This window comes from Bartonella sp. AP72JLCBS (assembly GCF_042195705.1).
Taxonomy (GTDB): Bacteria; Pseudomonadota; Alphaproteobacteria; order Rhizobiales; family Rhizobiaceae; genus Bartonella.
The window spans coordinates 113,285-228,627 of the sequence record NZ_JBHIOU010000001.1; the positions used below are offsets into that span (position 1 = coordinate 113,285).

A 115,343-nucleotide genomic window follows, 5' to 3' on the forward strand; every position below is an offset into this window, starting at 1 on the left:
TAAAAGGGCTTCAAAATCCGCTGTTGTGGGATTGTATTGTGACATAAGAACTCCTAATATATACCTTGTATTATAAGGTATGAGCGCTAGGTTAGTGTTAACATAAGTAACTCCCTAGCCTTTTCCTTGAATAAAGGAAAAAAGTTAGCGCTAGGCTGGAAGTTACCTTAACGAATTTATCCAATTATATGCATTTTTATGATTGGATCAACAAAACTGCATGCAATTTCAAATGTTGCTTCTATACTCAATTCTGACGTATCAAGCAAGTGGGCGTTTTTTGCTGGTTTTAGTGGACTTTGTTTGCGCGTTATATCGCGACTGTCGCGCTGTTCAAGTTGAGCTAGGATTTCATGATAATTTGCTTGAACACCTTTTTTTAAAATCTCTTGGTAGCGGCGTTTGGCGCGTGTTTGAACATTGGCTAGAATATAAAACTTGATATCGGCATCAGGACAAACAATCGTTCCGATATCACGCCCATCAAGCACACAGCCGGGCAAAACTTTAGCAAAGTTGCGTTGTTTTTCGACAAGAATTTTGCGTACAGCAGGGTTAATTGCTATTTTTGAAGCCGCTTCACCAAGTTCATGAGAAGAAAGAAGAGAAGGATTTAAGGTATTAAAATCAAGTTCTTTAGCATAAATAATAGCATTTTTTTCATCATTAAGAGCTAAATTTTGTTGTAAAAGCGTATGAGCAACACTACGATAAGTAAGACCAGTATCGAGATGACGAAGGCGATAATGTGCAGCAATTTTGCGTGCTAAGGTTCCTTTGCCTGAGGCTGCAGGTCCATCAATGGCGATAACAAAAGGCTTCAAGCGATTTTTCCCCCAAGTTGTTTTATAAAAGGAATAAATTCTGGAAAGCTCGTAGCGATCATTCGTTTATCATCAATGGTAACAGGTTTTTCTGATACAAGCCCAAAAATGAGAAAACACATAGCAATTCGATGATCAAGATGTGTGGCAACATACCCACCCCCCAAACCTTTGGCAGAACCTTTTCCATAAACAATAAGAAAATCTTGACCTTCTTCACAGTCTACGCAATTAACTTTTAATCCTTGAGCAACAGCAGACAATCGATCTGATTCTTTTACACGCAATTCTTCAATTCCTAGCATCACTGTTTTGCCTTCTGCAAAGGCTGCTGCTACTGCCAAAGCAGGATATTCATCTATCATCGATGGAGCACGTTCTTTGGGCACCGTAACGCCTCTAAGGACCGATGATTTTATCCGTAGATCAGCAACATCCTCTCCACCTGTTTGACGTCGGTTCAAAAATTCAATTTGAGCACCCATTTCCCACAATGTTTCGATAAGTCCTATTCGAGAGTTATTTATCAAAACATTTTCAATGGTGATATCAGAGTCTTCTATAAGAAGGGCTGCGATAATTGGAAAAGCAGCAGAAGAAGGATCACCCGGAATATGAATCGTTTGTCCAGTAAGATGGGGTTGACCATTAAGATGAATCAAACGCGCACCTTCGTTATCTTTTTCTATTTCAAGTTGCGCACCGAATGCTTTTAACATTTTTTCCGTATGATCTCGTGTCAGAACTGGTTCAATAACAGTTGTAGTGCCGGCGGTATTGAGTCCAGCAAGCAGGATTGCTGATTTAATTTGGGAGGAAGCTATTGGAACACGGTAACGAATCGGATTAGCCATTTTCGGACCATAAAGCGTTAAAGGAAGGTGATCGTCGCGCGTTGCCTCAATTTCAACCCCCATGAGACGCAGTGGATCAAGGATACGTCCCATTGGACGTTTAGAGAGAGAAGCATCACCAATAAAGGTTGTTTTCATATGATACGGACCAACCATTCCCATAACCAAACGAGCACCTGTTCCAGCGTTTCCAAAGTCTAAAGGTTTTTGTGCAGCTAAAAGGCAACCATTCCCTGTTCCTCGTATGATCCAGAAGTCATCTTTTTTAATAATACAGGCACCCATAGCTTGCATAGCAGCAGCTGTGTTGAGTACATCAGCGCTTTCAAGTAATCCATGAATATATGTCTCACCACTTGCTAATCCTCCCAATATAAGAGAGCGATGAGAGATTGATTTATCTCCTGGTATTTGAATTTTTCCAGAGAGACTACTCGATTTATAGGTGGTTATAGGGATTGCTTTTTGCATGGAAATTCTATTTAATTCTATCTAACTTTTATGAAATTGTGCATCCTTTAGCACATGCTTTAAAAGACGTCATGAAAAAATCACTGTGGAACAGTGTATTTATCTTTGACAAAGGTATTATTTTTCGATTAAGCACCATAAAATTTATCTTTTAATGGAATAATAGTTAATCAAAGAGGCACGGTTTATGGCAAAACAAGAACTTGGAACTAAACGTGTTGATCCAGAAACAGGAAAAAAATTTTACGATCTAAATCGCGATCCTATTGTGTCGCCCTATACAGGAATTTCTTATCCGCGTTCTTACTTTGAAGTTGCAGCAGCTGAAGCAAATAATGAAGAAGAAGTTGATACTGAGGAGCTTGATACAGCACTTGAAAAATCTGCTTTTATGCTTCTTGAAGATGATGATGTGGATTCTAAAGATGACGATCTTCCTGATTTAGAAGATAGTGATGTAGATCTTGGTGATGATGATGATACATTTTTGTCTCATGATGGTGACGATGAAGATGATGACGTTACTGATATTCTCGGAGGCGGTGTTTCTAATGATGACGATGCTTAAAAGAAGTAAAAGAGGACATCTTTATCTATTGAATGTAAATTCTTCTTGATCTTCAATTTTGATCGTTCTAGAAAAGCTGGAATTGTATACTGTCTTTTTGGGACAATTTGTTTTTATAGGGGCTATAGCTCAGCTGGGAGAGCGCTTGCATGGCATGCAAGAGGTCAGCGGTTCGATCCCGCTTAGCTCCACCAAAAAGACCAACTGTTCTATCAAGGGAATCAATTATAATAAAAGATGTGTGCATCAATTTAAAAGGTTTATGTGCTATTTAATTATCATTCCAATAGCGCCTGTTCCTTGCATCTTAATGATATTATAATACATTTTTAATCATTTGTTGGATTATAAAATTTACTGTCGCAACCGTGAAAGTAGATAATTTTTTATGCTTTGCACAGAAATAGAAAATGAGCTGTTTAACCTGCGCCTTGTCTTAAAGGACAAAATTTGAATTTCCTTTACCACAATATTTCCACAAATATCATAATATGTTGGTTACCGGTATCTTTTTAAAAGATATGAAGTACTTAAACAAAGAGTAGAGAATAAAATATTAAAATATACTTCTCAATTATTGCGAATCAGAACTTTTTTCGAGTATTTTTAGCCTGATCAGATGTTCTGCCAATTAAAAATTATCCACCTTGAGTAGCGTATACCTGCTCAATACTAAGGTATATTAATACTTAAATAATATATTGAATCAATTAATTTTTTTCCTTGCACGTCATAAACAAGGTCGAGGTGTAAGAGCAAAGTGGTGCTATCATTATATGTGCTAATTCCCAATGTTACGGATAATTCTCACATTTGAGAATGTATGTTCATAAAAAAACATTTTTAGTCTTTTCTTTCACAGTTTTTATCCACATACCCATTGTGCTTGTTATGTGCAAGCCAATGGTTTTATTGATTCAACCTCAAGAGATCTGAAACGATAAAACCCTACGCCATTCGAGATTCTTACTTTAATATGAATAACGATATATTATCTTTATAAATCAATATGCTTAAACCATTTAAGAAAAAGAATAAAAATGCTTCTCATAAATATTCTCAAATGCAAAAGCTATCACAACATTGGAGACTGACTTGTTACTTCATAGGCGTTACAAATCTTTCTCTGAATATTCCCTACCCTGAATATTCATTGTGTGTAAAGTTGCATATACCTTATCATCCTATAAACGGGAGTGTTTTTACAATACAATAAGATAACTTCTTTCAATTAAGATGAACTGGATGGACGACTATGTTTTATTTCAATACAATACTAAATACACTTAGTTTTTTTGAAGACTGTAGCGCCCTCTTTATACAAAACAACGTTTTTTCGTTTAATGCATTTCTCGTTTTCTTATATTGAATATTTTACCCTTTTTATGATGCCCGAATTGCATTTGTTTTAATTGCTATTTTATACACTTAACAAAGAAAATATTCATATAATAATCAGCCAGTAATACGCATAATGAAAATAAAAAATGATATTATATTTTAAAATTTTTCTTCAATAACCTCTAGTACTTAGCCCAATGCGAAATGCCAACACTAAATAGAAAATGGTTTCTATTATAAATTTTTTTAACAAAGGAAGTAAAAATGTCGAGAGTATCTTCAAATATATTGTGTATTGCAAAAGCTTTCTGTCGCTTGAGTTTATTCTAAAAAATAACAATTTATTTCATTGAACGATCGGAAAAACGACACTATTTTATCATATCATGCGGAATTTTGCTTTCGAATAATTTTATCCCATCAATTCCCTGATTGAGATTTTCAAAAATCTTCCCTAATGCCATCCACATCTTTTTAATTGCTGTTCATAGAGCCTCGATATCCTTGCCATGCGCTGTGCTGTCTGTGAAAGCGCAGCACTGACATGCCCACCACTACGTGCATAAGCACCATGCCCCATATGATAATTTAAATAAAGGCTATATGCATCATCAAACCTCACCCCATTGCGTTGAACACTTTGGCGATGATACCAAGCAACAAAATCAGCAGCATCTGCGAAATTCGTACGCCATGCAAAAGACTTTCCTGTAGAGCGAAGATACATTGCCCATGTACTATCAAGCGCTTGAGCATAACCATAAGCTGTCGACCGACGCTTCCATGGAATAAAACCAAGTAGTTTTTTGCGTGGAGGACGTGCATTGTGACGAAAGCTCGATTCCATCTTAATGGTTGCAAGAATAATAGGCATAGGAATTCCATAGCGCATTTCCGCTCTTTGAGACACCTTACCCCAATTGTCAAAAAAACCATTTTTTTGTGCTAAAATAGCACAAGCATTATTTGTGTGGATGGGAGTGGTTGTTGCGCATCCCTCTAGCAAAAACACCAGTGCCCCTAAAAACAAAAGGTGTCGCATATTCCTATTCCTCTCGTTTAAGAAATAAAACAAGATAGAGATACTAAAAAATGATTACCAATCAATAAAGAACATGATCTAACTTGTAATATCTAAGAAGCTTGCTTTGCTTTATTCCTCATCAGCAAAACGCAATGTTTGCGACTGAGCCAATGTTGTCATTTTTGTTGGTTCAGAGTAATTTTCTTTTAATTCGACAGTTTCAATGCGATTTGCCCGTTTCATGATTTTGGAGGACGATATCAAAATTCCCTCTATATCTTCACCTGCTTTATGAAAGTGCTTCTGTAGTGCGCGAACACGCGTATCCATTCGTCCAAAATCTTCCATCAATTTTGCTACTTCTGATTGAATTAAATGCGCTTGTTCACGCATACGCGCATCTTTCATAATGGTTTGTACCACTTGGACAGAGAGCATCAACAAAGATGGTGAAACAATAATCACATGGGCTCTATTGGATTTTTGTACCAATGCCTCAAAGTCCTCATAAATTGTTGCGAAAATCGATTCAGATGGCACAAAAAGGAAAGCAGTGTCATGGGTTTCTCCAGGAATCAAATATTTTTGTGCAATATCACGAATATGAACTTCCATATCGGTACGAAATTGGCGTTCTGCCTCTTGACGCTCTTGCGCTGATTCTGCCTTACGCATAGCATTCCAAGCTTCCAGAGGAAATTTAGCATCAACAACAAGAGAAGGAGCTTTATTGGGCATATGAATGAGACAATCTGGGCGCTTTCCATTGGAAAGAACAGCCTGAAAAGCATAAGCGTTTGTTGGTAAGGCATCGGCAATAATTGCTTCCATCCGCCCTTGACCGAAAGTACCACGCGTCTGCTTATTGCTTAAAATGGACTGCAACTGAACAACTTGTCCCGTAAGCGATTGAATATTATTTTGTGCTGCATCAATCACTGCTAAACGCTCTTGCAAACGATTCAAATTTTCATAAGTGGATTTGGTCTGTACCTGAAGTGTTTGGCCTAAGCTTGTTGTCATCCCATTGAGTTGCTCACTGAGTGATTTATTCAATTCAGCCTGCCGTTGACCAAAAATTTCCGCCATCGTTTGCATTCGTCCTTGCATTTCAGCTTGTGTTTTCAGCAAGGTAGCCATCTGCATTTGTGCCTCACGTGCGCGTTCAGCAATTTCATTTTCCAAAAATGCTTTTTTTCGATGAGAATGTATCAACATAAAAAATGCCAAACAGACAAGTATAAATAAAAGCAAAAGCATTAGTTTAGAAAAAAAATCACCAGCGAGTATGGAAAAAAACGAATCAAACATAAATTGTAATATAACGCTCTTATTGTAAAAAAACGCAAGAATCCGTTATTCAATATTGACCAATAACAAACCATTGATTAATCTCTACTTATGCCAATGAGATCTTTAGTTACTTTACCTGATCCGATTTTACGGGAAGTGTCCAAACCTGTTGAGCAGGTCGATTCAGCTCTCCAAAAACTTGCGGATGACATGTTGGAAACCATGTATAATTCTAAGGGCGTTGGTCTTGCTGCTATTCAAATTGGTATACCGCTACGTATGTTGGTTATAGATGTCTCTGGAAATTCTGAAGATGAGCAGGAAAAACCACTTGTTATTATCAACCCTGAAATTTTATGGCTTTCAGATGAGCGTAATATTTACAAAGAAGGTTGTCTTTCTATTCCTGATTATTTTGCAGAAGTTGAACGTCCTAAACGCCTTCGTGTTCGCTATCAGAACCGTGAAGGAAAACAAACAGAAATTGAAGCAGACGATCTCTTAGCAACTTGCTTACAGCATGAAATTGATCATTTAGATGGGCGCCTTTTTATTGATTACATTTCAAAGATCAAACGCGATATGGTGATACGAAAATTTAAAAAACGCGCAAAAGAAAAAAACATGCAGGAAGCAGTTTTGTAATGGCTTTACGATTAAGTTTTATGGGAACACCAGATTTTTCTGTTCCTATTTTACATGCTTTATTGGATGCAGGTCATGATGTTGTTGCTGTTTATAGTCAACCCCCTCGCCCAGCAGGACGTCGAGGGCTTAAATTAATCCCCTCCGCTGTTCACACCGTAGCAAAAGAAAAATCCATTCCTGTCTTCACGCCTCAAACACTCAAAACAATCGAACAACAGGAGCAATTTGCAGCACTTTCTGTTGATGCTGCTATTGTGGTGGCTTATGGACTCCTTTTACCCAAAGCTATTCTCGAAACGCCACGTTTTGGTTGTTTTAATGCCCACGCTTCACTCTTACCACGTTGGCGTGGTGCTGCGCCTATTCAACGAGCAATTATGGCTGGTGATAAAGAAACAGGTATCATGATCATGAAAATGGATGAAGGACTTGATACGGGGCCTATCGCTCTTTCTCGCTCCATCCCCATTACTGATAACACCACCACTGCTGAGCTTTCAAACAGACTTTCACATATTGGCGCAGAACTTATGGTAGAGACTTTATCCACTCTTGAAAAAGGACAACTTAAACTGACCCCACAATCAGAAGAAGGCATCACCTATGCCGCCAAAATTAGAAAAGAAGAGACCCGCATTGATTGGACAAAACCTGCAGAGTTTATTCATAGGCATATTCGCGCGCTCTCTCCCTCTCCTAGTTGCTGGTGCAATATGAATATCGGTGGACGAGAAGAACGTGTAAAAATTCTTGATAGTCGTTTAACAACAGGTCCTTCTCTTGAAATTGGACGGATAGAACCAGATTCTTTGATTATCCATTGTGGGCAAGGACGGATAGAAATAACCTCTCTCCAAAGATCTGGCGGTAAAATTCTTGAGTGCGCAACCTTTTTGCGAGGTGCTCATATTTCTGCTGTTTTTTAAGATGCCACGTTTTAAACTCACTCTTGAATATGATGGTTCAAATTATGCTGGTTGGCAGCGTCAAGCAAAACTTCACACGATACAAGGAGCTCTTGAACAAGCAATTTTTTGCTTTAGTGGACAACAATTGACCATAACAACAGCAGGAAGAACCGATGCGGGCGTACATGCTACGGGACAAGTTGCGCATGTTGATTTTGAAAAAAACTGGCTCTCCCATACTGTGCGTGACGCGCTCAATGCTCTTTTACGTAAACAGGGAGAGGCGATTTCAATCTTAAATGTAGAAAATGTCCCTGATGACTTTGATGCACGATTTTCCGCTGTAAAACGCCATTATCTTTTTAAAATACTTAATCGTCGCTCTCCACCAGCTTTAAATGCCAAACGCGTGTGGTGGATACCAAAACCTCTTCATGCTGAAGCCATGCATGAAGCTGCGCAAAAGCTTGTAGGACAACATGATTTTACAACTTTCCGTTCAGCACATTGCCAAGCCAAAAGCCCTATTCGCACCCTTGAACGCCTCGATATTCAAAGAGAAGGTGAAGAAATTTTCCTTTATGCACAAGCTCGTTCTTTTCTTCATCATCAAATCCGTTCATTCGCAGGAAGCCTCATGGAAGTGGGTATTGGACGTTGGACAGCTCAAGATCTCGAAACAGCTCTTCATGCTAAAGATCGTAAACGTTGTGGTGTTGTTGCCCCCCCCTCAGGACTTTATTTAACCAAAGTAGAGTATTAATTATCCTTCAAGAGTGAGCATCTCAAAAGTCGTTAAGGCAATTTATAAAAAGAACGAATTTCTTCAAAAGCTTCTGCTGCTGTATTAACAAATTTCACAAAATTAATATCAGTAGGAGAAATTGTACCTTGTGCAGACAGATACTCAAAATTGACAGTATTGCTCCAAAATTCTTTGCCAAACAATAAAATTGGTACCTGTTTCATACGCCCCGTCTGTACTAAAGTTAACGTCTCAAACAGTTCATCCAGAGTTCCAAATCCGCCAGGGAAAATGGCTAGGGCTTTCGCTCGTACTAAAAAATGCATTTTGCGCATCCCCAAATAGTGGAAATTAAAACACAAATGCGGTGACACATACGAATTAGGCTCCTGCTCATGTGGTAAAATAATATTCAAGCCAATCGTTGGGGCACCAACATCACAAGCACCACGATTTCCCGCCTCCATGATTCCTGGTCCGCCCCCTGTAACAACCACAAATTCACGATATTGTGTCGTAGCAGAATAAAGTGAGCACAAACGTGCAAACTCTCTTGCTTCATCGTAATAATGTGACATAGCATGCAAATTTTTCTTTTGTATTTCATTCTTTGCAGCCCACGCTGCTTGCCCAGGTTCAGGAATACGCGCACCACCAAATAAAACAACTGTTGATTGAATATCATATTCTTTAAGGGTTATTTCCGGCTTTAAAAATTCAAGACTAATACGTTGTGAACGCAGCTCTGGACGCATCATAAAATCTTGATCGATATAGGCTAAACGATAAGTAGACGAACGCACCTGTGCTGAATTAGAGACTTTATGGATCTGTTGTAGAGCATCCTTCGTATGGAGAAGTGGCGTCCAGTTTTCTTGCTCCCTTTTTCTTTTTTCTTTACAGCTTTTTTTCATGCACCTGTCCTACTTCCTCATCGTTTTATTGACTGAACACATTTCTTCGCGTAGTTCATAGAGAATAAATCTTGAAGCTTTCAACTTGTTTAACGGAACTCTCGTCATGACCCATATCACACAACTTGAAATTATTATCGAACAAGCTTTTGACGATCGCGATTCTATCGATACTACCACAAAAGGCGAAATACGTGAGAGTGTTGAACATGCATTGAACCTTCTTGATAAAGGTGAAATCCGTGTTGCAGAACGACAAAAAAATGGACAATGGCATGTTCATCAATGGTTGAAAAAAGCGGTTTTACTCTCTTTTCGGCTTAATCCTATGCAAATTATTACTGGTGGAATCAATGGGACACATTGGTGGGATAAAGTTCCTTCAAAATTCTCTGGTTGGCAAGAGGCAGATTTTAAAAGTGCTGATTTCCGTTCCGTTCCTGGAGCCATTGTACGTCATTCTGCTTACATTGCACCCAATGTTATATTGATGCCATCCTTTGTCAATCTTGGTGCTTTTATCGATGAGGGCACAATGGTTGATACATGGACCACCGTTGGTTCTTGTGCACAAATTGGTAAACATGTCCATCTTTCTGGCGGTGTTGGTATTGGAGGTGTTTTAGAACCACTGCAAGCAAATCCAACAATCATTGAAGATCATTGCTTTATCGGTGCTCGCTCTGAAATTGTTGAAGGCTGTATTATCCGTGAAGGTGCTGTTTTGGGAATGGGAGTCTTTATTGGAAAATCAACAAAGATTATTGATCGTACAACAGGTGAAATTTTTATTGGTGAAGTACCAGCCTATTCAGTGGTTGTACCAGGTTCTCTCCCCGGAAAACCTTTACCAAATGGTGAAGCAGGCCCAAACCTTTATTGTGCTGTTATTGTAAAACGCGTTGATCAAAAAACACGAGAAAAAACATCTATTAATGATCTTTTACGTTCTTAGACACAAGATTAATGCATAATAATATTGCCTCGTTTTTTAACTTGAATAATAACCTCGAATACAAGGATTCTCTCATTTCAAATCCTTTCATAGTGAATCAATCACTATCATTTCCTTGCTCGTTACAAACACAGTTGGTATGTGGGTAAGAAACACTTCAAGAAAAGAGTGAAATACCTTTAATGAATTCTCTCAAGTGATAAGGACTGTCATAATATTTTGAGCTGAAAAAGAGTATGATGGGTGCGCTTTGCACCTTTCTGACGCGTAAAAGCGGTAATGCCAAATGGACTTTATATCATTCACAGTGTATTTTACGTTATATTTTTCACAGCCCCCGTTGTGAAATGGAGTTTGATGTATTGAGTGATGATTTACGAAAACGAGCACGCCAATATGCAACATAAATGTATTTTGTTTAAAGCATTCTGTTTTACGTGAGAAAGTGATACCATTATGCAATACACAAGAACATGAAGCACGACGCAATTCTATTTAAAAGTGTTCTTTAAACACCTGAACCAATCGACAAAAGCAAAAGCGCAATCAATGAGAGAAAATACCCCTTTTTTCATTATTTGTTCATTTTGAGCGCTTGAATAAATGCCGATTGTGGAATTTCTACTTTTCCAAATTGGCGCATCCGCTTTTTGCCTTCTTTTTGCTTTTCCAAAAGTTTGCGCTTACGCGTAACATCACCCCCGTAACATTTCGCTGTTACATCTTTACGCAAAGCACGAATCGTTTCGCGCGCTATAACTTTACCACCAATAGCCGCTTGAACTGGAATCTGAAACATATGCTGAGGAATAAGATCTTTCAGTTTTTCACACATTGAACGCCCGCGCTTTTCTGCAATCGTGCGGTGAACAAGCATCGATAATGCATCAATAGGCTCTCCATTCACCAAAATAGACATTTTAACTAAATCACCTTCTGCATAATCTGTCATTTGATAATCAAAAGAAGCATAACCCTTGGAGATTGATTTTAGCCGATCATAAAAATCAAAAACAACTTCATTCAGTGGTAAATCATACGTTACCATAGCACGGGTTCCAACATAGGATAACCCAACCTGTACCCCGCGCCGCTCTTGGCATAGTTCTAAAATTGACCCAAGATAATTATCAGGAGTCATGATTGTTGCCCGAATCCATGGTTCTTCTATGGAAGAAATTTTAACCACATCAGGCATATCCGCTGGATTGTGCAACTCTTTAACAGAACCATCATTCATATTCATGCGATAAACAACCGAAGGTGCTGTCGCGATTAAATCCAAATTAAACTCACGCTCTAATCGCTCTTGAATAATTTCAAGATGTAGAAGTCCCAAAAATCCACAGCGAAAACCAAACCCCAAAGCCGCAGATGTTTCCATTTCAAAAGAAAAACTCGCATCATTTAAGCGTAATTTGCCCATGGCTGCACGCAAATCATCAAAATCGGCAGCATCAATTGGAAAAAGTCCACAAAAGACAACCGGTTGCGCAGGCTTAAAACCAGGTAAAGCATTTTCACAAGGACGGCGCTCTTCAGTAATCGTATCCCCAACCCGTGTATCTGCTACCTCTTTGATAGAAGCAGTGATAAAACCAATCTCGCCCGGTCCTAATTCATCAACCTGTATCATTTTAGGTGTAAAAACCCCAACGCGCTCAACTGGATATTTTGCTCCTGTACCCATCATACGAATGGTTTGGCCTTTTTTTAAAATACCATCTATCACCCGTACCAAAACAATGACACCAAGATATGCATCATACCAGCTATCAACCAACATTGCTTTCAAGGGATTTGCAACATCGCCTGTATGTGGAGGTGGTAATTGTGCAACAATTGCCTCCAGAACATCAGGAACACCCAAACCTGTTTTTGCTGATATTTCTACTGCTTGAGATGTATCAATGCCTATTACATCTTCAATTTGTTCTTTAACACGCTCAGGTTCTGCTGCTGGAAGATCAACTTTATTGAGAACAACAACCAACTCATGGGAATTATCAATGGCTTGATAAACATTTGCTAACGTCTGCGCCTCTACGCCTTGGCTTGCATCCACCACCAACAGAGAGCCTTCACAAGCTGCCAATGAACGCGAAACCTCATAAGCAAAATCCACATGACCAGGTGTATCCATAAGATTTAAAATATAGGTCTCACCATTCTTGGCTTTATAGCGTAAACGTACCGTTTGTGCTTTAATAGTAATTCCACGTTCACGCTCAATATCCATGGAATCGAGTACTTGTTCTTTCATCTCACGTGTATCAAGCCCACCTGTTATTTGAATCAAACGATCAGCTAAAGTGGATTTGCCGTGATCAATATGCGCCACGATGGAAAAATTACGAATATAATTACGATCTACTGTCATATAAGGCGATTTAGCAAAGAATAATACAAAACGCAAAGACCAATTATGCTCCAGCTCCTTACAAAAGAATATAAACCAAAAAAGCTTCTCAAAACACAACTTCTCATAGCCTAAACAATAAGGCTTTTGTTTGCGAAATTAAATACAAAAGGTCCTAAAATGATCTTTTCACATCTTGTTTGATGACTCATATGCTGTAATAAGCCAGTACCATCACATACTTTGCTAATCTCCAATATTGCGACGATCCTTTACACTTGAAAAAGTTTATCAGAGATATACTTTTCTTGCACAGTCTTTACCCACATGCCCCCCACTCATTCACTTGTGACGTGTAAGCAAGTGATTTGGATTGATTTAACATGAAAATGATTTGACGTGAGAAAGTTTTACAGTATTCAAGGTTCTAATTCAATGTAAATAATGCTATATTATCATTATAAATCAATGTATTATCATATTTATATGATAGGCGTATATATCACTTAGGATTGCAATAAAATTCGTAAGAAATGCTTTTTTATTTGTACGCAATAATCTGCTTTTTTAGCAATCTTATATAAAATAACATGAATATCGAGAGAGTTTCTTCTCAATTTTTAAAACTTTAGAAATATGCTCTATTGAGTGATGTTTTATATACTTTTTATACAACTCCTTCCTTCATTAAATATAAAACACACCAATCCTCTTCGATTCATTGGATAACGCATTGATTTATAATGATCGTTTATTGTTTTGCAATTTAAATTAAAGCTCTGAATATCGCGAGCTTCTCTCATTTTAAATCTTCTCATAATGAATCAATAAATTTTTTGCTCCCCCATTATAAAACAGAGCTAGTGTATGGATAAAAACGTTTAAGAAATGAGTAAAAATACCTCTCTCTTTCAAATGCCAAAAACTATCGTAATATTGAGAACAGATAAAGAAAATGCTCGTGCCTTTTATTTTAAGTAAAATGATGATGCTCTGTGGTTTTTCTATACTTCATGCAAACCGTCAATGAATATGATGTATATTGAGAAAATTATCTTTTAAAAAACGCTTTAATGTACAACGTTATGGGGATACTTTGGGCGTTCTATTTTGCATGAGAAGCGTAACTCTATTAAAGGACAAAAGAAATAACGTGCGACAGTGCGTAATTTTCATTATTCAAAAACATTACCGTAGATGTTTTTGAAAGTTGTTAAAGCCAAATTTAAACATGATCGTAAAGATGAGCGTTAATTTTTACCTTTATATCACCTCATGCTTTGGCTCAATAAAGGTTGTCTTCCCGTTTCAGAAGTTAGGCAAACAGATAGAAGCATACTATTTCTCCACTTTGGCATGCAAAAGCTGGAATAATTTATAGAACTTCTTAATCATCTTAGTATTAAAAAAGCTCCAAAAATGAAAACTCTACAAGCAAAAATCTCATGTAATAAAATCATAATAAAAAAATGTATAGCTAATCAATTTTTTTAATTGCTTTATTTTTTTTACGCCATTGTGAAGGTTGTAATTCAGCCACAATGATTCCAATCAGAATAAGCAAACCGCCCAATAAAGCTAAGGGAGATAAATGTTCTCCAGCCAAACGCCCAACAATACCAGCCCATACCGGTTCACCTGCGTAAATGAGTGTCGCACGCGTAGGGGAAATAGACTTTTGTGCCCAATTCATAGCTAATTGAATGATGGCACTCATTAATGCCAATCCTATACCAATATTAAACCACACCCACGAAAATTCAGGGATGCTTTCACCCATCAACGGCATACAAGCAAATGAAAAAAAACCACTAAAAAATAACTGAATAATGGTTACACGCCGACTATCAACCTTGTTCGCAAAAATTCCGATGAGTATGACTTCTCCAGCAATCGCTAAAGCGCCTAACAAAGTTAAAATTTCGCCTTTTGAAAAATCAAAATTTCCCGGCTTTTGTCCTGAAATAAATACAAGCCCAATAAAAGCGAAAATAATGCCAATCCAACAAGCTAAACGGGGAGGTTTTTTAAAAGCAATCCATTGCAAAATTGGAACCATAGGTACATAAAGCGCTGTGATAAAAGCCGACTGACTACTAATAATCGTTTGAAGTCCAGCTGCTTGAAAAGCATAACCCAAAAACATGGCTAAACCAATCGCCATCCCAGCGAAAACTTCATAAACAGTTATCCCTTTTATAGAGCGCCAAAAAACTACCCCACATATAAGAGATGCAACAATAAAACGAAATCCAACAAAAAACAGAGGACCGCTATAGCGTACCGCAATGTGAATGACTAAAAATGTAATGCCCCACAATATTGTCGCAGTAAATATTGCCAATTCTGGCTTACTTAATAAAGGATATTTAAACTGTTTTAGATTCACCATGAAAAACTTTCTCTTCCAATTTTCCTCACAATTTATGAAACAATAAGCGTTCCAACTCCCTGTTCGGTAAACAGCTCTAGTAAAACAGAATGAGGAGTTTTACCATTTAAAATGACAACACCTTCCACGCCATTTTGAAGGGCTTTTATACAAGTCTCTACTTTTGGAATCATGCCTCCTGAAATTGTCCCATTTTTAATAAATTTCTCAGCTTCAGAAACTGTCAATTCTTTTAAAAGTTTACCCTGTTTATCCAAAACACCAGGAACATCAGTGAGAAATAAAAGGCGTTTAGCCTCTAATGCACCAGCAATAGCTCCAGCAAAAATATCAGCATTAATATTATAAGTTTTACCATCGCGTCCTGGAGCCACAGGAGCAAGAACTGGTATCATTTCAGAACATGCTAAAAGATCTAGCAACGTGCGGTCAACTTCAACAGGCTCACCAACAAACCCCAAATCTAAAACACGTTCAATATGCGAATCAGGATCAATAACAGTTTTATAAGCCTTTTCGGCAAAAACCATATTGCCATCCTTGCCGCATAATCCTATTGCCCATTCTCCCTCAGCATTGATGAGAGCAACAATTTCTTTATTTATGGAACCCGCTAAAACCATTTCAACCACTTCAACGATCCGCTCATCGGTTACCCGTAATCCGTTTTCAAATCGCGATTCAATCCCCATTTTCATTAAAATTTCAGCAATTTGAGGCCCACCACCATGAACAACAACAGGATTGATCCCCGATTGCTTTAATAGAGCAATATCACGCGCAAATGCTCGCCCCAAAGCAGGATCACCCATAGCATGGCCGCCATATTTTACCACGACCGTTTCATTTTCATATTTTTGCATATAGGGTAAAGCAGACGATAAAAATGCTGCTTGTTTTTCCAAAACATCTACATCACCGTTTTTAGCATCATCCATCAATAGAGCCTCCTCATCACTTTTTACCATCTCTTAATGAAATTTAGGAAAAGTGAAAACAATAAAACCAAACTTTACTCTATCCCCCCCTGAAAATCGTCAATTTTCCTCTAAATTACGAAAAAGGAATAGCGAAATGAAATACAAAAACTTCCTTTAAAAATTGACAGCGAAAAATTAAACAAAATAGGCGTAAAAAAACGTCATTATTTTATGATCTTATATATAAAATTGAAAAGCAAAATTTTGAAGCTACGCTGCACATTCAACTCATTAGTTTATCCCTATGGATACTTAACAATGAATAGGAATATATACAACCATTGATTTTGTAAGATAAAAATAAAGTTTCTTATAATAATAAAATTAACATATTCCTAAGATAAGAAATCACTCAACTGCTTTATAGCTTATCCCAATAAACTATAACTTTGGTTTTAAAAATTTGACTTTTTCTCAATCATAAAACATGAGGAAATGTCAACTGAACGCTCCTTATGGAGAATCATAATAAGTTGATTTATAATAATAATTTATCTTTTTATATCGTAAAATCGAAAAAAGGCTTTGCAACATTATCCATATATTGTGATAGCTCTTCAAAAGCATCTTCGTAAAAGCATTTAATTGTTTAGATTACTCTCTTCGTAAGATTTGATAAAATTTCTCATTTTTCATGATCTGTCATTAAGTTTTTCTTTTTGCATAGCAATACATGCTTGAATTATTCAATGTTTTTTAGAATTTTTAATTCTTTTAATTATGTTATTTTATGAAAAAAGATTCATTTCGTATACTTCTCTTTCCATATCACCAATCAATTTCAACAATATATCGTGCTGTTTTCTAAGCATATTGTGCTATTTTTTTATTGTATTTGTTTTTTCTTTTTAAAGGTAACTTCCTCTATCTTCCCACCAACTTTTTATTATGCCAATAAATTCAATTAAGTGAATTCCATCGAATCTGTTTCCCCACAAGAGAGATACATCGAATACCTCAAAAAGTGTTTTGTTATGTCTTCTTTAGCATTCAACACACATTATCTCATTCCACAATTTCTTTGGAACAAAATAAACTTGATTATAGTGTTTTTATTATCTGGAAGAACTATTTATGACATCAGAAATACAAAACTAAATCCGCATCTAAAAAGACATGATTACTGCTAAAAGCTAAGATGAGGCATGTAAAAGCTATTCCGAACAAAATAACCCTTATTTTAAAGGAAGCAGTGATGAAAACTATGAAAAATGCCAAAAATAAAATCGGTTATAAGAAGTTGATACTTTATTTGAAAAAGATGGATTGCCTAACAGCTTATTTAGCGTTTCTTGGCAAGCCGCTACCTATTTTATAATTTTATTATAGAGCCTTTAAAAAGAAATTTTGAGTGAAAAAATAAACACCAAAAATACTGAATGCATAAAGGCAGTTATCATGACACTGGCAATATTTATTATCAATCACTCAATTGCGTTCTTATATGGATAAGCCCTTTTTAAAATGTCATAGACACTCAAAAATAAGACTTATCCATAAAACTCATGAAATATAAAAACTATCAGCAGCAGGAGTTTATCCTAAATTAGCTGTCTCTCTCTTTTCTTTTCAAGAAAAAATGCTTTTCAAAGATAATGAGACAATAGAAAGCTTAATGAAAATAACTTTCCCACAGTTCTCTCTAATTATTCTGAGAACATTCACATAATTTTAACCAGAAATATTTTCAAAAAATTCTTTCATACGTGAAAAAAAACCATGTGATTGCGGTGAATTTTCATGATTTGAGAGTTTCTCAAATTTTTGCAACAATTCACGTTGTTCTTGCGTTAATTTCTGCGGCGTCTCAATCGTGATATGGATGTAAAGATCACCCCTTGCTTGCTGACGGCGCAACATGGGCATACCTTTGCCTCTAAGGCGGAATTGACGTCCATTTTGTGTCCCTTCTGGAATCTTAACGCGTGCTTTAACACCATCAAGGTCGGAAACTTCAAACTCTCCTCCTAAAGCAGCTGTTACCATTGAAATAGGAACGCGACAGTGAAGATCTGCTCCTTCTCGCTGAAAAAACTCATGCGGTTTAATGGAAAGGAAAATATAAAGATCACCATTGGGGCCACCACGAATACCAGCATCACCCTCACCAGAAAGGCGAATACGCGTTCCATCTTCAATACCAGCTGGAACATTTACGCTTAATGAACGTTTTTTCTCTATACGCCGTGTCCCCTGACATTTGGGGCATGGATCCGTAATAGTTTCACCACGTCCATGACATGTAGGACATGTCCGCTCAATAGAAAAGAAACCCTGTGCAGCACGCACACGACCAGATCCATGACATGTTCCACAAACTTGCGGCTTAGAGCCTTTTCTCGCTCCTGATCCTTCACAAACATCACACGTAACGGAACTGGGAATATTAATTTCTGCAGTTTTTCCTGAAAATGCCTCTTCTAAAGTCACTTCCATATTATAACTCAAATCTGCACCACGTTCGCGACTATCACCACGCTTACGGTGTGTCCCTCCCATAATCTCACCAAAAAAGTCTTCGAAAATATCCGCAAATCCACCACCAGCAGCAAAACCACCAAAGGGATTTGCTCCCCCTTGACCACCGCTATTTTCAAAGGCCGCATGGCCAAATCGATCATAAGCAGCACGCTTCTGGGGATCTTTAAGAACTTCATAGGCTTCGCCAATTTCTTTGAATTTTCGCTCTGCCTCTTTATCCCCCGCGTTGCGATCAGGATGATATTGCATTGCCAACTTACGAAAAGCAGATTTCAACTTTTTATCATCACATTCGCGAGTCACGCCAAGAATTTCATAATAGTCAACCTTCATCATGTATTCCTGATAATTTTTCTGTCATCCATCTTTATGGATAATATTGCTTTTAATTTATATTTTTAGCAACAAAGTTGCAACTTATCTCAAATAATAAAGCCCAGCCTTATATTTCAAAGGCCGGGTTTATCAATTAATCAACACATATGCTGACACTATTTCTTCTTATCATTAACTTCTTCAAAATCAGCATCAACAACATCATCATTCTTTGCCTCTGTTTCAGTGTCAGCGCTCGCTGCTTGTGAGGCTTCGTACATAGCCTGTCCAAGTTTCATACTGACTTCTGCTAATTTTTGCATCTTTGTTGTTACTTCTTCCGTATCACTGCCTTCAAGCGCAGATTTCAAATCAGATATTGCTGTTTCAATCTGTCCCTTTTCTTCAGCTGATACTTTATCGCCATATTCATTGAGCGACTTTTCAGTTGAATGAATAAGAGCCTCCGCTTGATTTCTAGCTTCAACACCTTCACGGCGTTTTTTATCCTCAGCCGCGTGCTCTTCTGCATCCTTTACCATTTTTTCAATATCAGCATCACTTAAACCACCTGATGCCTGAATACGAATTTGATGCTCTTTACCTGTTCCCTTATCTTTGGCCGAAACATTAACAATACCATTCGCATCAATATCAAAAGTAACTTCAATTTGAGGTATACCACGTGGGGCTGGAGGAATACCAACAAGATCAAATTGAGCCAATAACTTATTATCACTTGCCATTTCCCGTTCACCTTGGAAAACACGAATCGTCACAGCACTCTGGTTATCATCAGCTGTCGAAAAAACTTGCGATTTTTTCGTCGGGATAGTGGTATTGCGCTCAATAAGGCGTGTGAAAACCCCACCCAAGGTTTCAATACCCAAAGATAAAGGTGTTACATCTAGCAACAACACATCTTTGACATCGCCTTGCAATACACCTCCTTGGATGGCAGCACCCATTGCGACCACTTCATCAGGATTAACGCCTTTGTGTGGATCCTTACCAAAGAAGCTCTGCACAACTTGCTGAATCTTGGGCATACGCGTCATTCCACCCACTAAAACAACTTCGTCAATCTCACCGGCCTTTAATCCAGCATCTTTCAACGCAGCTTTACAAGGTTCAATGGTACGCTGCACTAAATCGTCAACGAGAGATTCAAATTTTGCCCGAGTCAATTTCATTGTTAAGTGCTTAGGACCTGATTGATCTGCCGTGATAAATGGTAAATTGATTTCTGTTTGCTGTGACGAAGAAAGCTCAATCTTTGCTTTTTCTGCCGCTTCTTTTAAGCGCTGTAAAGCGAGTTTATCATTTTTCAGATCAATTCCTTGTTCTTTTTTGAATTCATCGGCAAAATAACCGACCAAGCGCATGTCAAAGTCTTCACCCCCTAAAAACGTATCCCCATTGGTTGACTTAACTTCAAAAACGCCATCTCCAATTTCAAGGACTGAAATATCAAATGTACCACCACCAAGGTCGTAAACAGCAATTGTTTTTCCGTCCTTTTTGTCCAAACCATAAGCTAAAGCAGCAGCTGTTGGCTCATTAATAATCCGTAAAACTTCAAGTCCAGCAATTTTACCTGCGTCTTTCGTGGCTTGACGTTGCGCATCATTAAAATAAGCAGGAACCGTAATAACGGCTTGTTCAACTTTTTCACCAAGATAAGATTCTGCTGTTTCCTTCATCTTTTGCAAAATCATAGCTGAAATTTGTGACGGAGAATATTTCTTTCCCGCCTCTTCAACCCATGCATCACCATTGTCACCTTTAACAATTTTATAAGGAACAAGCGCTTTATCTTTTTCAACCATAGGGTCATCAAAACGGCGCCCTATCAAACGTTTAACTGCAAAAACTGTCCCTTCAGGATTTGTCACCGCCTGCCGTTTAGCAGGCTGCCCAACAAGCCGCTCCCCCCCATCAGTAAAGGCAACAACGGAAGGTGTTGTTCGCGCTCCTTCTGAGTTTTCAATAACTTTTGCGTTTTTGCCATCCATAACAGCCACACAAGAGTTCGTTGTCCCCAAATCAATACCAATTACTTTTGCCATATTATAATCTCCATTCAGCAAGCTACCTCAACCTTCATAAAGCATCTTTTTAAGATAGCTCCTCATAACACCTAAAGCCCGTATATTGCTTCAAGCAATATAAATAATGATAAACTGCAAGTCGCAACAAGCCTTGCTGCCTCGTATATAAGAACAGGCTTTTATTGCTACAAGAGAATAATGAGAGAAACATCTCTAAAATAAAAAATTTATTTTAAAATAGGCACTCTAATGACCCATAAATACCATATTTATGAGAGACTTGAGAGGATAATATATTTTTCTTGCAATTCTCAAAAAATATATCTTTCTATAAAAATTAAAAAATAAAAGAATGATTGCACTCTCGCTCTTGATCTTCTCATCATTGATAAAATCATACTCACGTAAAAGCTTTTTAAAAGGCGAATAATTTATATCACAAATATTATAAATTTTCCTTGGACTAAAATAGTCATCATATCTAATGCTCATATCAGTAAAGGTATTATCTATCTATCTCCTTTCAAAAATTCTCCTTCTAACGGTCTCATTGTTTGCGGCTATTTGAAATCTGTGCTTTAAATTCACCTAAAGCGTTTTTTCTTAACTGTATAATTTTGAACTTTGAAAATATATAAAAATACCTCTGTATAAACGCTTTAAAATGCCAAGAGCTGTCATAATATTAAAAATTGGTAAAGTGGTTGATGATTGTTCTGTATTATATCTTCATTAAGTAAAACAGTAGTGCATCATAGATTTTATACCATTTGCAAATACTATTTATGAGATGAACACGGAAGCGTTAAGAGGTGTGTTGTCATTGTAAATCTTACTGTCTTCTTTTAAATTTCAAGAATTCTATGATTTTTATATTAAAATCAATTTCATTTTAGCATTTCTTTCTTTTATTTTAAATAAAAGCTCTGCTAAAATAAAAATATTCAAAGTGTGAATCTTATGAAGGAGGGTAAATCAATAATGACATCTATTATTAAGAAAATAACAAATCTCATCTTTAAGAATATAATACATACACAATATCCATACAAAAAGGTTATCATAAATATCGTGTGTGCTCTTCTCTTTGCTGGTATAACCCTGCCAGCAGGTGCTCAGCAATATAAACTTGGCGACATAGAAATTCTCAATCCTTGGACACGCGAAACACCTAGAGGTATAAGAGTTGGTAGCGGTTATCTCTACATTATCAATCACAGTAATACCCCAGACCGTTTGGTTTCTATTTCCACAAACGGAGTAAAAACAACGGAGATACACTCTATGGCTGTCGTTAATGATATTATGAAAATGGAAAAAATGCACAATGGCATTGAAATTCCGGGAAATGGCGAAATCACGCTTAAGCCTGGCGGTGATCATATTATGTTCATGGGGCTTTCACAACCATTTAAGTTAGGTGATAAAATTAGCGCAAAATTAACATTTGAGAAAGCAGGAACCATTGATGTTGATTTCTCTGTAAACGCTATGAAAGTACCATCACCTTCTAAATCCTCTCCTGTTCACTAAGCTCCTTTTATTATAAATACACACTTTATAAAATGAAGAAGCGTGAAATTTTTTACGCTTCTTTATTTTTTGTTTTATGCCATCAGTAAAAAATTATCCCCTTTGATGAATTAACTATGGTCAATTTCAGGAATACGTAAAACTTGTCCAGGATAAATTTTATCGGGAGATTTTAGCATTGGCTTATTGGCTTCAAAAATAAATGTGTTTTTATTACCTTGCCCTTTTCCATAAACCTCTTCAGCAATTTTCCAAAGATTATCACCAGATTTAACCTCATAAAAGCGAGAAGTTTTTCTAGGCGTTGTATCTATAACCTTTAATTGATCAACATCTACAGAAGAGATACCTTGTGAATTGCCAACAACCAGCAGTGCTTTTTCAAGTGTTTCCCTATCTGGAACTTCACCGCTTAAAATAGCTTTACCGTCTTCAACTTGAATATTGACTTTTTCTGTACCGAGTTGAAAATGATCAAATGCTCTCTTAAAATCCTTTTCTTTTGGTTCATGGTCCCCAATACCTAACTTTTCCCCTACAGTTTTAATAAAATTAAAAAATCCCATTACGACCTCCTTTCGTGTAGCAGAAACAAATTTTTGTGCATATATTGCCACATTCTTTTCTTTGCTCTTAAAACACATAGGCAGATTTTCTAAACTTCAACAATCAAAACTACATCTGTTCAATTATGAGACAAATACAATAATAAACTTTGTAATAAACCTTGATAAAAAAAGCCTTTATGAAAATTTTCTCTCAAATGAAGGGATCTTAATAGACGTAGAAACATTATAAATTATGAAAGCAAAACAAGATTTTACAGTAATGACAAAAGGTTTTTTACTTTGCTACAATTTGTATCATATTTGTTTTGCAAAAAAAATATGAACTCCCATATAAATAAGTGTGGGTAATTTGCTACCACAGCAATAGAAAGGTCTAAGAAACCATGAAAGATACACCAACAATCACACAAACGATTGTACTTGTTGATGATGATCGCAATATTTTGACATCTTTATCTTTTGCGCTTGAGACAGAAGGATATCGGGTTGAAAGCTATACAGATGGAGCATCTGCACTCAAGGGTCTCACACTTCACCCTCCACACTTAGCTATTTTTGATATTAAAATGCCCCGAATGGATGGGATGGAACTTTTGCGTCGTTTGCGTCAAAAATCTGATCTTCCAGTTATTTTTCTTACCTCTAAAGATGATGAAATTGATGAATTATTTGGTCTCAAAATGGGAGCTGATGATTTTATTACTAAACCTTTCTCCCAACGTCTTCTTATTGAACGCGTGAAAGCTATTTTACGCCGTTCTAATGCACGTAACCAACCGCTTTCTACAGGAACTTCTTCCACCTCTTCTCTCAAACGTGGAGATCTTGTGATGGATCAAGAACGCCACACCTGTACATGGAAAGATAAACCTGTTATTTTAACCGTTACGGAATTTTTGATTCTGCAAACCTTAGCACAAAGACCAGGAGTTGTAAAAAGTCGTGATGCTTTAATGGATGCTGCTTATAGTGATCAAGTCTACGTAGATGATCGCACCATTGATAGTCACATTAAACGTCTGCGTAAAAAGTTTAAACAAGTGGATGATGATTTTGCAATGATTGAAACACTTTATGGTGTAGGTTATCGTTTCCACGAGGTATAAAACTACTTTGTCGCAAAAATTTGAATGGCAATCAAATCGATGACAGACAATTCTCAACTGGAAACTTTACAAAAAACAACCGTTAATGGTACATCCTCAACGCCATTTCTTATGTTCGCTCGTTTGCATCTTCGAACACAACGTCTCTTTAGACAATTGCTTTTTTCCAGCCTCACACGTCGCATTGTTATATTAAACATTGCTGCCCTTGCCGTTTTAGTTACAGGCATTTTATACCTTAACCAATTTCGCGATGGTTTAATTGAAGCAAAAATCAAAAGTTTATGTACCCAAGGAAAAATTATTGCTGGGGCTATTGCTGCTTCTGCAACAGTAGATACAAATTCTATCCTCATTGACCCTCAAAAACTCTTAGAGTTACAGACTGGTGAAAGCGTTACACCCGCTCCTCAATCAACCGATTCTTGGGATTTTCCTATTAACCCTGAGCAAGTTGCCCCTCTTTTACGGCGTCTTATTACACCTAAAACGACAAGAGCACGTATCTATGATCGTGATGCTACTCTCCTTCTTGATTCGCGCGTTCTTTATTCTAGTGGAGAAGTTTTTAGTTATGATTTACCCCCACTTAAAACAGAACAAAACATGTGGGATCGCCTTACTTCATGGTATTCAAGCGCATTTTATGGCAAAGGTATTGCTCTTGACAGAGAACAAACAAAAACCAGTGGTATTGCTTATCCAGAAGTGTACCGCGCATTAAACGGATCTCTTGCTACGGCTAAAAGACGCAACAGACAAGGGCAATTAATTGTTTCTGTTGCCGTTCCTGTTCAACGCTATCGCGCAGTGGTTGGAGCTCTTCTTCTTTCGACCACTGGTTCCGATATTGATAACATTGTAAAAGGCGAAAGACTGGTTATCTTTAAAGTTTTTGCCGTTGTAGGTAGCGTACTTTTGGTTCTTTCTCTCTTTTTGGCCCATACGATTGCCCATCCATTAAGTAAATTATCTGCCTCGGCTAATCGAGTGCGTAATGGTAATAATCAGCGTGTAGAAATTCCTGATTTTTCAATGCGTGAAGATGAAATTGGTCACCTTTCAACTTCTATTCGTGATATGACTAATGCCCTTTATATGCGTATTGAAGCCATTGAACGCTTTGCTGCTGATGTAAGCCACGAATTAAAAAATCCTCTCACCTCTCTACGCAGTGCTGTTGAAACGCTCCCTCTGGCTAAAAATGAAGAAGCACAAGAGAAATTGCTGGAAATTATTCAACATGATGTGCACCGCCTTGATCGGTTGATTACAGATATTTCTGATGCATCGCGACTCGATGCAGAGCTTGCACGAGAAACCGCAGAGATTGTTGATATGACACCGCTTTTGGAAAGTCTTGTTCATGCTGTTCAGGAAGTGTATCGTAATACGCAAACTATTGATATAAGCCTTAATATTGTCCCACGTCCTCATGGAAAAGCTTATCTTGTATTGGGACATGAACTTCGTTTAGGACAAGTGATTTCAAATCTTCTTGAAAATGCGCGTTCTTTTATTCCTCGGAATCGTGGCAAAATTTGCATTACTATGAAAAGCCATGCTTCAACCCTTATTTTAACCATTGAAGATAATGGCCCAGGTATTCGTTCAGAAAATATTGAACGCATTTTTGAACGTTTTTACACAGATCGACCAAATGAAGATGCTTTTGGACAAAACTCTGGACTTGGCCTTTCTATTAGTCGGCAAATCATCGAGGCTCATAATGGGACAATTACAGCCGAAAATATTATCGATCCTACACTTGGGAAGTGTAAAACTGGTGCACGTTTTACTATTATGCTTCCGCTTGCTAAATAAATCTTTTATCCAAAGTAAAAGGCATGAAAACAAAATGTGAAATACTCCACGCAAATTGCCTTCAACTGGGGGGCAAGGGGCTGTTAATTATAGGTCCATCCGGATCAGGAAAATCAACCATCACCCTTTCTTTGCTTGACCGCGCTGAGTGGTCAAAACGTGAAGCGAAGCTTATCAGTGATGATTATACAATGTTGCGTGCGGAAAATGGAAAGCTTCACGGATACACTCCTGATAATTTAGAGGGCGGCATCGAGATTCGTGGCGTTGGTCTTTATATGATAGAATTTGAAAAGCACACAACTATCGATTGTGTTATTTTTCTCGGTCCGGAATATGAACGTTTTTCCACAAATAAAACTTTTCAATTTGAAAATTTGCACATTCCTCTTTTAAAACTTCCCTCTCTTCGTGAAGCCGATTGTACAGCCATTTGTCAAGCTATTGAAGCATTTTTGTTTAGAAAAATATGGCAAAAATCTGTCTAATTTTTTTCTAAAGATAAAAAAATCACAATTTTTGCCTTTTTTTTGCAAATTTTTCTTGGCAGCAAGATAAAGCCTTGTACAATGTCTTTCCCACCAACTATGGTTGGGTCTTATTAGTTAACAGGAGTTTGCGTAAATGATTGGACTCGTGCTTGTAACGCACGGTGAGCTGGCTGTCGAATTTTTACATGCCGTGGAACATGTTGTTGGAGTACAAGAAAAGTTCGCAACAATATGCGTTTATCCCGATGACGATATAGATCAGCGCCGAGGTGATATTATAGCCGCAGTAACCGATACAGATACGGATCATGGCGTCATCATATTAACAGATGTGTTCGGTGGAACACCATCAAATATAGCTATTCCTGCTATTGAAAAAGGACGCGTTGAAATGATTGCGGGTGTTAATTTGCCCATGCTTATTAAACTGATTTCTATTCGCAAATGTCCTGATATTTCATTATCAGACGCGTTAAGAATAGCACAAGAAGCAGGGCGTAAATATATTAATGTACCAAGTATGATTTTATAGCGGATAATAAAATACCAATGTTTTCCAAAGATACCCTCCCATGTATAAGTCGTCATTTCAATATCTGTAATAAACGTGGGTTGCATGCACGTGCTTCTGCAAAATTTGTACAAACTGTTGACAATTTTAATGTTACTGTTGAAGTTGAAAAGGACGGGAAAATTGTTGGCGGATCATCAATTATGGGACTTATGATGCTAGCGGCTTCATCCGGTTGCAACCTCACCATTCGTGTTTCAGGACCAGAAGCAACAGATGCTCTTAATGCTCTTGAAAAGCTCATCAATAACAACTTTGGAGAGGAAAACTAGTGCTTTTTCATCATAAACAAAGATGATAATTCTTAGAAAATAGGAACTTTCCATCATTATTTTGAATTTTAATTTCTCTTCCCGCTTTTATACCAATATTCATATCCATTATAGATTGGCATAATTATCATAAATGTAAAAGCTTATAGTAATTTTGTTATGCTCGATTTTTTTCTTCCTTTCCTAACATTATTTGACCAATTTGAATAGTTTTGCGTATTATGGCTATTCCCCGACTTAATCATATAATTAAATTTTTACAGAAAAGAGAACTCTTCACCTTGTATTAAAGTATGCTTTATTTTAGGCTAAAGATAAATGTCAAAATAATTTCGCACATCAAAAATCTATCAACTTTTCTTATTTTCTGCTAACTTTGTAGCCTTTATAATACACAAGTAATCTTCCATTGCACATCATTGTGATACAGATCCTGAAAACGCAATTCTTATCAATGTCATAACCATTTTCTTAAAACGAATAAGCTTTGTACGCTCATAATTATAGTAAGCATTTTTTAGACATTCTTTTTCTATACTATTGCCTTGTTTTCTGTGGTACGTGCCCCGCCCTTATTATCTATATTGTGCTTGGGATAGCATCTTTCATTATCAGGAGATAATATCATGGGTCGTCTATTTAGTGCTCTTCAGATTCCTCAACAAACAACAAAAGCCCTCGTATCATTGCAAAATGGCTTACCAAAAGCGCAATGGATCAACCCGCAAAATTTTCATGTCACCTTATCTTTTTTTGGCGAAGTTGAAAGTTCTACAGCAGATGAAATTATGCATACCTTTAACACTATAGAACTTCCTTCTTTTACGCTACAGATAAAGGGTTTTGAAGTTTTTGGTTCAGAAAATGCTCCCCATTCTCTTGTGGTTCGCATTGAACCTTGTGAAAAGCTTACTCTTTTACATGAAAAGATGCAATATATTCGGAATAAATTAGAGTTAAAGCCTGATGAAAGACTGTTTATTCCGCATATCACTCTTGCACGAATATTTGATATTAATCTTAAAGATCTTTCTTCTTATCTATCTTTTCAAGATGATTTTTTTGTCCCTCCTTTTGAAGTTGATCATTTTGTTTTATTGTTATCGGCCTCTCCCTTAAATAAGGCTCCCTATATTGTAAAAGGAAATTGGCCACTTCAAAAATAAAAGGGTGTTTGTCACACCCTTTAAAAACTCTTTGAGAAAAGACCCTATATATATGAAACTGCAGGGAATACTGCATTTTACGATAGAGGTTTGTTATTGATGTGTTTTAAGCCGAATCAGCTTCAACAGAAGCTTCTTTTGCTCCTCCTTTAGCTACACCCACTATAGCTGGACGTAACACCCTTTCCCCGATAATATAACCTGCCTGAACCACTTGTTGAACAGTATTATCTGGAACATCAGCATTGGGAATTTCAAACATCGCTTGATGAAAGTGAGGATCAAATTTTTGCCCCTCTGGATGAATTTTTTGCACCCCATGACGTTCTAATGCTGCCATCATGGCACGTTCAGTCATTTCAACGCCTTCTGCCAATGATTTCAAACCAGCATCACTCTCCCGTGCACCTTCTGGAATAGCTTCCAAAGCACGATTGAGATTGTCAGAAACCGATAACATATCCCGTGCAAAATTAGCAATGGAATAAGCTCTTGCATCCGCCACATCTCGCATAGTACGGCGTCGAAGATTTTCCATATCTGCAACAAGACGTAAAAGCTGATCTTTCAGTTCTTTATTTTCATCCTGCAAAGACGCTAAAAGATCACTAACCTCATTGCTTTCTGTTTCAACGACTTCGTGTTCCTCTGTTTTATGTGTTTTTAAAAATTCATCGGCTGCCTGTTTAAGTGTATTACGATCAGCTGGATTTTTTAAATCACAATTTTCAAATGAAGCGTCAGTAAATTTGTTTTTTTCATCAGACATAAAAATTTTATTCCTTCATAAGATTCGTTATTCTCGATATCGAAATTCTACAGACAAAAATCAAGGGGTAGCAATGTATATAATACAATGAGCTTTTATAGTACAAATACTTACTTGCATCGTTTTAACGCAATAACTGTGACACAAGTTGAGCTGTATAATCAACCATGGGCACGATCCTTGCATAATTAAGCCGTGTAGGACCAATAACACCTAAAGCACCAATGACTCTTTGTTGTGAATCACGATAAGGTGCTACAACTAAAGAAGAACCAGAAAGAGAAAATAACTTATTTTCTGAACCAATAAAAATTCTAACCCCAGAACCTTCATCCGTTAAATCGAGAAGCTGTGCCATACTCTCGCGCGTTTCAAGATCATCAAACAAATGGCGTAACCGTTCTAAATCTTCTTCTGCTTTCACATCTTCAAGTAAATTGCTACGCCCGCGAACAATGAGGTGTATTTTATGATCAGCATCTTCTCCTCCCCAAAGAGCTAATCCCGTTTCAACAAGATGATGTGATAAATCATCAAGTGCGGCCCTTGTTTCTGCGCATAAGCGGGCAATTTCCCCTTTAGCTTCACTCAATGTACGCCCTTGAATATGGGCATTGAGAAAATTCGTTGCTTCCGTCAATTGTGCATGGGTAACCCCTTCTGGTAAATGAACAATACGATTTTCAACTTCACCTTGTTGAGTCACCAAAACGGCAAGAGCGTGCTCCCTATCAAGGCGCACAAATTCAATATGTTTCAATGTTCCTTCTTGTTTTGTTGCTAAAACAAGCCCTGCCCCACGTGAAAGATCTGAAAGAACTCGGCTTGCTTGAACAAGAAAATGTTCAACCGATTGTGCATGACCAGCCTCTTTGACTTGCATTTCAATATTTTCTCGCTCTTCGTTTGGCAAATCACCCGCTTCCATAAATGCATCAACAAAAAAGCGTAAACCTGATTGTGTCGGCATTCGACCCGCAGAAACATGTGGTGCATAAATCAAACCGAGATGTTCAAGATCACTCATCACATTGCGAATCGTCGCAGGCGATAATGTCTGTTGTAAAAGCCGCGAAAGATTACGTGACCCTACAGGTTCACCATCATTAAGATAAGCTTCAACAATATGGCGAAAAATATCACGCGAACGTTCATCAAGATATTTTAGTTCATTATCAATAGTTTTGTGCTTCATCACAATTGTTTCACTACTTTTAAAATCCTCATCTCTTATATAAGTTTTGCCAAGGTTTGGTCAAATAGTCTAAAGTAGTATAAAAACATATTATCCTATTGAGCTGTAAAATGCTACCTTTCAGAGTGATGCTTGATAAATTACGCAGGAAATGTTTTTGTTAGAGTGTGTGAGAAATATTTAAGATTAAGAATTGATCTGTAAAGTGGTCTGCTGTAGGGACTTGTCAAGAGAATCTAGATTGATTAAAAACCGCTGTAAATAGAAAATTTCACCCTTTAGAGCAAGCAGAAAATTGGAAGTTTACCATAAAATGCTATCATAAAAAAGACATGTCTTTCCTATCTTTGCAAGGTTATCTTCGTGCAAGATAAAAAATTTTATTGGAATAAAATATCATAAAACGTGTAAAATAATCATATTATGTGAAATCAAGCAGAATATGTGTGTATGAGCATTTAAACCGTTTTTTAGCACAAAAATAATTCCCCTTTCATTTTTGGAGAAATCTATATGAGAAGCATAGCAGATAAAAAACTTGTCATTGCTACACATAACACCGGAAAATTGCATGAAATCACTACTTTAATTACGCCTTTCGGTTTAATAATACAATCGGCAAAAGAACTAGGCTTGCCAGAACCAAAAGAAACGGGAAAAACATTTGAAGAAAATGCTTATATTAAAGCTTTTTCAGCAGCAAAAAAAACAGGACTTCCTGCGCTCTCTGATGATTCAGGCTTAGAGGTAGATGCATTGGAAGGTGCGCCAGGTGTTTATACCGCTGATTGGGCAATTCAAACCGATGGTACACGTAATTTTCCAAAAGCTATGAAAAAAATAGAAAATGAACTCCAAAAAGTCGGAGCACAAGAAAAAAGCCAACGGAAATGCCGTTTTATATCCGTCATTTGCATTGCATGGCCTGATGCTCATGCAGATTACTTCCGCGGATGCGTTGAAGGAACGTTCATTTGGCCTCCACGAGGAGACAAAGGCTTTGGTTTTGATCCTATTTTTTTACCAGATGGATGTGAAAATACCTTTGGAGAAATGTCAACAGAACAAAAACACAACTGGAAACGTAATGATCTTCCCCCTCTTTCACATCGCGCACGTGCTTTCAAACTTTTGGCAGAAAACCTTTTAGCATTCTCATGAATGAACCTTTTGGCATTTACATTCATTGGCCCTTTTGTGTAGCTAAATGTCCTTATTGTGACTTTAATTCGCATGTTCGCATCCATGGTGTTGATCAACCACGTTTTGTCACCGCCTTTAAGCGCGAAATAGAAACGCAATACCACAAAATAGGCCCACGCCATATTACAAGTATTTTTATTGGTGGAGGAACCCCTTCCCTTATGGAGCCGCAAACTGTCGATGCCCTATTGCAAGCACTTGCAAAAAAATGGGTAGTCGATGATAAAGTTGAAATTACATTAGAAGCTAATCCATCCAGTGTGGAAGCAGAGCGCTTTCGTGGATACCGTGCGGCAGGTGTTAATCGCTTATCTCTAGGGATACAAGCGCTCAATGATAAAGCATTGCGCAAACTTGGCCGACTCCATAATGTGGAACAAGCTCTTTGTGCCATTGTTTTAGCACGGCAAATTTTTCCACGTTTATCCTTTGATCTCATTTATGCCCGCCCCGAACAAACTCTTGAACAATGGAAATCTGAACTTGTACAAGCAATTGATTTAGCAGCGGACCATCTTTCTCTTTATCAATTGACGATCGAAGAAGGAACTGCCTTTAAACGGCTTCATGATGCAGGAAGACTTATCCTTCCCCCATCAGAGCTAGCAGCAGATCTGTATCATCTTACTCAAGAAATAACGGCACTACATGGACTTCCTGCCTATGAAATCTCAAACCATGCAATGCCCGGTGCCGAATCAGCACACAATCTTCTTTATTGGCGTTATCACCAATATGCAGGTTTTGGTCCAGGAGCACATGGACGTTTCATTGAGCACGCACCGAATCATTCCTCTTTCTGTTCAAAAACATTGTCATCACACCTTGAAAACCGCGAACGTTATGTCACAATAAATGAAAAGCATCCCGAACAGTGGCTTAATTTGGTAGAAACAACAGGACATGGCTGTATTGAAACGGAACATTTAACCACTGAACAACAGGCAAATGAAATGCTCCTTATGGGATTACGCCTTTGCGAAGGCTTAGAACTTATACGCTATGAAACCTTAAGCCCTAAACGTATCCCAATGGAAAAACTGATCGATTTACAACACCAAGAATTGATAGAAATGGTGGATAACCAACGCTTAAAAGCAACAACCAAAGGACGTATTGTTCTTGATCACATCATCAGCCAACTTGCAAATTAAAGTTTTTATAACAACATACTTATTTTAATCATAATTATCATTTTTCATAGCAAGGTGAGACTAGAATATTGTGAGATTCTCTCATTTCAAAACTATTTATAGCAAGTTAGTTATCGCCATTTGCTTACACCTTAAAAATAGAGAAGCTTGTGGATAAAAACTATAAAAAAGGAGTAAAAAGGCCTCTTATGAACACTCTTAAGTGCTAAAAGCTATTGCAATATTTTGAGCTAGAAAGTGTATGGTGCTCTAACTTTATTTTTCATAAACATAAAGATGGGGAGGCATTATAGATTTTATATTACAACATTCATAAGCACCGTAGTAGCACAAATGTGATAAACATTGAGAAAATTTCTTTAAAACAAGTATGTGAATGCATAATACGATAATGTATTGTTCTTTATGAAATCGTGGCACCATTTAAAGAACCAGAGAAATAAGCATGAAGCCATGCATCAGTCTCTGATTATTTAAAAAGATATTACTCTAGTTACTTTTGAAAACCGTAAAGCCGAATAAAAAAGAAAGTAAAAAAGCACGCTGATTTTCACCTTTATACCTTTATATTTTTCCTCAATGAGATTGTATGTCTGTTTCAGAGATTATAAAAAATAGATATACACAATGCTTTTATCCCATTTTGGCATATAAAAGCTGTTGTCGCAAAAAATACTGAACCAATATTTATTTGAGATACGCGGCTGTATGATCGGTATTAATTTATAGGTAACAGCAACATCATGAGCTTTACTAAACAAATAATGCGCTCAAATGGCAAATATACTAAATATGAATCGGTATTGCTTTGTTAGCGAGCGAAACGATGTTAATCTCATATGATCTTACTTGTATGCGTATATGCTTATAAGTGTCTGTACCCGTCCTTTAAAGTTATTTAATTTAAAAAATTGAGAATAATACTAGGACAATCTTTGGTTAAAGAAATCAACCTGCTGCTACAAAAAATTCTGTGTATCTTTATCATAACCAATATTAAAGCTGATTAAATAAGCTCACCTTCTATCTCGTAATGATTTGCAACGGAAGTTCTTGGGGACAAAAAAGCAGAGCAAAATATATGAAATAAAACAAACTTAAAGCGCTTTTCCTATAGGCTTTATTCTAAGAGAGTCTAATTGGAACAAGAAGTACCTTTTATGCGAGTGCAGAAAACATATAAAAACATGAGCTGTGAATGAGCGCATTTATGTTGTACGAACTTTTTACAATAGCAGCATGTTTTTGTGTGTCTTTATGGCATCAACCTGTCATCACACAATGATGATATAATATTCATTGTTTTCCATATATGATTGCGTGTGACTTCCTTTCTACACTTTAAAGAACGAATATTTTCAATCCAATATGGTCTAAACAGTTCTGCTTCTTCAAGCAGATCTCTTTTGGCTTTTCAATTATGTAATTCACTTAACTAAAGACTCTACAGGCAAGAATCCCAACTTAAGAATATTCATCACTTACTCTAAGACTACTTAATATATTAAGTTTTACGAGTCTCGTATCACCACACCATAAATGGCAATATCTTATGGCACAACAAGATAAAGGTATTTTTGAACCAGCAACCTTTTCTTTATGCAAAAAATTCAATAATAAAACGCTCATAAATAGTAGTAAGTGTTTCTATTGCATCAAGGGCTACACACTCATCTACCATATGCATCGTTTGCCCCGGTAAGCCAAATTCGACCACTGGGCAATAATCCTTAATAAATCGTGCATCTGAAGTACCACCAGAAGTGGAACATTCTGGTATATTCCCTGTTACACTTTTAATAGCATTGGATAAAGTTTGAATGAGTTTATCATTTTTGGTCAAAAAAACATCTCCTAAACTTGGAATCCATTCAAGCTGATAAGAGGGATATTGGTCACCATTGTTTTTTGATTGCACCAAAGCAAGACGCTTTTCAATTTCCTTCATCAGTGTTTCTTTTGTCCAAAGATCATTGTAGCGTATATTAAAATGAACTGTTGTCTGCGCTGGAATAACATTGACCGCTAAATTACCGGTATCGATGCTTGTTAGCTCCAAATTACTGGGTTGAAAATTTTCTGTCCCTTTATCTAAAACGGTTTGTGTCAATGCTTGAATAAGCTTACTTGCCAAAGGCAAAGGATTGGCAGCCCTTTCTGGAAAAGCAACATGACCTTGGCGACCCTTCACGGTAATGACACCAGAAATCGATCCGCGGCGACCAATTTTGATAATATCACCAACAGTCTTTACGCTTGTTGGTTCTCCCACAAGAGCCGCAGTCCATTTTTCGCCTTTTTTTTCTGCCCATTTGAGAAGTTTTACCGTACCATTAACAGCAGGCCCCTCTTCGTCACCAGTAATTAAAAGGCTTACCTTTCCTTTAATGGGTCGTTTCTCAAGAACTCGCGCTAGAGCCGCAATAAAACAAGCGATACCACCCTTCATATCAACAGCACCCCGCCCATATAATTTCCCCTGATCTATAACAGCTTCAAAAGGTGGATAAGTCCAATCTTCCAATGCACCTGGCGGTACGACGTCCGTATGACCCGCAAACATAAGATGGGGTCCTTCACTTCCCATTTTTGCATAAAGATTTTCAACATTATCTGTATTTTTATCCGTAAAAACAGGGCGATCGACGTGAAATCCCATTTTTTTTAAAAATTGTTCCAAAGTTGATAAAGCCCCTGCTTCATGAGGTGTAACAGAAGGACAACGAATAAGTGCCTGTAATAGCTGAAGTGGATCTGTAAGAACAGACATAAAAAAACCTTCCCATTTTTTTATAAGTCATCGGAACTTAGGGTTATTACGCTGAATTACAAAAAAGATAAAGCAAAACATTGAAGACACTCAGCAAACCAAGCAGGGGAGAACAATCGTGCTGAGAGCTTCAATGGCTTCCTCATTATGCATGAGCAAGCAAACACTCAACAAAACACTCAACAAAAAGTTCCGTTAAATATTGCCTTCATTTGAAAGTTTTTTACGCCTCTAAATTATATGAATCAAAATTAATTGCATGCAGTCTAGGAGCATTTTCTTTCAACCAAGCACGATATGTTTTACTATCAGGACATAGCTCTTCACAAAGAGCCCAAAATCTTGGCCCATGATTCATTTCAACAAGATGAGCAACTTCATGGGCAACAACATACTCAACAACTTCTTTTGGTGCCATAATAAGGCGCCAAGAAAAAGAAAGACGCTTATCGATTGAACAAGAGCCCCAACGACTTCTCGTATCTTTATAACAAATGGATTTGACTTTACGCTCTACCTGATGAGCATAATGTGCCACCAAAGGCGTTATAATAAGCGCCGCTTGTTTTTTCAAAACGTCAGCAATGCGTCTTGGGAGATATTCTAATTGACCATAAACAATAATTTCAGGCCCTTGCTCCGCATCTGCTGTAATGATTTCTGTTACCCCACGTCCCTCTCTATGCTTTATGGTATGAGAAACACCCAATAAGGGAATTGTCGCCCCTTCTTTGAGATAAGCATTTTTATGAGAGATTTGTACATGAGCAAGACGTGCCTCAATCCAAGATCGATGCTTTTCAATAAAATTTTCAACCGCATAGAGATTTATTGCTGGTGGTGTTGTTACACAAATCTCCTGACTTCTGGCATCAATACGTAAGGTAAGACGGCGCGCATACTTATTTTCCCGCACCCGTACAGGTACAAAACGCTCAGAAAAAATAAAATGCTGTTTAGAAATGCTCATATATTTTTATCTTCATCAATAAATGTACCCCTTACTTTGCATTAATCTGATTAATAAAAGATCTCAATACTGTTTCAAGGCAATCTAAATCTTGTGGACGAGAAAAGCGATGATCTGCATCACGAACAAGTGTCAATGTTACATCATGGAGAGGTAAATGATCAAGTAAAGTCAATGTATGCTGATAGGGAATATCTTCATCTTCCATCCCTTGTAGAATATGGACTGGACACCCAACATCAATGCATCCTTTCATAACACAATTTTCGCGCCCATCTTCAATCAATGTTTTTGTAAAGGGCATTGGCTCTGTATCATCAACTGCAGGTCGTTCAATATAGCCTTTTTCTTCCAAAACCTTCCATTCTTCTGGGCCTAATTTTGGTTCCACCAATGTTTGTGTAAAATCAGGTGCTGGAGCAATCAATATCATGCCAGCAAGCTTCTTATTTTTCTGTGCTAGCATCATTGCAAGCCTTAGCGCAATCCACCCCCCCATAGAGGAACCAATCAAAATTTGTGGACCCTCACAATAGGTTTCAAAAGTCGCTAAACTTTCCTTAACCCAACGCGAAATTGTTCCTTGAAAAAAATCACCTTCAGATTCTCCATGTCCAGAATAATCAAAACGTAAACAAGACAAATCATTCTTCTGAGCAAACTGATCAACTAACGCTGCCTTACTTCCTAACATATCGGATTGATAGCCAGGAAGCCAAACCAAACCTGGAGATTGGCGCCCCTTGCGATAGCGTACTGCAAGTGCGGTGTTCTCAAATGAAAAAAACTGACAAGGAATATTTTGATCCATGATTTTTTATCCTCTATAAAACAAATTCTTTAAATTAAGAGAAAAACTTTTATAATCTAAATCATTCCAAAAAGTAATAAATCAAATAATGAAAATAACACGAATTATAGTTGTTTTTAGGTACATAATTGTATATTAAATTAACTGTAGTTGAATCAAAATTTAAGGAGCATAAACCATTCGTAAACCGTTTAAAATGACACCTACCCAAAAAGACGGACCACGTTCAAATCAGGATATTCGGGTACCTCATGTTCAGCTTATCAATGATGAGGGACAACATCAGGGAGTTGTTGCGATACAAGAAGCTCTTGCTATGGCTGCAGATGCGGGACTTGATTTGGTTGAAATTGTACCAAATGCGGAGCCACCTGTATGTAAAATCATCGATTTGGGAAAATTAAAATATCAAACCCAAAAAAAAGCTGCTGAAACACGTAAGAAGCAAAAAGTCATCGAAATCAAAGAGATTAAGATGCGCCCAAATGTTGATGTCCATGATTATGGAGTCAAACTCAAGGCTGTTCATCGCTTTATTGATCATGGTGATAAAGTAAAGATTACTTTGCGTTTTCGTGGTCGTGAGATGGCTCACCAAGATCTTGGATTAAAGCTTCTTCAGCGTGTGAAAGAAGATACAAGTGAAATTGCCAAAATCGAATTGGAGCCAAAGCTTGAAGGCCGGCAAATGATGATGGTGATAGCACCTAAATAGTTTTGCATTGGAATAATATTCGCATGCAACGCATCAAAATGATGTGTATAGTATTATTTAGAAGCACCACATAGAATTTTTGTGGTGCTTTTAAGGTTTTATAAATGTGTATAAATCCTTTTAAGAGTTTAATAATGCTTTATCAATTTATAAGAAGAATTCGTCATTTTGCATATTAATGAGAAAGCTCAACATCGTAAGGTCTTCTTATTTCAAGCTCTTTTATCATGCAATGCGGCAAAATTGTTTGCTTACACATCACAAATGGAGATGATACATAAAAATTATTAAAAAAGCAGAAATGTTTTTTGTGAGCCATTTCAAGTGCCAAAGGCTATCACAATATGGAAATTGGTAAATACAATAGTGAAACTCACCGGTATCTTTTATTGAAAACTAAAAATAATGATGAACAACGAATTTTCGTTATACCTTTTACAGAAACTTTGAACTACATTCTTCACTCTCACCGTCGTGAAATTGATGTGATGAACCTTGAAAGAAAAAGCTATTTTTGTAAAAAAGATTAAGGGGCTTTTTAATTAAGAGTGTTTCAATCTTGCATAAAATAATGAGAGAATATAGAAGCTCTTCATGGCTAAAAAACAAATTTCCTCTTTTGATAAACATCTTATTATCCGTCTTTTGCGAGAAAATTTTCATAAACATGCGCGTTGGTACAGTGCGGCTATTTTCTCAATGATCATCATTTCTGGTACAACTGCAACGAGTGCATGGATTATGCGGGATGTTGTTAATCAGATTATTGATGCACAAAATTTTCCTATGATTGTTTTGATTTCTAGCTTCATTGCTTTTATCTTTATTCTCAAAGGAGTTGCAACTTTTTTCCAAACTTACTTTCTAAACAAAGCAGGCAATAGTATCATTGCTGAACAACAGCGTAAAATTTTTGCCCGACTTATGGAACAAGGAGTCTCTTTTTATCATAATAACACTTCATCTGATCTTCTTGTTCGTGTAACTCATAACGCGACAGCCGTACGTAATATAATTGATACTATTATCACAACTTTTGTACGTGATTTGCTTTCCGTTAGTGGTTTGTTGCTTGTCATGTTTATTCAAAACTTTATATTAGTTTCCATTACTTTAATCATAGGACCACTAGCTTTTTTAGGCGTTCGAATGGCTTTAAAACGCGTTCGCCGCCTTATGGAAAAAGAGCTCCTTTCACTTGGTGAAATTATAAAAATCGTACAGGAAACTGCTGTTGGCATTCGAGTCATTAAGGCTTTTTCACTAGAAGAAGTCATGAAGAAAAGAATGGATAAAGCTATTTGTGATGTTGAAAAACAAACAAATAATATTGCAACACTCGAAGCTATTACAAATCCGATTATGGAAACACTCACAGGTGTTGCCATTGCTGGTATTATCTGTTTTTCCGGTTACCTTGCAACCCAACGCGCAGGTGTTCAAGGTGAATTTATGTCTTTTATTGTTGCTTTACTTTTAGCTTATGAGCCCGCAAAAAGACTAGCAAATGTACGTGTAAAAATTGAATCTGGATTGGTCAATATCCGCACGATGTTTGAAATACTCGACCATCCTCTTACAGTTATAGAACATAAAGAAGCTAAAGATCTGAATAAAACGCAAGGAGCTATTCGCTTCGAACATGTTTCTTTTGCATACACTGAGAACAAAATGGTATTGAAAGACATCAACCTAGAAATAGAAGCTGGGAAAATGACAGCATTGGTGGGACCATCAGGTTCGGGAAAGTCTACCTTTATTAACCTTATTATGCGACTCTATGATCCCACAAAAGGACGCATATTAATTAATGATCAAGACATCCGCTACACAACATTTCGCTCTCTGAGAAACCTGATGGCCTATGTAGGACAGGATACTTTTCTCTTTCAAGGAACTGTTAAATATAATATCGGGCTTGGAAAAGAAGGGGCTAGTGATGACGAAATTATCGAAGCAGCAAAAGCAGCAAATGCTCATGACTTTATTATGCGTTTGCCAAATGGTTATGATACACAGATAGGTGATAATGGCTGTAATCTTTCAGGGGGGCAAAAACAACGACTCGCTATCGCTAGAGCAATGATTCACGATAGTGAAATTCTGATTCTTGATGAAGCAACAAGTGCGCTCGATTCACACACCGAAGCACAAATTAATGAAGCCATTCACCACCTTACTAAAGGACGCACAACAATCATTATTGCTCATCGCCTTTCAACGATTGCTCGTGCTCATAAAATTGTGGTCATACAAAATGGACAACTGATTGAACAAGGTACTCAAAAAGAATTGCTCGCAAAAGAACATGGGTTTTATAAAAAACTTCATAATATCCAGTTCAAAAAACATACCCCCTAATTTCTAGATCCTTAAATAAGATTTGAAATAAAAAATGGATAGAAGGTAATGCTCCATTTATAAAAAAAGACTTGTTATCAAGAAAAAGCATTACTTCAATCAAGAATTGGTAAATAATTTATGGTTTATTGAAAATAAAATTCTTGGATTTAGATGAAAACTTTACTCGCTATTTTGTTGAATGCAAAAGATAAGATGTAATTTGCTTATTGCAAATTTTCTTTATATTTATGATGAATCAATCAAAAGCGCTTGTTGTACGTCATAAGAGATATTGGTATATGCATAAAAACTCTTAAGATAAGCAATAAAAATACCTCTACACTTTCAAGTGAAAAGATTGTCAGCAACATGAGAAGCTGGAAAATAGAATGATAATGCCGGCTTATAGCTTTAGTAAATACTTATACCTTTATTAATAATGGTAGTGTGGATTTTATACCATTCATAAGAGGTACTTTATACCATTTCACAAGCAATCTTATGAAATAGACTCAAGCGCACACTGAGAAATGTTCCCTTAAAACAAGTACATAAACTTGCAACACAATAATGTTATATTTTGGAGTATTCTGTTTGGGGAGCTATTCGTTATAAGAAAAGTGATCTTATTCCAGACACAATAAACAAAATCTAAAATAATAGGTAATTTTTATTATTAAAAAATATTGCTTTAAATGCGTTTGACAATAAAATCGATATCTTATGAATTCTCTGCTTGCCTCACGTTTTTGACGGTCTTTAATGGAATCATGTCCTTCACATAAAAACAGAATGCCATTGTGTTGCAAATTCACCTGCTTGTTTTAAAGAAACCTCTCTCAAAGTCTTCCCCAAGCCCATTTCGCGATAACGTCCGTGAATTGTATAATGATAAATCCATTAAGCTGCCCTATCTTTACGCTTATGGAGTAACAAGCTGGCACCATTCACACTATTCTGCCAACTCCTAATGTTGCGACAGCTCTTAGCTCTCGAGATGATTCATAAGAGGCATTTTTAGTCATTTCTTAATAGTTTTATCCACACAGGATTCTCCGCTTGTAGTATACAAACCGAATGGTTTTGATTGATTCAATACGAAAGAGATTCGTACGATATGCAAAGTTCTAATTCAAGTTGAATAACAATAAATTATCTTTATAAATCAATATATTGCACAAACTCCATTCTTTAGGCAACAGCACGATATGGGCTTGAAAACAAGGTAAGGTACTTCTCTAAAATAAATATATAGCAGCAAAATAACATACTATCTTTCGTGAAGATTTTGTCCCTTTAGAGAATAGCATAACAAAAATCGAATATTTCAGATATATCTCTTCACGCCTCAACAAAAAGCTTCTTCTTTTATAGGATTTCTAGTCTATGCCTCCTTCCTCAGATTTAGAAATGAGAGACAAAAAACGAAGAAATTGTTTTTTTAAAATTCAATCTTTAATAATCTCTTTCATAAAAGAGACCTATACTAGAATTTTGTTCATTTCCTATGGCACCTTTAGCTTTGAGATGACGCGAAATATCTAAATTAATTGTCCCTTTCGTCGTTCCATCAGACCCTGCTTCAAAACCCAAATAAATATTATTGTGTATGTAGCGTCCAATACGTAAGCCTGTATTCCCCTTCTCATTAACGATAACATCAAGATCATCAAGTCCAATTTTAGTTCGTAAAGTATTCAACAAAGATGTATTAGAACTACCTGCAAGATCAGCCGCTGCTGCTGCAAGTTGAGCAATCTGAAATGGTGATAATTCATTAAGAGAGCGATTAAAAATCAAACGCGCCAAAATCTCATCCTGAGGCAAATTTGGTTGTGATGAAAAATTAATATCAAGATTATCAACCGTCCCACTTACAGTTACAGTGACACGAATATCACCACTGTTATTGTTGGTTACAAAATAAACCGTAGGATTAAGATTACCACTAAAACTCGCTTGTCCTTGATCAAAATTAAGACGTTGTGACAGGATATCAAAACGTCCACGAATCATTCTAAATTCACCAACTGGATGCACATCATTCAATGGACCTGCTAGATTAATGCGTCCTCCCAGTTCAGCATCTAAGCCTTTTCCGCGTACAAAAAATTGATTGCGTGCTGTAATACGCATGTTTGATAGCACGACAGATGAAGATTCTTGTGTAACTATACGGCTTTTGCTTTTGTTCGTGTTCTTAACATCAGCACGTTCAAGTGTTGTTTGAATCGATTTAGTTAAATTCTTATTTCTAACATCAAGAAACTTGGCACTTTTAAAATGATCAGGAACAAAAACTTCAGCTTTTTCAACGATGATATCACCACCAAGAACAAGACTATTTAAAAAATGACCTGTCATTGTCATCTCACCTGATAATGTTGCCAGAATCATAGAACCATCATTATAATTGGCATTATCAAGATGAAATATCAAATCTGTCTCTAGACCATTAGAGATACGACCTGAAGCAGAAATTCCTCCCCCCTCAAACGAAGAAGCTGAAGCTTTTTCTATAAGGATATGATCACCTTTCAATTTGCCTTCAATTGTTATATTATTTAATCCTACATTTGTTTGTGAATCAAAAAAGCTACCGTCGCCTATAGAAATATTTCCTATCAATTGTGGCTTTGATAATGACCCATTAAGAGCTGTATCAATTCTTGCTGTACCCGTTATATGTGCACCACGCTTAGCTAATAAGAGATTAACAAAATCAAGAGGCATTATCCCTTTAACGTTTAATTTTGCCTCTGAACCATTAAGAGATACAGGCCCATGAATGGAAAGATCTAATCCTTTATCTCCAGTAGCTATCATATTTTCAATATGAAATGTCGATTTTTTATAAGAACCACGAGCATTTATATTGATTGACATCGGTCCTTTATGCGTCATAGCGGTTAAATTTTGACTAGAAAGCTCAAAATGAGCAGATGGATCCTTCATTGTTCCACCAATATCAACTTTACCTATCACTGTCCCATCAAGCGCTTGTCCTGCAATAAAACCATTCGCCAAACGTGCAGATAAATTTTGCAAATTAATATGAAGATCAAGCGCATTTTTCTCTAGAGATACACGCCCCTGAGCTTGTGCTTGTACTCCTTCTCCTGTTAAATTTGCATTCAAAGTAAGATTTTGATCTACAGTGTTCCCCGTAGCAGAAAGAGAAAAAGGCATAATTTTTTTATCTTGAAAAGCAACAGTTGTCAGTCCCTCACCTTTTATATCGTAAGTTATATCAGGTTTTTTTAAATGACCACGAATCATAACCTGCCCTGTTACACTCCCTGCTGCTCCAAGATCGGATTTCCACAGATTGACTAAAGCAGCAGGAAGCGCATTCATTGTAAGTTGTAAATTCAGGGTATCTTGAATATTTCCTGCTAAAATGATGTTGCCTCCATTTATTGCAATTCCTAATTCATTGATTGTCATTCCATCTTTATCAAAAGAAATTATAGATGGCTTCGGCAATGTTGCATGAAAAGTATGTTGTTTTAAGTCCACAGCTTCAATTTGCACTTCTCGTTTTATACTTTCTGGAAGTTCCTCAACCATTAAACGACCAGAAAGCCGTGCATTGAGAGTATCATGCAACATCGCCTGGACAGTAAAAACCGTTTGTCCATTATTCCTATCAGCGTGAGCATTTAAACGATTGACCATTACCAAAGGTGTTTGAATATGTTCTGCATTGATAACTCCTTCAAACTGAGTCATGCCAAAAGGATCGAATATGTCAGCATCTATTGCCAATTTTTTTATTTTATTCTTGGAAAAATTCAAATGGTTAACATGCGCCTTCACATTGGTTTTTTGTCTGCCATTTTGTTCATCAAAAATAAAATCTCCTTTTACTTTTCCACTACCATCCTGCAAAAATAACGCTGAAAGTACGGAAATATCATCGGCATCAATATGCAGCGCTCCTTTCAAAAAACCGCCAAGTTGTTGAGAAAGATCACCCGTTATTTTTGCACTTCCCCCTCTAATATCGATATTTTCAAGTTTTCGAATTTTATGAGAATCTTCAAAAGAGGCCGATAAATGCAAAGTTTTTTTAGCAAAAACCCCTTCACCTTTTACCGCCCCCGTTAAAGAAGTAACTGGTGCTGTATTATCTACAAATGCATCTATATTAAGTGTTGTGTTTTGAAGTTTCTTCCCTACAATTAATGCTTCATCAATATGGGCACGTGTATTTAGTTTTATATGGCTATTGCGCCCTCTCGCCGTACTTTGAATTGTAAGCGCACCGCTTATCTTTGGATCTAATTTGGACAAATCAGATATTTGAGCAGATAGATCCATTTTAGCGCTTTCATCTGAAAAATAACCATTAGCCTCTATGTTTGTATATTGATTTTTCAAATTAAAATGACGTAAAGTGAAGCCCATTGTATTTCGAGCAGCGCCACCTGAAAGAGTAGTATTTCCTTTGAATAAACGATCAAAAGACTGCATGCCTATTTTCATATCGTCAGCCATTCCTGATAATTTTAGATCAAAAATACCACTCAATAAACTGATCGTTCCTTTGGCTTTAATATCTGCACTACCAGAAAGTGATTGTTTACTGAACACTTCCAAAGGAGTTAATGTTTGAGCTTTTAAACCGAGATCGCCTTTAAAAACAAAATTCTCCATTGTCCCTTTTAACCAAGAAGAAAAACCCTGAGCCGTAACACTCAGATCATGAATCAAAATTGGTTTGTTCGAAACAATATCCGTATCTAAATGCACATGAACCGCTTGGCTTAAATTTTCTACTAACACTCCCTTAATCTTTTTAACCCCTTGAAGCGTCCCTTTAACCTGAACACCAACATGACGAGAAGCTGCATTATCAAGATTTTCGCTTACTCCTCCCATATCAAAAATTGCATCGCGAATATAAATATTTTTATTGCTTAAATGATTTACAACCAACCGCCCATTCCAAGATTGTTGACCTTCGCGACCATAGTCAATGTTCAAAGCAAGAGTATTCGCAGGTTTTGGCACTTCTGATATAGGTAAATGAATAGACTCCTTTTCGTTATCAAGAGCCATTTTGCCATCAACAAAAAGCCGTCGCAAGAATCCATCGGCGGTTATTTCAGCATTGGCTATAACATTCATTGCTTTGTTCTGAATAACCATCTGATCAAGGTGTGTCACACCTTCTTTTGTTCTTCTTGCCTTTGCTTTTAATGTTATATCAGATTCGAAGAGACTACGATATTGAACAGGTATTAAAGGGCTCAGTGTTCCCTCTAATTTCGTAGAAAAACTCTGTCCTTCTGGAACACTTTCAAGAATAACATTACCATCTAAAATAGAATGATGATCGGACTCTAAAGAAAGTTTGATAACCAAATCATCAAAAGTACCATCACCTTTCACGACGAGACTTAATGCTGGACGTTGTTCAATGTTAAAAATATTCGCCAAAATACCATTTTGTGGTTCGTTAGCAGAAATATCAATTTGAGCTGTACGATTACTATCAGATATCTTGGTGAGAACAGAAAAAGAACCCGGTGCATCTAAACGATGCGCCGCTATATCGACATCAAAATTACCACCAGCCAAGGTGAAATTGCCTTTTAAGGACATATCAGCAGAAAAACCAAAAAGATTCTGTTCAAATGTCACATGTTGAGCTGTAAGCGTATTGATAGAAAGAGCAAGCGGCAATTTTGGTAAAGAGAATTTACCAGTCTCAAGGGAAGAAACAAAAGAAGAATTGCCTTGCGGTTTGCGTAAAAATGTAACCTGTTCTGCCGAAAGCTGGTTAATATCCATCCGCCCTCTCAGCAACGCTAGACGATTCCAATCCATTTTAGCATTGGTAATTTTAAGCCAAACTCCTTTTTTATCACTGACAGTAATAGTATCAATTGATGTTTGAGAAGACAGTGTCCCTTGCATATTGTGTAAACGAACTTGACGATTAGGCGCTGAAAGCTTTCGTTCAATTAAAGAAACAAACCATGAGCGATCATCTGTTTTCATTTCGCTAGAGGGAAGAATGTCTCCTCTTTGCGCAAAAACAAAACCACCCACCCCAAAAAACAAAAATACAAAGAAGAAAGCTGATAAACGTACACCTTTTTTCATTAAAATGCTTGCCCTATACCCACATAAAAACCAATGCGAGGGTCACCCTTCTCTCTCTTTAAAGGAAAGGCTAAATCAACGCGTAAAGGACCAAGACCCGTCATATAACGACCTCCTATACCGGCTCCCCATTTAATTTTTTGAGAAAAATCAAAATTCGCCTTTTTCCCTACTAAACCTCCATCAAGAAAACTGACAAACCCTATTTTATCATTTACAGAAACACGCAATTCTGCTGACCCCTCAATAAGCGCCCGTCCACCAACAACCCCATCATTTTCTGTTTTGATACCAATATTACGGTAAGCATAACCACGAACAGAGCCCCCACCACCAGCAAAAAAAAGCGTATTTGCGGGTACTTGTGCTGTATCATTCCCAAGAATTGTACCAAGCTTTGCCCGCGCAGCAACAACAAAACGATCCCCTTCATCCAACGCCCAATAAGAACGACCTTCTGCTGTTACTTTTGCAACAAAGTTGCTAAAACGCATCTCATAAAAAGGCTCAATGAAAACTTCACCATATAAACCTTTTGTTGCATTAAACTTATTATTACGACTATCGTAAATCAAGCCGCTAGGGAAACCGATTGTTGTAAAATTACGGCTCCCAAAATAGATATCACGTGAATAACCATTTGAAACTTCTACAGCAGCCTGTCCCGATAGATTACCATTAAAAATATGCGTAATACCTAATTTTCCTTTGATGGCTTTTGTCGTATAATTTTCTAAAACATCTTGTTGTATTTTTAATTCTGATCTGAAATCTGTATCTGGCGTGAGTACACCGGGCTTTACAAATGTACCACCGAAAAGATAATCAAAATTTTTAAAATTATATGATTGCTTTTTATTGCTACCAACACCACTTATTTTTGTTTCAATTTTAAGAGTCTCTGCATGACCCAAAAGATTATTATGCATCCAATAAGTCTCAAAACCAGCACCGTCTAAAGTTGAATAGCTACCGCCTACACCAAAACGACGCGGTTTACGTTCTTGTACAACAAGTGCAAGCGGTAAACTACCATCTAGATTAATAGTATCAGCCTCACGTATATTGATAGCACGAAAAACACCAAGGCGCGCAAGACGTTCATTTGCCTTAGCTAACGCATCAGAATCGTATATCTGCCCTGGTTTCAATCCGGTCATCCACGCGATATAAGCTGAATCTACACGTGGTTTCTTACTTATATTACGCACACTTAAAGGACCATAATAAGCCTTTTGTCCAGGACCAACAACAATCCGTCCTTCAACACGCAATGTAGCATGATCAGCCACGACTTCACTCTTCATAATTTTAGCTTTAGCATAACCTTGTTGCCGCCATCCTTCTATCGCCCATTTTTCTGCTTTCAAAATGGTTTCAGATTTAGCAATAGCCCCAACTTTATAGCCCAATTCTTCAATTGTGGGCATTTTATGCGCTTTACGTTTTTCAAACGGAGCTACTTTATCAATATTGGCAATACTAAAAACATATTGTGGACCAGCATTAATTGTAATAACGATATTCGATTGTGCTGGAAGTTGAGTTACCGGACTTAAATCAGCGACTTCTAAGCCATTAATTTTAATGCTAATAACACCACCATAGCGTCCATCAGCATAAAGAGCAGAAAGAATTGCTCGATAATCTGAACGCGCCTTGGCGAGCAAACCAGAAGAACTGGCGGATGCTTTCTCTTTATCAGCAACAAGAGAAGAAACAGATTTAACTATTTTTATACCTTCTAATGGTGCACCTGGCGGTGCAACAACATCAACTTTATAAAATTTCTCTGTACTTTTGGCATAATGTGAAGAAGAATTTGTTTTCTTTTGACCAAAAAGAGGGATGCCGAAAAAATCAAATGCAGCAAGTGGCTGTGGAAAAGAAAAAGTAAAACACAAGCCTATAAATACACAGCGCACAGTCCCTGATTTTAACAAAATTCTTGTCTGGTATACCATAAAATCAGATACCTTATAATACACTTTGCATCTACTACGCTTTAAATAATATAAAAATAAGAAAGGTAAATATAATTACTTTGCACATTTTACACGTTTTATCACATCAAATAACACTCTGCGATACATAACGTTATCCTCCCCTTATATTTTCATAAAATTTTGCACTGTTGTATAACACGAACAGCCTCATTCTTTTTTTCTTAACATATTTATTTAGCTTATTATAAATGTTTTATTGCGTCCCATATCATCATGGTTAAATTTGTACAAATGACTTTCCATGGGAATGCTAAAAAACTGCCCACGTATATAGTTCTCTCTATAAAAAAAGCTATAGAGATGCTTCTTGATTTTTATAAATAGATATGATTGTCTCTACCAAGTCTAAAGGGGGAAAATAAATAAATGATCGCACGTATTACAACTGTTGCTTTTCGCGGTCTAGAGGCAGTCCCTGTCGATGTACAGGTTATGATTTCGTCTGGTAAAATAGGAATGGCTATTGTTGGATTAGCTGATAAAGCAGTTGCAGAAAGCCGTGAACGTGTACAAGCAGCCCTCCACGCTTGTGGACTTTCTATGCCTACTAAACGAATTACGATTAATCTTGCACCAGCTGATTTGCCTAAAGAGGGATCGCATTATGATTTGCCAATCGCCGTAGGCTTAATGCTTGCTATGGGAATCCTCCCTCCCGAAGTAGCTCAAGACTATATCATTTTAGGAGAATTATCACTGGATGGTTCACTTACCGCTGTTAATGGTGTTTTACCAGCTGCCATGACAGCTTTATCACTCGATAAAGGACTGATTTGTCCCTTCCAATGTGGACCTGAAGCAGCATGGGCAAATGCAGAAATAAATATTCTTGCTCCAGAGACTCTGCTCACTATAGTCAACCATTTCAAAGGAACCCAAATTCAAAAACGTCCACAACCGCGCCAATATACTATCGAAACTGAACTTCCAGATCTTTGCGAAATCAAAGGACAAAAAACAGCCAAACGTGCCTTAGAAGTTTGTGCTGCTGGACGCCATAACCTTTTGTTTGTAGGTCCCCCTGGTGCTGGAAAATCTATGCTAGCGCAACGCTTACCTTCCATTTTGCCACCTCTTGATAGCCGTGAGCTTTTAGATGTCTCTCTGATTGCTTCTATTACAGGAGAAACGGTTCATAAGACCATTTCACTTCATTGCCCCTTTCGTTCCCCACATCATTCTGCTTCCATGGCCGCAATGATTGGTGGAGGGCTTAAAGGACGACCGGGAGAGGTCTCCCTTGCTCATAATGGTGTGTTATTCCTTGATGAATTGCCTGAATTTTCTCCACGGGTTCTTGATTCTCTTCGTCAACCTTTAGAAAGTGGGGAGTCAGTTATCGCCCGCGCTAATCACCATATTAGCTATCCTGCTCGCTTCCAACTTATTGCCGCAATGAATCCTTGCCGTTGTGGTATGGCAGGCGAAAAAGACCATGTTTGCCCTAAAGGGATACGCTGTCAAATCGATTATCAGTCCCGTATTTCTGGTCCTCTGCTTGACCGAATTGATTTACGGATTGATGTCCCTGCTTTGACGGCTATGGACCTTATGCAACCAGAACAATCAGAAAAAAGCTGCGACGTTGCCAAACGCGTCGCACGGTGCCGTACCATTCAAGCTAAACGTTTTTCAACAATGGGGTTTGATCATATTCGTACCAATGGCGATTGCCCTGCCAAAATTATAGAACAGATTGCCATTCCTGATAAAAGTGCGACCATACTCTTACGAGATGTGAGTGAAAAAATGCACCTCTCCGCACGCGCTTATCATCGCATTCTCAAAGTTGCACGCACAATTGCTGATCTTGACGGATCAGATACTCTTTCACGCTATCATCTCGCAGAAGCTATTTCCTATCGACTAGGCGCAGAAAGATTAACAGCCCTTAATTAAAAAACTACTCATCAAAAAAAACTTATTGGAAAATAACGCAAATAAAGTTCTGTAAGTTTACCATCCTCTTCTAGAGATTTCAGCGCATAATTGAGTATATCAACCAATTTTTCATTCTTTTTTGCAACAGCAAGCTGCATTCCTTGCCCCAATAACTGTGGCGCCATATATGCCCCCCCAACAAAATGGCAGCAATCAACAGATTTTTGTTTTTTGAACCATAATGATAAAGCAAATCCATCATCAAAAATAAGGTCAATTTTACGCTCTTGTAATGCTTTATAGAGCTCTTCTCTCTTTTTAAACCCTTGCCATTTGGCTTTAGGAAAATAATATTGAAAGAGTTTTTCGTGAACACTTTTAGACAAAACACCACTGGTTAAATGTATCAATTGATCGCTTATTGGCTCATCGAGATTTAAACGTCGAGAAGCAACAAATCGCGCTGGAAAGCGCAAATATGACTTTGTAAAAACAAGATCTTGCTGGGTTTTACTTGTTTCTTTTAAACCCGCAATAATGACTTCTGCACCACCATTTTTAACATGTTCTAAAAGCTCTTTCCAAGGAATCACTTCTATTTCACAAAGCTTCTCTAATTTTAATTTTGAGCAAATAGCGCGCAATAAATCGATATTATAACCTGCAAGATACCCCGATTGATCAATAAAATTAAAAGGAGGAAAATCAAAAGTTGTTACAAAACGCAAACGAAAGATATCCGTTGTATCAGGTTGTACCAAATGTTCATGCGAATCAAAAAAAGAAGGCAGCCTTTCAGCTTCTGCGTAAGAGGAAAATAGAACCCCCCCTGCTACAAATAAAATACGAATAAAAATATTGTATGGATTATTGAATAAAAAGTACTGTAAACGCAATTGAAGATGTTTCACATATATAGATTTTTTTATTTTCAAAATCTCTCCCCCATTTTTCAAAACTAAGATGCAACACTTCTTAATTATTATCTAACGCACTTCACCAAAATATCTGGCGTTTAATAAATAAAATTCTTGCTATTTTTGAAACCATTGAAAATGCTTAGATTTCTGATGTTAATTTTCCAAAATGAATATATAAAAAGTAATTTTAGAGAAAAGCGATTTAATTTTTTAATATAAGAAATAAGCTGTATATACTTTAGTGGTACACTTTATTTTATCAAAATATCCCGCGTACCTTAAAATATTAAGACCATTTCCTTGCGTATCACAACCTAGGAAGTATATAGATACTATTGAAGAAAAGAGTAAAAATACCCCTCAAATGCCGAGGGTTTTCTCAATATTAAGGTTGCACCAACATTTAAGAGCTGAAAAATAAAATGATGATTCTGATTTGCACTTTATTGTCACGATGGGAAAGATGGAGGACATAAATCTTGTAGTATTCACAGGGCATTTTGCGTTATACTATTCAAACATCGTTGTAAAATGAGTTTGGGAACATTGAGAGATGCTCCTTAAAAAAGCGCGTGAATAAACAGTACAATGGCGTTTTGTTTTGAATGAGCGATGCAACCTCACGAGAATGCAAGAAACAAAAGCGTAAGATAATTCGTCATTACCCTCATTATTCAAAAACATCACCGTAGACGTTTTTTTAATTGTAAAGTTGAATATAAAAGATGATCGTGGAAACGTGTTTTTACATTTACGCATTTATATTTTCCTCAAATGAAGCGTTTTTCACATTTTAAAGATGACACAAACCAATATACAAAATATTTTCGCCTCAATCTAACATACAAAAGTTTGAACTGCTTAGAGAGCTCGCAACCTTTGTTTTAAATATATGGTAGAATTAGGATTGAAAAATTGATTTATGGATAAAACAAGTGAGACCTTTATTAGTGTAACACAAAAATGCATAACTAATTCTGAAACATTACGCATATGCAAAAATAAACAAAGTAAATAGCATCGTTTATGAAACAGCTTTTTGTATAAGTCATAAGTGTTTATTCGCCTTATATCACCGTCCTAGTGTTTTACAGCATAACAGTACACTATCATTTTATCATTCTCTCCATTATATATCGACAGATATTGAATCTAGATCTGATATACGGTAAATATTTAATGTGGTTATTCCATAAATAACTGATCAGAACATTGAGCTTTAAAAAAGCGGATAAAATATTGTAAATTGAACACAGGAATGGACTAACTTATGAGTGATGAAATAACCTCACCAGCACAAAGCAATAACTATGATGCCGCTTCTATCAAAGTTCTCAAAGGTCTTGATGCTGTACGCAAACGTCCTGGTATGTATATCGGTGATACTGATGATGGATCGGGGTTACATCATATGGTCTATGAAGTTGTAGACAATGCTATCGATGAAGCTTTAGCCGGTCATGCAACTCTTGTAAACGTCACACTCCATGCTGATGGTTCTTGTTCTGTTCGTGATAATGGACGTGGAATTCCGACAGATATCCATCCAACAGAAGGTATTTCTGCCGCTGAAGTTATTATGACACAGCTTCATGCCGGTGGAAAGTTTGATCAAAACTCTTATAAAGTTTCAGGCGGATTACACGGTGTTGGCGTTTCTGTTGTGAATGCATTATCCGTTTGGCTTAAATTGCAAATCAAACGCAATGGTAAAATTCATGAAATATCATTTACCCACGGGGTAGCTGATGCTCCATTAAAAGTTGTTGGCGATTGCGATCAAGAAAGTGGAACAGAAATTAGATTTTTACCAAGCTCTGAAACCTTTACTATGGTTGAGTTTGATTTTGAAACTTTAGAGCGTCGTTTACGGGAATTAGCTTTTCTAAATTCTGGGGTTTATATTCTTCTTGTTGACGAGCGTCATGCTGATATTAAATCCGTTGAATTGCATTATGAAGGTGGATTAATAGAGTTTGTGAAATATATTGACCAATCAAAAAAAGCTCTGCTTGATACTCCTATTTATATTGCAAGTGAAAAGGATGGTATGAGCGTTGATGTTGCCCTGTGGTGGAATGATTCCTATCATGAGAAGGTCTTGTGTTTTACCAATAATATCCCTCAGCGTGACGGTGGAACGCATTTGATAGGTTTCAGAAGTGCCCTTACACGCCAAATTAATGGCTATGCTGAATCTTCAGGTATTGCTAAAAAAGAAAAAGTGAACTTAACCGGTGATGACTGCCGTGAAGGATTAACAGCTATTCTTTCTGTCAAAGTTCCTGATCCAAAATTTTCTTCACAAACAAAGGATAAGTTAGTCTCTTCTGAAGTGCGCCCTATTGTTGAAAATTTGGTCAATGAAGGTCTTTCAATATGGCTGGAAGAACATCCTCATGAAGCAAAACTTCTCATTAGTAAAGTGGTAGAAGCTGCAACAGCACGTGAAGCAGCACGCAAAGCACGTGAACTCACAAGACGAAAAGGGGCACTTGATATCACTTCTCTACCAGGAAAGCTTGCCGATTGCCAAGAACGAGATCCCGCAAAATCAGAAATCTTTATTGTCGAGGGGGATTCGGCTGGCGGTTCAGCAAAAAGTGGGCGCTCACGTCAAAATCAAGCAATTTTACCCCTTCGTGGTAAAATCCTCAATGTTGAACGAGCACGTTTCGACCGCATGCTCTCATCTGATATGATTGGAACACTTATTACAGCTCTTGGAACGTCTATCGGTAAGGATGAATTTTCGCCGGATAAATTACGTTATCATAAGATTATTATCATGACGGATGCGGACGTTGATGGAGCCCATATTCGTACTCTGCTGCTCACTTTCTTTTTTAGACAAATGCCCGAGTTGATTGAACGTGGACATCTTTATATTGCTCAGCCTCCTCTTTATAAAGTATCGCGTGGAAAATCTTCCCAATATATTAAAAATGAAGCAGCGTTTGAAGAATTCTTGATCGATACTGGATTAGAAGAAACAACGCTTGAGCTTTCAACGGGAGAAGTTCGTGCAGGGGCTGATTTGTATCAACTCGCTAAAGATGCTCGTATATTACGTCAACTTTTAAATGGTCTTCATACCCGTTATGACCGTAATATTGTTGAACAAGCAGCAATTGCTGGCGCTTTTAATCTTGAAGTCTTTGCAACACAAGAAAAAGCGCAAAAAATAGCAGATACTACAGCACACCGCCTTAATCTGATTGCTGATGATATGGAACAAGGTTGGAGTGGACGATATACAGAAGATGGAAGTTTATGTTTTGAGCGTATTTTGCGTGGTGTTAAAGATGTTGTTACGCTTGATGTGGGACTTATAAATTCAACTGACGCACGCCAAATTGATCGCATTTCTCAAAATTTTATCGACATATATCATCCTCCTGTTCTTTTACGTCGCAAAGATAAAACAGAGCGTATTTTTGGTCCTATGAGCCTTTTAGAGAGCATTTTTACAAACGGTAAAAAAGGTGTTACTCTTCAACGTTATAAAGGTCTTGGGGAAATGAATGCTGAACAACTTTGGGAAACAACGCTTGATCCCAATGCACGTTCTCTTTTACAAGTAAAAATTAATGATGCAACCGATGCAGATTCACTCTTTTCTCGTCTCATGGGTGATGAAGTTGAACCTAGACGTATTTTTATTCAAGACAATGCCTTAAGCGTTGCCAATCTTGATATCTAAAGGTACTCTTCTGTTTTTGGCTGTGTAAACGTCGTAGTTTTATACGTTGTTTTTTCGTAGTTGAACATTCCCTCTCCATTTCATTTACGATAAAAGAAAAATAAGGAAGATCATATACATGGCAATTGAAACAGAACGTGTAGGAACCAAGGGTGGCATGGAGCACTCTTTTGGTTTTACAATAGTAGATGAAACACAAAAACAATCCATGGTGGATGGTGTGTTTCATTCTGTTGCTGAAAATTATGACAAGATGAATGATATCTTATCCTTAGGGCTACACCGTGTGTGGAAAAATTCCATGATTGCTTGGCTTTCCCCACCAGCACTTTCTCATTGGAAAGTTCTTGATGTCGCTGGCGGTACAGGTGATATTGCTTTTCGTATTCTTAATGCTTCACGCCAAAAAGCCCATGCTACAGTGCTTGATATTAATGGCTCAATGCTCAGCGTTGGCAAAAAACGCGCACAAAAAAATGGTCTTGCCCCTCTGATTGATTTTGTTGAAGCCAATGCAGAAAATCTACCTTTTGAAGATCAAAGCTTTGACGCTTACACGATTGCTTTTGGAATTCGCAATGTTCCTCATATTGATCAAGCTCTTAGAGAAGCTTTTCGTGTTTTAAAGCTCGGTGGACGTTTCTTATGTTTAGAATTTTCAAATGTCGAGATGCCTTGGCTCGATAAAATTTATGATCTTTGGTCTTTCCATGCTATCCCTAAGCTAGGTCAATTTATCGCAAATGATGGCGATGCTTATCGTTATTTGGTTGAATCTATCCGCAAATTTCCTAAGCAAGATGATTTTTCCCATATGATCAAGCATGCGGGGTTTTCGCGGGTATCGTACCGCAATCTCACCGGTGCGATTGCGGCGCTGCATTCAGGTTGGAAAATTTAAAAATGGTGCAAATTTCCCCTTACTTTCAATTGATGCGTGCAGGATGGGTTTTAACACGTGAAGGTGTTTTAAGTGCTCTTCCTCATGATGATCTTCAAGGATTTCCAGCGCTATGTCATCGTATAGCGAGTGCATTAGCACGACGCAAAACAAAAAAGAAACAGCGATCTGAAAATATTTCATATGCCATTAATAAGCTTGGACCCTCTTACATAAAACTTGGTCAATTTCTTGCCACAAGACCTGATATTGTTGGGCGTGATATTGCGGAAGATTTGTCACAGCTACAAGATCGTGTCCAAACATTTTCTTGCACTGCCGCTATTGCTCAAATTGAAAGTTCTCTTGGTCGCTCTATTGATGATTTATTCGTAAATTTTTATCCCCCCATTGCCGCCGCTTCTATTGCTCAAGTTCATCCAGCTGAATACAGTGATGAAACTGGCCATAAGAAAAAATGTGCTGTAAAAGTTATTCGTCCCAATATCAGAGCACGTTTTTCTAAAGATCTTAGAGGATTCTATCTCATTGCTCATTTACAAGAGCGCTATATCCCTGCCTCTCGAAGGCTTCGTCCTGTTTGTGTGGTAGATACTTTAGCACAAACAACACGACTTGAAATGGATTTACGCTTAGAAGCAGCAGCTATATCTGAAATGGCTGAAAATATTCAACATGATACAGGCTTTCGGGTTCCACGTATTGACTGGGAACGGACAGGACGTAATGTTCTTACAATGGAATGGATTGATGGTATAAGAATATCCGAAACTTCCAAACTCAAAGAGGCAGGATTTGATTTGAAGGCGCTTGCTATTACGCTTATTCAATCTTTTCTTCGTCATACACTGCGTGATGGTTTTTTTCACGCCGATATGCATCCTGGTAATTTATTCGTAGATGAAAAAGGATGTATTGTCGCTGTTGATCTAGGCATTACAGGAAGGCTTGGCAAAAAAGAAAAGCATTTCCTTGCTGAAATTCTTTACGGCTTTATTACCCGCGATTACCATCGAGTTGCACGTGCCCATTTTGAGGCAGGCTATGTTCCTTCACACCATAATATCGAAAGCTTTGCACAAGCCAATCGCGCTATTGGCGAACCAATTCACGGACAATCAGCACAAAGCATTTCCATGGCTAAATTGCTCACTTTATTGTTTGAAGTCACTGAATTATTTGACATGCAAACGCGACCTGAACTTTTATTGCTGCAAAAAACGATGGTTGTCGTGGAAGGTGTTGCCCGCACATTAGACCCCACTTTTAATATGTGGAAAGCTTCTGAACCCATTGTCAAAGAATGGATTAGTAAAAATTTAGGACCCGTAGGCGTTGCAAAAGACTTTAGTGAAGGAGCACAAGCTCTCCTTTCGCTGGCACGCAAAACACCACAATTGGTTCAAAATTTCCAACGGATAGAAGAAGATTTCAATCAAATGAGAAAAACAGGTTTTAATCTTTCTCCTGCTACCCTCAAACAACTTGCTGTGGAACAAAGTCATAGAAACCGTTATGGTCGTTATAGTCTTTTTATCATTGCACTTTGTTGCGCTTGTCTTACTTTTTACTTTTTTCATCTTTTCTAATCTCCTTAATATGCTAAAAATATCAACAATGAAATCATTGCAATCATTTTATTTCTTGGAGGTATTTTATGGCCAGTATTACCATTCGTAACCTGTCTCCTGAAACCAAAGAAGCTTTACGCATACGCGCCGCGCAAAATGGTATTTCTATGGAAGAAGAAGTCCGACGCCTTTTAAGCAATCCCACTCCTCTCACCACACAACCCCTTCATACTAGCGCTGTTGAAGTGAAATCATTGAAATCAAAATCTCTCCTTCTTATTATTGGTGGAAGTATTGCATCCTATAAAGCACTTGATTTGATTCGCCGTTTACAAGAACGTGGAGCACATTTAAAAGTTGTAATGACAAAAGCAGCGCAAAAGTTTATTACGCCTTTAGCCGCTGAAGCTTTAAGCGGTGGTACTGTATATACTGATTTATTTTCACGCGAAGAAGAACACGATATCGGACATATCCGTTTAGCACGTAATGCTGACCTTATTATTTTAGCCCCTGCTACAGCCAATCGCATTGCAAAAATAGCCAATGGCATAGGAGATGATCTGACTGATTGCATTCTTTTAGCGGCACGCTGTCCACTCTTAATTGCACCCGCCATGAATCCGTCCATGTGGGCGCATCCTGCCACTATTCGCAATGTTGCACAACTGCGCGCAGATGGCGTTCATATCATCGGACCAGAAATCGGAAATATGGCTGAACGTGACGAGATAGGATATGGACGCATGAGCGAACCTTTAACTATTGTCGCTACCATAGAGACTATTTTGAATGTGCATGAAAAACCTCTCTCTGACCGCCATTTCATCGTTACCTCTGGCCCTACCCATGAACCAATTGATCCAGTGCGTTATATTGCTAATCGGTCTTCAGGTAAACAAGGCCATGCCATCGCAACCGCTCTTGCGCATTTGGGTGCAAAAGTAACACTTATTTGTGGACCTGTTAATCTTGCAGACCCACAAGAAGTAAAAACCATTCATGTTGAAACAGCACAACAGATGTTACAAGCCGTTCAAACCGCATTGCCTGCTGATGGTGCTATCTTTGTTGCCGCTGTTTGTGACTGGCGCAGTCAAACGCAGTCTTTACACAAAATTAAAAAGAATGCTCATAAAATACCACCATCCCTTCATATGGTTGAAAATCCTGACATTTTAGCAACGATTGGACACGCTCCAAACCGCCCCTCATTGGTCATTGGTTTTGCTGCTGAAACATGTGATATCATTGCCAATGCGCAAAAAAAATGTGTTGAAAAAGGAGCTGATTTCATTCTTGCTAATGATATTTCTCTTCAACTAGATGGTACAAGTGTCATGGGTGCTGATACAAATCAAGTTTATCTCGTAAGTAGAAAAAAAGTTGAACAATGGCCCCATATGAGTAAACAACACGTAGCGCAAAAATTAGCAAACGTGATTGTATCATTTCTTGCCCCCAAAACACCTACTCCTCATGAGGAAAATATACCCCTTTGCAAATAAGAACTCTTCAAACGCGTTGATATTAAAACACCTTATAAAATAGAACTGACAATATGTGTCTATCCATCTCAATTAGTATATAATATTTCTGGTTTATAATGATAATATCGCATTGTTCATATTAAATTAGAATCCCAGATATCATAAGATTCTCTCATTCCCAATCTCTCTCATGTTGAATCAATAAAAATCATTTTCTTGCACGTTGTAAACAAGGATAACTGTATGAATACAAAACGTTTCAGAAAGAACTAAAAGCGCTTATAATGGACCGTCTCAAGAACCAAGGGCTTGTCTCGGACAACACTGAGGATGATGGTGCCAGCGTGCTCTTTTTATTAAGCGTAAAGTTAGTGATGCCCTATAAGTTTTATATTATTCACGAGAGCTTTACCCATAGACCATTCACAAACGCTGTTGCGAAGTGGGTATGATGAGCGTTGGGGAATGTTTTTTAAAAAAATCCTATCTCACCCTAGCCTTCATAAAAGTAGAATCTATTGCACCACTGTCTCGCCAGCTTATAAAAAACAAGCTATCATTCACTTTGGCTACCATCAATTTTGACAAAGCTCTTGTAATGGATAAAATTTATAAAAAGCATTTTCTTTCTTCAATGTTTTTATCCACATATTGGTCATATTTATGATATGCAAATAAATGATTTTGATTGTTTCATGATGAGAGCAGCTAATGAGAAAATATGACAACTTTATTTTGAGCTCTTATTCGCTATGAAAAATAATGTATAAATCAATGATATTATAACATCTCAATGCAATTTGAAGCATATCTCACACTGACGCTTATAAAGAGTGTAGACAAAGTTCACTGCACCACTGTCTATAAGTTTATGAAACTGAAGCCTTTATTATTTTCCTCAGTGATCGGTCTTTAAGATTAAATGTGTGTGTCCTCTCTTCAGAATACCAAGACCACAAAAACTAGAATTTTATCCATGATATCCTCACATTGTGATGTTTCATGAGAAGCATTTTTATTCCTTTATCGAAAGCTTTGTATCCATACATTGGTCTCGCCTATAATGTGTACGTAAATAATTTTTTGATGTTGAATAGAGTCTTTGAAATTAAAGAATATTTCTATATTTGGGATTCTTATTCAAGTTGAAAATGATCAATTCTCTTCGATAAATTAGTGGTTTTATTATCTAAAAATTATTTGATACAGTGCACCACTTGTATGAAAAGTGCTTCAATGAATGCTTACTTCATTGCACTTATAGCTTTTAAAATTCAAAATCTCATCATTTTTAAGCATCCGTGGTTTCTCCCTTTCTTTGCTTCTTCTCAAAAAACTGCTCTTCTATGGGATCGGACGGTCAATCGCCTAAGCTTATTTTTTCCACTTCTATCATATTAATCATTCTGTTGCCCAAAATTAGAATATCTACGGAGCGACTACGTTACCCATATTCCATTGAACTCAATATTTTTTTGAAAGCGAGGGGCAAGAGCATGCCGCCAAATAGTAGAAAAGTACAGAATTTTAGGAATTGTGCAAAACAATTAAGCACTTAGATAAACGAAGTTAGATAACTCTACTGAATAAATAGAAGTAAACAACTTTTCTCCCAAATAGTTCTTATTCCTTAATTTTTTACATATATCATATAAACGCAATAATCTACACTATGTACAAAAATACTAAAAATTTCTTCTACAACAGCTACTTTTTAAATTCTTCTTTGTTTTTAAAAATTAAAATTTCTATTTATTCAAACTTTATTTTTAACAAAGAAACCTTAACCGTTTTTTATAATGTTCTTGAAAAAAATCTTGTAATTCAAAGAAAGAAAAAATTACACTGTACATACTTTAAATATATTTCTTGTTTTTTTTGCTTCTTTCCTTAGTTTATTAATCTATGATTTTTACTGCTGCTTATCGTGCTTTACAACGTCTTCTGACCTCGCAATATCGTATTATGATACTGAAAGCATTGGGGGTTACTTTTTTCATTCTCACCATTTTATGGTTATGTGTGCACCAACTTTTTGTGTCTTACTTTTGGCCCTGGATTGCTCAATTTCTTCCTGGACTCCCTAGTTGGGCGGGATGGATTGGTTTTAGCATGCTTATCATCTTTAATCTTGGGTTGGCTCTTTTGTTGGCTTTTTTGATTGCACCCATCACAGCTATGATTGGTGGTTTTTTCATTGACTCTGCTGCTGAAATCATTGAAAAGGAGGATTATCCAAACGAGCCTATTGGACAAGCTTTGCCGTTTCAGCGTTCTCTTATCATTTCCTTTAAATTTGTTATTTTAAGCCTTCTTGGTAATGGAATTGCTTTTATTTTATTCTTCATACCAGGTATTAATTTAATTGCTTTTTATCTTATTAATGGTTATTTGCTTGGTCATGAATATTTCTTGTTTGCTGCTTACCGTTTTCGAACAGAGCAAAATGCGCGTGCTTTTTTACATACTCATTACACAACAGTTTTTGGCGCAGGATTATTGATAGCGATTTTTGTTTCGATTCCTATTATTAATCTAGCAACACCGCTTTTTGCCGCCGCCTTTATGACACATTTACACAAAATGCTTTCCCAAAAGACCATAGCACGCATTACACAAAAATAGTGTTCCTTGACTTTAAGGTTAATAAAACTTGCCAGCCAAAGAAAGCATAATATAAAATTTTATGCTTTATCTTTTATTAAAGCAATATATTGATTTATAATGATAACTTATCGTTTCACAACATGAGTGAAAAACCTAAATATTATGAGGGTTTCTCATTTTAATCCTATTCATATTGGATCAATTGAAATCGTTTGTTAATATCTCATAAATGGAGGTGGTGTGCGGATAAAAGTACTTTCAAAAAGGCGTGAAATATCTTTATATGAATCCTCTTAATGCAAACATTATCGTCGTATTGAAAACTGAAAAAGAATATGATGGTGCCGCTTTGTACCTTCTATTTCAGTAAAAACGGATAGCATAATGTCTTTTATACCATTCATGGAGAGTGTATACTCTTCATAAGAGAGTTTTGGAAATTATTGAAAGATATCTGTGTAAAACAAGCACGTAAATGAGTAATATAATGGTATTTTGAGCGTATTCTATTTTAATTGTAAAAAGCGTGCGCTTTAAAGAAACCTTTTGAAAAAAATCTTGCTCTGATGTTAGCGTTTCGCTAATATAGCGTTATTGTATTCATTATCTTTAATGGATTATTTTAGCCTTGTTAGCGCCTTATACTATAAGGTTTCTTTTCTTCAAAACTGTTGATACGAATGATTAATTGGATATTCATTGTTATTAAAAAATAAGGCGTTTGTTAACCATCGCAAGGAGTAAATTTTAACACCAAAGTAAAAAATACAAACATGTAAGTTCTTAGAACTTATGAGAAATTTATTATAGGGAATACTCTTCATGATGCATATGATTGTTATGATATGGGAAAAATTAAAAATTAAAAAACAAGCTATACGTACACTGATAAAAGTATTAAATAGACTCCTTTGTTCAACCGGTAAAGCAAATGTGACTGCTTAAGTTCTATATTCTTTCAAATCATGCAAAAGATGCACAATATTTAAAGGAAGGTTATAAAGATGAACTGGATTACAAATTATGTTCGTCCTAAAATTAACTCTATATTGGGGCGCCGTGAAATTCCAGAAAATCTATGGATTAAAGATCCTACCAGTGGTGAAATGGTCTTCCATAAAGATCTGGAAGCTAATCAATTTGTAGCTCCCAATTCTGGTCATCATATGCGTATCAGTGCTAAAAATCGTCTCATGCATTTTTTTGATGATGGTGTTTATACAGCTCTTGAAAATCCAAAAGTTGTAACAGATCCTTTAAAATTTCGTGACGAAAAACGCTATATTGACCGGTTAAAAGATTATCGTTCTAAACTTGGGGTTGATGACAATATTTTAAGTGCACGTGGTACGATTGAAGGCTTACCAATTATTGCAACTGTTCAAGATTTCGCCTTTATGGGTGGATCACTTGGTATGGCTTCAGGAGAAGCTATTATCAAAGCTTTTGATACTGCCATTGCTGAAAGGCGTCCGCTGGTTCTTTTTGCTGCTTCTGGTGGTGCACGCATGCAAGAAGGAACACTCTCGTTGATGCAAATGCCCCGTACAACTGTAGCGATTGAAATGTTGAAAGAAGCAAAGCTTCCCTATATTGTTGTGCTGACTAATCCAACCACCGGTGGTGTTACTGCTTCTTACGCCATGCTTGGTGATATTCACATTGCCGAGCCTGGCGCTATGATTGGTTTTGCTGGTCCACGTGTGATTCAACAAACTATACGTGAAACCCTACCAGAAGGTTTTCAAAGTAGTGAATATCTGCTTGAACATGGTATGATTGATATGGTTGTATCGCGTTTAGAAATGAAAACAACAATTGCGCGTATTTTACGCTTGATGATGAAACGCCCTGCTGTTTTTAACCCTTCCGATCCATCCCCAACAGACTCTCAAACATCGCTTTCTAGGACAAAAGCAGCTTAAGTTTATGCAACAAAGTCAAATACAAAGGGTGGTGGATGATTTACTAAGAAATTATCCGAAAAAATTTGATCTTTCTTTAGAGCGTATTGTTCACCTTTTAGAGCGTCTTGGTAACCCACATTTAAAACTTGCCCCTGTTATTCACATCGCTGGAACAAATGGCAAAGGATCTGCTTCAGCAATTTGCCGTGCTCTTTTGGAAAGTGCAGGATACCGCGTTCATGTTTATAGCTCACCTCATCTCGTCAACTGGAATGAACGCTGCCGGTTAGGTCAAAAAGGAGGTGGTCAACTTGTTACAGAAAACCAATTGGCTGAGACAATCCGTGAAATTATAAAAGTAAATCGTCAAGAGCCGATTACTATTTTTGAAATTTTTACAGCCGCTGCCTTTATGTTGTTTAGTATACATCCAGCTGATGTTGTCATTTTAGAAGTTGGATTGGGAGGACGTTTTGATGCTACCAATGTCGTTAACAAACCAGCTGTATCGCTTATTATGCCCATTGATTATGATCATGAGAGCTTTCTTGGAAATACAATTGCTCAAATCGCTTTTCAAAAAGGAGGGATTATCAAACCAAACGTTCCTGTAGTCATTGGGAAGCAAAATTATGAAGAAACTCTTGCTACTTTAATACCCCTTGCTAATAAAAATAAAGCATTTTATGTTCTCTTTGATCAAGATTATCAAAGTTATAAAGAACATGGACGTATGGTTTTTCAAAACAATCAAGGTCTCATGGATCTTCCCCTTCCTAACCTTATTGGAGACCACCAAGTTGCCAATGCTGGTGCATCTCTTGAAGCAGTTTATCAAGCGGGTTTTCAACTTTCAGAACAAACCATAAATGACGCTTTGAAAAATATTTATTGGCCCGCACGAATGCAGCATCTTACCCAAGGACTTTTGGTTGATCAACTATCTCCTGATATTGATTTATGGTTAGATGGTGGTCACAATCCTGCTGCAGGAAAAGTTATTGCGGCAGAACTTACACAATGGAGAAAAAAAACAGATCGCCCCATTATTATGATTGCTGGCATGCTTAATACCAAAGATGCTGTCGGTTATTTTCGTCCTTTAGCTAACCTTGTCGATAAAGTATATACGATACCGCTGCTTGACAATAATGCCAGTATCTCTCCAACAGACTTAGCTAAATCAGCCCAAAAAGTAGGAATCCCTGCTGCCCCAAAAGCGCACCTACAAGATGCTTTGCATAAAATTAAAATGGAATATAAAGAGGCTATTGTTCTTATTAGTGGTTCTCTTTATCTTGCGGGTGATATTTTGCGTGACAATAAAACACCACCGTGCTAGATAATTAGCTATTTTTAAAGCTTTGAAAGATAGACTTTTTAATCATGCAACTTGATTGTGCACTTTATCAACATCCTAAACTCATTACTGTTTTTGGCGGATCCGGTTTTGTAGGACGACATGTCGTTGAAACTTTGACTAAGCGGGGATATCGCGTTCGCATCGCTGTTCGTTGTCCACAAAAAGCTTATTATATGCTCCAAATAGGAGAAGTAGGACAAACCCAAATGCTTAAAACAGATATCAAGCATCGTGCCTCTGTTGCACGCGCATTGCTTGGAGCTGATGCGGCAGTGTTTTTACCCGGTAGCTTAAAACAAGCAAGTCAATCGAATTTTAAAAACACACAAATTGATGGTGTTTACAATGTTGCTGAATTAACAGCAGAAACTGGTATTCCGCTCATCTATATGTCAACACTTGTGGCTAACGAGAATGCTTCATGTCTTTATGCACGTGTTAAGTTTATGGGTGAACAAATCATTCACAACAAGCATCTTCAAGCAATTATTATCCGTCCATCCGTTATCTTTGGACCAGAGGATTGTTTCTTTAACACCTTAGCAGATTTGTCACGTTTTTTACCAATTATGCCTCTTTTTGGAGGTGGACAAAGCAAATTGCAACCCGTGTATGTTGGTGACGTTGCTGAGTTTATCGTGCGCGCTTTAGATGGACAGGTTGCTTGGGGAAAAAATTATGATCTTGGTGGTCCCCAGATTATCACCTTCCAAAATACTCTTGAAAATATACTCAAAATTATTCACCGTAAAAAAACAATCCTATCCATGCCCCTTTCTGCTGGTCTATTGATTGGAGGAATTTTGGGAACAATCGGTAAATTGCCTTTTGTACCAACACTCGTAACAGCCAATCAGATACGTTTTTTGCAAATGGATAACATTGTTTCTAAAGAAGCTATAGAGAATGGATATACTCTAGAAGGTGTGGGTATTACCCCCAGAGCAATGGCAGCATTCTTGCCAAGTTATCTCTGGCGATTTCGTCCACATGGTCAATTTTCCCAAAACCTACTCGTCTAGAATAAATTCTTCCAAAACTGAGTTAATTATTTGATTTATAATTCATAGCGCGTTGTTAGCGGTTTTAAAATCAGAGTGTTCAATAGAGTGATGTTTTTACATTTTAAATACTCTATTCAGTATCACAAAAAATGTTTAATCGTATATCTATAGTCTTTTGATAAAAATCGTTGAAAACAGGAGAAAAGCACTTCTTATAAACTGTCTTTATCCAAGAGCAGGTGCAACATTGGAATCCTAAAGAACCGATTCTGAACTGCCTATCCATAAACATGATAATCTATGGCTTTGCATTTATATTATTTTGCTAAAAAGCTTAATAATGAGATTAAAGTAATTCTTCCTTTTTCAACAACCGCATAAGTGAGTAGAATACGAGTATACTACTTTCGATATTATCCCATAAAAATCAATATAAAAACTGTAAAGCAATGCACCATTTTTATTATTTAAAAGGTATTCCCTCTGGAGACTTTTAAAAGCTTTAAAGTTACGTGAAAAGGATAGAATTTTGTTTATATAATAAAACTTATCATGAAGATCTCCTACTCCATCAACAACATCACTACTCAGATCCATAAATGCATATTTGTTGCACAAATTTATGGAGATTTTAAAAGAGCTTTTTCACATAAAGAAGTCCTCTTCTTGTCTTGCATTTTTTTTTAATTTCTCCTACCGTCTTGGAAAAACTTATTTTAAAGGAATGAAGAATGGCAGCTCAAGATTTTGTTGTCAAAGATATTGCACTTGCCGCTTATGGTCGTAAAGAACTTGATATTGCTGAAACAGAAATGCCTGGTTTGATGGCTTGTCGTAAGGAGTTTTCTTCCAGCCAACCTTTGCGCGGAGCGCGTATTTCTGGCTCATTGCACATGACAATTCAGACAGCTGTTTTAATTGAAACATTAAAAGCGATTGGCGCCGATATACGATGGAGCTCTAGCAATATTTTTTCTACGCAAGACCATGCAGCAGCAGCTATCGCCGCAACTGGCATTCCTGTATTTGCCATTAAAGGTGAAACATTGGAAGAATATTGGACTTATATAGATGCAATCTTCCAATGGCCAGATGGTAATCCTTCCAATCTTATTTTAGATGATGGAGCTGACGCCACAAACTATATTTTAATGGGAAGTCGTGCAGAACAAAATAAAGATATTTTATCGCATCCCAAAACAGAAGAAGAAGAAATTTTTTTCAAACAAATACAAAAGCGTATGGATGCAACGCCAGGTTTTTTTACACGACAGCGCGCGGCAATTAAAGGTGTAAGCGAAGAAACCACAACAGGTGTAAACCGTCTTTATCAGTTACAAAAAGAAGGACTTCTACCTTTTCCTGCTATTAATGTTAATGATAGCGTCACTAAATCAAAGTTTGATAATAAATATGGATGTAAAGAATCATTGGTCGATGGTATTCGACGTGGAACAGATGTGATGATCGCTGGTAAAACTGCCATTGTCTGTGGTTATGGTGATGTAGGAAAAGGTTCAGCAGCATCTCTTTCTGGTGCTGGGGCTCGTGTTAAAGTAACAGAAATTGATCCTATCTGCGCTCTTCAAGCCGCTATGGATGGCTATGAAGTTGTTAGTTTGGATGATGCTGCTTCCAGTGCTGATATTATCATCACGACAACAGGCAATAAAGATGTTGTTCGTTTAGATCATATGCGACAAGTAAAGGATATGTGTATTCTTGGAAATATTGGTCATTTTGATAACGAAATCCAAGTCGCTGCCCTTAGAAATTTGCCATGGACAAATATTAAACCACAAGTTGATATGATCACCTTTCCCGATGGAAAACGCATCATTTTGCTCTCTGAAGGGCGTTTGTTAAACCTCGGGAATGCGACTGGGCATCCTTCTTTTGTCATGTCAGCCTCGTTTACTAATCAAGTTTTAGCGCAAATTGAACTTTTTACCCGTTCAGAACACTATACAAATGAAGTCACTGTTTTGCCTAAACATCTTGATGAAAAGGTTGCACGTCTACATCTGGATCGGTTAGGAATAAAATTAAGTGTTTTATCAGAAGAACAAGCCGCTTATATTGGAGTCTCACCACAAGGACCTTATAAACCAAACCATTACCGTTACTAATACGTTTCCTTGGGTTAAAAAAGGGAAAGATGCCGTGCTCAGCTTTGGTGACTATAACCCCAAAGAAAAAGCTCAAAAAGAGATCCGAATCTATACGTATATATTTTGCCTTTTTTTCTTTTTTTCTCCAACATGCGCTTTTGCTCAGTCATTGGAAGGTTATTTACCATTTTTCTTCACTTTGCCGAATGGTCCATGGCTGCTTTTAGCGCTGTGTGGAGGAATTTCTTGTGCTTCACTTCTCACGTGCCTAGCTGTTATTATGCGTGCAAAAAAAACTGCACAGAAGCCTTTGAAGATAATTCAGGCAAATTTTTCTGAAAAACTTAAATATTATGAATGGCTTCTGGAAGAAACCGAGCAATTCCTTCTTATTTGGGAAAATCCAACAACCTTACCCCGTGTCGTTGGTGCCCTTTCTGCATTGCAAAAAATAGGAATCGACCAGAAAGATTTTCAGCGTTTTGAGCTCTGGGTTGAAGAAAATTCTCTGCGAGAACTTGATTATGCATTGACTCAACTACGTTGTAAATGTCACCCTTTTGATCTTTCTATCACCACCACAAACAATGTATTGCTGCAAGTTACAGGAGTCATCGCAGGAACAGTCGCTATTGCTCGTTTTCAAGATATCTCAAAACAACAGAGTGAAAATGCTCGTTTACAGAAAGATATCGCCCGCCTTCTTACTGAACTGAGAATGCAGCGTAATCTTCTTGATCTTATTCAAGAGCCCGTATGGATAAAAGATTGTGAAGGAAAAGTTTGTTTTATCAATCGCGCCTTTAGAGAAATGACAGATTTTCGTGAAGGCAGTGATGAAGTGGGGGATCTTTTCAATGAAAATACACAACGCAAAACAGATGAAATAGAAACAATTTTTCAAGAACATGTTCACACAGTTATTGATGGAGAACGACATCGTTTTCATCTCACACGTATTACAACAGCCGAAGGGATGGCAGCTTTTGCGCGTGATGACAGCGCATATGAAAATCTTGCTCATGAATTAAGTTATGTTCTTCAAAGCCATTGTGAAACACTTGACCAAATTTCAACAGCTGTAGCTATTTTTGATACAAACCAAAAATTAAAATTCTGTAATCATGCTTTTAAAATTTTATGGCCGTTGGAGACTTCCTTTTTAGAAAGTGAACCAAGCCATACATTATTTCTTGAACGTCTACGTGAAAAAGGGCTCATTGCTGAACACCCCGATTGGCGCGCATGGAAAGAAGAACTTTTTAAAGCCTATCGACAAACAGAATCGAACCAACAAATTTGGAATCTTCCAGATGGGCGTACGGTGCGTGTTATCTCGAACCCTCATCCACAAGGAGGTGTCACTTGGCTTTACGAAAACCTTACAGAAAAAATTGATCTTGAACGCCGTTATAATACACTTATTAAAATACAAGGTGAAACACTTGATAAACTTTCCGAAGGCGTGGTTGTTTTTGGTACTGATGGACGCCTTCGTTTATCGAATCCTGCCTTGTCGAAATTGTGGTCTCTTCCTTATAATTTACTGGTAGAAGGGACCCATATTACACAGTTACAAAGCCATTGTTCAGCCTTAACCTTAGGACAAGAATGGGATCAATTTACCAAATTCATTACCGGTTTTGCTGAAAAACGTGAAACATATTCAGGTCGTATAGATCTTAAAAATGATATGATTATTGACTATACTCTGGTTCCTCTTCCCGATGGACAAACAATGCTTACTTTTGTGAATGTTACAGATACTGTCCATGTTGCACGTGCTCTTCAAGAAAGAAATGAAGCATTAGAAAGTGCTGATCGTTTGCGTAATGAATTTGTCCAACATGTTTCCTATGAATTGCGTACACCTCTCACCAATATTATTGGATTTTCGGATATTTTACGTGATCAAATTTTCGGCTCTATCAATAAACGTCAACAAGAATATCTTGGGCATATTCATTCAGAATCAGGAACTCTTTTAAATATTGTTAACGATATTCTTGATCTTGCTACCCTTGATGCAGGCATTATGGAGTTGGACATAAAATCGGTTAATATTGCAGATGCTATGATACAAGCAGTAGCACGTGTAGAAGATCGCCTTAATGGACGGCATATTACGCTTTTACAACAAATTTCTCCTTCCTTAAATTCTATTTCTGCTGATGAAAAGCGCTTGCATCAAATTTTTGTGAATGTACTGAGTAATGCTATTAATTTTGCAACGGAGGCGAGTACTATTGAATTTTGCGTCGATGAACAAGATGATAACATTGTCTTTAGCGTTCACAATCAGGGCTCTGACATCCCAGAAGACGTTCTTGATCGTATTTTTAAACGTTTTTCTTCCCATTCACACCATGGTGGGCGTGCGGGAGCGGGTCTTGGCCTTTCCCTTGTAAAAAGTTTCGTTGAACTACACGGTGGACATGTTGAAATTCTTACCGGTTCTGGAAAAGGAACAACAGTTAAATGTTTTTTCCCACTCTCCAAAGGAGATACGATTTTTTAATTTTAACCTTTATGATAACAAAAATTTTTCATCCATTTCATGGAACTTTTAATGAATTTTAGTTTTTTTCTTGAAAATGAAGAGGCAACAAAGCTTTTTGCACAAAATTTAGCTCTTTCTTTAAAGCCAGGAGATCTTGTAACGCTGCAAGGAGATCTTGGAACTGGAAAATCAACCATTGCACGTACAATCATTCAAACACTTGCGAACGATAACACTATGGATGTTCCAAGCCCTACTTTTACTCTTGTGCAAAGCTATCAACTTCCAAAGTTTGAAATTATTCATGCTGATCTTTATCGCCTTTCTATGGCAGAAGAAATTGATGAATTAGGGCTTCATGAAGCTCGTGAGAAAAATATTTTACTTGTTGAATGGCCAGAAAGAAATACAGCTCTTTTAGAACTCGCCACTTTTGCACTCACCTTACACTATAAAGAACATGGGCGTCATGTAACAGTTAGATCAGCGCAACATTCCATTGAATGTTTGCAACAGTCTTTTACAATTCGTACATTTTAAAAAAACATGAACATCATCATTTTTTAATTTGATAATATCTCAGTACTACCTATGAAATCTGAGATGATAGACAACATAAAGAAGGCTTCATGGAGGCACCAACCATGGAAGATGAAACGAAATGCTGACTCTTTTATATAACAATGACATAAATTGCAAAGGACAGCCGTTAATTTATAGAAATTCATCAATTTATTTTAGAGAATCTGATACCTACAATTTTGATTTTAGAGAATAGTATAAGAGAATTTTAAATTGAAGTGATAACCCTTTAGAAGAGCATTATATAACCTGTAGTGAATTGCTTGTTTCTTTCTGCTTAAAAATTGTGAGCTTCAGAAAAGTAATTTGCAAAGTTTTTGCTTAAAATCTCCCTTTATGTGTTGAAAACACTATCTATCTCAATAGTCTTATCTAAGAAGAAATACCTTTAATGAAATTATCATTCACCCAATATTTTTAACGCGCCTATAAGGAAAGAATTGCCTATATTCTTCATACAAAGCAATTTTTTATAAAAATGGTCAATTGAATCATGCATAAAAGCACGAATTCTTAAATTCATTTACAATTTTGATTTTTATTGTCTTTTCATTATAATATAATGCAAAAAAGAATATTTTAAAAAAGTCAAAAGGAGAGACAAAACTTCTCTCCTTTATAGTGATTATATGTGGAATTAACTAAGCCCATCTTTTATCCATTCAGAAAGACGTCCTTTAGAGGTAGCGCCAACCATATTCGATGAAATATTTCCATTTTTAAACATTAGTAATGTAGGGATAGAACGTACTCCGTATTGGGTAGCCAGTTCCGGATTTTCATCAATATTTACCTTAGCAATTTTAACTTGATTTTGCATTTCTATTGAAATTTCATCCAAAATTGGAGCAATCACTTTGCAAGGGCCACACCATTCTGCCCAAAAATCAACCACAACAGGGGTGGAAGAGGTTAGAACTTCACTTTCGAAATTGTCCTTATCAACTTTTATACACGTCATTGATTTATCCTTTATATTCACCTTTTATAGATTGGTATAATAACAATTCATATCAAGTTATTGCAAAGATAAATTATTAAAGGACTTTTTTACACCAGGGATTGTGCGTTGTGTTTGTTTGAGCGATTTTATGAAAGTAAATAAAATGTAAAAATGCTTTGCAAGGAAAAGAGTAACTTATAAGGCAACTTCACTAAGAAATGCCTCAAGTTTTTCTGGAGGAAGTTTAAAAATTTTGGCTTCTTTACTGTAGATAAGCAGAGCCTGTATATCTTTATCGGGATGAATAGCTTGCAATAATTTTCGATAAAGAGCCATTTGCAACCAATGATGGGAAGCAATAGCAGCTTCATTTTCTGGCGGGGTTCCTGTTTTAAAATCTGCAAAGATAACACTGTTTTGCGTGATGTAGAGACGGTCAATTTGACCAGAGATTGCTTGTTCTTTTCCACGAATTTTCACAATACCCATTAAGGAGACCTCAGCACGTGAATGCTCAGAGAAAAGGGGTTTGAGATAAACATGATCTAATATTTTCCAAATATGGCAAAGAGCATCTTCTCTTTGGCTCTCATGCCAATGAGAGGCTTTGATATTGAGATAGTTTCGAGCATAATCTCGACGTTTTTGTGGGGGACAATCGGGCAAATACTGTAACAATCGGTGAACGAGATTACCATATTCAATGGAAAAAGCTCTGTTTGTGTTCATGGCTCCTAAAACAGGTGAAGTGGTAAGCTGTTTTGGACTTGAGGACAGCTCTGTATCAGCTTCAATGGAAAGGCTCGCCACTGACGGTTTTAACGGTTTTGGTAACACTGGTTCTGCTGGTACTTTATGAGAGAAAAAAGCAGGCAAAGGTGGTAAGGTTTGGCATTCAGCGGAAGGAACTTTTGAGTTTATAGAAGCAGAAGAAGCAGGTGTAATGCAATAACGCCAAGCTGCAATATCTTCCGAAGAATCTTTTATAGCAAGGGCATGCGGTTCGAGGGCTTTTTTTACGAGTTGTAACCATGTATGAGATGGCGTTTTCGGACCTTTATACCCACAAATAAACAAGCGATCTTCAGCGCGTGTCATTCCTACATAAAGAAGACGCCTATATTCTTCTTCTGCACGCTCTTTTAAATATGAAATTGCTTGTTTAGAGAGTTTTGTATTAAACTTTTCATTGGGATGCCAAATAAAGGCTTGTTTTCCGTTCCATTGTGCATTGTTTAAAGGAACTTTAAGCAAGTGAGGCGCATGCTGAGGATGCCAAATCGCACTGCCAGGATCGACTAAAAACACAACAGCAGCCTCTAGTCCTTTTGCAGCATGAACAGTCATAATGCGAATTTCTTCATTACTTTGTTCAAATTCACGTTTAATTTCTGGTTCGCTTGCACTTAATGTTTCTAAAAAAGCTTGTAATCCTGGTAATCCTGTTTTTTGAATAGTGAGCGTATAATCCATAAAAGCATCGAGCACATCATTTGCTTCAGATCCTAAACGGGATAGAATTTTTTGCCGTCCCTTATCATTGTTCAGAATATAGCTATAGAATTCAAAAACCGGTATTTGATCCACTAAAGCACGATAATGGTTTAGCTTCTCAAAAGCATCTTTAAAAGATACCTGCGATGATGTATGCGCACACAGACTTTGCCAAAGAGAGCCGGTGCGGTGTGCGGCAAGCTGATAGAGTTCCTCTTCACTAAGAGCAAAAAGTGGGCTTTTTAAAACACAAGCAAGAGAAAGATCATCTTGTGGCTGTAAAACAAAACGCGCAAGCGCCATTAAATCACGGATACTAATATGTTTGGTAAGCTGTAAACGATCAGCCCCTGCTACGGGAATATTACGGTGTTTAAGAGCACGAGAAAGAGCTGAGACAAATTGATCACGTTTACGGACCAAGATCATAATATCACTTGCACGTATTAAGCGTCCTTTTGCTGGAAGCATTTCGCCTTTTTGTAACCAGTCAGCAATCGTTTCAGCAATTTTTTCTGCTAAACGGACTTCAGGTGTATCTAAATGATTAACAGTTGCATGCCAATCTTGAGGAAACTCACTCGTTTCTTTTGAAATGGCATCCCATATAACAACTTCACCGGGACTGTGAACACGGATAGCTTCATGCACCGTTTTTGTATTGTCTGCCGAAAGTCCTTTATAGTTTTTTGGTGTTTCAAAAACAAGATCAACGCTTTTAAGAACATCTGCTGTAGAGCGAAAAGAATAATGCAGTTGTATTTTTTCAAATTGCTGATTTGTTTGCTGCACTTTTTTTTGAATAATTCGTCCATTTGCAGCAAAATTTTCTGGAGCAGCGCCTTGAAAAGAATAAATAGATTGCTTTTCATCTCCAACAGCAAAAAGAGTCCGTATGTTTGTTCGTTGGCTATACCCTGAAAAAAATTCCTGTGCCAACAGTTGAATAATTTGCCATTGCTCAGGGTTGGTGTCTTGTGCTTCATCAAGTAGAATATGATCAAGTCCCTGATCAAGTTTATAGTGCACCCATTGGCTTGCACCTTTGCGCTGTAACAAATGAAGTGTACGCTCAATAAGGTCATCAAAGTCTAAGAAGCCATTGGACTTTTTTAGATTCTTATAAATTTTGAGATAAATAGTACAGAGCTGAAAAGCAGCCATATTGAGGGTGGCAACCTTTGCGCATTGATATTTTTCTAAAAGAACAGAAAGCTTGTTTTGTTTATCTTCAAGCATTTGTTGAATAAAAGGCCAAATTTCGTCTGATTTTTTATGAAATAAATGTGAAAAATTACGCGGCTCACCTTTTGTTGTAAAATAAACATCAGAAATAATATTGAGAATATTTGTCTCATCATGCACCTTTTCTAATTGGGAAAGTTTTGCCACCATATCCTTAAAGCTTTGATTACCATTGGTTTCACAATGCTTAAGAGCATAAAGAGGAAGGCGCGCTGTTTGTTTAATTTGTTCCAGAAGATATTGATTTGTTTCATTGGGCGCTAAGTTAAAAAGCGCGCGCAATTTTTCTTCTCCATTTTCAGATAAAAGAGAAGATAAAAAATCAGACAATTTATGTTGCTTTTCAACTGCCTCATAGAGCAATTGATTAAAAGTATGTTCGCTAATAACTTGAAGTAACAGCTGCAAAGCAGGTTGTACATCACGACGGGCTAAAAGTTCGCGACGGGATTCTTGTTGTAATTTTTTTCGACCGATATCATCGGGAAGTTCAAAATGCCCTGCAATATTGGCTTCTAACATAAATTGATGTAAGAGAGCTTCACAAAAAGCATGAATCGTTTGAATTTTTAAGCCACCAGGCGTTTCGAGGGCACGCGCAAAGAGTTGCCGTGCATAAGTTAGTTTTTGCGCATTAACAGGTTTTTTTTCAAACCGTGTTAAGGTTTCTTGCAGCTGTGCATCATCGAGCTCATTCCAACTAGAAAGCGTGCGAAAAATTCGTGATTGCATAACAGCAGCAGCAGCTCTTGTATAAGTAAGGCATAAAATACGTGCTGGAGGCGTACCGTTTAAAAGCAAACGGATAACACGTTCACTTAAAACGTGGGTTTTTCCAGATCCAGCATTTGCAGAAACCCACACGTTTTTTTGGGGATGTGTTGCTGTTGCTTGTGCATCAAGAGCGGCTTCAGGAATAGAAAAAAACGTCATGATTACTCTTCTTTATGAAAACCACTTGACCATTCCCACAACCGAGCCAAATGGTCGTAGTCACCTTCATATCGTTTTGACATGGGGACAGCATGTGAGAGATAGCCTTGTTGTGGATTTTGATAATAAGTTATGAGTGCGATAAGATTTTCCCATGCATTTTCAGCAAGATCAACAGCACTTAGATAAGTTTTTCCGTCTTTTTTCTTTAAAAGAATTGATTGGGATTTAATTTCACCTTTTTTGTTAAGGGGAATGTAAAATAAATTTGAAGGTGTAAAATCTTGAAAATCTGGGAAGCCCCCTTGTATGAGTAAAGCTGTTTCTAAAGCCAATTGCGGAAATAATAATTCACGAACTTGTTTTGATGAAGGAGGGGTTCCGGTTTTGAAATCTAGAATTTCAACCGTTTTATCTGGCAAAACATCAAGACGATCAGCGCGTCCTGAAAGGGTTACTCCTGTTGTTCCTATAGGAATTTTTTGTGATACCACTTCCGAATATCGCTCTCGCAGCCCTAAACTTTGTTCCCATTGAATAAAGCGTGGAGCAAGGTTTTCAAAACTATTCCACCAAATTACTTCAATATCGGGTGGAAAATTGAACTTATCAAACTCTTTACGCCCAATAGCAAGCAGTACATTGAGTGCATTTGCAGCATTTGGATTTTTCATTTGTGTGCAAAAAGCTGCAAGAATAGCGTGATAAAGTGTTCCTCGTTCTGAAGCGCTAGGATCATGAATAAGTTCTTTAAGTGGTTTGAGCCTTAAGATTTTTTTAGCATAAATAGCATAGGGATCATATCGCAATGTTTCTATTTCAGTGACTGAAAAATGGCGCGGGCGTATATCAAGAGGTGGAGAAGGGCAAGGACGTTCCACCTCAGAAGTTATGCTTGTATGATCAAGCATTTTTGCCCAATGGCGTAGTATTTCACCTCGTTCACGGATTTGTTTCCAAACCTGTTTTCCTACAACTGTTTCCATGCGTTGTAGCCAGCGTGATGGAATGGAAGGCGTATGATTAACGCGCAATGCGCGACTCATCACCACTTTATCCATTCCCATCGCCCATTGAAAATCATGCGCAGAAAGACCAATACGCTGCTCTGGTGGCTCCAGAGTTAACATCATTTTCATCGGTCGCGATAAAAAAGCATCATTTCGGGTTGATATCGGCCATGATCCTTCATTAAGACCACCAATGACCACTGTATCAACCGTTTGCAAACGCGATTCCAAAGTACCCCAGATGAATAAACGTGGATGTCCTCCAGGCGAAGGTGCGACGGAACGGGTTGCTATTATGGCAGAAAACATAGCGGGCCATTCACAAAGATGAAATGTTAATCCCGATTGATCACTGACCAATTCACACAAAAAATTTGATAAGGCTTGTCCTGCTTCATGTTGATAAAGATGTGCAAGAGAATTATCCTCATTGCGACCAAAATTTTCAAAAACCTCAACAGTTGCTATTGCAGCCTCATTGATGGTGCATTCTTTCTCTTGTTTCATAAGAGATGTTAAAGGTTCAACAGCTGTCCTCAAAAGATGACAAAGGAAACGTGCTTCTTCACATTTCTGCTGATCAAGAGCGTTGATTTCAGAACTATTATGAAAGTATGTTTCAATCCATTTTTCAAGAAATTGATCACACTCGCAAAGATTAATACGCCCTGTATTCCCTCGAAGAACAAAAAGTTCAAAATTTTCTGCCATTTCCCGTAAACGATGACGATTTTGTTGGAGTGTTGTAAGGGGATGTTTAAGAAGAGAAAGAAAAACAATGGGATCATCAGGTTGCAATACATTTTCTAAGATAAGTCGTAAGAGAGTTACAGGCAATGTTTGTGCAAGTGGTATTCCGCCTGAATCATTTGCTTCAATTCCAAATCGCTGTAATTCCACGGCAACACGGCGTGCTAAATTACGGTCATTTGTAATAAGAGCCGCAGTTTTTTGAGGTTCTTCAATAGCTTTGCGTAAGGTAACAGCTATAGCGAGAGCTTCTTCACGTTCATTTATAGCTTCAATAAATGACCAATCTGCACAAAGATTTTCATAATCATCACGGACAATTTGTATCCATTTATCTGTTGTAGAAGCAGGTCGGAGTGCTTCTGATAAAAGAGCCATTCGTTTTTTCTTTGTTATACTTTGTTGGCCAATTTCGCAAACATGATGACGTTGACACTCCATGAGAGTTAGAAGTTTTTTTAAATGATATTGAGGATGGCTAAAAACATTTTCTGCAGGATCAAAAAAATCACAAGCTGTTTTTTCTTTATTGCTTGTGCTTAGTGCATTCCATTGTTCTTCATCCATATGAAGATCAAGGCCAGGAAGAACAACAGCCCCTTTGGGCAGAGAAGCTATAACCTTTAAAAGATGAGAAACTGCGGGCATAGAACCTGACACACCAGCAGCAATGATAGGTTTATCAGGCTGCGTGCATCGCAAAGTCTCTGCATGCATTGTGAGTGCTTGATTACGCCATTCCGCGGGATTGCTTCGTTGCCTTTCGGTCAAGATTTGTGGCCAATTTTGCGTAACAATAGTCAGAAAGTCGAGCGTTATTTGCCACCATTCAGCGACCATATCAGGTGCAATATTTTTAAGTTCTGACCAATCTGCTCCTTCTGCTTCAATTTCATCCATCAAATGTGCTAAATCTTGCGCAAGCCAAATCGCATCAGCACTATGAGCCGGAATAAGTACATCTTCTGTACCAAACATGGCACGCAGATGCGCAGGCAAATTTTCACGCCATGGACGGATAAGGCGCGCTAAAAGTAAAAGACGTTCGCTTTCTCCAATAGGTGGATCGAGAGCGCTGGTATGATTTTCAACAAAAAGAAAACTGTCTTCATCGACATCTCCTAGAGCACGAATGGTTGGCAAAAATGTTGATTGTGTATCACTTCTTTCAACAAAGGCTAAACGCAAAGCGCGAGCAGCACGACGTGTCGGAACATAAATAAGGCTATCGGCAAGGGTTGTTTGAATATCTCCATTGGGAGCGAAATTATCAATAAGGCTACCAGAAAGTAGTGCATCAACAAAGTGAGGCAAAAAAGCAGTTCCCGGAGAAATAGAAAAGACATGCGGTTTATAGGTCATATGATCTCATATTTGGGATAACAAATTTCAGCTTATTGATTATTTGTATTATTTTGACTGTATACAATATTTATACAAGGAAAAACTGAAAAGCTATGTTTATAAAGCAGATTTTTTAGTTTAGATTTAAAAAATATCAAAATAAATCATATGTCTTAAGTCATCGCGAAAAAATATATAAAATTTTTCTGATATTTTTCAACGTAGAATTGGCTACAGTTTATTCTCTAACTCAAATAGGTAATATAAAAATAAATATTAAAGTTTTAAAAGGTTCTAGAGGTACCAGTGCGCTGTAACTCTTTTAATAATAAATAAATTTACCGTATTTTTTATACAGTTCAATCTAAAAATATCCTTTACATACTCCATCACTTTCAGAAAAAAATAGATATCATGATATTGCAAAACTTAAAAAATCAGTTTCATAAATAATATTTTAGAATCCCATAAAAAGCTTGGAAAAAAAATATTTCCACATTTCACAGCGCAAACAGATTACTTTGAGGGAGAGAGTTTTGCGAAAGTTTATCGTGCAAGCCTCTATCTTGCTAGAATTACATCCCTTATGCAAAATAGAATGCCCAAAAATATCATTATGTTGCAATTTTATATGTTTGTTTTTAAAGGGACATTTTCCATTGTACTTGATCTTACCTCGTCATGTCATCCCGTAAATAATATAAATGAATAGTATAACGTAAACTTCCGTGAATGGGATGAGATACATCACACACCACCATCATTACATCATAACGCTATAACCACCATCATCATTTTTACCCTCACCCAATATTTTGAAAGCTCTTGGCTATAGAGAAGATCTATAAGAGGTATTGTATTTCTTGCTTCAAGTGTTTTACGCACACACCAATCCTACTTATGATTTTTAAACAAATGATTTTGATTGTTCCCATATAAAAAACGATAAATTATCATTATAAATCAAATTATTGTAGAAAAGATTTTTCTTTATTTTAAGAGCGTACTTGATAATCTTTAAAAGTAGAAAATTTTATCTTAGGAGCTCTTTCTGCTTCATAATTTAATGAAAAATGGTTCTCCGCTAAAAAAACTGGATCACCTTCTAAATCATACGCAATAGCAGAGCGGTGATTGCTGAGAAACTTTTGCAACTCATCTTTGCTCTGCGCTGAAATCCAACGGCATAAATTAAAGCGCGCAGACTCAAAATTCACTGGCAAAGAATATTCTATTTTTAATCGTTCTTTTAAGACATCAATTTGCAAAGCACCAATAACACCAATGAGAGAAGGCGACCCATCATCAGGAATAAACAATTGTACAACCCCTTCTTCAGCCATTTGTTGCAAAGCTTCTTTGAGCTTTTTTGCTTTCATTGGATCGCCCAAACAAACACGACGCAAAATCTCTGGTGCAAAATTTGGTACTCCCTTAAAGAGGATATCTTCTCCTTCAGTCAAAGTATCGCCGATACGCAATGTTCCATGATTAGGGATTCCTACGATATCACCAGCATAGGCTTGATCAGCAATTTGGCGCGAACGCGCAAAGAAAAATTGTGGAGCCGAAAGTGTCATCGGTTTTCCTGTTCGGACCAACTTTGTTTTCATACCACGTTCAAGTGTTCCCGAGCATACCCGAAAAAATGCAATACGATCACGATGATTAGGATCCATATTCGCTTGAATTTTAAAAACAAATCCCGTCATTTTAGGTTCAGTTGCTATGATATTGCGCTGATCTGCACTTTGATCACGAGGACTTTGACCAAAATCAATAAGTGCATTGATCAAATCACGAACACCAAAATTTCGTAAAGCTGAACCAAAATAAACCGGAGTCATATGACCTTCACGGAAAGCTTGAAGATCAAAATTCTTGCAAACACTTTGAGCAAGTTCTACCCCTTCAATAAAAGTGGAACGTTGATATTCAGGGAGTAAATGGACAACCTCTCTGGGATTTGAAACTATTTGCTGTGTTATCTCATCATCTTTTTGACGAAAACGATTATGATGAAGGTCATAGGTACCAACAAAATCTTTACCCGTACCAATTGGCCATGTTATAGGCGCGGTATCAAGAGCAAGCTTTTCTTCAATTTCATCTAAAAGCTCTATAGGATCACGTGCCTCACGATCCATTTTATTGATAAACGTAACAATAGGAATATCCCGCATCCGACATACTTCAAACAATTTCAGTGTTCTTGGCTCAATTCCGCGTGCCCCATCCAATACCATGATAGCACTATCAACAGCTGTGAGAGTGCGATACGTATCATCCGCAAAGTCCTCATGTCCTGGAGTATCTAGGAGATTAAAAATATGATTTTCATATTCAAACGTCATCACCGAAGTCACAACGGAAATACCACGATCACGCTCAATATTCATCCAATCAGAACGGGTTTGAATACGATCTTTTTTGGCTTTTACTTCTCCTGCAAGTTGAATAGCACCACCAAACAATAAAAGCTTTTCTGTTAATGTTGTTTTCCCCGCATCTGGGTGAGCAATAATTGCAAATGTACGGCGTCGCTTTACTTCCTGCACTCTTCGTTCCATTATTCCTCCACAGGACGTGCAAGTGTTTCAGCAATCAGTGCACGCATTTCATTAATCCCATAAAGCGCTATAAATGATCCCCATCGTGGACCTCGCTCTTGTCCAAGAAGGACTTCATACAACATTTGAAAAAAAACATTAGAAACACCAGGCCCACCTTCAGGGCTTTTTTTGCTATGATCTTGATAGCGTTCCGTTAACCTTGCAACATCAAGAAGCATATTTTGTAATATGTTGCCATCAACAGTTTCAGGTAAATGAGCTAATTTTTCATCAATTTGTGCTAATGTTGCTCGTTCGCTATCATCTGGTATACGAAATTTCTTGTTTGGTTTAACAAAAACATCAAAATATTTAATGGCAAACTTCACCAATTGATCAAGTTCTGGATAAGTTTGTGAATTTGCTTCTTTAGCGTAACGAGAAATAAAACCCCAAAGAACTTCTGCATTCTCCGCATTTGAAGCACTTACCAAATTTAAAAGCATCGCAAAGGATACAGGCAAATCAACCTGCGGTGGACAACCATTATGAATATGCCATACAGGATTACTAAGCCGTTCTTGCCAACTTTGACGACCATAAGCAGAAAGATGAGCATAATATTCATCTACAGCTTTAGGAATAACATCAAAATAAAGCCTTTTTGCTGTTTTAGGTTTTGAAAACATATAAAGCCCTAAACTCTCTGTTGGGGCATATGTAAGCCATTCATCAATGGTTAAGCCATTTCCCTTGGATTTGGAAATTTTCTGCCCTTTCTCATCTAAAAAGAGCTCATAGTTGAATCCTTCTGGGGGGGTTCCACCTAATACTTTACAAATTTTAGAAGAAAGATTTGTGGAATCGATAAGGTCTTTTCCGGCCATTTCATAATCAATGCTAAGTGCTGTCCAACGCATTGCCCAATCTACCTTCCACTGACACTTAACTTTGCCCCCCGTAACCTCTGTTTCTATGGTTTCTCCTGTTTCAGGTTCAATATAAGTGACAGTCCCTTTTTCAACATTACGCGCAATCATCGGTACCTGTAATACTTTTCCAGAAAAGGGAGAAATCGGTAGAAAGAGTGAATAGGTCGCTTGCCGTTCTTCACCTAATGTTGGTAAAATAATTGCCATAACCTTGTCATAACAGGCAAGGATTTTCAAAAGTGTTTCATCAAAACGACCGGAATTGTAATAATCCGTAGCACTTGCAAATTCATAATCAAAACCAAAACGATCAAGGAAAGCCCGTAACCGCGCATTATTTGCCGCTCCAAAAGAAGGATAATCATCTCCAAAAGGGTCGGGTACACGGCTCAACGGTTGACCAAGATAATGTTCCATCCTCTCGCGATCAGGCACATTCTCAGGAACCTTGCGCAAACCATCCATATCATCAGAAAAACAAAGTAATTTTGTTTTTACTTTATTCTCCGTGAGAATATGAAATGCATGACGCACCATGGTTGTACGTGCAACTTCCCCAAAAGTTCCAATATGCGGTAAACCAGAAGGGCCATAACCTGTTTCAAATATCACACTGTCTGGATAACCCGTTTTTTCATACCGTTTGATAATCTTACGTGCTTCTTCAAATGGCCAAGTTCTCGATTGAGAAGCTGCATCTTTTAATTCAGGCGTAAGGTTGAGGGTATCACACTGATCACGCATCATTATTTATCCTAAAAATTACACTCTTTCAAAATAGGGTGTATGGTTCTTGAATTTATTCGTCAATAATAGCAAGCAAAAAGATGAAAATTTCTTTATACTCTTAAGTCACTATACAAAAACCGCCCTCGTTATAAACATATTTTGTTCTGATAAAAATCAAAAACATTCAATATTATAAAGCAAAATTGACCTGTTTTGATTATCGAAGCCTTCATTGCTATTATTATCATGGGTTTTGCTTATTATATTTATTAGCGCAGAAGATAAGCTTCTAGTATTGAACGAAAGAACGGTAAAAACCAACAGAAAAATGCTTAAACTAGGCATTTCATACAAAAGCACTAATCCATATTACACTTGTCACCGTAATTTTCTATTTCTTTTCTTTATCACCTTGATGACGCATTGCTAATGTACGCAAACGTAGAGCATTTAATTTAATAAAACCAGTTGCATCTCTTTGATCATAAACACCTTGATCATCCTCGAAAGTTACTAACTCACTGGAATAAAGTGATTTTTTACTTTGGCGCCCTTCAATAATTACATTCCCCTTATAAAGCTTTAACGTGACTTCACCTTCAACATGTTCTTGAGATAAATCAATAGCTGCCTGCAACATCTTACGTTCCGGCGAAAACCAAAATCCATAATAAATGAGTTCTGCATAACGTGGCATCAATTCATCTTTTAAATGAGCTGCGCCACGATCTAACGTTAAAGATTCTATAGCTCTGTGAGCCGTCAAAAGAATGGTTCCACCTGGTGTTTCATAAATACCCCGTGATTTCATACCCACAAAGCGATTTTCTACCAAATCTAACCGACCAATACCATTATCGCGCCCATAATGATTTAACTCTGCAAGTAAAGTTGCAGGTGATAAATTTTTTCCATTGATTGAAACAGCATCGCCTTTTTTAAAGCCAAGAGTAATTCTGGTTGCTTGATCTGGAGCATCTTCCGGCGAAAGAGTACGCATATGGACATATTCAGGAGCAGGAAGTGCTGGATCTTCTAAAATCTTTCCTTCTGATGAAGAATGCAATAAATTTGCATCCACTGAAAAAGGCGCTTCACCTTGCTTATCCTTTTCTACAGGAATTTGATGAATACGAGCAAATTCAAAGAGATCTGTCCGACTCTTAAAATCCCAATCACGCCATGGAGCAATAATCTTTATATCAGGATTAAGCGCATAAGCGGAAAGCTCAAAGCGTACCTGATCATTGCCTTTTCCTGTTGCTCCATGAGCAATGGCATCTGCCCCTGTTTCCTCAGCAATTTCAATAAGGCGTTTTGAAATAAGTGGACGTGCAATTGATGTTCCTAAAAGATAAGTCCCCTCATAAACGGTATTGGCTCGAAACATCGGAAACACAAAATCACGCACAAATTCTTCGCGCAAATCTTCAATGTAGATCTCTTTAACACCTAGCATTTCAGCTTTACGACGAGCAAGTTCTAGCTCTTCCCCCTGCCCCAAATCTGCTGTAAAAGTTACAACTTCAACACCTAGCGCACTTTGCAACCATTTAAGAATAATTGACGTATCCAATCCACCTGAATAAGCCAAAACAACTTTTCTAATATTTTGCCACTTTTTCATTTTAACGTTCTATATGAGCTACTTTTTTATTTCTACCTAAAAATCAAAACGATGCAAGAAATATAAAAATAAATTCTTTTTAAGCAACATTAAAAAGACGCAAAAAGCGTAAATAAAGGTGCCTCAAAGTATAAATAGTGAACACTGCTTAAAAATAAAAGGAGATTTACGTGTCATTTCTACCGGAGTGGTCTATTGTTGTACAATTTGCTTTAGCATCGTTGATTTTAGCACTTATTCCAGGACCAGATATGATGCTTTCTGTAGGACGAACCATTACACAAAGCAAAAAAGCTGGAATTATGTGCGCCTTGGGTAGTGCAACAGGGTTTGCCATTCAGGTTACCGCTGTAGCACTTGGCTTATCAGCGCTTATTTTTGCTGCACCACATACTTTTGTTCTTCTGAAAATTGTTGGCGCCTTTTATCTTTTATGGTTTTCCTTTCAAGCTTTACGGAGAAACCCCACTTTTTCCTTTGAACAGACATCTTCTAAATCTCAAAGCGCTAAACGTAACTATCTTGCTGGTATTGGAATTAATCTTCTCAATCCTAAAGTTATACTCTTTAACGCGACATTCTTACCACAATTTATCAATGCGAATGATCCTATGGCAACACAAAAATTGCTCTTTTTAGGACTCTCTTATATTCCTATTTCTTTCCCCATTACAATTGCAATCGTTTTTACAGCGCATAAACTTACCAAAACTCTCAAAAAGAACCCTCTTTATATTCGCTTTCTCGACTGGCTTATTGCTGGTACTTTTACCAGCTTTGCCCTCCATCTCCTTGTGGTTACAAAACATTGATTTATACGTGTAATGTATCGCTTTTAATTTAAATAAAAAAAACAAATATTATAAGATTTTTTCATTTCAAACCTGTTTGTTTTGGATAAAACAATACCTTTCCTTTGTACATCACAAGAGAAGCTGGAGTTTTCGTATGGATAAAAACTATCTAAGAAAAGAATAAAAACACCTCTTATAAACCATCTCAAGTACTAAAAGCTGTTACAACATTGGGAGCTGAAAAATAGAATGGTGGTATCAATTTACACCTTTATTAAACATAAAGGTGTAGGAGTACAATACATTTACAGAAGCTTTTTGCTATACTCCTCACAAGCATTATCGTGATATGAAGAGTGTACTAAGAGATACTTAAAAAACATATCAATGGATAACTCAATGGTATTTATATTTTAGATCCTCTGTTTTGCTTGTGATGCGTGATCTTATTTAAGAAAATAATAAACAAAAGCATGAGGCAGTGCACAATCTCCACTTTTTAAAAGATATTACCGTAGATGCTTTTAAAAGACATAAAACCGAATTAACGAGTATGATAATAAGGTAGAAATTAGTTATAATCCTTAAGACCTCATATTCCCTCTAAATTAGGTTTCCTTCTTATTTCAGAGATTATGTAAACAGACTATAGACAATCTCTTACCCCATTTAGCATATAAACGCTGAAACTGTTCGTCTAGCACTTATCCATCTTAATCTCTGTCTCACATATGCCATCGCATGAAGTTTGGATATTAAATTACAAACAAAAAAGTATAGGCCTCGATATCGCTGAAAATTGCGTTACCTAATGACCAATGGCATTTTCAAGTCGTAAACGTTCAGATTTACGTAAGCGCTCTGAAGCTGATTTAAGCTGTCCACATGCAGCTAAAATATCGCGTCCACGCGGTATCCGAATAGGAGAAGCATAGCCCGCTTGATTAACGACATCAGCAAAACGCTCGATTTGCTCCCAATCAGAACATTGATAATTACTCCCTGGCCACGGATTAAAAGGGATTAAATTAATCTTAGCAGGAATCCCTTTCAATAACTGAATCAATCGCTTAGCATCATCTAAACTATCATTGATATCTTTCAGCATAACATATTCAAATGTGATTCGTTTTGCATTGGAAAGACCAGGATAATTACGGCAAGCCTCCATTAGTAAAGCAAGCGGATATTTTTTATTAATGGGAACAAGCATATCCCTTAGTGTATCGTGTACTGCGTGGAGTGAAATTGCTAACATAACACCAATTTCTTCTCCAGTTCGGATAATTCCAGGAACAACTCCACTAGTTGAAAGCGTAATTCGACGTTTTGATAAAGAAAGTCCATCGCCATCAGAGGCAATCAATAAAGCTTTTTTAACAGCTTCAAAATTATAAAGAGGTTCTCCCATTCCCATCATAACAATATTGGTAATTTTTCGTCCTTCAATGGGAACAATTACTCCATCAGGGGTATTCTTATCAGGAAAATCACCCAAACAATCACGTGCAACCAATAATTGTGCCAAAATTTCTTCTGCGGTCAGATTACGAACAAGCATCTGCGTTCCCGTATGGCAAAAAGAGCAGGTTAACGTACACCCTACTTGCGATGAAAGACATAAAGTACCACGTCCTTCTTCAGGGATATAAACCGTTTCAATTTCAACAGGCCTTCCAGCTCCACGTGCAGGAAAACGTAAGAGCCATTTACGCGTACCATCTTTTGATATTTGTTCTCCAACAATTTCTGGGCGCGCAATGGAGAAATGACACTTAAGTGTTTCTTGCATTGCTTTAGAAATATTCAGCATCTCATCAAAATTTGAAACACCACGCACATAAAGCCAATGCCAAAGCTGACGCACACGCATACGCGTTTGATGCTCTGGTACACCAACTGTCTTTAAAGCTTGCATCATTTCATCTTGCGACAAACCAATTAAAGAGAGCTTAGAACTCTCCTTCACGACCACATTATCTGTTTTTCGTGCAAAACATGAACCAACTGGTCTAAGGTCATAAGAAATGGCCATTGCTTTCCAATTCACATCACTATTTTAGAGTTATCGAAACCTTAATGGCACTTTTGAGCTGCATTTAATGCAGCAGTGACCCCTTTTAAGGAATAAGTATAAGTGGTATGCGTTCCTCGTTTTGATATCGCTTGCACTGTCATATTGCTTCCAGCACGCATAGCAGAAACAAGCTGCTTTTCTAGCTCTGATGACGCCAGCCAAGCTGAGGAATCTTTCGTGAAAAAATCAAAATCCTTACCTCCAATGGTCACTGTCACTCTCGACCCTTCTTGAAGGGTATAACCAGCCATAAACTGCGGTTCAAACGAAATAGGTGAATGAGAACGCTTGGTAACCAAGAAAAAATTATCACCATGATTAACTGTCGTTGGAAGAGCCTTCAAAGGTACCGATAACACATAGCAAATCGTATTTTTGGGCGATTTATAAGAATAGGCTCCCCACGCTTCAAATTGATTTAAACGGCTTGGCGTTTGTGCATATGCCACTCCTGCTGTAACAAAAACCATTACAGATGCAGCAATAACAGTCTTTTCAAACATCTTCATTTAGCTCACTTCTTTAGTCTCTAACAAGATTTTCTTCATTGGAAAAATTCAACAAAAACTCCCCGACATTCATGTGTTATTGTCCTAATTCCTTCAATAAGCGAAATATTTTCAAACTAATCAAAATAGATTTCTACGTTTCATTATGACCTTTTAATCGTTACCAAAAAATAAACTTCTTATTCAATAACCACATTAAAAAATAACATCTTCATTTTACGCTACTTATTTCGTTTTTGTATAAAAAACGATTTCTTTAAGCTATAGAACTTCAAAACGAGATGAAAATATACCATCACACTATTAAGAAATAAACCATACTCTTTATATCACAAGCAATCTGATGCAAAATTTTGAAAACACACCCCAGACTCCCCGCAAAAAAGCTTAATCGCCTTACGAATATCACTTCTCGACTTTATGCATTCAATACATTTATGTTCGCAAAATACTCCACCTTTTACTCATTATAGTGCATTCATATTTCGTATTCAATATCGTCCCGATAACACTTTTTCTCAACCTTCAAAAGACCTTGTAAAAATAATAAAATATTATCAAGGTATTAATAATAAAACATAAAGAATTTAGATTCTATCTCAATAATCACATACAACTTTGTTTCTTTTGATCTTATTTCCCTATATATTTCATCTCCAATTATTAATTTCTAAAATGATTTTAGTAACTTATAATAGCTTAATCGTATTATTTTAATGTATTAGACGATATTTTTCTTTCTGTTATAAAAAACTTCTTAAGAATTCTTTGGGAAAGTCTCCTTATCTTATTTCTAAGTAATTTATAAAAAGAAATATAAAACTTTTTTCTATAGCAGTTCTAACATTACCATTTTTTAAACAATATTTTAATCAATTAAAGACACTTAAATAAATCTTCCTATGCATAAAAACTCTTTCACCCAACCTAAAGGTATAATTTTCATTCTTACCGTACAAAATTGTTCTTTAGCATGAGCTCTATACAACAGCAGACATCTAAATCATATCTATAAAATAGTTGATCTCTCCACTTGTGAAGAAGAAAGCTGGCATCATAACACTATTTTCCAGCTCCCAATGTTTTGCTGCAACCCTCAATACTTGAGACGATTCATAAGAAGCATTTTTACCCCTTTCTTGTACAGTTTTTATCCACACGCTAATTCCGTTTACAACGTGCAAGGAAATGGTTTTGATTGATTCAACATAAACAAGTTTGGAATGAGAGAATTTTACAATATTCGGATCTCTCATCTAACATGCGAAATAGTGAATTATATTTAAAATCAATATCTTGCTATACTGAAGATACAATATATCTCTTATTTCTTCTTGAGCATTAAAATATTATCCCTAAACACTCAAACTCAACTTACAAAAAAATTCAATGCACAAATAAACTTTTCTGTTGATTTCTTTCCCGCTTTCAAAGGACGAAGATTCTTAATCCAATCTGGACTGAAAAAGTTTGGATTCTTGTCGAGCGATCTCCTCTTTTCTTCCCACTCATGTGATTCACTTAACTAAAGGCTCTACAGACAAGTCCTGTTTAAAAATATTTACCACGCACTCTAAAAGCACTTAATATATTAAGAAGACTTACAGAATTTATCTCACCATATCTCAAATGATAGTGTTTTTACAGTATAACAGGATAAAAGAATCCACGAACATAATAATTAGATGCTTTAATATACGAGAACAAGAAAGGAAAAGCCCTTCGTTTTTGTTGGTTACTCTTTAAAAAGAAGGTTCAATTAGAAGTAATTTTCTTAAATCTCATGACATAACCTTTTGTTATTAGTCTTAAGATGCAAATTATATTATTTCCTACGCTCTGTAGTGCATACCTCGCAATTTATACGCTCATAATAACTTTTAAGCTGCATTTGATTCTGAAGTTTGAATCAATAAAGCATAAAGCGCATTGGCATTATGCGTACTGCGCAACTTTTGTACAACATCAGTGTGACGCAAAACACGTGCGATCTGTGATAAAGCTTTTAAGTGATCTGCACCAGCATTTTCAGGTGCTAAAAGGAGAAAAACGAGATCTATAGGTTCGTCGTCAAGAGCTTCAAAATCAACAGGACTTTCAAGACGTGCAAATATACCAATGATCCGATTAATATCAGGTAATTTTCCATGAGGAATCGCAATACCTCCACCCAAACCCGTTGAACCAAGCTTCTCGCGTTGTAAAACAACATCAAAAATCACATGTTCACTAAGACCTGTTAGCTTGGAAGCTTTTTCGGCTAAAATTTGCAGAACCTGTTTTTTCGAATTAGCCTTAAGAGCCGGAATGATCGCTTCCGGTGCTATTAACTCACTCAAATTCATACTTTAATTTTCCTCTTACACGCTAAAATGCTCATCAATAAACCTATAAACGCTATAGATACTTAATGTTCTTTCACTTTTCGCAACATCGCATGTGTTTTTACTTTTCAATTTATAATGGGTGATGGCTCAATACATCTCATATCACTTCTAAAACAATAATAAATAGTATTCGGATCATCATTAACGGCATGAGAAACCAAACAAATGAAGTTGTTCATAAAGTTAATTTCCTTACGACTCTAGAAAAGGCCATTATTCATAAACTTATTAAACTTGTCATAAGAGTTGATGTATAATCCGCCATCAGAGTTTTTCTTTCTTTAAACAATGAGCCCTTAAATTAAGATGAAAAGCATACTGAGCAAAATGGACCTTTACTTTGAAAATTACTGTATAGCTTGAACATCGACTTATAACAAGAATATAAAGATTTTTAGAAATTTAATGATTATTTTAAAAGATTTATAGATTTAGCCTGATATCTGTAGCCAAGCTCCTATTTTCAAATAGGCGATATAAACCAATAAAATACGACAACTCCTATTGAATAACCGCAATATATAAACCGGTGCTCCCATCAAAATACCTAAAACAGCATCATCGATATATTTTTTGATTCGACAGAGAAAAATATGATAAATATCTCTTACCTTTCAATAACACACGCATTTATTGAGAGCTTCGTTTATCACTCATTATCACGTTAATCTAGTGATATCTTTATCTATGATACAATTATGAGTAAGCTAAACTTATAAAACAACAAACTAACCTCTAATGATGAAGCCTTTTTCACCACTCAATAACAACATTAAGGTTATAGTCATAAAAGAAGTTTTGGCATAAATAAGGAAATTTTCAGTAATAATGTTTGGTTAAACTTAAATGGAAACTCGTGAAAGCTGTAAAATCAAAGAGAAAACTGATTTCCCAAATAAATTCTGCGTACATCAACGTTGTTGATAATATCGTTAGGACAACCGTGAACTAACACCCGCCCTGTATGAATAATATAAGCGCGATCGACAAGCCCTAATGTCTCACGCACATTATGATCCGTTATTAAAACACCAATGCCACGCCTCGTTAAATGACGAATAAGTTGTTGAATATCGAAAATAGCGATAGGATCAATTCCTGCAAATGGTTCATCAAGTAACATAAAATGGGGACGAGAAGCTAAAGCGCGTGCAATTTCAAGTCGCCGACGTTCACCTCCAGATAACGAAAGTGCAGACATTTTACGTAAATGATCAATTTTAAATTCATGTAAAAGGCTATCTAACTCTTCACGTTGTTTAAGGCGATCTTTTTCAACGACCTCTAAAACAGCTTTAATGTTATTTTCTACTGAAAGACCACGAAAAATAGACGCTTCCTGTGGAAGATATCCAATACCTAAACGCGCACGTCGATACATCGGAAGATGCGTAATATCAAATCCATCAATTTTAATGGATCCTCCATCAGATTTTATAAGCCCTGTCACCATATAAAAACAAGTTGTTTTACCTGCCCCATTGGGCCCTAAAATGCCAACGGCTTCTCCCGTACGAATGCCAAAAGAAACACCATTAACAGTTCGTCTTCCTCGATAAACTTTAATCAAATTACTGGCAATCAAGGTCCCTTTTAAGGGATTTTTTGAAGCTTCACTTTCAAGATTATACCTATCGGTCTGTTTTTTTCTTTTGATTCCAAACATGAAATCTTAATGGCCATTCTTTTGATTTTGTTTTAAAATAATAGAAACACGACCTTTTTTCTTAGGCGTCTCACAACCTTCTAAAAAAGCCTTTCCGCTTTCCATATTTGCCGTTAGTTTGCACCCCGTTGCCACATTGTCACCATCAGTTAACACAACATGATTCCCTGTCAAACTCATCATTTTTGACTTTCCATCAAAAACACCTTTATCACCCGTAGCAACTTGCGTAGCAATTTTTATATAAACTTTTCCTAAAGCTTCCATTTTTTGTATACTCGACGAACCAAATAAAGAAACAGATGATGCCTTTGTATCTTCCTTGTTTTTATCAATTTCTTTATATGCTTTATCGTAGTAAACAACTAATTCTGCCGTTTTTAAAAGACGTTCACCTTGTACCACTGAAACATCACCCTTAAAAAGCGCTATCCCTTCTTTATCACGTATTTCCAAAGAATCTGCATGAAGTTCTACCGGTTCTTTATCGCTTGATAGACTTATTCCAAAATGAGCCACTTCAGCATATCCTAAAACTGCTCCTTCTCCTAACATTCCCATGCTAAAAGCTAACATCACACCTATCCATCTTTTGTACGATTTCATTATTTCAATTCTTCTGTTTGTATATACACATACTTCTCTTTATAAATATCCTTTAAAGATTTGTATTGATATTGCGTTATTGCTTTTGAAGCACTAAATGCACACCACCATGGAAATATATGTTTTTTCCTTTTTCTCGAATTTGTAAGGCGTTTGCGGCAAGATTCAAACCGGCTTGCTGAATATTAACACGTTGATCTGTTTTTAACTGTCCCTCGGATAAGTTAATACTAGCTGACATAAATCGTACCATCATCCCATCATTCGTCGTAATCGTGAATGGCTTATCCAACTGTAAAAAACCATTAATGTTATCGTAAACCCCCCCTTGTGCGACGAGAAAAACCTGTCGTTGTTGGCCCATAAACGCTCTAGCTGTAATGTTTTGCAACCCAATCATTCCAGCGCGTGTATGGTCTTGAAATGCCTTTTCTGCTTTAAGCCAATAAGGTTCATGAGCACGCGTATACCCTTCTAATTTTGGATTGAGCATCGTCAAATTCATCACGCCACTTTCTCCATTATTCAAAGGCATAGAATCAGAAGTAACGGGAACCAAGAAAAACGTAAACCAGCAAAAAACCAGCGCTGAAATCAACGCTAAGAGAGGTAAAAAAATTTTTAATATGCTAATGCGACGCGAATGACGGGATGCTTTTTTTAAAACATCTCCAAAAGATGATTGCGTTGAAAAGGCTTTATAATGATTGTGTACGGACATACTCTCCTGATCTCTTAAATCCTCCGCATTTTTAATCTGTATACCCTTTATAGAAGGTATTTTCAAATTTTGTTTCTTGCAATTTGTTTTTTCTTGATTTTATTTTGCTTTTATCCGTTTATATATTGTAATATGCATGGAGTGCACAATTACAAAATTTTTTTGTGTGAAAGTGAGGCTATTGTGGTAAAATCAGAGCTTGTACAAATTATCGCTCGTCATAACCCGCATCTTTTTCAACGGGATGTGGAGAATATTGTAAACGCTATTTTTGAGGAAATTGCAACAGCACTTGCAAATGGCAATCGCGTTGAACTTCGTGGATTTGGAGCTTTTTCTGTAAAAAGCCGTTCAGCCCGTAATGGACGTAACCCACGAACAGGTGAAGCCGTTTCTGTTGAAGAAAAGTGGATTCCTTTTTTTAAAACTGGCAAGGATTTACGCGACCGTCTTAATCAGTGAGAAACTTATGATAATTAAACGTATTCTTCTAACAAGTATCGGTGTGATTCTCGCAGCGGTTTTGATTGTTTTTATCGTGGCTAATCGTCAAATGGTTCCGTTAACCCTTGATCCTTTTCGAGCAAATCCTGAAAGTTTTACTTATCATGCTCCCCTCTTTATATGGCTCTTTATTTTCTTTGGTTTTGGTATTTTATTAGGAAATCTGATCAGTTGGTTTTCCTATCACAAATACAAAAAAGCTCTCAAAAAAAGTGAAGCTGAGATTGAAAAATTGAAAACATCTATCACAAATCTTGTGTAATGGTATTTAAATGAAATCTTTTCTCTTTAGTATTTTATATTCAGTACAGAGTTAAAAGCGCTCTTTTTCTTTTTTATACATGTTTTAATTGACTTTAGCTTTTTTGCACTTTTACGAAACATTTAAGAGCTTTATAATATATTTTTATACCTCATATACCATGATACAAAACATGCCCGCACAATGCTTTCAATCCTCCCATAACAATAGATATCCGCAGGAAAAGCTGCCCCTTATTTTAGAAACGGGTATAAGCGAAAACTATGCTCTCATTGATTCTGGTCATGGACAAAAATTAGAACGTTATGGAGCTTACCGCATTATTCGACCAGAAGGTCAAGCACTATGGAAACCCGCTTTACCACAAAAACAATGGGCTGATGTTGATGCTATTTTCACAGGAAACCTTGATGAAGAAGGGGTTGGGCGTTGGCATTTTCCTAAAAAGCCACTTGATGAAACATGGGCTCTTGCTTGGAATGGATTGTCTTTTCTAGGCCGTTTTACTTCCTTTCGTCATGTGGGGGTTTTTCCTGAACAAGATGCCCATTGGCGCTCTATGGAAGAACAAATTGTTAAAGCCGAACGCCCTATAAAATTGTTGAATCTTTTTGGCTATACAGGTATTGCCTCTTTGATTGGAGCACGAGCGGGTGCGAATGTTACCCATGTTGATGCTTCTAAAAAAGCCATTGCGTGGGCAAAAGCTAATCAAGAAAGAGCAGGATTACCAGATCATTCTATTCGCTGGATTTGCGATGATGCTATGAAATTTGTCGAGCGTGAACTGCGTCGTAAGAAAAGCTATGATATGATTCTTCTTGATCCCCCTGCTTATGGGCGTGGACCCCATGGTGAAATTTGGCAACTGTTTGATCATTTACCCGCTATGATCACAAATTGTCGTAAACTTCTCTCTGATAAACCGCTCTCTGTTGTCCTTACGGCTTATTCTATTCGTGCTTCCTTCTTTGCACTTCATGCTTTAATGCGTGATGCATTTGTAAATCTTGGTGGTACGGTCGAATCAGGAGAACTCATTTTGCGTGAAGAAGTTGCAGGACGTGCTCTTTCTACTTCTCTTTTTAGCCGTTGGATTGCTTGAATATGTGTAGACCCAAAACTGGTAGAGTGAAAGAAATTACCTCTCTTAGCAACCCCATCATAAAAAATCTTAAAGCACTTAGCCAAAAGAAAAACCGTAATAGAGAAGGTCTTTTCATGGCAGAAGGATTGAAATTGGTCATTGATGCTCTCAATCTTGGCTGGACAATACAGACGCTTATTTTTTCTAAAAGTGAAATCGGTAATGCTACTATCGAAAATACTGCCGCACGTGCTGTAGCCAACGGTGGTTTTGTTATTAAAGCCTCACAAAAGGTTATGGAATCACTTACCCGACGCGATAATCCACAAACAGTTATTGGTATTTTCAAGCAAAAATGGCACTCTTTTGAAATGATAAAAGGGCAGATTAAAGATGTTTACATCGCGCTTGATCGTGTACGTGATCCTGGAAACCTTGGTACCATTATTCGAACCGCTGATGCTGTAGGTGCTAAAGGTGTTATTTTAATTGGCGAGACAACAGACCCTTTCTCGCCTGAAACAGTCCGCGCAACCATGGGATCTATTTTCTCTGTACCACTTTATCGTTTTGATGAAAACGGCTTTTTAAACTGGTCTTCTCACTTTAAAGGTATGATTGTTGGAACACACCTCAAAGGTTCTCTGGATTATCGCACACTTGACTTCAAAAATGGCCCTATTATCCTTTTAATGGGGAATGAAAAACAGGGATTATCAGATCTTCTTACGAATCGGTGTGATAAACTTACGCGTATTCCACAAAGCGGACGAGCAGACTCGCTTAATCTAGCTGTAGCAACAGCTGTTATGCTTTATGAAATCCGTCGCCCCTATTTAATACTGGAACCATGTGAGGAAAAACATGATTCGTAAATCACTCCCTTTTCTTCTCTTGGGCTTGGCTTTTACAGTAGTACTTGATCAAGCTGTCAAATACTGGGTTATGCACAATATGCCTTTAGGAACAGAAATTTCGCTTATTCCTTTTCTTTCCCTTTATCATGTGCGCAATTCTGGCATTGCATTTTCGTTTTTTTCTTCCTTTTCTCAGTGGGGAATCATCGCCATCACGATCATTGTGATTATCTTTCTTTTATGGTTATGGAAAAATACTGAATATAATAAGTCTTTAATGTGCTTTGGCCTTATTCTTATTATTGGGGGAGCCATCGGCAATCTCATTGATCGTATTCGCTTTCATCATGTCACTGATTATATACTTTTTCATATTGATGATATTTTTTATTTTGCTATTTTCAACCTTGCAGATAGTTTTATCACTCTCGGTGTTATTGCCATCCTTATTGAAGAATTGCGTACTTGGATGAAAGCAAGGCGTCATTCCAATAGTACATCTTCTCATTGATATGTTCAGTGCCTTAGAAAACAGAGATTATTGACCGTCACAAGTCTGATTACGCATTGATTTCTCTTAATCAATTCTTGTTGCTCGTCATTTCACGTGTTTCTCTTCATGGGACTATAAGATCTTACTTTCTTTTAAACTTTACATTTCTACACTTAGTTAGTGCAAAAGAAATGAACTCAAATAGAATCAATATTTTTTATCCATGTGTCCTACATCACAATTTTTGAGGAGACATTTCACAGCATTTGAAGTTCTGTTTATTTGATTAGAACAATTGATTTTCGTACGTTTTTTAGTTTTTACAGATATCGCTTTTACAGAGCCTTTCTTAAGCGCTTCGTTTAAAAACTTTCCTTTTTTATTTTATATATTGTTTAATAAAAAACATTTTTTCAACTATTTTCAATGGTGTCTTGTTAAAGCAACATATTGATTATAAATATAAATTACCGTTTTTCATATTGAATAAAAGCCCTTACTATCCTAAATCTCTTTTATTTGGAATCTGTTCATGTTGAATCCATTAAAACAATGTCTCTTGCAAGACACAAGTCAATAATCTTGATTGATTTAATATGAACAGATTTTCAACCAGAGAATCTTGCGATATTCGGAGTATCATTTAGCATTCAAAAAGACAATTTATCATTATACATCAATATATTATATAAAAATCCAATTCAATAGCTCTTATAACCGTGCAAAACAGATGCAATATTGGAGGTTGAAAATAGTGTGATGATACTTGCCGCTCTTCTCATAAACGCAAAAATAGTGAATATTTTATAAGGGATTGTATTACATAGTTTCTGTGAAAATAGAAAAGTTTTTAAGTATAGTCTTTTTATCTTGCAAAAATATGGCAAAAAATGGAAATATTTTTTATTAAAATGAACTATTTCCTTACCAATTTGTAAGGTTCCTTCTTCATATAAATCTCTTGTAATTTTTAAATAAATCTCCATAATAAGAGCATATATGCTGGAATTCTGTCAGTGATTCTTAAGGGTTTTTGTATTTGCCCAATTAAGGCTTATACCAAGCTTATCTGTGTAATGACAGAGACACCTTTAAAGCCCTATACCTGACAGAACATATGCTAAAGGATTTTATATTATGGCTAATTTTAAAGATTTACGTTCGGCACCTGCTTCTCATGCCGATGCATCAATTGATCAGGGATTACGCGACTATATGTTGGGTGTCTACAATGCAATGGCCATTGGTTTGCTTATTACAGCTGCTGCCGCTTATGCAATTGTATCATTAGCAACGACAACAGATATGAGCCAAGCAGCAGCTCAAATCAATAGCAGTGTTTATCTAACACCATTTGGAGTAACATTTTATACATCGCCATTCTCTTATATTGTTATGTTTGCACCACTCATAGCAGTCTTATTTCTCAGTTTTAAAATTAATACATTGAGCACAAATGCTGCTCGTAGTCTCTTTTTTGGTTATGCTGCTCTGGTTGGTCTTTCACTGTCTTCAATCGTTTTGCGCTATACGACAGAAAGTGTTGTGCAAACCTTTGTCATTTCCGCCGCAACTTTTGGAGCTCTTTCACTTTATGGATACACAACAAAGCGTGATCTCACAGCAATCGGTTCATTCTTATTCATTGGATTGATCGGCTTGTTGCTTTCCATGATTGTGAACATTTTTCTTGGATCAAGCGCTTTGCAGTTTGCTATTTCTGTGATTGGTGTTTTTATCTTTGCTGGTTTAACAGCCTACGATACCCAGAGCATTAAGTTGATGTATTATGAAGGAGATGAAAGCGATACCAGAGGACGTAAAGTTATTATGGGCGCGCTGAATCTTTATCTTGATTTCATCAATATGTTTGTCTTCTTGCTACAGTTTCTTGGCTCAAACCGTGATTGATTGCAAAAATCATTACTTAATTAAAGAACCTTGTTTCTAAAAGAAACAAGGTTCTTTTGTTTTTAGTGTAAATCTTTACCCTCTGCTTCTTAGAAACTATTCTTTTCGCAAAATGACAAAAATCCCTTATAAGCAAAAATTCCCTTGGTTTACCGGTTTTATCCAACAAAAACTCCATAGCTCCTTTTTAAATACAATTCACAGCCGCTCTCATCATCAATCAAACATCGTCAATCAAAATAGTAATTATGATCTGACCGTTGCTTCCTATAATGTGCATAAATGTGTAGGTGTTGATAAAGTTTTTAATCCTACAAGAATTGTCCGTGTTATTACTGAATTACAAGTTGATATCCTTGCTCTTCAAGAAGCAGATAAACGTTTTGGGGAACGCATCGGTTTGATTAATCTTCAGCTATTAAAAGCTGAAACCGGTTTGATTCCTGTACCTCTTAATACTATGTCACCTCATGGCCATGGTTGGCATGGGAATGCTCTTTTTTTGCGAAAGGGATATGTACGTGATACTTTACAAGTCACTCTTCCTAGTATTGAACCACGTGGGGCTGTAATTGTAGAGTTGGAAATGGCAGCAGGCCCTATTCGTATTATTGCGGCTCATTTTGGCTTATTACGTTACTCTCGTAAACAACAAACAAAAATGCTCCTTGAAATTTTCCAAAAACGCCCCCTTATGCCTACACTCCTCATAGGAGATTTTAATGAATGGCGAATGGGAAAAGGCTCATCTTTAAATCATTTTTCTCCCTATTTTGATAGCACTTTTGAAGTTGTACCAAGCTTTCCCTCTCGTTTTCCTTTGTTAGCCCTTGATAGAGTTTTTTCTTTTCCCCACCAATTGGTAACAAGTATTGAAAATCATTATTCACCACTTGCACGCATTGCTTCAGATCATTTGCCTATCAAAGCCTATCTTAATCTTTCCAACGCAATCAATATTCTTAAAAATAAATAAAAAAATTAATGTGCCTCATCCCAATTTTGAGCCGTCATAACTTTTACTTCAAGCGGTACAGATAAAGATAGAACCGGTATTGTAGCATTTTCCATAACATTTTTAACAACAGTCATGGTTTTTTTACTTTCTTCTTCTGGTACTTCAAAAATCAGTTCATCATGAACTTGCAGCAACATTTTTGCTGATAGTTTTTCTGCTTTTAAAGCATCTTCCATATGTATCATAGCGCGGCGAATAATATCGGCCGCAGAACCTTGAATTGGAGCATTGATAGCTGCCCGCTCATTAAGAGAACGAATTTTTACATTCTTTGCTTTTATTTCTGGATAATGGATACGACGTCCAAAAATTGTTTCTACATAACCATTTTCACGTGCAAAGATTTTGGTCTTCTCCATATAATCTTTAATTCCTGGAAATCTTTCAAAATACAGTTGAATATAACGACCCGCTTCTTGGCGTGAAATTCCCAATTGATTGGCTAATCCAAAAGCTGAAATACCATAAATAATACCAAAATTAATCGCTTTTGCACGCCGTCGTATATCTGAATGCATTCCTTCTATCGCAACACCAAACATTTGTGATGCCGTTATAGCGTGAATATCATGCCCTTTAGCAAAAGCTTCTTTTAATGCTTTTATATCCGCAATATGTGCAAGAATGCGCAACTCAATCTGACTATAATCAGCAGAAAGTAACACATGTCCTTTGGGAGCAATAAAAGCTGTTCGAATTTTACGTCCTTCAGCAGTTCGCACTGGAATATTTTGCAAATTTGGCTCTGATGATGATAACCGACCTGTTGATGTTATTGCCAAAGAATAATTCGTGTGAACTCGCCCTGTTTTTGAAAAAATATAAGAAGGCAAGGCATCTGTATAGGTAGATTTTAGCTTTGAAAGTTGACGCCACTCAATAATTTTACGCGGTAAAATATGACCTTCAGCAGCCAACTCTTCTAAGGTCTGTGCAGAAGTTGACCATTGTCCACCCTTTGTTTTAGCGCCTCCAGGCAATCCCATTTTGCCAAAAAGGATATCCCCTAATTGCTTTGGCGAAGCAAGATTAAACTTTTCATCAGCTTGTTTGTAAATTTCCTCTTCTAGAATCAAAGCAGCTTGTGCCAACTCTCCTGAAAGACGCAATAAAATCTGCCGATCAATAAGAATCCCCCGTTCTTCCATTCTTGCAAGAACTTCTACAAGAGGTCTATCAAGACGCTCATAAATTTTTGTCATTCCACGAGCAACAAGTTGCGGTTTCAATACTTGCCAAAGACGTAGCTTTATATCAGCATCTTCCGCCGCATAAAGGGTTGCTTGTTTTAAATCTACTTGTGCAAAAGAAGTAATTTTTTTCCCGTTATGCGTTAAATCTTTATAGGCAATTGGTTTATGCTCAAGCCAACGTTCAGACAAATCATCCATATTATGGGTTAACATTCCAGCATCAAAAGCATATGATAAAAGCATGGTGTCGTCAAAAGAGCTTATCATAATGTCGTATTGCTTCATCACCAACCAATCATATTTTATATTATGACCAATTTTTAACACCGCTGAATCTTCTAATATCGGTTTTAAAAGTGCTAAAGCTTTTCGAGCCCCAATCTGTGAAGCAATGCGCCCGCCCCTCAAAAGGTCCTCTTCTCCTTCATCAAAATGTTCAAGAGGTATATAAGCTGCTTTTTCCGGCTGTAATGCGAGTGAAAAACCAACAAGCTTTGCTTGCATCGGATCAAGAGATGTTGTTTTAGTATCAAAAGCGAAAAAACCCTGCTCTTGTGCTTGTGATAACCAGTCTTTTAAAATTTCCTCATCAAGAATTGTTGTATAAGCATCTCTTGTAATTTTTTGAGTCAGCGCTTGATCTTTACGTTCTTGTGCAAAAACTTGTGGAGAATTTTCAGAAAAATTATGAAGGGATGCGCGCTCAGTATTCTTGATATCAGAATCATGCCTGATATCAGAATCATTCCTGGGGCTTAGTTTTTCCCATTCAACATTTATATCAAGTGCGTCAATAACAGCTGCATCGCATGTTGTTGCCTCTGCCACGCGACGCGTTAATGTTGAAAACTCCATCGCTTTCAAAAAAGCAATTAAACGTGGACCATCTTGTGGCTCCAAAATAAAATCATCTAAATCATTATCTATAGGAACATCTGTTTTAAGCCTGACAAGTTCACGAGATATTTTAACTTGTTCTCTATAAGCTTGAATGTTTTCACGTCGTTTTGTTTGTTTAATTTCTGTTACGTTTTGCAATAAAAGATCAAGAGAACCAAATTCATTTAACAACTGAGCTGCAGTTTTTGGACCAATGCCTGGAATACCCGGTACATTATCCGTTGAATCTCCAATTAATGCTTGTAAATCAATCATTTTTTCAGGCGCAACACCCCATTTTTCTATAACTTCTGAGATACCTATATGCTTATCTTTCATTCCATCATACAAAGATACATGCGTATTTACGAGTTGCATAAGATCCTTATCGGAAGAAATAATGGTTGTTTTTGCCCCAACCTTTGTTGCCAACTTTGCATAGGTAGCAATTAAATCATCCGCTTCAAAGCCTTCCTTTTCAATACAAGGCAAATTAAAAGCCTTCGTTGCTTGGCGTATTAGCGCGAATTGAGGAATTAGATCTTCAGGAGGTTCAACGCGATTCGCTTTATATTCAGGATAAATTTGTTTCCGAAAAGTATCAGATGAATAATCAAAAATAACAGCAAAATGTGTTGGAACAACACCCGTAGCTGTATTACGAGCATCACAAAGTAATTTCCATAACATATTGCAAAAACCAGCTACTGCTCCTACAGGAAGTCCATCCTTTTTACGTTTTAAAGGCGGCAAAGCATAATAAGCACGAAAAATATAGCCTGATCCGTCAACCAAAAAAAGATGATCTGTTGCTTTCATGACAATTTTTTCTCCATTTCAGCTAAAAAAACAAATTACCCTTATATATTTTTTCACTTTGCCTCTAAAAAGCCATTTTTTCTCTTCATAAGACGTGAAGTCGTTGCACTTTATATTAAGTACCTAGAGCTTTTCTTTGCTGTTACAGGATTAATAGCTTTCATTTTGCTCCTCCTATGATAGCTGAGGTACGATGTAGCGACAGGGTCGTTGTGGTGTTCCCCTCCCCACAACGACCGTTTTTTTTTGACATCGATATTCTTTAATTTCAATCGTGACTCTTTTAGATAAAAGATGATGTTATTCATGAATTTTGAAGTTATTCCACAGAGCTTTTTCACCCATTTTGTAGATAAAATCAGCGTGTAACTTTTTTTCTTGCATACTCAATCTTGAAGGTAAAGCCTGCGGGCGAATTTTAACGGCATAAGATGTATCTTTATCGTTCTGGATATGTTCATCAATACCCCTTCTGTTATCAAAACCCAATACACCTTGCTTTCCACCGATGAGCTCAATATAAACATCGGCTAGAATCTCTGCATCAAGCAAAGCACCATGAAGAACACGATGGCTGTTATCAATTCCAAAACGTTTGCATAAAATATCAAGAGAATTAGGACCCATAGGAAATTTACGCCGCGCCATAGCCAATGTATCAAGAATATTATCAACACTGATAAGCGGTTTGTTGACGCGTTTTAATTCTGCATTAATAAAACCAATATCAAAACTCGCATTATGCGCAATCATTGTCGCGTCTTTGATAAATTCCAAAAATTCATCAACAATATCACTAAAACTTTTCTCGTTTTTCAAGCGTTCATTGGTTAATCCGTGAATTGCTACAACTTCATCAGGAATAATAACGCCTTCAGGGTTTAAATAAACATGAAATTGGCGTCCTGTGAGATAACGATCAACCATTTCTACACAACCAATTTCGATTATGCGATCTTTCTCTTTATCTAAACCTGTTGTTTCTGTATCAAAAATAATTTCACGCATAATTTTAATTCTTTAGCAATTTTTTTATCACATCAAAAACCTGTTGACGTGTATTCTCTAAATCTTTCCCTGTATCAATAATAAAATCAGCGCGTTCTCGTTTTTTTTCATCTGGCATTTGTTGAGCGTTGATAAAGGCAAATTTTTTCTCATTCATACCTTGGCGAATCATTACACGTTCTTTTTGTATTTCTGGTGGAGCAGAAACAACAATAACGCTATCCACACGACTTTCACCATTTTTTTCAAACAGAAGTGGAATATCAAGAATAACTAATTTTTTCCCTTGTTCACGCGCTATATCAATAAATTCCCTTTCTTTTTCTTGCACCAAAGGATGAATTATTTTTTCTAATGTTTGTAATTTTTCTTTATCATCAATCAAAATTTCAGAAAGTTTCAAACGGTTAACTTCTCCGTTTTCAACAACACCTGGAAAAATACGCTCTATGAATGACAAAGCTGGCTCACTTTTATAAAGCTGTTGTACTGCTTCATCAGCACTAAAAACAGAAATACCCGCTTGCTTGAAAAAATCAGCAACTGTTGATTTTCCCATAGCAATTGATCCCGTTAATCCTATGATCTTCATTCTCTTTTTTCACTCATATCCTCTAAAATAGCTGTCCGTAACGCTTTTGTTACCTGTGGTCTTATTCCGAACCACTGTTCAAACCCTATAACAGCCTGATGTAGAAGCATCCCAAGTCCATCAACCGTCTTGAGATCACAAGCCTTTGCCTGTTGTAAAAAAGGAGTTATCAATGGTGTATAAATAATATCTGTTACTAATGCCGTTTTTTTTGCTTTATGAAAATCGCAAAAAAAAGAATCACTTTTTTCTTCTGGACTTTTTATGCCAATAGAGGTTGTATTAACAATCAAATCAGCTTGATGAAGTATTTCATGGATTTTATGCCAATCGTAAACTTTAATGATTTTTCCAAAATGCTGAGCTAAATTATCAGCACGTTGTTTTGTACGGTTAATTAAATAAATCTGTTCAAATCCGCGTCTTTTTAAGGCATATATGATAGCGCGTGCGGCACCACCTGCTCCAAAAACAAGAGCTGTTTCCCCTCCCCAATCAGATACAAAATCATCAAGATTAGCGCTAAAACCATAGGCATCACTATTCGTGGCACAAAGCTTATCTCCTTCATACCAAAGTGTATTAACAGCACCAATCATTGTTGCTCTCTCATCTTTATAATCTGCTAAACGAAAAGCTTCCTGTTTATAAGGCAAAGTAACATTTCCTCCACAAAAGCCTATTTTTTGTAAAGACGCAATAAAATGACTGAACTCTTCAGATGTTACTTCTTGTGCAAGATATTCTCCTTGTAAACCATATTGTTTAAGCCAAAAATTGTGAATTCTTGGCGATTTTGAATGATGAATTGGAGAACCAACAACAAAAGCACGCGGATAATTTGTTTTTTTTATTGTTAAGTCAACCATCAATAATTCCTAAGTGGCGCAGTTTTATGAGTAGAGGCAGCAAAGGTAAACCAACAATGGTAAAAAAATCTCCTTCAATTTTTTCAAAGAGATGAATTCCTTCTCTTTCAATTTGATATACTCCCACGCTGTTTAAAACATCTTTTCCTACGCGTGCTAAATAACGTTCAATAAATTCTGATGAGAGTAAACGGACGGACATATGTGCACTAAAAGCTTCAACCCAAATTTTTTGACCATTTTTAAATAAAGCTACCGCACTATGAAGAGAATGGGTTTTTCCTGATAATTCACATAAACGTTGATGTGCTTCTTTAATATTTGTTGCTTTGTGAAAAACTTGACCTTCAAAATCAAGAACTTGATCACAACCAATAACGAAAGCATCAGGAAAACGATCTGAAACATTTTTTGCTTTTGCGCTCGCAAGAAAACAGCTGAGTTCTTTAGGTGTTTTTTCTTTTGCTTTTTTTTCTACTTCTCTTTCATCAAAAGAAGCTCCTTCAATGGAAAAATTTAAGCCTGCTTTTTTTAATAATTTTGCACGATAAAAACTAAGAGATGCTAATATTAAAGTATCTGCGTTCATGAGAATTTTCTCTCATTTCCTTCACGAAATCGTGATAACAGTTCAAATATTGCAGCAGCAGTTTCTTCAATAGAACGTCTTGTGACATCAATAATAGGCCAACCAAAACGTTCGCAAATGCGTTTTGCATGGATTAATTCTTCAGCTATGTTGATACGATTAGTATAATTATCAAGAGCAAAACCTTCTCCTAAATCTCTATTTTGACGAATATGTGAGATTCTTTCAGCTGAAGCAATTAAACCAATAATTAAAGAATTTTTTGCCTCTAAAAGGGATTCTGGCAAATCAATATTAGGAATAAGAGGAATATTAGCCGTCTTTATTCCGCGATTTGCTAAATAGATGCTTGTTGGTGTTTTAGAGGTTCTTGAAATTCCCACAAGGATCACATCTGCTTCGGATAAGCTACTGGAAGACTGTCCATCATCATGCTCTATTGTAAAATCCAGTGCCTCAATACGGCGAAAATAATCTGCATTAAGATCATGTTGTGCGCTCGCACGTAAATGTGTTGGCATTCCAAGGTAAGACTGAAAAGCATTTAAAACAGGATGCAATATATCAATACAGGGAACTTCTATTTTTTTGCATTTTTTTTGAAGGAGTAGTTTAAGTTCTTCATCAATCATTGTGTAAAGAACAATACCTGGCTCTTGTTGTATTTCATCAAGAGCTTTCTGTAACTGTATTCTATTACGAATCATAGGATAGATATGCTCTGTTGCCTGAATCATTGCATATTGCGATGCTACAGCTCTTCCAACAGAAATTAATGTTTCTCCTGTTGCATCAGAAAGCATGTGTAAATGAAAGAATTTTTTTTCTTTTGTCACAAAAATTTTAACTCCTTGTTAAGACATGTGTATATATCCTCACCGTTTTTTATAAAACTAAAATTTATGAAAAATTCTCCTTTTTTATGCACAAATTAAATGCTTGTGATAATTTAATCCCTCTTATAAAAAAAGAGGGGATAATATCTTTAAGATAGTGATATTTTTATTCTTTTTTCAGTTCCTTTTGTGGATAAAATTGAGGATAAATAATAATCCACACTAAACACAGTTATAAATAAGAATAATCCTTTCTTTAATATAAATTTATTAATATAAATTTCTGTAAAAAATACTTTTGAATAGCATTTTATTAATGCTATAATCCTAACTCACATTTTTGTTATTAAAATAATTAAATACTATTTGGATTTTATATTTTTTCAAGTTTTTCATATAATTACTTAATATTACAGGAACAAATTTCATATAAATGGTACTTGCAGATTAAAAAAATTGAGTGTAGGATATTTTTTCTTAATAATATTTCACTCATAAATTTCCATAAATTATTTAGAACAATCTTCTCCTTAATTACAAAGAGCATATTTCATGCAAAAAATGAAACTACAAGAACTTAAAAGCAAAAATCCCGTTGAGCTTGTTTCTTTTGCTGAAACATTAGAAGTTGAAAATGCCTCCCTTATGCGCAAACAAGAATTAATGTTTGCTATCTTGAAAAAACTTGCTCTACAAGACGTTGAAATTATAGGAGAAGGTGTTGTTGAAGTTTTACAAGACGGATTTGGATTTTTGAGATCTGCTGATGCTAATTATCTTCCTGGTCCTGATGATATTTATCTTTCACCTGCACAAATACAGTCGTTTTCTTTAAAAACAGGCGATACAATTGAAGGTCCCATACGCAGTCCAAAAGAGGGAGAACGTTATTTTGCTCTCCTTAAAATTAATACAATTAATTTCGAAAAACCTGAAAAGATTCGTTATAAAATCCACTTTGATAATCTTACTCCTCTTTATTCAAATGAACGTTTCCAAATGGAAATACAAGATCCTACAGAGAAAGATATGTCATCACGCGTGATTGATTTGATATCTCCATTGGGAAAAGGACAAAGAGGGTTAATTGTAGCTCCTCCTCGGACGGGAAAAACAGTTTTACTTCAAAATATTGCTCATTCTATTACCACTAATCATCCTGAATGTTATCTCATTGTTCTTTTAATAGATGAACGACCAGAAGAAGTTACTGATATGCAGCGTTCAGTAAAAGGAGAAGTGGTTTCTTCTACTTTTGATGAACCTGCAATACGTCACGTACAAGTGGCAGAAATGGTTATTGAAAAAGCCAAACGTCTTGTTGAATATGGGCGTGATGTTGTTATTCTTCTCGATTCTATTACACGTCTTGGACGTGCATATAATACAGTTGTTCCTTCTTCGGGTAAAGTTTTAACAGGTGGTGTGGATGCAAATGCCCTCCAGCGTCCAAAGCGTTTTTTTGGTGCAGCACGTAATATTGAAGAAGGCGGATCTTTAACCATTATTGCAACGGCTTTGATTGATACAGGAAGTCGTATGGATGAGGTTATTTTTGAAGAATTTAAAGGAACAGGTAATTCGGAAATTGTTCTTGATCGAAAAGTTGCTGATAAACGTATTTTCCCTGCTATGGATATTTTAAAGTCAGGAACGCGTAAGGAAGAACTTCTGGTAGAACGACAAGATTTACACAAAATTTTTGTTCTTCGTCGTATTTTAGCATCTATGAATGTAACAGATGCAATTGAATTTTTGATTGATAAATTAAAGCAAACAAAAAACAATAGTGAATTTTTTGATTCAATGAATACGTAGAGTCATTAAAGTTTTTATTAGGATAAAACCTGTGGATACAATCTTTGCTGTTTCGAGTGGATTGTTACCTTCAGGGGTTGCAGTCATTCGGCTTTCTGGTCCTCATGTTGTGGATATAGTTAAAACGCTTTGTGGTCGTTTACCTAAAGCACGTTTTATGCATTATGGAAATCTTACTGCTCGTGATGGTAGTTTTTTAGATTCTGGTTTAACTGTTTTTTTTCCTGCTCCTCATAGTTTTACGGGGGAAGATTGTGCAGAATTCCATTTACATGGAGGAAAAGCAGTCGTTAATCGTTTTCTCGATGAATTGTCGACATTTTCTGGATGCCGTATTGCAGAAGCAGGTGAATTTTCACGTCGTGCTTTTATGGAAGGAAAATTAGATCTTGTTCAAGCAGAAGGTCTTGCTGATTTAATAGAAGCAGAAACGGAAAGCCAACGGCGTTTAGCTGTTATGGGTACAAGTGGATATTTAACGACGCTTTATCGTGATTGGCGTCATAAGCTTATGAAGGCGCGTGCTTTTATTGAGGCAGAACTTGATTTTGTTGATGAAGCAGATATTCCCAACGCAATATCTGATAAAGTTTGGAAAGATGTTCAGGATCTTTGTACTTCTATTCGGGAATATATTACTGAAGGAGAACGTGCGAGTATTTTACGTGATGGATTAAAAATTGTTATTGCTGGTGCTCCAAATTCTGGAAAATCAAGCATTATGAATCGTCTTTCAGGAAGATCTGTTGCTATTGTAACGGAAGAAGCAGGAACAACCCGTGATGCTTTAGAAATGAGAATTATTCTTGGTGGTTTACCTATTTTTTTAACCGATACTGCTGGTTTTAGAAAAACAGAAAATAAAATAGAACAGATGGGAATAGAAATTGCTAAACAGCATGTTAGGGAAGCTGATTTGGTTATTTTGGTTTATGATATAGGAAATCCTAAGCAAGTTGATTTACCAGAAACATCGGCTGAAATATGGTGTGTTGGCAATAAGCTTGATCTTTATGAAAAAAATGATCAGCGTTGGTCTATACAATTTTCCGCATTAACTGGTTTAAATTTTGATTATTTTATAAAAGAACTTGAATCATTTTGTCATTATCGTGCTTCTAAAATTGGAAATATTGTTCCAGCACGTAAAAGGCAACTTCAATTATTAAAGCAGGCTGTTAAAGAGATTGAATTTTCTCTTAATTATCATTCTCTTGATCTCAGTTTACGTGCAGAACATCTCCGTTGTGCAAGTGATTTTCTTGGGAAAATTACAGGGGATATTGATGTTGAAGATTTGCTTGATATTATTTTTTCAGAATTTTGTGTTGGTAAATAATGATTCACGTGAAACATTGATTATTTCATAGACAGATTATAAAGATTATGTAATTTATATCCTGTTTCACGTGAAACCTTAGAATATTTTCTACGGAATTAATTAAATGCAATCATATGATGTTGTTATTGTTGGTGGTGGTCATGCTGGCTGTGAAGCGGCTTCAGCTTCAGCACGTGTAGGAGCCAAAACAGCGCTTGTTACACATAAAATATCAGCACTGGGAACAATGTCGTGTAATCCTGCTATTGGTGGACTTGGAAAAGGGCATCTAGTTCGTGAAATAGATGCGTTAGATGGTCTTATGGGAAGAGCAGCGGATGCTGCTGGAATTCAGTTTAGACTACTTAATAGACGTAAAGGACCGGCAGTAAGAGGACCACGGACACAGGCAGATAGACAACTTTATAAAAAAGTAATTCAAAAATTATTAAAAGAACAAGAAAATCTTACTCTTATTGAGGATGAAGTTATTGATCTGGTTGTTAAAGATAATTGTGTATCAGGTGTTATTTTAAAAAAACAAGGAACAATTTTTTCTGGTGCTGTTGTTTTAACAACAGGTACGTTTTTAAATGGCTTTATTCATATTGGTAATAAAACATGGGCTGCTGGTCGTATGGGAGATCAGTCAAGTGTAAAACTTGCTGAACATTTGAAAAAATATCATATAAAACTTGGACGATTAAAAACAGGAACCCCTGCTCGTTTGAGTAAAAAAACAATTGCTTGGGAAGCTCTCCAAAAACAACAAGCAGATGAAAATCCCATACCCTTTTCTCTTTTAACAGAGAAAATTGAACAACCACAAATTGAATGTGCAATAACACGTACAAATGAGAAAACACATCAAATTATTAGCGAGAATATTTATCGCTCTGCTTTATATTCTGGAAATATTGAAGGGTTAGGACCACGTTATTGTCCTTCTGTTGAAGATAAAATTGTTAAATTTGGAGAACGTGATGGACATCAGATCTTTCTGGAACCAGAAGGATTAAATGATGATACTGTTTATCCAAATGGTCTTTCTACTTCTCTTCCTGAAGATGTACAAATTTCTCTATTGAAAACCATTGAAGGATTGGAAAATGCTATAGTTTTGCAACCTGGTTATGCTATTGAATATGATTTTGTTAATCCACAACAATTAACGAGAAACTTAGAATTACGTTCTTTACCGGGTTTGTTCTTAGCAGGCCAAATTAATGGTACAACAGGATATGAAGAAGCAGCAGCACAAGGACTTTTAGCTGGATTAAATGCTGCACGTAAAGTAGGTAAATTAGATGAAATACTTATAAGTCGTTCTACTGCTTATATTGGTGTTATGATTGATGATTTGGTTTCACGTGGTGTTTGTGAACCTTATAGGATGTTTACATCACGTGCTGAATTTCGTTTATCTTTACGATCTGATAATGCTGATACGCGTTTAACACCTTTGGCACAAAAATGGGGTATTGTGAGTAAAATACGTTGGGAATGTTATCAGAAAAAACAACAACGGCTTGATCAAGCACGATCAATATGTCAAAATCTTTTTTTAACACCCAATGAAGCTTCTGCTCATGGATTACATGTTAATCATGATGGAATTCGGCGTTCGGCTTATGATTTTCTTGCTTATCCTCATATGACCTTAGAGCGTCTTTCAGATTTTTGGCCACAATTAAAAACAATTGATTCTAAAACAGCAGAATCTTTAGAAATTGAAGCACAATATGCGGTTTATTTAGATAAACAAGCACAAGATATTGCCTCTCTTCAGAGAGATGAGCGTTTAGAAATTCCTTCTTCTCTTGATGTTCAGGCAATTTCAGGTCTTTCAAATGAACTTAAATCAAAAATTCAAGAAGTGTCGCCGCGTTCAATTGCTGATGCACAAAAAATTGATGGCATGACACCCGCCGCGTTATCGCTTATTATTACACATATTCAACGTCAACGACGTGAAAAGGCTAAAACAGCTTAATGAATTTTTCTACAGAAAAAAAATATCAACAATTATTAAATATTGTTCCTTCTGTTTCACGTGAAACGATGGAAAATTTAATTCAGTTTGAGTCTTTAATACTTCAGTGGAATGCACATATTAATTTGATATCTGCTACAACTATACCAGATCTATGGACACGACATATTCTAGATTCAGCACAAATTTTTCCTTTGTATGCTCATTCTTTACATTGGTGTGATTTAGGATCAGGAGGAGGTTTTCCTGCAATTGTGATTGCTATCTTTTTGAAAGAAAAAAAAGCAGGACATATTAATCTTGTTGAAAGTAATGGGAAAAAAGTTGCTTTTTTGCGAACAGTTATTGCTCAACTTAATCTTCCAGCAACGGTTTATCACGCTAGAATTGAAGATATATATCAAAAAATTCCCATATCTGATATTATAACAGCACGGGGATTAGCGCCGCTTGATACTCTTTTACAACTCATTTTTCCTTTATTAACAGAAAAAACAATAGCTCTTTTGCAAAAAGGTCGGGATTACGCTACAGAAATAAAAAATGCCTCTGCCAATTGGCACTTTGATCTGTTAAAACATAAAAGTAAAGTTGATGAAAATTCTGTTATTTTGGAAATTTCTCATATTCGATCATATAGAGGGTAGAGCAAAATGAGCGAAACACGAATTATCGCTATTGCAAACCAAAAGGGTGGAGTCGGAAAAACAACCACAGCAATTAATCTTGCTACAGCTTTAGCGGCTATTGGTGAAAATGTCCTTATTATGGATGTTGATCCACAAGGTAATGCTAGTACAGGTTTAGGGATTGATCGTAATAGCCGTCCTTTATCTTCTTATGATGTTTTGGTTTCGGGCGTTTCAATTACACAGGCGGCTTTAAAAACAGCCGTACCCAATCTTTATATAGTTCCTTCTACACTTGATCTCTTAGGTGTGGAAATGGAAATTTCTTCATCAAAAGATCGCATACAACGCTTACGTAAAGCTCTCTATGATGATCCGGAAATGGAAAAAAAATTCAATTATATTTTAATTGACTGTCCTCCCTCCCTTAATCTTTTAACACTTAATGCTATGGGGGCTGCGGATTCTGTTTTAGTGCCTATGCAGTGTGAATTTTTAGCACTTGAAGGTTTAAGTCAATTACTTGAAACAGTAAAACAAGTGCGATCCGTACTTAATCCATCTTTAGAGATCCAAGGTATTGTTTTAACAATGTATGATGGACGTAATAACCTTTCAAATCAAGTTGTTGAAGATGTACGCTCTTTTATGGGAGATAAAGTTTATCGTACTGTTATTCCACGAAATGTAAGAGTATCAGAAGCGCCTTCTTTTGGCAAACCTGTATTGCTTTATGATCTTAAATGTGCTGGGAGCCAAGCTTATTTGCGTCTAGCATCAGAAATGATTCAACGTGAAAAACAAGCACGTGCTGCTGCTTAAAAATGTAAAATTTTTTGTAAGAAAACTCAAAGAGCAAAATTATGAACGATGATCTATCAAAAAAAAGACTAGGACGTGGATTAGCGGCATTGATTGGAGATATCAATTTAAACAACAATATTGCACGTTCATCAAGCTTTGATAAATTAAATGAATCCGGTAGTCTTTCTGAGCGATTTATTTCTATTGAATCTATTTCATGTAATCCTCACAATCCTCGGCGTCATTTTACTGAAACAGAGCTTGATAATTTGACACAATCAATTCGTCAACACGGTGTGGTTCAACCGGTTATTGTGAGGCCTTTAAGAGATCATCCTCATCGGTTTGAATTGATTGCGGGTGAACGGCGCTGGCGTGCAGCACAACGTGCAAATTTAAGTCAATTACCCGTTATTATTCGTGATGTGGACGATAAAACGGCTTTGGAATTGGCAATTATTGAAAATGTTCAACGTGCAGATCTTAATCCTATCGAAGAAGCAAAGGGATATGAGATGCTTCTAAATGAACATGATTATACGCAAGTAGATTTAGCGCAAGTTATAGGAAAAAGTCGTAGTCATGTTGCAAATACGCTTCGTTTGTTAAAACTTCCAGAAAAAGTACAACAATTCTTAACTGATGGACAACTTTCTGCAGGTCATGCACGTTGTCTTATAACCGTTGATGATCCACAAAATTTAGCTGAGAAAATTATTCGTGAAGGGCTTTCAGTACGTCAAACAGAAATACTTGCATATGAGCAAGCTAATCCTAAAACTAAAAAGCGTACCAATACGGAGAAAGATGCTGAAACAAAATCTTTAGAAAAATTACTTGCAGATGTGATAGGAATGAAAGTTATTATTCGACATGGTAAAAAAGGTGGAGATTTAAAAATACATTACTCTTCATTAGAACAATTAGATGAAATTTGTCGGCGTTTACAAAGTTAATCAATTGTTCTAAAAAGATTTTTTTAACAGGTATCTTTTAAAATTTTTATTATTCTATACATATGCTCTTTAGCAAATTCTATATTTCTTGCAGGTAAAGAGTTTTTTTCATAAGTAGAATTTTCTTCATCAGTAAGTACATACAATGTCGCTTGAAGTGCTAGGTGAGCAACAACAAAATCTTTCGGTGTTATATTATTTTCTTTTAAAATATTTACAAGTTTTGGATTATTAAAAATATAGGAAGCGTCTTTTTCAATATTATCATCATAAGTACTGAGATCACTTTTTGTATTTGTTTGTTCTGGTTCTGAAGATAAATTTCTACATTCTGCTTTGATTTTTTCCAGCTTTAAAAGAATATCTTCTGTTAAGGGATAATTTGCAATGAAAGGCGGTATAAAAGAAGGATCATCTATTTCTTGTTTTTTTTCTTGAGCGTATGATACAAAAGGAAAAATGAAGAAAAAACACAATAGAAGTTTAAACATGACGAAAAATTATCCTTTCTTTTTTGAATTTCAATAAATATTTTTCCGTCTGTTATTCTTTATTTTTAGAAAAACATTTGTAAATATAATCGAAATAAAAACAATTATTAGGAATGGTAAAAACACGGTGTTTTTTTAATGCACATACTTTTTTATTAGATTAATGGGATGATATTTTTTAATGTCTCATAGCTGATTAGTTGCTCAAAATGAGTTTTTCACAGCTATTTAAAAGAATTGTTGCTTTGTAAAAATGTTTTTTAACAAATTCAAGATTGTTTAGAAATATAGTATTTTTCTCAGTAGAATATTCCTTTTCAGGTACAAATATGAGAAGCGCTGATATTTCTTTAAGTGCTAAGGTTCCCGCAGCAAAATCTTTCGGTGTTATATTATTTTCTTTTAAAATATTCACAAGTTTTGGTTTACTAGAAATATAGGTAGTGTAGTTTTCAATACTAGAGTGGATACTAGAATCATAAGTTATAAGATTATTTTTTGTTTCTGGAAGTAAGTTTTTACATTCTTTTTCAATTTTTTCCAGCTTTAAAAGAAAATCTTCTGTTAAGGGATAATTTGCAATGAGAGGTGCTATAAGAGAAGAATTATCTGTTTCCTTTTCCTCTGCCATTGTTTGTTGAATATGTATCACGAAAAGAAAAAGCAGGAACAAACGTAATACGAACTTACGCATGGTTAAAAATTGTCCTTTCTTCTTCGAACTTCAGCAAAAACTTCTTCATCTGTTTTTTCTTCCATTACAAGGTTCTTTCGCAATACACTATCATCCCAGCGGAGAAAGGGATTGGTGGCTTTTTCTTGCCCTAAGGTTACTGGTAAAGTCATAGCG

General features: G+C 36.6%; 86 protein-coding genes, 1 tRNA gene and 1 pseudogene (2 of these 88 running past the window's edge). 46 read left to right on the forward strand and 42 right to left on the reverse strand.

The window, feature by feature from the left end; translation table 11 throughout:
* The 3 genes from rpsA to aroA form a co-directional block, all read right to left on the reverse strand.
* A protein-coding gene (gene rpsA / locus ACFILO_RS00395; RefSeq protein WP_026500132.1) for a 30S ribosomal protein S1 crosses the window boundary here: on the reverse strand, positions 1–45 show its start. Its footprint begins 1,656 nt before the window's first position; only the first 45 of its 1,701 coding nucleotides appear in the window; it begins with the start codon at positions 43–45; the stop codon falls past the left edge of the window.
* A 131-nt stretch (positions 46–176) separates the two neighbouring features.
* A complete protein-coding gene (gene cmk, locus ACFILO_RS00400; RefSeq protein ID WP_375611402.1) occupies positions 177–824 on the reverse strand; it encodes a (d)CMP kinase in 648 nt (215 codons plus the stop codon).
* Positions 821–2,149, reverse strand: coding sequence for a 3-phosphoshikimate 1-carboxyvinyltransferase (gene aroA, locus ACFILO_RS00405; protein WP_375677686.1), 1,329 nt, complete (start codon positions 2,147–2,149; stop codon positions 821–823). Before aroA ends, cmk begins: the two co-directional genes overlap by 4 nt.
* Before the next feature lie 187 nt (positions 2,150–2,336).
* Between aroA and ACFILO_RS00410 the strand changes: the two genes are divergently transcribed.
* Entirely contained in the window at positions 2,337–2,717 is a 381-nt protein-coding gene (locus ACFILO_RS00410) for a TIGR02300 family protein (protein ID WP_375611400.1), read from the forward strand.
* 118 nt (positions 2,718–2,835) lie between these two features.
* Positions 2,836–2,911 (forward strand) — tRNA-Ala (locus ACFILO_RS00415).
* Positions 2,912–4,512: 1,601 nt separating this feature from the next.
* On the opposite strand, the gene ACFILO_RS00420 is transcribed toward ACFILO_RS00415, so the two are convergent.
* Complete coding sequence (locus ACFILO_RS00420) at positions 4,513–5,100, reverse strand: hypothetical protein (protein WP_375611399.1); 588 nt, start codon at positions 5,098–5,100, stop codon at positions 4,513–4,515.
* A 111-nt stretch (positions 5,101–5,211) separates the two neighbouring features.
* A complete protein-coding gene (locus ACFILO_RS00425; RefSeq protein WP_375612812.1) occupies positions 5,212–6,393 on the reverse strand; it encodes a DNA recombination protein RmuC in 1,182 nt (393 codons plus the stop codon).
* Positions 6,394–6,483: 90 nt separating this feature from the next.
* Here ACFILO_RS00425 and def point away from each other — a divergent pair, with 90 nt between their 5' ends.
* Genes def through truA form a run of 3 tightly spaced genes read left to right on the forward strand, consistent with a single transcriptional unit; the run spans position 6,484 to position 8,694 of the window.
* Complete coding sequence (gene def / locus ACFILO_RS00430; protein WP_375612811.1) at positions 6,484–7,020, forward strand: peptide deformylase; 537 nt, start codon at positions 6,484–6,486, stop codon at positions 7,018–7,020.
* A complete protein-coding gene (gene fmt, locus ACFILO_RS00435) occupies positions 7,020–7,949 on the forward strand; it encodes a methionyl-tRNA formyltransferase (RefSeq protein ID WP_375620855.1) in 930 nt (309 codons plus the stop codon). The genes def and fmt overlap by 1 nt, the downstream gene beginning before the upstream one ends.
* Position 7,950: 1 nt before the next feature.
* Entirely contained in the window at positions 7,951–8,694 is a 744-nt protein-coding gene (gene truA, locus ACFILO_RS00440; RefSeq protein WP_375612809.1) for a tRNA pseudouridine(38-40) synthase TruA, read from the forward strand.
* A 32-nt stretch (positions 8,695–8,726) separates the two neighbouring features.
* On the opposite strand, the gene ACFILO_RS00445 is transcribed toward truA, so the two are convergent.
* Positions 8,727–9,590 carry an LOG family protein gene (locus tag ACFILO_RS00445; protein ID WP_375611394.1) on the reverse strand — a complete coding sequence of 288 codons (864 nt, stop codon included), beginning with the start codon at positions 9,588–9,590 and terminating at the stop codon, positions 8,727–8,729.
* Positions 9,591–9,696: 106 nt separating this feature from the next.
* Between ACFILO_RS00445 and dapD the strand changes: the two genes are divergently transcribed.
* Positions 9,697–10,545, forward strand: a complete 849-nt coding sequence (dapD, locus tag ACFILO_RS00450; RefSeq protein ID WP_375611393.1) for a 2,3,4,5-tetrahydropyridine-2,6-dicarboxylate N-succinyltransferase — start codon at positions 9,697–9,699, stop codon at positions 10,543–10,545.
* Between the two features lie 574 nt (positions 10,546–11,119).
* Here dapD and lepA read toward each other — a convergent pair.
* From lepA to argB, 3 genes are all read right to left on the reverse strand, one after another.
* The gene (gene lepA / locus ACFILO_RS00455; protein ID WP_375677721.1) at positions 11,120–12,925 is read right to left on the reverse strand and encodes a translation elongation factor 4; all 1,806 of its coding nucleotides are present in this window, start codon (positions 12,923–12,925) and stop codon (positions 11,120–11,122) included.
* Positions 12,926–14,381: 1,456 nt separating this feature from the next.
* On the reverse strand, positions 14,382–15,296 hold the full coding sequence (locus ACFILO_RS00460) for a DMT family transporter (protein ID WP_375632140.1): 915 nt from the start codon (positions 15,294–15,296) through the stop codon (positions 14,382–14,384).
* 32 nt (positions 15,297–15,328) lie between these two features.
* Complete coding sequence (gene argB, locus ACFILO_RS00465; RefSeq protein WP_375677687.1) at positions 15,329–16,234, reverse strand: acetylglutamate kinase; 906 nt, start codon at positions 16,232–16,234, stop codon at positions 15,329–15,331.
* A 1,237-nt stretch (positions 16,235–17,471) separates the two neighbouring features.
* On the opposite strand from argB, the gene ACFILO_RS00470 reads away from it, so the two are divergent.
* On the forward strand, positions 17,472–17,594 hold the full coding sequence (locus ACFILO_RS00470; RefSeq protein ID WP_375677688.1) for a hypothetical protein: 123 nt from the start codon (positions 17,472–17,474) through the stop codon (positions 17,592–17,594).
* 353 nt (positions 17,595–17,947) lie between these two features.
* Here the strand turns inward: ACFILO_RS00470 and dnaJ are convergent, their stop codons facing one another.
* Positions 17,948–19,090 (reverse strand): molecular chaperone DnaJ, encoded by a 1,143-nt coding sequence (gene dnaJ / locus ACFILO_RS00475; protein WP_375611466.1) that lies wholly within the window; start codon positions 19,088–19,090, stop codon positions 17,948–17,950.
* A gap of 158 nt (positions 19,091–19,248) precedes the next feature.
* Positions 19,249–21,141: a molecular chaperone DnaK gene (gene dnaK / locus ACFILO_RS00480; RefSeq protein WP_273790233.1), complete on the reverse strand. Its 1,893-nt coding sequence runs from the start codon at positions 21,139–21,141 to the stop codon at positions 19,249–19,251.
* Positions 21,142–22,101: 960 nt separating this feature from the next.
* Here dnaK and ACFILO_RS00485 point away from each other — a divergent pair.
* Positions 22,102–22,656 (forward strand): copper chaperone PCu(A)C, encoded by a 555-nt coding sequence (locus ACFILO_RS00485; protein WP_375611390.1) that lies wholly within the window; start codon positions 22,102–22,104, stop codon positions 22,654–22,656.
* 110 nt (positions 22,657–22,766) lie between these two features.
* On the opposite strand, the gene lysM is transcribed toward ACFILO_RS00485, so the two are convergent.
* The gene (gene lysM / locus ACFILO_RS00490) at positions 22,767–23,222 is read right to left on the reverse strand and encodes a peptidoglycan-binding protein LysM (RefSeq protein ID WP_375606145.1); all 456 of its coding nucleotides are present in this window, start codon (positions 23,220–23,222) and stop codon (positions 22,767–22,769) included.
* Between the two features lie 386 nt (positions 23,223–23,608).
* Between lysM and ACFILO_RS00495 the strand changes: the two genes are divergently transcribed.
* The 6 genes from ACFILO_RS00495 to thpR all read left to right on the forward strand — a co-directional run bounded on the left by ACFILO_RS00495 (position 23,609) and on the right by thpR (position 28,655).
* Complete coding sequence (locus tag ACFILO_RS00495; RefSeq protein ID WP_005774392.1) at positions 23,609–24,331, forward strand: response regulator transcription factor; 723 nt, start codon at positions 23,609–23,611, stop codon at positions 24,329–24,331.
* A 39-nt stretch (positions 24,332–24,370) separates the two neighbouring features.
* Positions 24,371–26,155 carry a stimulus-sensing domain-containing protein gene (locus ACFILO_RS00500; protein ID WP_375677689.1) on the forward strand — a complete coding sequence of 595 codons (1,785 nt, stop codon included), beginning with the start codon at positions 24,371–24,373 and terminating at the stop codon, positions 26,153–26,155.
* A gap of 23 nt (positions 26,156–26,178) precedes the next feature.
* Entirely contained in the window at positions 26,179–26,643 is a 465-nt protein-coding gene (locus ACFILO_RS00505) for an HPr kinase/phosphatase C-terminal domain-containing protein (protein WP_375611387.1), read from the forward strand.
* Positions 26,644–26,779: 136 nt separating this feature from the next.
* Complete coding sequence (locus tag ACFILO_RS00510) at positions 26,780–27,178, forward strand: PTS sugar transporter subunit IIA (RefSeq protein ID WP_375611386.1); 399 nt, start codon at positions 26,780–26,782, stop codon at positions 27,176–27,178.
* A gap of 17 nt (positions 27,179–27,195) precedes the next feature.
* Complete coding sequence (locus ACFILO_RS00515) at positions 27,196–27,489, forward strand: HPr family phosphocarrier protein (RefSeq protein WP_012754483.1); 294 nt, start codon at positions 27,196–27,198, stop codon at positions 27,487–27,489.
* Between the two features lie 626 nt (positions 27,490–28,115).
* Complete coding sequence (gene thpR / locus ACFILO_RS00520; protein ID WP_375637228.1) at positions 28,116–28,655, forward strand: RNA 2',3'-cyclic phosphodiesterase; 540 nt, start codon at positions 28,116–28,118, stop codon at positions 28,653–28,655.
* 106 nt (positions 28,656–28,761) lie between these two features.
* On the opposite strand, the gene grpE is transcribed toward thpR, so the two are convergent.
* Together grpE and hrcA are read right to left on the reverse strand one after the other, a co-directional pair.
* On the reverse strand, positions 28,762–29,424 hold the full coding sequence (grpE, locus tag ACFILO_RS00525; RefSeq protein ID WP_375611384.1) for a nucleotide exchange factor GrpE: 663 nt from the start codon (positions 29,422–29,424) through the stop codon (positions 28,762–28,764).
* A gap of 124 nt (positions 29,425–29,548) precedes the next feature.
* A complete protein-coding gene (gene hrcA / locus ACFILO_RS00530; RefSeq protein ID WP_273790224.1) occupies positions 29,549–30,619 on the reverse strand; it encodes a heat-inducible transcriptional repressor HrcA in 1,071 nt (356 codons plus the stop codon).
* Between the two features lie 513 nt (positions 30,620–31,132).
* On the opposite strand from hrcA, the gene rdgB reads away from it, so the two are divergent.
* Together rdgB and hemW are read left to right on the forward strand one after the other, a co-directional pair.
* Positions 31,133–31,780, forward strand: a complete 648-nt coding sequence (rdgB, locus tag ACFILO_RS00535; protein WP_375677690.1) for an RdgB/HAM1 family non-canonical purine NTP pyrophosphatase — start codon at positions 31,133–31,135, stop codon at positions 31,778–31,780.
* On the forward strand, positions 31,777–32,976 hold the full coding sequence (hemW, locus tag ACFILO_RS00540; protein ID WP_375677691.1) for a radical SAM family heme chaperone HemW: 1,200 nt from the start codon (positions 31,777–31,779) through the stop codon (positions 32,974–32,976). The genes rdgB and hemW overlap by 4 nt, the downstream gene beginning before the upstream one ends.
* Before the next feature lie 1,597 nt (positions 32,977–34,573).
* Here hemW and dapE read toward each other — a convergent pair.
* From dapE to ACFILO_RS00555, 3 genes are all read right to left on the reverse strand, one after another.
* Complete coding sequence (gene dapE, locus ACFILO_RS00545) at positions 34,574–35,746, reverse strand: succinyl-diaminopimelate desuccinylase (protein ID WP_375677692.1); 1,173 nt, start codon at positions 35,744–35,746, stop codon at positions 34,574–34,576.
* 223 nt (positions 35,747–35,969) lie between these two features.
* Positions 35,970–36,716 (reverse strand): M48 family metallopeptidase, encoded by a 747-nt coding sequence (locus ACFILO_RS00550; RefSeq protein ID WP_375620865.1) that lies wholly within the window; start codon positions 36,714–36,716, stop codon positions 35,970–35,972.
* 31 nt (positions 36,717–36,747) lie between these two features.
* Positions 36,748–37,527 carry an alpha/beta hydrolase gene (locus tag ACFILO_RS00555; protein ID WP_375620866.1) on the reverse strand — a complete coding sequence of 260 codons (780 nt, stop codon included), beginning with the start codon at positions 37,525–37,527 and terminating at the stop codon, positions 36,748–36,750.
* Between the two features lie 196 nt (positions 37,528–37,723).
* Here ACFILO_RS00555 and infC point away from each other — a divergent pair, with 196 nt between their 5' ends.
* From infC to ACFILO_RS00570, 3 genes are all read left to right on the forward strand, one after another.
* Positions 37,724–38,242, forward strand: coding sequence for a translation initiation factor IF-3 (gene infC, locus ACFILO_RS00560; protein ID WP_026500140.1), 519 nt, complete (start codon positions 37,724–37,726; stop codon positions 38,240–38,242).
* Between the two features lie 344 nt (positions 38,243–38,586).
* On the forward strand, positions 38,587–38,772 hold the full coding sequence (locus ACFILO_RS00565; protein ID WP_375620867.1) for a hypothetical protein: 186 nt from the start codon (positions 38,587–38,589) through the stop codon (positions 38,770–38,772).
* A gap of 64 nt (positions 38,773–38,836) precedes the next feature.
* A complete protein-coding gene (locus ACFILO_RS00570; protein ID WP_375677693.1) occupies positions 38,837–40,603 on the forward strand; it encodes an ABC transporter ATP-binding protein in 1,767 nt (588 codons plus the stop codon).
* A 719-nt stretch (positions 40,604–41,322) separates the two neighbouring features.
* On the opposite strand, the pseudogene ACFILO_RS00575 reads toward ACFILO_RS00570, so the two are convergent.
* The 3 genes and pseudogenes from ACFILO_RS00575 to ACFILO_RS00585 all read right to left on the reverse strand — a co-directional run.
* A pseudogene (locus ACFILO_RS00575) lies at positions 41,323–41,600 on the reverse strand (integrase arm-type DNA-binding domain-containing protein); the annotation flags it as partial.
* A gap of 440 nt (positions 41,601–42,040) precedes the next feature.
* Positions 42,041–46,699, reverse strand: a complete 4,659-nt coding sequence (locus ACFILO_RS00580) for a translocation/assembly module TamB domain-containing protein (RefSeq protein WP_375677694.1) — start codon at positions 46,697–46,699, stop codon at positions 42,041–42,043.
* Positions 46,699–48,663 carry an autotransporter assembly complex family protein gene (locus ACFILO_RS00585; RefSeq protein ID WP_375652388.1) on the reverse strand — a complete coding sequence of 655 codons (1,965 nt, stop codon included), beginning with the start codon at positions 48,661–48,663 and terminating at the stop codon, positions 46,699–46,701. The genes ACFILO_RS00580 and ACFILO_RS00585 overlap by 1 nt, the downstream gene beginning before the upstream one ends.
* A 408-nt stretch (positions 48,664–49,071) precedes the next feature.
* Between ACFILO_RS00585 and ACFILO_RS00590 the strand changes: the two genes are divergently transcribed.
* Positions 49,072–50,604 carry a YifB family Mg chelatase-like AAA ATPase gene (locus tag ACFILO_RS00590; protein WP_375677695.1) on the forward strand — a complete coding sequence of 511 codons (1,533 nt, stop codon included), beginning with the start codon at positions 49,072–49,074 and terminating at the stop codon, positions 50,602–50,604.
* Between the two features lie 11 nt (positions 50,605–50,615).
* Here the strand turns inward: ACFILO_RS00590 and ACFILO_RS00595 are convergent, their stop codons facing one another.
* Positions 50,616–51,521 (reverse strand): transporter substrate-binding domain-containing protein, encoded by a 906-nt coding sequence (locus ACFILO_RS00595; RefSeq protein WP_375611372.1) that lies wholly within the window; start codon positions 51,519–51,521, stop codon positions 50,616–50,618.
* A gap of 1,255 nt (positions 51,522–52,776) precedes the next feature.
* Between ACFILO_RS00595 and gyrB the strand changes: the two genes are divergently transcribed.
* From gyrB to tsaE, 11 genes are all read left to right on the forward strand, one after another.
* Positions 52,777–55,209 (forward strand): DNA topoisomerase (ATP-hydrolyzing) subunit B, encoded by a 2,433-nt coding sequence (gene gyrB, locus ACFILO_RS00600; RefSeq protein WP_375677696.1) that lies wholly within the window; start codon positions 52,777–52,779, stop codon positions 55,207–55,209.
* 118 nt (positions 55,210–55,327) lie between these two features.
* Positions 55,328–56,110 carry a bifunctional demethylmenaquinone methyltransferase/2-methoxy-6-polyprenyl-1,4-benzoquinol methylase UbiE gene (gene ubiE, locus ACFILO_RS00605; RefSeq protein ID WP_375612796.1) on the forward strand — a complete coding sequence of 261 codons (783 nt, stop codon included), beginning with the start codon at positions 55,328–55,330 and terminating at the stop codon, positions 56,108–56,110.
* 2 nt (positions 56,111–56,112) lie between these two features.
* Complete coding sequence (gene ubiB / locus ACFILO_RS00610; protein WP_375639764.1) at positions 56,113–57,699, forward strand: 2-polyprenylphenol 6-hydroxylase; 1,587 nt, start codon at positions 56,113–56,115, stop codon at positions 57,697–57,699.
* Between the two features lie 68 nt (positions 57,700–57,767).
* Positions 57,768–59,189 (forward strand): bifunctional phosphopantothenoylcysteine decarboxylase/phosphopantothenate--cysteine ligase CoaBC, encoded by a 1,422-nt coding sequence (coaBC, locus tag ACFILO_RS00615; protein ID WP_375677697.1) that lies wholly within the window; start codon positions 57,768–57,770, stop codon positions 59,187–59,189.
* 1,887 nt (positions 59,190–61,076) lie between these two features.
* Complete coding sequence (locus ACFILO_RS00620) at positions 61,077–61,796, forward strand: sulfate transporter family protein (RefSeq protein WP_375612793.1); 720 nt, start codon at positions 61,077–61,079, stop codon at positions 61,794–61,796.
* 986 nt (positions 61,797–62,782) lie between these two features.
* Positions 62,783–63,703: an acetyl-CoA carboxylase, carboxyltransferase subunit beta gene (gene accD / locus ACFILO_RS00625; RefSeq protein WP_375611366.1), complete on the forward strand. Its 921-nt coding sequence runs from the start codon at positions 62,783–62,785 to the stop codon at positions 63,701–63,703.
* Positions 63,704–63,707: 4 nt separating this feature from the next.
* Complete coding sequence (locus tag ACFILO_RS00630; protein ID WP_375652383.1) at positions 63,708–65,027, forward strand: bifunctional folylpolyglutamate synthase/dihydrofolate synthase; 1,320 nt, start codon at positions 63,708–63,710, stop codon at positions 65,025–65,027.
* A 44-nt stretch (positions 65,028–65,071) separates the two neighbouring features.
* Positions 65,072–66,070 carry a complex I NDUFA9 subunit family protein gene (locus ACFILO_RS00635; RefSeq protein ID WP_375620876.1) on the forward strand — a complete coding sequence of 333 codons (999 nt, stop codon included), beginning with the start codon at positions 65,072–65,074 and terminating at the stop codon, positions 66,068–66,070.
* A 713-nt stretch (positions 66,071–66,783) separates the two neighbouring features.
* A complete protein-coding gene (ahcY, locus tag ACFILO_RS00640; protein WP_375632128.1) occupies positions 66,784–68,181 on the forward strand; it encodes an adenosylhomocysteinase in 1,398 nt (465 codons plus the stop codon).
* 34 nt (positions 68,182–68,215) lie between these two features.
* On the forward strand, positions 68,216–70,681 hold the full coding sequence (locus ACFILO_RS00645; protein ID WP_375612788.1) for a PAS-domain containing protein: 2,466 nt from the start codon (positions 68,216–68,218) through the stop codon (positions 70,679–70,681).
* Positions 70,682–70,732: 51 nt separating this feature from the next.
* Positions 70,733–71,203, forward strand: coding sequence for a tRNA (adenosine(37)-N6)-threonylcarbamoyltransferase complex ATPase subunit type 1 TsaE (gene tsaE, locus ACFILO_RS00650; protein WP_375612787.1), 471 nt, complete (start codon positions 70,733–70,735; stop codon positions 71,201–71,203).
* A gap of 679 nt (positions 71,204–71,882) precedes the next feature.
* On the opposite strand, the gene trxA is transcribed toward tsaE, so the two are convergent.
* The 3 genes from trxA to addB form a co-directional block, all read right to left on the reverse strand.
* Positions 71,883–72,206 (reverse strand): thioredoxin, encoded by a 324-nt coding sequence (gene trxA / locus ACFILO_RS00655; RefSeq protein ID WP_375611361.1) that lies wholly within the window; start codon positions 72,204–72,206, stop codon positions 71,883–71,885.
* Between the two features lie 177 nt (positions 72,207–72,383).
* On the reverse strand, positions 72,384–75,860 hold the full coding sequence (gene addA / locus ACFILO_RS00660; protein ID WP_375652380.1) for a double-strand break repair helicase AddA: 3,477 nt from the start codon (positions 75,858–75,860) through the stop codon (positions 72,384–72,386).
* A 2-nt stretch (positions 75,861–75,862) separates the two neighbouring features.
* A complete protein-coding gene (addB, locus tag ACFILO_RS00665; RefSeq protein WP_375677698.1) occupies positions 75,863–78,982 on the reverse strand; it encodes a double-strand break repair protein AddB in 3,120 nt (1,039 codons plus the stop codon).
* Positions 78,983–79,300: 318 nt separating this feature from the next.
* Here addB and ACFILO_RS00670 point away from each other — a divergent pair, with 318 nt between their 5' ends.
* On the forward strand, positions 79,301–79,417 hold the full coding sequence (locus ACFILO_RS00670) for a type II toxin-antitoxin system RelE/ParE family toxin (protein WP_375645451.1): 117 nt from the start codon (positions 79,301–79,303) through the stop codon (positions 79,415–79,417).
* Positions 79,418–79,959: 542 nt separating this feature from the next.
* Here the strand turns inward: ACFILO_RS00670 and ACFILO_RS00675 are convergent.
* The 3 genes from ACFILO_RS00675 to ACFILO_RS00685 form a co-directional block, all read right to left on the reverse strand.
* Positions 79,960–81,534: a peptide chain release factor 3 gene (locus ACFILO_RS00675; RefSeq protein WP_375677699.1), complete on the reverse strand. Its 1,575-nt coding sequence runs from the start codon at positions 81,532–81,534 to the stop codon at positions 79,960–79,962.
* Positions 81,534–83,195 (reverse strand): lysine--tRNA ligase, encoded by a 1,662-nt coding sequence (locus ACFILO_RS00680; protein ID WP_375677700.1) that lies wholly within the window; start codon positions 83,193–83,195, stop codon positions 81,534–81,536. The genes ACFILO_RS00675 and ACFILO_RS00680 overlap by 1 nt, the downstream gene beginning before the upstream one ends.
* A 373-nt stretch (positions 83,196–83,568) precedes the next feature.
* Positions 83,569–84,804, reverse strand: a complete 1,236-nt coding sequence (locus tag ACFILO_RS00685; RefSeq protein ID WP_375612782.1) for an argininosuccinate synthase — start codon at positions 84,802–84,804, stop codon at positions 83,569–83,571.
* A gap of 170 nt (positions 84,805–84,974) precedes the next feature.
* Here ACFILO_RS00685 and ACFILO_RS00690 point away from each other — a divergent pair, with 170 nt between their 5' ends.
* Positions 84,975–85,616, forward strand: a complete 642-nt coding sequence (locus ACFILO_RS00690) for a LysE family translocator (protein WP_375612781.1) — start codon at positions 84,975–84,977, stop codon at positions 85,614–85,616.
* A 790-nt stretch (positions 85,617–86,406) separates the two neighbouring features.
* Here ACFILO_RS00690 and rlmN read toward each other — a convergent pair.
* The 6 genes from rlmN to lptC form a co-directional block, all read right to left on the reverse strand.
* Positions 86,407–87,633: a 23S rRNA (adenine(2503)-C(2))-methyltransferase RlmN gene (rlmN, locus tag ACFILO_RS00695; protein ID WP_375677701.1), complete on the reverse strand. Its 1,227-nt coding sequence runs from the start codon at positions 87,631–87,633 to the stop codon at positions 86,407–86,409.
* Positions 87,634–87,674: 41 nt separating this feature from the next.
* Complete coding sequence (locus ACFILO_RS00700; RefSeq protein ID WP_375632169.1) at positions 87,675–88,178, reverse strand: invasion associated locus B family protein; 504 nt, start codon at positions 88,176–88,178, stop codon at positions 87,675–87,677.
* A 1,886-nt stretch (positions 88,179–90,064) separates the two neighbouring features.
* Complete coding sequence (gene ptsN, locus ACFILO_RS00705; protein ID WP_375611353.1) at positions 90,065–90,529, reverse strand: PTS IIA-like nitrogen regulatory protein PtsN; 465 nt, start codon at positions 90,527–90,529, stop codon at positions 90,065–90,067.
* Positions 90,530–91,442: 913 nt separating this feature from the next.
* Positions 91,443–92,237: an LPS export ABC transporter ATP-binding protein gene (lptB, locus tag ACFILO_RS00710; RefSeq protein ID WP_012754448.1), complete on the reverse strand. Its 795-nt coding sequence runs from the start codon at positions 92,235–92,237 to the stop codon at positions 91,443–91,445.
* Between the two features lie 6 nt (positions 92,238–92,243).
* Positions 92,244–92,843, reverse strand: coding sequence for an LptA/OstA family protein (locus ACFILO_RS00715; RefSeq protein WP_375612778.1), 600 nt, complete (start codon positions 92,841–92,843; stop codon positions 92,244–92,246).
* 76 nt (positions 92,844–92,919) lie between these two features.
* Positions 92,920–93,564, reverse strand: coding sequence for an LPS export ABC transporter periplasmic protein LptC (gene lptC / locus ACFILO_RS00720; protein WP_375677702.1), 645 nt, complete (start codon positions 93,562–93,564; stop codon positions 92,920–92,922).
* A gap of 183 nt (positions 93,565–93,747) precedes the next feature.
* On the opposite strand from lptC, the gene ihfB reads away from it, so the two are divergent.
* The 7 genes from ihfB to ACFILO_RS00755 all read left to right on the forward strand — a co-directional run bounded on the left by ihfB (position 93,748) and on the right by ACFILO_RS00755 (position 99,654).
* The gene (ihfB, locus tag ACFILO_RS00725) at positions 93,748–94,026 is read left to right on the forward strand and encodes an integration host factor subunit beta (protein ID WP_273790186.1); all 279 of its coding nucleotides are present in this window, start codon (positions 93,748–93,750) and stop codon (positions 94,024–94,026) included.
* A gap of 7 nt (positions 94,027–94,033) precedes the next feature.
* Positions 94,034–94,330, forward strand: a complete 297-nt coding sequence (locus ACFILO_RS00730; protein WP_375677703.1) for a LapA family protein — start codon at positions 94,034–94,036, stop codon at positions 94,328–94,330.
* Between the two features lie 172 nt (positions 94,331–94,502).
* Entirely contained in the window at positions 94,503–95,435 is a 933-nt protein-coding gene (locus ACFILO_RS00735) for a class I SAM-dependent methyltransferase (RefSeq protein ID WP_375612775.1), read from the forward strand.
* A gap of 2 nt (positions 95,436–95,437) precedes the next feature.
* Positions 95,438–96,292, forward strand: a complete 855-nt coding sequence (locus ACFILO_RS00740) for a TrmH family RNA methyltransferase (protein ID WP_375611349.1) — start codon at positions 95,438–95,440, stop codon at positions 96,290–96,292.
* On the forward strand, positions 96,282–96,785 hold the full coding sequence (gene lspA, locus ACFILO_RS00745) for a signal peptidase II (RefSeq protein WP_375612774.1): 504 nt from the start codon (positions 96,282–96,284) through the stop codon (positions 96,783–96,785). Before ACFILO_RS00740 ends, lspA begins: the two co-directional genes overlap by 11 nt.
* Before the next feature lie 1,119 nt (positions 96,786–97,904).
* Positions 97,905–98,678: a Bax inhibitor-1/YccA family protein gene (locus tag ACFILO_RS00750; protein ID WP_375611347.1), complete on the forward strand. Its 774-nt coding sequence runs from the start codon at positions 97,905–97,907 to the stop codon at positions 98,676–98,678.
* Between the two features lie 112 nt (positions 98,679–98,790).
* Complete coding sequence (locus ACFILO_RS00755) at positions 98,791–99,654, forward strand: endonuclease/exonuclease/phosphatase family protein (RefSeq protein WP_375612773.1); 864 nt, start codon at positions 98,791–98,793, stop codon at positions 99,652–99,654.
* 5 nt (positions 99,655–99,659) lie between these two features.
* On the opposite strand, the gene polA is transcribed toward ACFILO_RS00755, so the two are convergent.
* From polA to ACFILO_RS00785, 6 genes are all read right to left on the reverse strand, one after another.
* Positions 99,660–102,587, reverse strand: coding sequence for a DNA polymerase I (gene polA / locus ACFILO_RS00760; RefSeq protein WP_375638144.1), 2,928 nt, complete (start codon positions 102,585–102,587; stop codon positions 99,660–99,662).
* Positions 102,588–102,887: 300 nt separating this feature from the next.
* Entirely contained in the window at positions 102,888–103,595 is a 708-nt protein-coding gene (dnaQ, locus tag ACFILO_RS00765) for a DNA polymerase III subunit epsilon (RefSeq protein WP_375629128.1), read from the reverse strand.
* Positions 103,596–103,599: 4 nt separating this feature from the next.
* A complete protein-coding gene (gene coaE / locus ACFILO_RS00770; RefSeq protein WP_375612770.1) occupies positions 103,600–104,187 on the reverse strand; it encodes a dephospho-CoA kinase in 588 nt (195 codons plus the stop codon).
* Positions 104,184–105,056 (reverse strand): shikimate dehydrogenase, encoded by an 873-nt coding sequence (locus ACFILO_RS00775; protein ID WP_375629126.1) that lies wholly within the window; start codon positions 105,054–105,056, stop codon positions 104,184–104,186. Before ACFILO_RS00775 ends, coaE begins: the two co-directional genes overlap by 4 nt.
* Positions 105,049–105,645: a Maf family nucleotide pyrophosphatase gene (locus ACFILO_RS00780; RefSeq protein ID WP_375677704.1), complete on the reverse strand. Its 597-nt coding sequence runs from the start codon at positions 105,643–105,645 to the stop codon at positions 105,049–105,051. The genes ACFILO_RS00775 and ACFILO_RS00780 overlap by 8 nt, the downstream gene beginning before the upstream one ends.
* Positions 105,642–106,481 (reverse strand): pyruvate, water dikinase regulatory protein, encoded by an 840-nt coding sequence (locus ACFILO_RS00785; protein ID WP_375632115.1) that lies wholly within the window; start codon positions 106,479–106,481, stop codon positions 105,642–105,644. The genes ACFILO_RS00780 and ACFILO_RS00785 overlap by 4 nt, the downstream gene beginning before the upstream one ends.
* Before the next feature lie 552 nt (positions 106,482–107,033).
* Here ACFILO_RS00785 and rho point away from each other — a divergent pair.
* The 6 genes from rho (at position 107,034) to ACFILO_RS00815 (ending at position 114,002) form a co-directional block, all read left to right on the forward strand.
* A complete protein-coding gene (rho, locus tag ACFILO_RS00790) occupies positions 107,034–108,299 on the forward strand; it encodes a transcription termination factor Rho (RefSeq protein ID WP_015857121.1) in 1,266 nt (421 codons plus the stop codon).
* Between the two features lie 31 nt (positions 108,300–108,330).
* Complete coding sequence (mnmE, locus tag ACFILO_RS00795) at positions 108,331–109,638, forward strand: tRNA uridine-5-carboxymethylaminomethyl(34) synthesis GTPase MnmE (protein WP_375677705.1); 1,308 nt, start codon at positions 108,331–108,333, stop codon at positions 109,636–109,638.
* 106 nt (positions 109,639–109,744) lie between these two features.
* Entirely contained in the window at positions 109,745–111,613 is a 1,869-nt protein-coding gene (mnmG, locus tag ACFILO_RS00800) for a tRNA uridine-5-carboxymethylaminomethyl(34) synthesis enzyme MnmG (protein ID WP_375677706.1), read from the forward strand.
* Complete coding sequence (gene rsmG / locus ACFILO_RS00805; RefSeq protein ID WP_375611339.1) at positions 111,613–112,260, forward strand: 16S rRNA (guanine(527)-N(7))-methyltransferase RsmG; 648 nt, start codon at positions 111,613–111,615, stop codon at positions 112,258–112,260. Before mnmG ends, rsmG begins: the two co-directional genes overlap by 1 nt.
* 6 nt (positions 112,261–112,266) lie before the next feature.
* Positions 112,267–113,064, forward strand: a complete 798-nt coding sequence (locus tag ACFILO_RS00810; protein WP_273790170.1) for a ParA family protein — start codon at positions 112,267–112,269, stop codon at positions 113,062–113,064.
* 41 nt (positions 113,065–113,105) lie between these two features.
* The gene (locus ACFILO_RS00815; protein WP_375612765.1) at positions 113,106–114,002 is read left to right on the forward strand and encodes a ParB/RepB/Spo0J family partition protein; all 897 of its coding nucleotides are present in this window, start codon (positions 113,106–113,108) and stop codon (positions 114,000–114,002) included.
* 23 nt (positions 114,003–114,025) lie between these two features.
* Here the strand turns inward: ACFILO_RS00815 and ACFILO_RS00820 are convergent, their stop codons facing one another.
* The 3 genes from ACFILO_RS00820 to gloB form a co-directional block, all read right to left on the reverse strand.
* A complete protein-coding gene (locus tag ACFILO_RS00820; RefSeq protein WP_375652373.1) occupies positions 114,026–114,493 on the reverse strand; it encodes a hypothetical protein in 468 nt (155 codons plus the stop codon).
* A 196-nt stretch (positions 114,494–114,689) separates the two neighbouring features.
* Positions 114,690–115,187 (reverse strand): hypothetical protein, encoded by a 498-nt coding sequence (locus ACFILO_RS00825; protein WP_375612763.1) that lies wholly within the window; start codon positions 115,185–115,187, stop codon positions 114,690–114,692.
* Between the two features lie 2 nt (positions 115,188–115,189).
* On the reverse strand, positions 115,190–115,343 hold the 3' portion of the coding sequence (gloB, locus tag ACFILO_RS00830) for a hydroxyacylglutathione hydrolase (RefSeq protein ID WP_375632111.1). The gene runs 608 nt beyond the window's last position; 154 of the gene's 762 nt are visible here — the last part of the coding sequence; its start codon lies off the right edge, out of view; it ends in the stop codon at positions 115,190–115,192.

What these genes read in the sequence shown, in the direction of transcription:
- aroA (WP_375677686.1), bottom strand. Translation starts at nt 2,149, where the DNA reads ATGCAAAAAGCAATCCCTATAACCACCTATAAATCGAGTAGTCTCTCT.
- ACFILO_RS00410 (WP_375611400.1), top strand. Translation starts at nt 2,337, where the DNA reads ATGGCAAAACAAGAACTTGGAACTAAACGTGTTGATCCAGAAACAGGA.
- ACFILO_RS00420 (WP_375611399.1), bottom strand. Translation starts at nt 5,100, where the DNA reads ATGCGACACCTTTTGTTTTTAGGGGCACTGGTGTTTTTGCTAGAGGGA.
- ACFILO_RS00425 (WP_375612812.1), bottom strand. Translation starts at nt 6,393, where the DNA reads ATGTTTGATTCGTTTTTTTCCATACTCGCTGGTGATTTTTTTTCTAAA.
- def (WP_375612811.1), top strand. Translation starts at nt 6,484, where the DNA reads ATGCCAATGAGATCTTTAGTTACTTTACCTGATCCGATTTTACGGGAA.
- fmt (WP_375620855.1), top strand. Translation starts at nt 7,020, where the DNA reads ATGGCTTTACGATTAAGTTTTATGGGAACACCAGATTTTTCTGTTCCT.
- truA (WP_375612809.1), top strand. Translation starts at nt 7,951, where the DNA reads ATGCCACGTTTTAAACTCACTCTTGAATATGATGGTTCAAATTATGCT.
- ACFILO_RS00445 (WP_375611394.1), bottom strand. Translation starts at nt 9,590, where the DNA reads ATGAAAAAAAGCTGTAAAGAAAAAAGAAAAAGGGAGCAAGAAAACTGG.
- dapD (WP_375611393.1), top strand. Translation starts at nt 9,697, where the DNA reads ATGACCCATATCACACAACTTGAAATTATTATCGAACAAGCTTTTGAC.
- lepA (WP_375677721.1), bottom strand. Translation starts at nt 12,925, where the DNA reads ATGACAGTAGATCGTAATTATATTCGTAATTTTTCCATCGTGGCGCAT.
- ACFILO_RS00460 (WP_375632140.1), bottom strand. Translation starts at nt 15,296, where the DNA reads ATGGTGAATCTAAAACAGTTTAAATATCCTTTATTAAGTAAGCCAGAA.
- argB (WP_375677687.1), bottom strand. Translation starts at nt 16,234, where the DNA reads ATGGATGATGCTAAAAACGGTGATGTAGATGTTTTGGAAAAACAAGCA.
- ACFILO_RS00470 (WP_375677688.1), top strand. Translation starts at nt 17,472, where the DNA reads ATGAAAACTATGAAAAATGCCAAAAATAAAATCGGTTATAAGAAGTTG.
- dnaJ (WP_375611466.1), bottom strand. Translation starts at nt 19,090, where the DNA reads ATGAAGGTTGACTATTATGAAATTCTTGGCGTGACTCGCGAATGTGAT.
- dnaK (WP_273790233.1), bottom strand. Translation starts at nt 21,141, where the DNA reads ATGGCAAAAGTAATTGGTATTGATTTGGGGACAACGAACTCTTGTGTG.
- lysM (WP_375606145.1), bottom strand. Translation starts at nt 23,222, where the DNA reads ATGGGATTTTTTAATTTTATTAAAACTGTAGGGGAAAAGTTAGGTATT.
- ACFILO_RS00495 (WP_005774392.1), top strand. Translation starts at nt 23,609, where the DNA reads ATGAAAGATACACCAACAATCACACAAACGATTGTACTTGTTGATGAT.
- ACFILO_RS00500 (WP_375677689.1), top strand. Translation starts at nt 24,371, where the DNA reads ATGACAGACAATTCTCAACTGGAAACTTTACAAAAAACAACCGTTAAT.
- ACFILO_RS00505 (WP_375611387.1), top strand. Translation starts at nt 26,179, where the DNA reads ATGAAAACAAAATGTGAAATACTCCACGCAAATTGCCTTCAACTGGGG.
- ACFILO_RS00510 (WP_375611386.1), top strand. Translation starts at nt 26,780, where the DNA reads ATGATTGGACTCGTGCTTGTAACGCACGGTGAGCTGGCTGTCGAATTT.
- ACFILO_RS00515 (WP_012754483.1), top strand. Translation starts at nt 27,196, where the DNA reads ATGTTTTCCAAAGATACCCTCCCATGTATAAGTCGTCATTTCAATATC.
- thpR (WP_375637228.1), top strand. Translation starts at nt 28,116, where the DNA reads ATGGGTCGTCTATTTAGTGCTCTTCAGATTCCTCAACAAACAACAAAA.
- grpE (WP_375611384.1), bottom strand. Translation starts at nt 29,424, where the DNA reads ATGTCTGATGAAAAAAACAAATTTACTGACGCTTCATTTGAAAATTGT.
- hrcA (WP_273790224.1), bottom strand. Translation starts at nt 30,619, where the DNA reads ATGAAGCACAAAACTATTGATAATGAACTAAAATATCTTGATGAACGT.
- rdgB (WP_375677690.1), top strand. Translation starts at nt 31,133, where the DNA reads ATGAGAAGCATAGCAGATAAAAAACTTGTCATTGCTACACATAACACC.
- hemW (WP_375677691.1), top strand. Translation starts at nt 31,777, where the DNA reads ATGAATGAACCTTTTGGCATTTACATTCATTGGCCCTTTTGTGTAGCT.
- dapE (WP_375677692.1), bottom strand. Translation starts at nt 35,746, where the DNA reads ATGTCTGTTCTTACAGATCCACTTCAGCTATTACAGGCACTTATTCGT.
- ACFILO_RS00550 (WP_375620865.1), bottom strand. Translation starts at nt 36,716, where the DNA reads ATGAGCATTTCTAAACAGCATTTTATTTTTTCTGAGCGTTTTGTACCT.
- ACFILO_RS00555 (WP_375620866.1), bottom strand. Translation starts at nt 37,527, where the DNA reads ATGGATCAAAATATTCCTTGTCAGTTTTTTTCATTTGAGAACACCGCA.
- infC (WP_026500140.1), top strand. Translation starts at nt 37,724, where the DNA reads ATGACACCTACCCAAAAAGACGGACCACGTTCAAATCAGGATATTCGG.
- ACFILO_RS00565 (WP_375620867.1), top strand. Translation starts at nt 38,587, where the DNA reads ATGGAAATTGGTAAATACAATAGTGAAACTCACCGGTATCTTTTATTG.
- ACFILO_RS00570 (WP_375677693.1), top strand. Translation starts at nt 38,837, where the DNA reads ATGGCTAAAAAACAAATTTCCTCTTTTGATAAACATCTTATTATCCGT.
- ACFILO_RS00580 (WP_375677694.1), bottom strand. Translation starts at nt 46,699, where the DNA reads ATGAAAAAAGGTGTACGTTTATCAGCTTTCTTCTTTGTATTTTTGTTT.
- ACFILO_RS00585 (WP_375652388.1), bottom strand. Translation starts at nt 48,663, where the DNA reads ATGGTATACCAGACAAGAATTTTGTTAAAATCAGGGACTGTGCGCTGT.
- ACFILO_RS00590 (WP_375677695.1), top strand. Translation starts at nt 49,072, where the DNA reads ATGATCGCACGTATTACAACTGTTGCTTTTCGCGGTCTAGAGGCAGTC.
- gyrB (WP_375677696.1), top strand. Translation starts at nt 52,777, where the DNA reads ATGAGTGATGAAATAACCTCACCAGCACAAAGCAATAACTATGATGCC.
- ubiE (WP_375612796.1), top strand. Translation starts at nt 55,328, where the DNA reads ATGGCAATTGAAACAGAACGTGTAGGAACCAAGGGTGGCATGGAGCAC.
- ubiB (WP_375639764.1), top strand. Translation starts at nt 56,113, where the DNA reads ATGGTGCAAATTTCCCCTTACTTTCAATTGATGCGTGCAGGATGGGTT.
- coaBC (WP_375677697.1), top strand. Translation starts at nt 57,768, where the DNA reads ATGGCCAGTATTACCATTCGTAACCTGTCTCCTGAAACCAAAGAAGCT.
- ACFILO_RS00620 (WP_375612793.1), top strand. Translation starts at nt 61,077, where the DNA reads ATGATTTTTACTGCTGCTTATCGTGCTTTACAACGTCTTCTGACCTCG.
- accD (WP_375611366.1), top strand. Translation starts at nt 62,783, where the DNA reads ATGAACTGGATTACAAATTATGTTCGTCCTAAAATTAACTCTATATTG.
- ACFILO_RS00630 (WP_375652383.1), top strand. Translation starts at nt 63,708, where the DNA reads ATGCAACAAAGTCAAATACAAAGGGTGGTGGATGATTTACTAAGAAAT.
- ACFILO_RS00635 (WP_375620876.1), top strand. Translation starts at nt 65,072, where the DNA reads ATGCAACTTGATTGTGCACTTTATCAACATCCTAAACTCATTACTGTT.
- ahcY (WP_375632128.1), top strand. Translation starts at nt 66,784, where the DNA reads ATGGCAGCTCAAGATTTTGTTGTCAAAGATATTGCACTTGCCGCTTAT.
- tsaE (WP_375612787.1), top strand. Translation starts at nt 70,733, where the DNA reads ATGAATTTTAGTTTTTTTCTTGAAAATGAAGAGGCAACAAAGCTTTTT.
- trxA (WP_375611361.1), bottom strand. Translation starts at nt 72,206, where the DNA reads ATGACGTGTATAAAAGTTGATAAGGACAATTTCGAAAGTGAAGTTCTA.
- addA (WP_375652380.1), bottom strand. Translation starts at nt 75,860, where the DNA reads ATGACGTTTTTTTCTATTCCTGAAGCCGCTCTTGATGCACAAGCAACA.
- addB (WP_375677698.1), bottom strand. Translation starts at nt 78,982, where the DNA reads ATGACCTATAAACCGCATGTCTTTTCTATTTCTCCGGGAACTGCTTTT.
- ACFILO_RS00675 (WP_375677699.1), bottom strand. Translation starts at nt 81,534, where the DNA reads ATGGAACGAAGAGTGCAGGAAGTAAAGCGACGCCGTACATTTGCAATT.
- ACFILO_RS00680 (WP_375677700.1), bottom strand. Translation starts at nt 83,195, where the DNA reads ATGATGCGTGATCAGTGTGATACCCTCAACCTTACGCCTGAATTAAAA.
- ACFILO_RS00685 (WP_375612782.1), bottom strand. Translation starts at nt 84,804, where the DNA reads ATGAAAAAGTGGCAAAATATTAGAAAAGTTGTTTTGGCTTATTCAGGT.
- rlmN (WP_375677701.1), bottom strand. Translation starts at nt 87,633, where the DNA reads ATGGCCATTTCTTATGACCTTAGACCAGTTGGTTCATGTTTTGCACGA.
- ACFILO_RS00700 (WP_375632169.1), bottom strand. Translation starts at nt 88,178, where the DNA reads ATGTTTGAAAAGACTGTTATTGCTGCATCTGTAATGGTTTTTGTTACA.
- ptsN (WP_375611353.1), bottom strand. Translation starts at nt 90,529, where the DNA reads ATGAATTTGAGTGAGTTAATAGCACCGGAAGCGATCATTCCGGCTCTT.
- lptB (WP_012754448.1), bottom strand. Translation starts at nt 92,237, where the DNA reads ATGTTTGGAATCAAAAGAAAAAAACAGACCGATAGGTATAATCTTGAA.
- ACFILO_RS00715 (WP_375612778.1), bottom strand. Translation starts at nt 92,843, where the DNA reads ATGAAATCGTACAAAAGATGGATAGGTGTGATGTTAGCTTTTAGCATG.
- lptC (WP_375677702.1), bottom strand. Translation starts at nt 93,564, where the DNA reads ATGTCCGTACACAATCATTATAAAGCCTTTTCAACGCAATCATCTTTT.
- ACFILO_RS00730 (WP_375677703.1), top strand. Translation starts at nt 94,034, where the DNA reads ATGATAATTAAACGTATTCTTCTAACAAGTATCGGTGTGATTCTCGCA.
- ACFILO_RS00735 (WP_375612775.1), top strand. Translation starts at nt 94,503, where the DNA reads ATGCCCGCACAATGCTTTCAATCCTCCCATAACAATAGATATCCGCAG.
- ACFILO_RS00740 (WP_375611349.1), top strand. Translation starts at nt 95,438, where the DNA reads ATGTGTAGACCCAAAACTGGTAGAGTGAAAGAAATTACCTCTCTTAGC.
- lspA (WP_375612774.1), top strand. Translation starts at nt 96,282, where the DNA reads ATGATTCGTAAATCACTCCCTTTTCTTCTCTTGGGCTTGGCTTTTACA.
- ACFILO_RS00750 (WP_375611347.1), top strand. Translation starts at nt 97,905, where the DNA reads ATGGCTAATTTTAAAGATTTACGTTCGGCACCTGCTTCTCATGCCGAT.
- ACFILO_RS00755 (WP_375612773.1), top strand. Translation starts at nt 98,791, where the DNA reads ATGACAAAAATCCCTTATAAGCAAAAATTCCCTTGGTTTACCGGTTTT.
- polA (WP_375638144.1), bottom strand. Translation starts at nt 102,587, where the DNA reads ATGAAAGCAACAGATCATCTTTTTTTGGTTGACGGATCAGGCTATATT.
- dnaQ (WP_375629128.1), bottom strand. Translation starts at nt 103,595, where the DNA reads ATGCGTGAAATTATTTTTGATACAGAAACAACAGGTTTAGATAAAGAG.
- coaE (WP_375612770.1), bottom strand. Translation starts at nt 104,187, where the DNA reads ATGAAGATCATAGGATTAACGGGATCAATTGCTATGGGAAAATCAACA.
- ACFILO_RS00775 (WP_375629126.1), bottom strand. Translation starts at nt 105,056, where the DNA reads ATGGTTGACTTAACAATAAAAAAAACAAATTATCCGCGTGCTTTTGTT.
- ACFILO_RS00780 (WP_375677704.1), bottom strand. Translation starts at nt 105,645, where the DNA reads ATGAACGCAGATACTTTAATATTAGCATCTCTTAGTTTTTATCGTGCA.
- rho (WP_015857121.1), top strand. Translation starts at nt 107,034, where the DNA reads ATGCAAAAAATGAAACTACAAGAACTTAAAAGCAAAAATCCCGTTGAG.
- mnmG (WP_375677706.1), top strand. Translation starts at nt 109,745, where the DNA reads ATGCAATCATATGATGTTGTTATTGTTGGTGGTGGTCATGCTGGCTGT.
- rsmG (WP_375611339.1), top strand. Translation starts at nt 111,613, where the DNA reads ATGAATTTTTCTACAGAAAAAAAATATCAACAATTATTAAATATTGTT.
- ACFILO_RS00810 (WP_273790170.1), top strand. Translation starts at nt 112,267, where the DNA reads ATGAGCGAAACACGAATTATCGCTATTGCAAACCAAAAGGGTGGAGTC.
- ACFILO_RS00815 (WP_375612765.1), top strand. Translation starts at nt 113,106, where the DNA reads ATGAACGATGATCTATCAAAAAAAAGACTAGGACGTGGATTAGCGGCA.
- ACFILO_RS00820 (WP_375652373.1), bottom strand. Translation starts at nt 114,493, where the DNA reads ATGTTTAAACTTCTATTGTGTTTTTTCTTCATTTTTCCTTTTGTATCA.
- ACFILO_RS00825 (WP_375612763.1), bottom strand. Translation starts at nt 115,187, where the DNA reads ATGCGTAAGTTCGTATTACGTTTGTTCCTGCTTTTTCTTTTCGTGATA.